The organism is Acinetobacter sp. YH12027, assembly GCF_013420085.1.
GTDB lineage: Bacteria > Pseudomonadota > Gammaproteobacteria > Pseudomonadales > Moraxellaceae > Acinetobacter > Acinetobacter amyesii.
Genome location: NZ_VOYW01000014.1, coordinates 1 through 105,208, shown reverse-complemented (window position 1 = coordinate 105,208; position 105,208 = coordinate 1). Strand labels below are relative to the sequence as shown.

General features: G+C 41.7%; 101 protein-coding genes and 1 tRNA gene. 58 read left to right on the top strand and 44 right to left on the bottom strand.

Translation table 11 applies throughout. From position 1 onward, the window contains the following. Positions 1-218 precede the first annotated feature (218 nt). The 4 genes from FTT94_RS07025 to FTT94_RS07010 form a co-directional block, all read right to left on the bottom strand. The gene (locus tag FTT94_RS07025) at positions 219-1,592 is read right to left on the bottom strand and encodes a dihydrolipoyl dehydrogenase (RefSeq protein ID WP_180170484.1); all 1,374 of its coding nucleotides are present in this window, start codon (positions 1,590-1,592) and stop codon (positions 219-221) included. 76 nt (positions 1,593-1,668) lie between these two features. Continuing rightward, a complete protein-coding gene (locus tag FTT94_RS07020; RefSeq protein WP_180124523.1) occupies positions 1,669-2,778 on the bottom strand; it encodes a hypothetical protein in 1,110 nt (369 codons plus the stop codon). Between the two features lie 203 nt (positions 2,779-2,981). Further along, positions 2,982-3,404 (bottom strand): beta-lactamase hydrolase domain-containing protein, encoded by a 423-nt coding sequence (locus FTT94_RS07015; RefSeq protein WP_180170483.1) that lies wholly within the window; start codon positions 3,402-3,404, stop codon positions 2,982-2,984. Then, positions 3,397-3,732 carry a TIGR01244 family sulfur transferase gene (locus FTT94_RS07010; RefSeq protein ID WP_078191321.1) on the bottom strand — a complete coding sequence of 112 codons (336 nt, stop codon included), beginning with the start codon at positions 3,730-3,732 and terminating at the stop codon, positions 3,397-3,399. The genes FTT94_RS07015 and FTT94_RS07010 overlap by 8 nt, the downstream gene beginning before the upstream one ends. 124 nt (positions 3,733-3,856) lie before the next feature. On the opposite strand from FTT94_RS07010, the gene FTT94_RS07005 reads away from it, so the two are divergent. The 3 genes from FTT94_RS07005 to FTT94_RS06995 are packed head-to-tail and all read left to right on the top strand — an operon-like array spanning position 3,857 to position 5,626. Then, positions 3,857-4,753 (top strand): alpha/beta hydrolase, encoded by an 897-nt coding sequence (locus FTT94_RS07005; protein WP_180022590.1) that lies wholly within the window; start codon positions 3,857-3,859, stop codon positions 4,751-4,753. Further along, complete coding sequence (gene trxC / locus FTT94_RS07000) at positions 4,754-5,185, top strand: thioredoxin TrxC (RefSeq protein WP_078191319.1); 432 nt, start codon at positions 4,754-4,756, stop codon at positions 5,183-5,185. It begins immediately after the preceding gene. Positions 5,186-5,206: 21 nt separating this feature from the next. Then, a complete protein-coding gene (locus tag FTT94_RS06995; RefSeq protein WP_078191328.1) occupies positions 5,207-5,626 on the top strand; it encodes an acyl-CoA thioesterase in 420 nt (139 codons plus the stop codon). 63 nt (positions 5,627-5,689) lie between these two features. Here FTT94_RS06995 and FTT94_RS06990 read toward each other — a convergent pair whose 3' ends face one another. The 3 genes from FTT94_RS06990 to FTT94_RS06980 form a co-directional block, all read right to left on the bottom strand. Further along, the gene (locus FTT94_RS06990) at positions 5,690-6,190 is read right to left on the bottom strand and encodes an ester cyclase (RefSeq protein WP_180026772.1); all 501 of its coding nucleotides are present in this window, start codon (positions 6,188-6,190) and stop codon (positions 5,690-5,692) included. 132 nt (positions 6,191-6,322) lie between these two features. Further along, a complete protein-coding gene (locus FTT94_RS06985) occupies positions 6,323-6,826 on the bottom strand; it encodes a DUF4442 domain-containing protein (protein WP_180170482.1) in 504 nt (167 codons plus the stop codon). 27 nt (positions 6,827-6,853) lie between these two features. After that, on the bottom strand, positions 6,854-7,342 hold the full coding sequence (locus tag FTT94_RS06980) for a YajQ family cyclic di-GMP-binding protein (protein ID WP_078191316.1): 489 nt from the start codon (positions 7,340-7,342) through the stop codon (positions 6,854-6,856). 92 nt (positions 7,343-7,434) lie between these two features. On the opposite strand from FTT94_RS06980, the gene FTT94_RS06975 reads away from it, so the two are divergent. Further along, a complete protein-coding gene (locus FTT94_RS06975) occupies positions 7,435-7,749 on the top strand; it encodes a rhodanese-like domain-containing protein (RefSeq protein ID WP_078194202.1) in 315 nt (104 codons plus the stop codon). Positions 7,750-7,793: 44 nt separating this feature from the next. On the opposite strand, the gene mnmC is transcribed toward FTT94_RS06975, so the two are convergent. The 4 genes from mnmC to FTT94_RS06955 are packed head-to-tail and all read right to left on the bottom strand — an operon-like array spanning position 7,794 to position 11,241. Then, a complete protein-coding gene (gene mnmC, locus FTT94_RS06970; RefSeq protein WP_180170481.1) occupies positions 7,794-9,740 on the bottom strand; it encodes an FAD-dependent 5-carboxymethylaminomethyl-2-thiouridine(34) oxidoreductase MnmC in 1,947 nt (648 codons plus the stop codon). Positions 9,741-9,777: 37 nt separating this feature from the next. Continuing rightward, the gene (locus tag FTT94_RS06965; protein ID WP_180089769.1) at positions 9,778-10,293 is read right to left on the bottom strand and encodes a hypothetical protein; all 516 of its coding nucleotides are present in this window, start codon (positions 10,291-10,293) and stop codon (positions 9,778-9,780) included. Between the two features lie 5 nt (positions 10,294-10,298). Beyond that, positions 10,299-10,601: a YciI family protein gene (locus FTT94_RS06960; RefSeq protein WP_078191312.1), complete on the bottom strand. Its 303-nt coding sequence runs from the start codon at positions 10,599-10,601 to the stop codon at positions 10,299-10,301. Positions 10,602-10,629: 28 nt separating this feature from the next. Further along, positions 10,630-11,241, bottom strand: a complete 612-nt coding sequence (locus FTT94_RS06955; RefSeq protein ID WP_078191311.1) for an inner membrane-spanning protein YciB — start codon at positions 11,239-11,241, stop codon at positions 10,630-10,632. A gap of 44 nt (positions 11,242-11,285) precedes the next feature. On the opposite strand from FTT94_RS06955, the gene FTT94_RS06950 reads away from it, so the two are divergent. After that, positions 11,286-12,137 carry a PHP domain-containing protein gene (locus FTT94_RS06950; protein ID WP_180024578.1) on the top strand — a complete coding sequence of 284 codons (852 nt, stop codon included), beginning with the start codon at positions 11,286-11,288 and terminating at the stop codon, positions 12,135-12,137. A gap of 454 nt (positions 12,138-12,591) precedes the next feature. Here FTT94_RS06950 and FTT94_RS06945 read toward each other — a convergent pair whose 3' ends face one another. Continuing rightward, on the bottom strand, positions 12,592-13,503 hold the full coding sequence (locus FTT94_RS06945; protein WP_078191309.1) for a bestrophin family protein: 912 nt from the start codon (positions 13,501-13,503) through the stop codon (positions 12,592-12,594). Positions 13,504-13,578: 75 nt separating this feature from the next. Next, on the bottom strand, positions 13,579-14,280 hold the full coding sequence (radC, locus tag FTT94_RS06940) for a DNA repair protein RadC (RefSeq protein WP_180170480.1): 702 nt from the start codon (positions 14,278-14,280) through the stop codon (positions 13,579-13,581). A 112-nt stretch (positions 14,281-14,392) separates the two neighbouring features. Here radC and coaBC point away from each other — a divergent pair, with 112 nt between their 5' ends. Beyond that, positions 14,393-15,664 carry a bifunctional phosphopantothenoylcysteine decarboxylase/phosphopantothenate--cysteine ligase CoaBC gene (coaBC, locus tag FTT94_RS06935; protein ID WP_180170479.1) on the top strand — a complete coding sequence of 424 codons (1,272 nt, stop codon included), beginning with the start codon at positions 14,393-14,395 and terminating at the stop codon, positions 15,662-15,664. Between the two features lie 389 nt (positions 15,665-16,053). Beyond that, complete coding sequence (locus tag FTT94_RS06930) at positions 16,054-16,575, top strand: Asp-tRNA(Asn)/Glu-tRNA(Gln) amidotransferase subunit GatC (protein WP_078191306.1); 522 nt, start codon at positions 16,054-16,056, stop codon at positions 16,573-16,575. 118 nt (positions 16,576-16,693) lie between these two features. Here the strand turns inward: FTT94_RS06930 and dusA are convergent, their stop codons facing one another. Continuing rightward, positions 16,694-17,725 (bottom strand): tRNA dihydrouridine(20/20a) synthase DusA, encoded by a 1,032-nt coding sequence (gene dusA, locus FTT94_RS06925; RefSeq protein ID WP_180056108.1) that lies wholly within the window; start codon positions 17,723-17,725, stop codon positions 16,694-16,696. Positions 17,726-18,009: 284 nt separating this feature from the next. On the opposite strand from dusA, the gene FTT94_RS06920 reads away from it, so the two are divergent. The 3 genes from FTT94_RS06920 to FTT94_RS06910 all read left to right on the top strand — a co-directional run bounded on the left by FTT94_RS06920 (position 18,010) and on the right by FTT94_RS06910 (position 20,772). Next, the gene (locus FTT94_RS06920; RefSeq protein WP_180170478.1) at positions 18,010-19,425 is read left to right on the top strand and encodes a methylenetetrahydrofolate reductase C-terminal domain-containing protein; all 1,416 of its coding nucleotides are present in this window, start codon (positions 18,010-18,012) and stop codon (positions 19,423-19,425) included. Positions 19,426-19,619: 194 nt separating this feature from the next. After that, positions 19,620-20,030, top strand: coding sequence for a hypothetical protein (locus FTT94_RS06915; protein ID WP_180170489.1), 411 nt, complete (start codon positions 19,620-19,622; stop codon positions 20,028-20,030). Between the two features lie 97 nt (positions 20,031-20,127). Continuing rightward, a complete protein-coding gene (locus tag FTT94_RS06910; RefSeq protein ID WP_180022580.1) occupies positions 20,128-20,772 on the top strand; it encodes a HEPN domain-containing protein in 645 nt (214 codons plus the stop codon). Positions 20,773-20,826: 54 nt separating this feature from the next. On the opposite strand, the gene FTT94_RS06905 is transcribed toward FTT94_RS06910, so the two are convergent. Continuing rightward, positions 20,827-22,023, bottom strand: coding sequence for an MFS transporter (locus FTT94_RS06905; RefSeq protein ID WP_180170477.1), 1,197 nt, complete (start codon positions 22,021-22,023; stop codon positions 20,827-20,829). A gap of 123 nt (positions 22,024-22,146) precedes the next feature. After that, positions 22,147-23,064, bottom strand: coding sequence for a DMT family transporter (locus FTT94_RS06900; RefSeq protein ID WP_180170476.1), 918 nt, complete (start codon positions 23,062-23,064; stop codon positions 22,147-22,149). Positions 23,065-24,004: 940 nt separating this feature from the next. Between FTT94_RS06900 and FTT94_RS06895 the strand changes: the two genes are divergently transcribed. From FTT94_RS06895 to FTT94_RS06875, 5 genes are all read left to right on the top strand, one after another. Next, positions 24,005-25,132 carry a Re/Si-specific NAD(P)(+) transhydrogenase subunit alpha gene (locus FTT94_RS06895; protein WP_111885447.1) on the top strand — a complete coding sequence of 376 codons (1,128 nt, stop codon included), beginning with the start codon at positions 24,005-24,007 and terminating at the stop codon, positions 25,130-25,132. Between the two features lie 11 nt (positions 25,133-25,143). Further along, positions 25,144-25,464, top strand: coding sequence for a proton-translocating transhydrogenase family protein (locus FTT94_RS06890; protein WP_078191287.1), 321 nt, complete (start codon positions 25,144-25,146; stop codon positions 25,462-25,464). 3 nt (positions 25,465-25,467) lie between these two features. Continuing rightward, positions 25,468-26,922: an NAD(P)(+) transhydrogenase (Re/Si-specific) subunit beta gene (locus FTT94_RS06885; RefSeq protein ID WP_180010925.1), complete on the top strand. Its 1,455-nt coding sequence runs from the start codon at positions 25,468-25,470 to the stop codon at positions 26,920-26,922. Between the two features lie 346 nt (positions 26,923-27,268). Beyond that, positions 27,269-28,600, top strand: a complete 1,332-nt coding sequence (locus FTT94_RS06880) for an ammonium transporter (RefSeq protein ID WP_180170475.1) — start codon at positions 27,269-27,271, stop codon at positions 28,598-28,600. Between the two features lie 13 nt (positions 28,601-28,613). Further along, a complete protein-coding gene (locus FTT94_RS06875; protein ID WP_180123881.1) occupies positions 28,614-29,231 on the top strand; it encodes a hypothetical protein in 618 nt (205 codons plus the stop codon). 95 nt (positions 29,232-29,326) lie between these two features. Here FTT94_RS06875 and rsfS read toward each other — a convergent pair whose 3' ends face one another. The 5 genes from rsfS to FTT94_RS06850 all read right to left on the bottom strand — a co-directional run bounded on the left by rsfS (position 29,327) and on the right by FTT94_RS06850 (position 35,251). Beyond that, positions 29,327-29,728 (bottom strand): ribosome silencing factor, encoded by a 402-nt coding sequence (gene rsfS / locus FTT94_RS06870; protein ID WP_078191283.1) that lies wholly within the window; start codon positions 29,726-29,728, stop codon positions 29,327-29,329. 73 nt (positions 29,729-29,801) lie between these two features. Beyond that, complete coding sequence (locus FTT94_RS06865) at positions 29,802-30,599, bottom strand: hydroxypyruvate isomerase family protein (RefSeq protein ID WP_078191282.1); 798 nt, start codon at positions 30,597-30,599, stop codon at positions 29,802-29,804. A 42-nt stretch (positions 30,600-30,641) separates the two neighbouring features. Next, positions 30,642-31,511, bottom strand: coding sequence for an NAD(P)-dependent oxidoreductase (locus FTT94_RS06860; RefSeq protein ID WP_180170474.1), 870 nt, complete (start codon positions 31,509-31,511; stop codon positions 30,642-30,644). Positions 31,512-31,543: 32 nt separating this feature from the next. Further along, on the bottom strand, positions 31,544-32,332 hold the full coding sequence (locus FTT94_RS06855; protein ID WP_180004603.1) for a crotonase/enoyl-CoA hydratase family protein: 789 nt from the start codon (positions 32,330-32,332) through the stop codon (positions 31,544-31,546). Between the two features lie 111 nt (positions 32,333-32,443). After that, a complete protein-coding gene (locus tag FTT94_RS06850; RefSeq protein ID WP_180170473.1) occupies positions 32,444-35,251 on the bottom strand; it encodes an ATP-binding protein in 2,808 nt (935 codons plus the stop codon). Between the two features lie 153 nt (positions 35,252-35,404). Between FTT94_RS06850 and cysM the strand changes: the two genes are divergently transcribed. The 24 genes from cysM (at position 35,405) to FTT94_RS06730 (ending at position 58,515) form a co-directional block, all read left to right on the top strand. Further along, positions 35,405-36,325, top strand: a complete 921-nt coding sequence (gene cysM / locus FTT94_RS06845; RefSeq protein ID WP_180170472.1) for a cysteine synthase CysM — start codon at positions 35,405-35,407, stop codon at positions 36,323-36,325. Positions 36,326-36,357: 32 nt separating this feature from the next. After that, a complete protein-coding gene (locus FTT94_RS06840) occupies positions 36,358-37,176 on the top strand; it encodes a 3'-5' exonuclease (protein WP_180105887.1) in 819 nt (272 codons plus the stop codon). Positions 37,177-37,182: 6 nt separating this feature from the next. After that, entirely contained in the window at positions 37,183-38,571 is a 1,389-nt protein-coding gene (gene rlmD / locus FTT94_RS06835; RefSeq protein ID WP_180170471.1) for a 23S rRNA (uracil(1939)-C(5))-methyltransferase RlmD, read from the top strand. A 33-nt stretch (positions 38,572-38,604) separates the two neighbouring features. Then, positions 38,605-40,911: a bifunctional (p)ppGpp synthetase/guanosine-3',5'-bis(diphosphate) 3'-pyrophosphohydrolase gene (locus tag FTT94_RS06830; protein WP_078191275.1), complete on the top strand. Its 2,307-nt coding sequence runs from the start codon at positions 38,605-38,607 to the stop codon at positions 40,909-40,911. 193 nt (positions 40,912-41,104) lie between these two features. Then, positions 41,105-41,728 carry a beta-ketoacyl synthase chain length factor gene (locus tag FTT94_RS06825; RefSeq protein WP_180134505.1) on the top strand — a complete coding sequence of 208 codons (624 nt, stop codon included), beginning with the start codon at positions 41,105-41,107 and terminating at the stop codon, positions 41,726-41,728. Then, a complete protein-coding gene (locus FTT94_RS06820) occupies positions 41,722-42,534 on the top strand; it encodes a 1-acyl-sn-glycerol-3-phosphate acyltransferase (protein WP_180134504.1) in 813 nt (270 codons plus the stop codon). The genes FTT94_RS06825 and FTT94_RS06820 overlap by 7 nt, the downstream gene beginning before the upstream one ends. Further along, positions 42,518-42,778: a phosphopantetheine-binding protein gene (locus FTT94_RS06815; protein ID WP_180134503.1), complete on the top strand. Its 261-nt coding sequence runs from the start codon at positions 42,518-42,520 to the stop codon at positions 42,776-42,778. Before FTT94_RS06820 ends, FTT94_RS06815 begins: the two co-directional genes overlap by 17 nt. A gap of 9 nt (positions 42,779-42,787) precedes the next feature. Next, a complete protein-coding gene (locus FTT94_RS06810; RefSeq protein ID WP_111885456.1) occupies positions 42,788-43,036 on the top strand; it encodes an acyl carrier protein in 249 nt (82 codons plus the stop codon). After that, positions 43,033-43,587, top strand: a complete 555-nt coding sequence (locus tag FTT94_RS06805) for a septation protein IspZ (protein WP_111885457.1) — start codon at positions 43,033-43,035, stop codon at positions 43,585-43,587. Before FTT94_RS06810 ends, FTT94_RS06805 begins: the two co-directional genes overlap by 4 nt. A gap of 54 nt (positions 43,588-43,641) precedes the next feature. Further along, positions 43,642-45,309, top strand: coding sequence for an AMP-binding protein (locus FTT94_RS06800; protein ID WP_111885458.1), 1,668 nt, complete (start codon positions 43,642-43,644; stop codon positions 45,307-45,309). 15 nt (positions 45,310-45,324) lie between these two features. After that, positions 45,325-46,059, top strand: a complete 735-nt coding sequence (locus tag FTT94_RS06795) for a glycosyltransferase family 2 protein (protein WP_111885459.1) — start codon at positions 45,325-45,327, stop codon at positions 46,057-46,059. A gap of 68 nt (positions 46,060-46,127) precedes the next feature. Beyond that, complete coding sequence (locus FTT94_RS06790; protein ID WP_111885464.1) at positions 46,128-47,006, top strand: acyltransferase; 879 nt, start codon at positions 46,128-46,130, stop codon at positions 47,004-47,006. Positions 47,007-47,011: 5 nt separating this feature from the next. Continuing rightward, positions 47,012-48,535, top strand: a complete 1,524-nt coding sequence (gene hutH / locus FTT94_RS06785; RefSeq protein WP_111885460.1) for a histidine ammonia-lyase — start codon at positions 47,012-47,014, stop codon at positions 48,533-48,535. A gap of 15 nt (positions 48,536-48,550) precedes the next feature. Then, the gene (locus FTT94_RS06780; protein ID WP_111885461.1) at positions 48,551-48,970 is read left to right on the top strand and encodes a thioesterase family protein; all 420 of its coding nucleotides are present in this window, start codon (positions 48,551-48,553) and stop codon (positions 48,968-48,970) included. A 70-nt stretch (positions 48,971-49,040) separates the two neighbouring features. Next, the gene (locus FTT94_RS06775) at positions 49,041-49,619 is read left to right on the top strand and encodes an outer membrane lipoprotein carrier protein LolA (protein WP_228157209.1); all 579 of its coding nucleotides are present in this window, start codon (positions 49,041-49,043) and stop codon (positions 49,617-49,619) included. Beyond that, entirely contained in the window at positions 49,594-51,918 is a 2,325-nt protein-coding gene (locus FTT94_RS06770) for an MMPL family transporter (RefSeq protein ID WP_180170470.1), read from the top strand. Before FTT94_RS06775 ends, FTT94_RS06770 begins: the two co-directional genes overlap by 26 nt. A gap of 19 nt (positions 51,919-51,937) precedes the next feature. Continuing rightward, entirely contained in the window at positions 51,938-53,236 is a 1,299-nt protein-coding gene (locus FTT94_RS06765; RefSeq protein WP_111885825.1) for an NAD(P)/FAD-dependent oxidoreductase, read from the top strand. Further along, complete coding sequence (locus FTT94_RS06760) at positions 53,226-53,795, top strand: DUF3261 domain-containing protein (protein WP_111885824.1); 570 nt, start codon at positions 53,226-53,228, stop codon at positions 53,793-53,795. The genes FTT94_RS06765 and FTT94_RS06760 overlap by 11 nt, the downstream gene beginning before the upstream one ends. Positions 53,796-53,802: 7 nt before the next feature. Next, positions 53,803-54,984, top strand: coding sequence for a beta-ketoacyl-[acyl-carrier-protein] synthase family protein (locus FTT94_RS06755; RefSeq protein WP_111885828.1), 1,182 nt, complete (start codon positions 53,803-53,805; stop codon positions 54,982-54,984). Further along, positions 54,981-55,412: a 3-hydroxylacyl-ACP dehydratase gene (locus FTT94_RS06750; protein WP_111885823.1), complete on the top strand. Its 432-nt coding sequence runs from the start codon at positions 54,981-54,983 to the stop codon at positions 55,410-55,412. The genes FTT94_RS06755 and FTT94_RS06750 overlap by 4 nt, the downstream gene beginning before the upstream one ends. Before the next feature lie 2 nt (positions 55,413-55,414). After that, positions 55,415-56,140 (top strand): 3-ketoacyl-ACP reductase FabG2, encoded by a 726-nt coding sequence (locus FTT94_RS06745; RefSeq protein ID WP_180039864.1) that lies wholly within the window; start codon positions 55,415-55,417, stop codon positions 56,138-56,140. Beyond that, positions 56,140-57,360: a beta-ketoacyl-ACP synthase gene (locus FTT94_RS06740; protein ID WP_111885822.1), complete on the top strand. Its 1,221-nt coding sequence runs from the start codon at positions 56,140-56,142 to the stop codon at positions 57,358-57,360. The genes FTT94_RS06745 and FTT94_RS06740 overlap by 1 nt, the downstream gene beginning before the upstream one ends. 21 nt (positions 57,361-57,381) lie before the next feature. After that, a complete protein-coding gene (locus tag FTT94_RS06735) occupies positions 57,382-57,816 on the top strand; it encodes an excinuclease (RefSeq protein ID WP_180134495.1) in 435 nt (144 codons plus the stop codon). A 123-nt stretch (positions 57,817-57,939) separates the two neighbouring features. Next, positions 57,940-58,515 carry a 4'-phosphopantetheinyl transferase superfamily protein gene (locus tag FTT94_RS06730; RefSeq protein ID WP_180170469.1) on the top strand — a complete coding sequence of 192 codons (576 nt, stop codon included), beginning with the start codon at positions 57,940-57,942 and terminating at the stop codon, positions 58,513-58,515. A 128-nt stretch (positions 58,516-58,643) separates the two neighbouring features. Here the strand turns inward: FTT94_RS06730 and secF are convergent, their stop codons facing one another. The 8 genes from secF to queA form a co-directional block, all read right to left on the bottom strand. Beyond that, entirely contained in the window at positions 58,644-59,606 is a 963-nt protein-coding gene (gene secF / locus FTT94_RS06725) for a protein translocase subunit SecF (protein ID WP_180102843.1), read from the bottom strand. A gap of 10 nt (positions 59,607-59,616) precedes the next feature. Beyond that, on the bottom strand, positions 59,617-61,515 hold the full coding sequence (gene secD / locus FTT94_RS06720) for a protein translocase subunit SecD (protein WP_180094866.1): 1,899 nt from the start codon (positions 61,513-61,515) through the stop codon (positions 59,617-59,619). Between the two features lie 54 nt (positions 61,516-61,569). After that, positions 61,570-61,899 (bottom strand): preprotein translocase subunit YajC, encoded by a 330-nt coding sequence (yajC, locus tag FTT94_RS06715; RefSeq protein ID WP_111885818.1) that lies wholly within the window; start codon positions 61,897-61,899, stop codon positions 61,570-61,572. A gap of 106 nt (positions 61,900-62,005) precedes the next feature. Beyond that, entirely contained in the window at positions 62,006-63,136 is a 1,131-nt protein-coding gene (tgt, locus tag FTT94_RS06710; RefSeq protein WP_078194179.1) for a tRNA guanosine(34) transglycosylase Tgt, read from the bottom strand. Between the two features lie 80 nt (positions 63,137-63,216). Further along, on the bottom strand, positions 63,217-64,113 hold the full coding sequence (locus FTT94_RS06705) for a DUF4303 domain-containing protein (protein ID WP_111885817.1): 897 nt from the start codon (positions 64,111-64,113) through the stop codon (positions 63,217-63,219). An 81-nt stretch (positions 64,114-64,194) separates the two neighbouring features. Then, the gene (locus tag FTT94_RS06700; RefSeq protein WP_078191268.1) at positions 64,195-64,761 is read right to left on the bottom strand and encodes a LemA family protein; all 567 of its coding nucleotides are present in this window, start codon (positions 64,759-64,761) and stop codon (positions 64,195-64,197) included. Between the two features lie 54 nt (positions 64,762-64,815). Beyond that, positions 64,816-65,844 carry a hypothetical protein gene (locus FTT94_RS06695; protein WP_111885816.1) on the bottom strand — a complete coding sequence of 343 codons (1,029 nt, stop codon included), beginning with the start codon at positions 65,842-65,844 and terminating at the stop codon, positions 64,816-64,818. A 21-nt stretch (positions 65,845-65,865) separates the two neighbouring features. Continuing rightward, positions 65,866-66,906, bottom strand: a complete 1,041-nt coding sequence (queA, locus tag FTT94_RS06690) for a tRNA preQ1(34) S-adenosylmethionine ribosyltransferase-isomerase QueA (RefSeq protein WP_180170468.1) — start codon at positions 66,904-66,906, stop codon at positions 65,866-65,868. A gap of 178 nt (positions 66,907-67,084) precedes the next feature. Here queA and FTT94_RS06685 point away from each other — a divergent pair. Further along, a tRNA-Leu gene (locus tag FTT94_RS06685) sits at positions 67,085-67,171 on the top strand. Positions 67,172-67,429: 258 nt separating this feature from the next. Here FTT94_RS06685 and FTT94_RS06680 read toward each other — a convergent pair. Together FTT94_RS06680 and FTT94_RS06675 are read right to left on the bottom strand one after the other, a co-directional pair. Continuing rightward, positions 67,430-67,729 (bottom strand): HNH endonuclease, encoded by a 300-nt coding sequence (locus FTT94_RS06680; RefSeq protein ID WP_168378735.1) that lies wholly within the window; start codon positions 67,727-67,729, stop codon positions 67,430-67,432. 190 nt (positions 67,730-67,919) lie between these two features. After that, positions 67,920-70,154 (bottom strand): NADP-dependent isocitrate dehydrogenase, encoded by a 2,235-nt coding sequence (locus FTT94_RS06675; protein WP_180170467.1) that lies wholly within the window; start codon positions 70,152-70,154, stop codon positions 67,920-67,922. Between the two features lie 1,122 nt (positions 70,155-71,276). On the opposite strand from FTT94_RS06675, the gene FTT94_RS06670 reads away from it, so the two are divergent. From FTT94_RS06670 to FTT94_RS06650, 5 genes are all read left to right on the top strand, one after another. Continuing rightward, positions 71,277-72,563: a sensor histidine kinase KdpD gene (locus tag FTT94_RS06670; protein ID WP_180170466.1), complete on the top strand. Its 1,287-nt coding sequence runs from the start codon at positions 71,277-71,279 to the stop codon at positions 72,561-72,563. Between the two features lie 92 nt (positions 72,564-72,655). After that, positions 72,656-75,415 carry a bifunctional [glutamate--ammonia ligase]-adenylyl-L-tyrosine phosphorylase/[glutamate--ammonia-ligase] adenylyltransferase gene (glnE, locus tag FTT94_RS06665; protein ID WP_180170465.1) on the top strand — a complete coding sequence of 920 codons (2,760 nt, stop codon included), beginning with the start codon at positions 72,656-72,658 and terminating at the stop codon, positions 75,413-75,415. Between the two features lie 18 nt (positions 75,416-75,433). Further along, positions 75,434-76,360: a branched-chain amino acid transaminase gene (locus tag FTT94_RS06660; RefSeq protein ID WP_180163281.1), complete on the top strand. Its 927-nt coding sequence runs from the start codon at positions 75,434-75,436 to the stop codon at positions 76,358-76,360. Positions 76,361-76,443: 83 nt separating this feature from the next. Then, entirely contained in the window at positions 76,444-77,334 is an 891-nt protein-coding gene (locus FTT94_RS06655) for an ELM1/GtrOC1 family putative glycosyltransferase (protein ID WP_180170464.1), read from the top strand. Between the two features lie 12 nt (positions 77,335-77,346). Beyond that, on the top strand, positions 77,347-78,153 hold the full coding sequence (locus FTT94_RS06650) for a polysaccharide deacetylase family protein (RefSeq protein ID WP_180170463.1): 807 nt from the start codon (positions 77,347-77,349) through the stop codon (positions 78,151-78,153). A gap of 88 nt (positions 78,154-78,241) precedes the next feature. Here the strand turns inward: FTT94_RS06650 and FTT94_RS06645 are convergent, their stop codons facing one another. From FTT94_RS06645 to FTT94_RS06635, 3 genes are read right to left on the bottom strand one after another with little or no spacing between them, the layout of a single operon-like run. Next, positions 78,242-79,048: a glycosyltransferase family 32 protein gene (locus FTT94_RS06645; protein ID WP_180170462.1), complete on the bottom strand. Its 807-nt coding sequence runs from the start codon at positions 79,046-79,048 to the stop codon at positions 78,242-78,244. A 45-nt stretch (positions 79,049-79,093) separates the two neighbouring features. Then, positions 79,094-80,026, bottom strand: a complete 933-nt coding sequence (locus tag FTT94_RS06640; protein WP_180170461.1) for a glycosyltransferase family 2 protein — start codon at positions 80,024-80,026, stop codon at positions 79,094-79,096. 2 nt (positions 80,027-80,028) lie between these two features. Next, positions 80,029-80,724 (bottom strand): hypothetical protein, encoded by a 696-nt coding sequence (locus FTT94_RS06635; protein WP_180170488.1) that lies wholly within the window; start codon positions 80,722-80,724, stop codon positions 80,029-80,031. 92 nt (positions 80,725-80,816) lie between these two features. Between FTT94_RS06635 and FTT94_RS06630 the strand changes: the two genes are divergently transcribed. The 3 genes from FTT94_RS06630 to FTT94_RS06620 are packed head-to-tail and all read left to right on the top strand — an operon-like array spanning position 80,817 to position 83,533. Continuing rightward, positions 80,817-81,635, top strand: coding sequence for a glycosyltransferase family 25 protein (locus tag FTT94_RS06630; RefSeq protein WP_218955991.1), 819 nt, complete (start codon positions 80,817-80,819; stop codon positions 81,633-81,635). 10 nt (positions 81,636-81,645) lie between these two features. Further along, on the top strand, positions 81,646-82,500 hold the full coding sequence (locus FTT94_RS06625) for a WlaTC/HtrL family glycosyltransferase (protein WP_180170460.1): 855 nt from the start codon (positions 81,646-81,648) through the stop codon (positions 82,498-82,500). Further along, on the top strand, positions 82,493-83,533 hold the full coding sequence (locus FTT94_RS06620) for a capsular polysaccharide synthesis protein (RefSeq protein ID WP_180170459.1): 1,041 nt from the start codon (positions 82,493-82,495) through the stop codon (positions 83,531-83,533). Before FTT94_RS06625 ends, FTT94_RS06620 begins: the two co-directional genes overlap by 8 nt. Before the next feature lie 53 nt (positions 83,534-83,586). On the opposite strand, the gene FTT94_RS06615 is transcribed toward FTT94_RS06620, so the two are convergent. From FTT94_RS06615 to FTT94_RS06600, 4 genes are all read right to left on the bottom strand, one after another. Beyond that, the gene (locus FTT94_RS06615) at positions 83,587-83,805 is read right to left on the bottom strand and encodes a hypothetical protein (RefSeq protein ID WP_180170458.1); all 219 of its coding nucleotides are present in this window, start codon (positions 83,803-83,805) and stop codon (positions 83,587-83,589) included. Between the two features lie 125 nt (positions 83,806-83,930). Beyond that, positions 83,931-84,797 carry a lysophospholipid acyltransferase family protein gene (locus tag FTT94_RS06610; protein WP_180170457.1) on the bottom strand — a complete coding sequence of 289 codons (867 nt, stop codon included), beginning with the start codon at positions 84,795-84,797 and terminating at the stop codon, positions 83,931-83,933. A gap of 315 nt (positions 84,798-85,112) precedes the next feature. Further along, positions 85,113-86,897, bottom strand: a complete 1,785-nt coding sequence (aspS, locus tag FTT94_RS06605) for an aspartate--tRNA ligase (protein ID WP_180055859.1) — start codon at positions 86,895-86,897, stop codon at positions 85,113-85,115. A gap of 160 nt (positions 86,898-87,057) precedes the next feature. Then, a complete protein-coding gene (locus FTT94_RS06600; protein WP_180170456.1) occupies positions 87,058-87,837 on the bottom strand; it encodes a DUF4184 family protein in 780 nt (259 codons plus the stop codon). Between the two features lie 147 nt (positions 87,838-87,984). Here FTT94_RS06600 and znuD point away from each other — a divergent pair, with 147 nt between their 5' ends. Further along, entirely contained in the window at positions 87,985-90,069 is a 2,085-nt protein-coding gene (gene znuD / locus FTT94_RS06595) for a zinc piracy TonB-dependent receptor ZnuD (RefSeq protein ID WP_180170455.1), read from the top strand. A gap of 109 nt (positions 90,070-90,178) precedes the next feature. Further along, positions 90,179-91,645 (top strand): phospholipase D family protein, encoded by a 1,467-nt coding sequence (locus FTT94_RS06590; protein WP_180170454.1) that lies wholly within the window; start codon positions 90,179-90,181, stop codon positions 91,643-91,645. A gap of 88 nt (positions 91,646-91,733) precedes the next feature. Here the strand turns inward: FTT94_RS06590 and FTT94_RS06585 are convergent, their stop codons facing one another. After that, positions 91,734-92,192: a hypothetical protein gene (locus FTT94_RS06585; protein WP_180147226.1), complete on the bottom strand. Its 459-nt coding sequence runs from the start codon at positions 92,190-92,192 to the stop codon at positions 91,734-91,736. 183 nt (positions 92,193-92,375) lie between these two features. Between FTT94_RS06585 and FTT94_RS06580 the strand changes: the two genes are divergently transcribed. Then, positions 92,376-92,858, top strand: coding sequence for an RcnB family protein (locus FTT94_RS06580; RefSeq protein ID WP_373686018.1), 483 nt, complete (start codon positions 92,376-92,378; stop codon positions 92,856-92,858). Positions 92,859-92,926: 68 nt separating this feature from the next. Here FTT94_RS06580 and FTT94_RS06575 read toward each other — a convergent pair whose 3' ends face one another. Further along, the gene (locus FTT94_RS06575) at positions 92,927-93,424 is read right to left on the bottom strand and encodes a phosphate-starvation-inducible protein PsiE (RefSeq protein WP_180164864.1); all 498 of its coding nucleotides are present in this window, start codon (positions 93,422-93,424) and stop codon (positions 92,927-92,929) included. Positions 93,425-93,594: 170 nt separating this feature from the next. Here FTT94_RS06575 and FTT94_RS06570 point away from each other — a divergent pair, with 170 nt between their 5' ends. After that, a complete protein-coding gene (locus FTT94_RS06570; RefSeq protein ID WP_180170485.1) occupies positions 93,595-94,227 on the top strand; it encodes an FMN-binding negative transcriptional regulator in 633 nt (210 codons plus the stop codon). Positions 94,228-94,241: 14 nt separating this feature from the next. Then, positions 94,242-94,787, top strand: coding sequence for a GNAT family N-acetyltransferase (locus FTT94_RS06565; RefSeq protein WP_180170453.1), 546 nt, complete (start codon positions 94,242-94,244; stop codon positions 94,785-94,787). A gap of 111 nt (positions 94,788-94,898) precedes the next feature. On the opposite strand, the gene FTT94_RS06560 is transcribed toward FTT94_RS06565, so the two are convergent. The 3 genes from FTT94_RS06560 to FTT94_RS06550 all read right to left on the bottom strand — a co-directional run bounded on the left by FTT94_RS06560 (position 94,899) and on the right by FTT94_RS06550 (position 99,624). After that, positions 94,899-96,680 carry an acyl-CoA dehydrogenase C-terminal domain-containing protein gene (locus FTT94_RS06560; RefSeq protein ID WP_180005491.1) on the bottom strand — a complete coding sequence of 594 codons (1,782 nt, stop codon included), beginning with the start codon at positions 96,678-96,680 and terminating at the stop codon, positions 94,899-94,901. A gap of 193 nt (positions 96,681-96,873) precedes the next feature. After that, the gene (locus FTT94_RS06555) at positions 96,874-98,676 is read right to left on the bottom strand and encodes an acyl-CoA dehydrogenase C-terminal domain-containing protein (RefSeq protein ID WP_078194152.1); all 1,803 of its coding nucleotides are present in this window, start codon (positions 98,674-98,676) and stop codon (positions 96,874-96,876) included. Between the two features lie 318 nt (positions 98,677-98,994). Next, complete coding sequence (locus tag FTT94_RS06550; RefSeq protein ID WP_180170452.1) at positions 98,995-99,624, bottom strand: hypothetical protein; 630 nt, start codon at positions 99,622-99,624, stop codon at positions 98,995-98,997. Positions 99,625-99,758: 134 nt separating this feature from the next. Between FTT94_RS06550 and baeS the strand changes: the two genes are divergently transcribed. Further along, positions 99,759-101,435, top strand: a complete 1,677-nt coding sequence (gene baeS / locus FTT94_RS06545) for a sensor histidine kinase efflux regulator BaeS (protein ID WP_180170451.1) — start codon at positions 99,759-99,761, stop codon at positions 101,433-101,435. 12 nt (positions 101,436-101,447) lie between these two features. Then, on the top strand, positions 101,448-102,134 hold the full coding sequence (locus tag FTT94_RS06540; RefSeq protein WP_180170450.1) for a response regulator: 687 nt from the start codon (positions 101,448-101,450) through the stop codon (positions 102,132-102,134). Positions 102,135-102,225: 91 nt separating this feature from the next. Here the strand turns inward: FTT94_RS06540 and FTT94_RS16650 are convergent, their stop codons facing one another. Continuing rightward, positions 102,226-102,411 carry a hypothetical protein gene (locus tag FTT94_RS16650; protein ID WP_257231265.1) on the bottom strand — a complete coding sequence of 62 codons (186 nt, stop codon included), beginning with the start codon at positions 102,409-102,411 and terminating at the stop codon, positions 102,226-102,228. A 31-nt stretch (positions 102,412-102,442) separates the two neighbouring features. On the opposite strand from FTT94_RS16650, the gene FTT94_RS06535 reads away from it, so the two are divergent. The 3 genes from FTT94_RS06535 to FTT94_RS06525 form a co-directional block, all read left to right on the top strand. After that, on the top strand, positions 102,443-103,627 hold the full coding sequence (locus FTT94_RS06535) for a hypothetical protein (RefSeq protein WP_257231264.1): 1,185 nt from the start codon (positions 102,443-102,445) through the stop codon (positions 103,625-103,627). A gap of 26 nt (positions 103,628-103,653) precedes the next feature. Then, positions 103,654-104,745 carry a hypothetical protein gene (locus FTT94_RS06530; protein ID WP_257222989.1) on the top strand — a complete coding sequence of 364 codons (1,092 nt, stop codon included), beginning with the start codon at positions 103,654-103,656 and terminating at the stop codon, positions 104,743-104,745. A 290-nt stretch (positions 104,746-105,035) separates the two neighbouring features. Further along, a partial coding sequence (locus FTT94_RS06525) for a transposase (RefSeq protein WP_180170449.1) occupies positions 105,036-105,208 on the top strand: 173 nt, incomplete at its 3' end.

Here is a 105,208-nt window from a genome sequence, read left to right as displayed (position 1 = left end):
CTTCCCGAACTCAGAAGTGAAACCTCTTAGCGCTGATGGTAGTGTGGGGTTACCCATGTGAGAGTAAGTCATCGCCAGCTCATTATTCGAAACACCCCCTGATATCTCAGGGGGTGTTTTTTTATGCACGAAGAAAAAGGGAAAGGAAAAAGATAAAGGGGGATACGGAAATTAAGCGTTGGATATCCAACGCTATAAGTTTACATAGAACGATAAAATTATCTTAACTGACGTCGTGCATGCTTTAATGCTGTTCTTAACCCTTCTTCTAAAGTTGGATGATAGAAAGGTTTATCCAAAATTTCATGTATGCTTAGTTCTTCTGAAATCATCCAAGCTAGTAAATGTGCTAAATGTTCAGCTTCTGCACAGAATAGCTCAGCTCCTAATAGTGTATGGTTAATTTTATCCACATATACTTCGGCAGCCCCTTTATTTTTAGCAGCAACAATCGCACGACCTTGTCTTTCGTAAGAAACGAAACCAATGACGAATTCTGTGTTTTTATCTTGTAGTTGCTTATAGCTTTGACCGATAGTTGCCATTTGTGGTGTAGAAAATAAGATGCCTAAAGGGGTTAGCGTCTTGATGGATTTAATTTGTGGAAAGTTTAAACAGTTTTGTACTGTAAATTTACCTTCATGAGCTGCTTCGTGTTGGATAGGGGTATTGGTATGTGCATCACCGACAATAAAAATTGGATAATCAGCTAGTTGCTTTGTATCCGGATTGATCGGTAAATTTTTAATATCTTTAAATTCTGCACTTATACGTTCTAAACCTAAGGTATTTAATAATGTACGTCTGCCAGTTGCAGCTAAAACATAGTCAATTTGTAGCGACTTTTGTACGTTTTCTTCAGTATAGGTTAAATGAACTAGATCGCCTTCAAGAGAGTAATGTTCAGGTAAAATTTCAAACTTTAGCTTTAATTCTTTACTTAACTCTTCCTGTGCGAGCTTTTGTAATATGGGGCTAGTCAATGAGCCAATTTTTCGACTACGTGCAAAAACAGTGGTGTTTACATTAAGCCGTGTTAAAGCCTGAGCCAATTCTAAAGCGATCACGCCACTTCCAATAACTGCGACAGATTTTGGTAGTTGTTCTAACTCAAATATTTGATCGGACGTAATTAATTTATCGCCTAATATTTGTTTTTGTTCTGTATCTATAGCAGGCGTTGTACCTACTGCAAGGATAAATGATTTGGCTTTAAATGTTTGGTTATTTACTTGAATTGTATTTGAATTAATAAATTCAGCTTTTCCTGAAATTTTATGTTCGCTTGGCCAACTTTCAACATCTTTTAAAGTGGCTAGTGTAAAACGATCACGTAAATTTTGAACATGTTGCATGACGCTAGAGGTATCAATTTCACTTTTGACATCTAGACCTAAATTATCTGCATGTCCAATTTCGTGCATACGGTTGGCAGTAGAGATGAGTATTTTACTTGGCATACAACCGACGCGTGCACAGGTGGTGTCCCAAGGACCATCATTAATGATAAGAATATTCTGTGTTTTTTTAATTGCTTCTTTATAGGCTGAAATGCCTGCTGTGCCTGCACCGATAATGATGATGTCGTACATAAAATATTTACTTTATTCTAAATAAATTATATTAATTAAACAAAATCCCTCTAGGTAGAGGGATTTTGTTAGAAAGTTACTTTTTAGTTGTACCATTGATGGTGCGAGTGATTGTTTTACCATCAGCATCTAAAGTTAAAGTATGTGTATAAGTAATAGTTGAACCACTTATTGATTGTAGGAAGTTTAAAACTTTATCTCCTTCAATTCTAATACTGCCTGTAATGCTCTTGATGTTTGTTGCTGGGCTTTCATTTTCGATTCGTTGTCCAGAAATTGCAGAGATATTTGGCAAATTTAGTATTTGAGTACCATTTGATTTAATAAGGAAAGTTGCAATTTCATTACCTGGAGCAGAATGAACAGTGAATGTCACAGGTTCGATATTTGGTGTGTTTGGATTATCATTTGTGAGCACGCTATAACTAGAGTCAGCTTGTACAACATATAGCTTTCCTTCAGATGACGTTGGATCATTATAAAGTACAAATCCACCATTACTGCTATCATTGTTCGGAATAGTGACAAAACGTACCTGCTGGCTTTGAGCTAAGCCCCATGATTGTTGATACGGGTAACCAAAACTACCAGTAACTGCAATGCTATTTAAGTTTTTATCAGCATTTTGATTTTCGTAAATAATAACGCTTGGTTGGCCAATATAACTTTCAAGTCCTTCTTTTGGCTGCATATTTTTTAAATCATTTGCATTTACATTAAAGTTCCAATTTTTATAATTTTCACCGAGTAAATTTTTTAAATTATCTCCACTAATTACATAACAACCTTGTTTAATTTGTTCCGATTGTTCTAAGTCATCTGTTGATGTTTCGTCTTTTTTATGACAATCATCATAATAAGTAAATTGTGATTGATTTTGAGTGAATTTTTCATGCGTCGAAATAGCTAGTTCTAAGACACCATTTCCAAAGGTATCTAGAGCATGGTCAATATAGCCCTTAGGTGTATCAGGATTATTAGTATCGAGTAACCCAAATAAAATGCTACCTTCTCGTTTTAGGTTATCTTCAAAAAATTTTGTGTCGGCAGATGAAGTATTTGTATTTTCAGTTGTGTTACCACTGCTATTACTTTCATTATTAAAATAACCTTCACTACCTCCACCGCCACATGCAGTTAATAATGTAGCTAAAGCAAGTGAAAGTGATCCTTGTAGAAATTTCATGAAGTACCCCAAAATAGTTATTTATGTATAGAAAAAGTTATATTGCGTAAAGATACCACACATAAAAAATGGCGCAAATAGCGCCATCTTTATATTCGTCATTTTATAGTGCAGTCCCGACACTTACACCAACGGTTGGACGTACATTCATAGAATTACACCCTGTTAGCAACAACGTTGTAAATAAAACGGTAAACACGAATTTATTCATTGAGCAAACCTTGAGCCTTAGCTTGATTGAAAAGAGCTGTCGAACGAGAGCCGCTGCGACAAATCATCAAAATGGGTTTAGGAAGCTCATTATAGTATTTGGCAAATTCCTTCACGTCTGTTTGAGAAATTTTACCGCTTTGCACAGGTTGATACACAACACTCACATGAGACTTTTCCGCAATGCCTCGTAACTGTAAAACAGTCACTTCATTGCCTGTCTCATTATCTGGTCGGTTCACAATCACAGATTTAAATTTAAGTTGTTTGAGTAAACTTGAAAACTTATCTGTGGTCATTTGTCCGGAGACACTTAAATTTGCATTTAAGGGCTGACTATTATTATCAGCAAATGTAGGTGCTGAAAAGACACAAGTTGCGATCAATAAAGCTTTTTGAATGAAAGCCTTAGTCATCCAAAAGATCCATCTGTTTTGCCAGTTGATAAAGGTTATTCGAACGGTTACCTGTACGGCAGAACATTAAAACTGGTTTTGGCAATTCATTAAAATGATTGGCAAAGTTACGGACATCTAGCTCAGAAATTTGACCCGCAACGACAGGTTGATGTACATAGTCTAAACCAGCGCTACGAGCTGCTTCTTCAATTTGAGCACTGGTTGGTTGCTCAGGACCACCTTCCATGTCAGGGCGGTTATTGATAATCGATTTAAAGCCTTTTTCAACCACTTGCGCTACATGTTCTGGGCCGATTTGACCTGCAAAACCAACATTTTCGCTCATTGAGTCACTCCATAATTTAATTCATAGATTTATGCTTTATGATAGCATTAAGCACAAACTTGAGCAGAATGTTCTTAAATTTTTATAAGCGATTACAACCATAAAATAACGCAATGGAGCGCGTATGCACGCCTATACAGTCGAACCACTGTATGTCAAAAGCGGACAAGATGTTATAGCTGCTGACTTTTATCGTCCAAAATCTATTGAAAAACCTGCAGTCATTCTCATGGCGCATGGTTTGGCGGCATTACGCCAATTTAAATTAGTGCAATATGCCAAGCGCTTTGTACAAGCGGGCTATGCTGTCGTGTTGTTTGATTATCGCTATTGGGGGGGCAGCACAGGGCGTCCGAGAGAGTTGGTGAATCTTAAAGCTCAACTTGAAGATTGGCGGACCATGATCGATCATTTACAGCAGCGTAAATCGATTGATTCGAGACGCATTGTATTATGGGGAACATCGCTAAGTGGTGGCTATGTACTCAGTTTAGCGGCAGAGCTTAAAAATATTAAAGCGGTGATGGTACAAGTTCCATTTGTCGACGGTGCTGAAAGTGCAAAATTGTATCCCTTACAGCAATTACCCAAAGCGTTAAAATTATCGAGTCAGGACTATATGGGTTCTAAAGTTGGGATGAGCCCAACGACTTTACCTGTAGTTCATCCACATCGATTGTGTTTTTTACAGTCTGAAGACAGTTATGCGGGCTACTTATCGATTGTAAATCCTGATTTTTATTGGAGTGGCGAAATTCCGGCTCGGGCCTTTTTTAAGCTAATCCGTTATCGCCCAATATTAGATGTACGTAAAATTAGTATACCAGTACTTTTTATTGCAGCCAAAGAAGATAGTTTGATTCCCATCGAATCAAGCCGAGAAACTGCGACCAATATTGCACCATATGTGCAGTATTATGAGTGGGAAATGCAACATTTTGATATTTATCACGGGCAATGGTTTGAAAAAGCCATGGCAACCCAATTAGAATTTTTACATCAACATGTTGGAGTCAGCTAAATGATCGTTGTGTGTCCTGAATGTGGTGCAAAAAACCGTGTACCTGAAGAAAAACTCGAAGTTGGACCTGCATGTGGTCAATGTCATCAAGCATTGATTCCATTGGCGCCCATCGAGTTGAATGAAAAGAACTTTGCAAATTTTATTAGCAATAGTGATTTACCTGTGCTGATTGATTTATGGGCTGAATGGTGTGGACCATGTAAGATGATGGCGCCACACTTTGCACAAGTTGCAAAATCTAATCCGAAGGTGGTTTTTGCCAAAATTGATACCGAAGCAAACCCTCGATTGAGCGGTGCATTTAATGTTCGTAGTATTCCTACACTGGTTTTGATGAATAAAACCAACGAAATTGCTAGAATAAGCGGTGCAATGCGTGCTGGTGAGTTACAACAATGGCTCAATCAGCAGTTAAATCTACCTCAATAAATGTCAGCGCCAGGAGCTAAAGTGTCAGAAACTCATGTAAAACCTGAAGGAACGCTTTCCCTACAAACCATCGCGATGCCTGCAGACACCAACTGGAGTGGTGATGTTTTCGGTGGTTGGATCGTGTCACAAATGGACTTGGCCGGTGCAATTCACGCAGAGCGTTTCAGTCAAGGACGCTGTGCAACGATTTCAATTAACCAAATGACCTTCCTCGTTCCTGTGAAAGTCGGGGATGTCATCAGTGTATATACCAAAATTTTAAAAGTGGGTAATACCTCTATCCAAATGCAGATTGAAGTTTGGGATAGTCACGACAGTTCACGTGATCCAATTCGCGTAACCGAAGGTGTATTTACATTTGTCGCTGTCGATGTGAAAGGTGCTAAGCGTCAAATTCCTGCGGATGCAAAAGCTAAATTTGCTGCAGATCAAGCTTAATTAAAGTAAGACAAAAAAAGCCGCTCAATCGAGTGGCTTTTTTTATGAATAGTGGCTGAGAAATTAAAACATCGTGTTTGAGTTGGCACTGGTTTCAGGAATGCTTTGTTGCACATCCCAATGTTCAACAATTTTGCCATTTTCAACACGGAAGATATCAATAATGGCTTCTCCGCGGTCTTGCTTATTTTGCGTAGAATGCACATGTAAATAGACCAAATCACCTTCGGCAGCGGCACGTTTGATCTGGTTTTTTGCTTCAGGATTTTGTTTAAAATACTGGGTAAAATAATCGACAAAAGGCGCTTTGCCATCAGGTACATGCGGATTATGTTGAATATATTGATTGCCAATATATCGGTCAGCATATGTCTTAACCTGATGTTTAAGAAAGACACCTTCATAAAAATCAATCACGATTTTCTTATTTTCCGCTGCTTGGCTGGTTTGAATATTGCTATCAGCCGCTTGATTTGGAGTCGTTGGCGTTGCAGGAATAGTACTTTGACATGCAGTTAAAAAAACCGCCATGCCGATGAATGAAAGGAGAATGATTTTTTTCATAAAGTGCTCAATATATTTGTGTCGTGCAAGCATATTGAGCGGAATTACGGCGTATAAATAATAAAAAACAGTCTTGATTTTGCTGAAATTTGGTAAAACTTATACTTACCTAAAAGTAAGTTTTATTTACATTTATTTATTTTTCAGAGCGGATTTTGCCACCCACGCCCAAAGCATTTCACATTGAATCGGTGCTTCACCAGATTCATCGGTGACTAAGACCTGTACTAAGGTTTCACCTTTTTCTGTACTTTGCATTTGTCGTTGCTGTTCGGGTGTAAGCGTTGCGATGGCTTTCATCCCACCTTGGGTTAGACGTTTAAAATCAACTTTGAAGCTTTTAATCAGGACAATGGCACTGTCTGGGACGTTCATTGCTGTGACAAAGCCTGTGGCTGTTTCTGCGATCAGTGCCATGGCACAGGCATGTACTTGCCCAATATGGTTTTGCATCGCCTTATAATTGGCGATGCTCACCTCAACACGCTCAGGGCTGACATGTTGATATTGGATCTTAGCTGTTCCAACCATGGGCACGACACGACCAAAAGCTCGACTGAGCAAACGACTTTGAATACCTTTGGGTAATTTAGAGCTTGCTTTAACCAGTTTATTTAGACGATTTGGACGTGCCATATTGACCTCAATGGCAGTTGTGCTGCCTTAATCTTTAAAGTTGTTAAATTGAAGCGGCACACCAAACTGTTGCTCTTTTAAGAACGCCATCACTTGTTGCAAAGTGTCACGTTTCTTGTCAGTCACACGAATTTTGTCGCCTTGAATAGAAGATTGCACTTTAATGCCGCTTTCTTTAATGGCTTTATTGATTTTTTTTGCAGTATCAGAGTCAAGACCGTCTTTCAGTTTGATTACTTGAATGACATTTTTACCAGAAGCCGTCATTTTTTGTGGATCGAGTGCTTGAATGTCGACTTTACGTTTGAAGAAATGATTTTCGAGCATGGTATACACTTGCTCACATTGGAAATCGCTTTCTGTTGAGATTTTGATTTCCTTATTTTTCTCATTTAACTCAATTGAAACGTCATGACCACGGAAGTCAAAACGCGTCGCAATTTCTTTTTGCGTGTTTTGAACTGCATGATTTACTTCAAAAACTTCTAATTCGGAAACAATATCAAAAGAAGGCATAGATTAGACCTTTACAAAGGGAAAGAATATCTGAGATGCTAGGGATGTTTTCTTCATTTGCCAAGTGTTGTTTACATCAAAAGGAGTGCGCAATGATCCGTAAACAAGAAATTACAACATTTGAGTTCCCAGAAGACTCGATTATCTGGGATGTTCGCGATGCAAGTGCTTATGCTGAAGCACATGTGAAAGGTGCGGTTAACCGACCGATCAACGCATTGTCATCAGATGCACTGACTCAGGTGTCAACGGATCAACCCATTTACATTTTATGTGGTGGCGGAAGTAAAGCTCCACGTGCAGCAGAGTTACTAGAGGGTTTTGACAGCTCACGTGAATATGTAATCTTAATGGGCGGCACGCGTGCTGCTCGTGATGCCGGTCTTCCTTTGGAACAAGGGAAATAAGATCGAATCAAAAAAAGCGCCGAAAGGCGCTTTTTTATTGCAAGTTATTTTTCTTGAGGTGGTGCTGAGGGCACCTGACCTTGAAAATAAGGCTTCTTGGTTTTTTGTTTCGCTTTGGCGCGTCGTATAAAACGTGCTGCATGAATTTTATCGAGTAGCTGTGTTGGAATAGGGCAGGCTTCTTTTAAGACTAGCGCGGCAATGATTTCACTACAGAGCGGTGCATACAGGAAACCTTTAGAACCGAGTCCACTACAGCTATAAATGTGCTGATCTTCATGGACTGCACCAATTACCGGGAAAAAGTCTTTCGTCTGTGCGCGAATCGCAGCACGTCCATGCCATTGCTCAATCGGTGCTAAGGTTTTGGCAAAGTCAGGGAACACACTGTGGATAAGTTCATAGTTATGCACATGATCTTCAGTGAGAGCGTCGGTGTCATCACGGCCGGGATAAAATGACGCGCCCATAATCATCTGTTCGGCATCCAGTTGCATACAATAGCCTCCATAACTATAGGCGGTATGCATATCCATTTGTTGAGCGGGGTTGTTCAACCAACTGACTTGTCCACGAATGGCACGCAGCTCTGGATAATCTGTTTGTAGCTGCATACTTTCACGTGCTGCACAGAGAATGACATGTTCGACAGATGGAAGCTGCTGATCCTGTGTAAATAGCGCAACGCCATTTTGTTGCTGCTCAATGCGTTGAATATCTGCTTGTAACAATTCAATGTGCGGATGTGCCAAGATTTGGTCACGAAGCTGATGTGGACTGACCGCGCCTGCTTGTTTGAGGAGCAGGGTTGGAAATGCTGAAGCTAATTGATTTGGCGTGCCTTCTTCAGCAGCTAACACCTCTGAAGGATAAGCTTGAGCTAAATCAAGGTATTCTGCTTTATTTTTTAAAATAGATTGGTGAATCTGTAAGGGACGAAATGCCTTGAAGTTTTGATAATGCTTGAGCGCATATAACCAACTGAGGGTCATCAGATGCTCAGCACTTTGTTCAATTGGACAGAGTTTAGGGTTGAGTAGAGCAAGAGGATTACCCGACCCACCGCTGAGTGGTGCTGATTTCTCGTAAATACGCACTTGATGCCCGCGTTGAGCAAATGCCCAAGCACAGCTTAAACCTGCGATGCCAGCGCCAATAATTGCGATTTGACGAGGGTTATGACCTACAGTGATTTCAGAATTTTTTTTTTCGTCTAAAGTGGGAAGGTTAGCAACTTCGGATTGATCATCTGATCTTTCAGGTGCGAGCCAAAAAGCTTTGAGCATTTCACGCTTATGAGCAAAGCCACGTGGTCGTGTAATGGTAATACCATGCTCACGTAAGCCGCGTTTCAGTACACCTGCCACACTAAATGAGGCGAAGGTCGTCCCAATGTCCGATAGACGCACGATATTTTTGAGTACGTTTTCTTCCCACATGTCAGGATTACAGGCGGGTGCAAAACCGTCCAAGAACCATGCATTGACTGTAGCAGTTTTTGCCATGACAGGAAAAACGTCGTGTGCATCGCCTAACCAAAGATCAATCGAAAAACGCTCTTCTGGAAAATTGAGTCGATGACATCCCGCAATGGGTTCAGGATATTGCGCAATCAGTTGCTGTGCCAAAGGCTGTAATTCAGGCCATGCATTTAATGCACGAATGAGGTCTGCTTTAGATAAAGGGAATTTTTCTACAGAAATAGCATGTAGATGGCTGTGATTATCTGGACGAACCTGTTGCCATAATTGCCACAGGGCCAAAATATTTAAGCCTGTACCAAAACCTGTTTCGCCGACACTGAAATATTCAAAATCAGTCAGTGCCGCAAGGCGAGTGTCGAGGTCATTCCCTTTTAAAAACACATGACGTGTTTCGAGCAGGCCGTTGTCCTTCGAAAAATACACATCACCAAACTGTTTAGACACTGGTATATCAATGCCATCGATCATTTGCCAATCGAGATCGGCAGTCTGAATTGCACCTGACAAAACTCAAGCAACCTTTAAATTGAAGTAGAACAACGAATTACCATTGACGACGACGTTTGGTATAGACGTAACTGGCCAACAAGAAACCTAAAATCACGCCAACACCAAGCGTGGTGCCACCATATAAAAACATCTGCGCGCTACGTTCACTTTGCAGCACTTGTACTTGTACGCCCAAGCTATCATTTTTAAGTTGTAATTCTTGGTTTTGCGCCAAAGCTTCAAGGTTAGCTTTTTCTAATTGTTGTAAGCGTACAGATTGGTCTTTGACCATCGCTTTAACTTTGGCATCTTGCAGCGCTTTATTTTTTGCCAATTGCTCAATGGTCAATGGGGTTGCATCTTGAGGTTGACCATTGGGATTGACGGTTGCCGCCACTTTAATGATGCCCGGTTTATTGGCAGGAATAGTATGCGGCACAGGATTGGGAGGAGGTGTTGCAGTCGTTGCTTGAGCAGCAGGGGCTACAGCAGGTGCAGGAGCCGGTTCTTCAGCCCATGCAGTTGAACAAATTAAAGATAAGCCCAGTAAACTAGAAACAACGACGCGCATGAACCTTATCCTTTAGGAAATGCTTTGTTAAATGGTTTGACATCAATTTGGCCATAAACCCCTTCTTTGAGGAAAGGTTCATCTGCCAACCATTGGTCTAGGGCTTCACGACTATCAAAATCGACAATGATCGTACTGCCATAAAAACCAGCTTGCGGGTTTGCCGGATCTTTAGGCATCGCACCTGCAACAATCAGACGACCTTCATCATCAAGTTTTTGTAGACGTTCAAGATGTTGAGGACGAACCGCAAGGCGCTTTTCCACTGTACCTTCATTATCTGTACAGCTTACGACGAATAATGGCATGACTTTTCCTGATTTTTGACCGAATGGATTATTCTGAGGTCTTAAAGTATTTACGTAATACAATAAACTGAATAATGATAAAGGAAAACATCACGATCATGTCACCAAAAGCAGTGAATTCACCCCAATATTTTCCGTCTGCAAACAAATAAGCGAAAAAGGTGTGTAAACATGACATCACCACGAACATTGCAGCCCATGCATAGTTCAATCGTTTCCAACCGACAGCGGTTAAATTTAAGACTGGACCAAATAAACGTTCGATGAGCGGTTTCTTATCTTTACTAAACAGTGGAGAAAGTAAAAACGCCCCTGCGAAAACTAAGTTCAGTAAAACGGCTTTTAAGCGAATATAAAAATCATCGCTTAGCATCAGGGTAATACCACCAAAAATCACGGTCATGAACAACACAATCCATTGTTGTTTATCTAGACGGAATTTTTGCATGACAAACAATGCACCATAAACCACAAGCATGGAAATGATGAGACCTGATGTTGCCACAAGAATGTTATTGTTATCGACACCCCCAGCAGAACCAATTAATTGTAATAATGGGTGCTGCGTATCTTTTGGATCTACAGTTTTATATAAATAAAAGAAAATAATGAGTGGCACAAAGTCTAAAAGTGCTTTCATGTTAGAGTATCTAAATCTGATCAAATAAATGACATAGTATAGAGATGCAAGGCGTAGATTTACATACACACAGTAATATTTCTGATGGTACTTTGTCACCAGAGGCTTTGGTGCAGGCCGCAAGTGCTATTGGAATTCATACGCTGGCTTTGACTGATCACGATACGATGGACGGATTGTTGGCAGCAGAGCAAGTCGCTCATGAATTAAAGCTGCAATTAATCTCTGGCGTGGAGATTTCCAGCCAGTGGTCGAGACCTGCGACCAAAAAAAGTTATGGTGTGCATATCGTCGCTTTAAATATGCAAAATCCTGCGCCCATACAAGCCTTATTGATGGATCAAAAGCGTATTCGAGCGGAACGTGCTCGGCAGATTTGTGACTTACTGATACCGTTAATTGGTCAAGATATTTATAGCGATGTGGTTGCCAAAGTCGACCATATTCCAGATCGGGTTACACGTACCCATATTGCCAAAACTTTGGTGGAAAAGGGTGTGGTTGCGCGTCCACAACAAGCTTTTGATAAATATATTAAAGAAGGCAAAAAAGCCTTTGTAAAATTTGAAGGTCCGAGTCTTGCTGAAACCATTGAGGTGATTCATGCCAGTGGTGGCTTTGCGGTGTTGGCGCATCCAACGCGTTATGATTTATCTGCGACCAATATTCGTTATTTGATTGAAATCTTTGCTGAAGCGGGCGGTGATGCAGTGGAATTACCACCGGCAATTGAGCCATTATCGACTCGTCAAATGGTGGATCGTATGATTGCTGCCTTTAACTTGAAAGTTTCTGTTGGCAGTGATTTTCATGGTGACAATATGCCATGGATCAAACTCGGCAACATCCCTCGAGTGAAAGAAGGGCAAGTTGGAATCTGGGAGAGTTTTGCTTAAAGTCGTTCTCTAAGATTTTCCTTACTTAGAGATGTTAGGCACATAAAAGTAATTTTGAATTTTTAAAAATCATTTTGAGTCGATTCGACGGAGTCTTGCATCTAGAGATTGAATATAGGGATTAGCCTTCGGCTGGAGGTACGCTTACGACACATTGTTTCTCGTTCGATAAAGTGAGAAGCGTGCTTCGTAAGGAAACCATCTTGCAGAGCAGTGCTCCTCACCGCAAAACTCGATCATTACCGTTAAATTATTCACAGTACTGCAAAAACATTTTTGATTAGAAGTCGTCCTGACTCAAACACTTGCGGATGACCTTGCCGCGTATCGTTCTTTTATTTAAATCAAATTACGCTTCTGATCTTGCTGCGTAACATCAATTGCTTACATATCTTCGATGTACAAAAAAGTGTACGCAAGGCTATGTAAGCGAGGGTTTAGACCCATTGATCAATTACAGTAAATTATGATCTTTGGCTTGAATCGGTGGTGGGGTGGGTTTTCCTAAAGTCCCAAGTAGCTCAATTTCAATAGTACGCACCATCGAGTCCAATGGAAGGTCATTACTTTGTGTACCAAAGGGTTCTTCTATCTCTGAACTCAGCGCATCTAAGCCTAAAAAGGTATAGGCCAAAATCCCGACCAAAAGGGGGGTCGCAAGGCCTAAAGTAGAACCCAAGCTAAACGGCAAGACAAAACAGAAAAAATAAACGGTTCGATTTAGCAAGACCGAATAAGCAAACGGTAATGGCGTGGTGGCAATACGGTCACAGCCGGTTTGTACGGTGCTGAGTTCCATCACATGCTGATTCATCTGGGTATAAATAATATCTGAAATTTCACCATCTTTGAGCGCTTGCATTAGCTCCCATTGAATCAAACTCAACGTGTACTGCGGTGCATTGGCCTGTTGGTATAACTGGGTGATGGCATTCGCACTCATGCCGCTGGTTTCAACCAGTTCAGTGGGATTGGCGGTTTGATGGCGGAGTCGGTCACGTAAAACGTTGGCAAAGACGATTACATGTTGAATCACACGTTCACGACGGCCTTGACTGAGTAAACGGCAGTCACGGTCAAAATGTCGCGCGTTGGCAATCAAAATGCCCCATAAACGCCGAGCTTCCCACCAACGGTCATAGCAGGCTGAGTTTTTAAAGCCCAAGAAAATCGACAGCACAACACCGATCAGGGTAAAGCCGACCAAAGGAAATTCGGTAAAATGGAAGATATCGACATAGGATAAGCCGCCCACAATGGCAGACAGCAACATAACGATCCCGAGCGGAGGTAAAACCTTAGGTAAAATCGTTCCTCGCCAAGAAAATAGCAGTTTAAAAATACTCGGTTGGTCACGGACGATCATGTTCGAATGATAATTTCTAGTTTTAAAAAATTATGATGATCTTCGGGTTTGCTCAAGCACTTGTCAATAACTGTTTCATGCAGATGAGTGTGCTTGGAGCAAGCCATGTTCAGCAAAGGAAAAACTCCCTTCTGTTGAGATAATGCAATGATCGATCAGTCGAATTTCCACCAGCTGACAAGCCTGCTGAATGAGCCGAGTCAATTCAAGATCGGCAGCAGAAGGTTCTGCACGACCGAAAGGATGATTATGTGCAATGATGATACTGCTGGCGTGTTCAGAAATGGCGTATCGCAGCAGTTGATTGATGGAAATTTCACAGGTATTGAGGCTGCCATAAAAAAGTTTTTTAAAGTTTATTTTTCTTAAATGCGCATCTAGGCAGAGCACGCCAAAGACTTCTTGACGTTCCGATAAAAATTCAAAGCGAAGAAAGTTTTGCAATTGTTCAGAATGTTGCAAGTGTAAGGCTTCATTTTGAAAATGTTGACTCACATAGCGTTTACCGAGTTCTTTTACCGCCATGAGCTGCGCATATTTACTGTTTCCAATGCCATGAAACTGGCGTAAATCCTCAAGTGAAGCATCCATCAGCGCTTGCAACTGACCAAAATGTTGGATCAGGAGTCGTGCGAGTTCGACAGCAGAGTGCTGCTGGGAACCAGAGCGTAGGAAAATAGCCAGTAGTTCAGCATCGGATAAACTTTGTGCGCCTTGATGAATCAGGCGCTCACGTGGGCGCTCTTGTTCAGGCCAATTTTTAATTGAATTATTCATTATTCTTAGACTTTTTTATTATCAGTCAATCGGCTTTTTCACAGCAGATTGTTGGGTCAGTGCATATTTAATGCTATTGTGAGCGCCACTGCAACAGATAGGTAGCCTGTTCGTGAGCTTTGATTTAAGTGTAATGCCCACAAAAAATATTCTTTTAGGTGTCACTGGTGGTATCGCAGCCTATAAAAGTGCCATTCTTGTCCGTCGATTAAAAGATGCCGGATTTGATGTGCGCGTGGTGATGACTCAAGGTGCGCAAGCCTTTGTGACCCCGCTAACGTTTCAGGCGCTTTCAGGCAATCCTGTGCATACCGAATTACTCAATCCCGAAGCAGAAGCGGGCATGGGACATATTGAATTGGCACGTTGGGCTGATTTGGTATTGGTTGCTCCTGCAAGTTGCGACACGCTGGCAAAATTTGCGGCGGGTTTAGCAGATGATCTTCTTTCGACACTTTATCTTGCGACAAAAGCGCCGGTCTGGGTTGCCCCAGCAATGAATCAGCAAATGTGGGCAGCCAAAGCGACACAGCGTAATTTAAATACACTGGTTGAAGATGGCGTACATGTGATCATGCCCGATGCCGGTTCTCAAGCATGTGGAGATGTGGGCTTAGGACGCATGCCTGAGCCTGAAGATCTAGCAGATCAAGTGACGGCCTATTTTCATCAAGCACAGCGAGCTATTGCTGAAAAATTTGGCATGCTTGCAGGCAAACATGTGGCGATTACAGCCGGTCCAACACGTGAGTCGATAGATCCTGTACGTTATATTTCCAACCACAGCACAGGTAAAATGGGGTTTGCTCTGGCAGCGGCTTGTTATGCAGCTGGGGCTAAAGTAACGCTGATCGCAGGACCCGTAAGTTTAGATACACCAAATGGTGTACGACGGATTAATGTGCAGTCTGCAATTAAAATGTTAGACACCAGTTTGCAAATGTTAGATGAAGGCTGTGATATTTTTATTGCAACAGCAGCCGTTGCGGATTATCGCGTGGCAGAAGTTGCAGAGCATAAAATCAAAAAAGCTGGTGATGAACTCAATGTGGCATTAATTAAAAATCCAGATATCGTTGCAACGATTGCGCAGCAGTCAAAACGTCCATTTATGGTTGGATTTGCTGCCGAGACACGCAATGTCGAGGAGTATGCCGCAGGCAAACTTGTGGCGAAAAAACTCGATATGATCGCGTGCAATGATGTCTCACGTAAAGATATTGGTTTTGCTTCTGATGAAAACGCCATGACCGTGTTCTTCGCAGATCAATATCAAATGGAAAAGCGTGATTTAGAGAAAGCGTCAAAACAAGAAATTGCACAGCAATTGGTGGAAGCCATACATGATGCGCTAAATCATGAGCCTGAAACGGACGATGAATAATTTCAGTTGATTCCTCAAAATCCCCGCAATATTCGGGGATTTTTTATGGCGCTTTTATGATGTTTTGTTTAAGGCTCTATATTGGATAAATTACGATGGGTTCAGTTTCATGTTGAAAATTTGAAGGCTAGGAAACTACTACCAAAATGGTCATTTTCAACAAAAATATGTCAGCAATAGACCAAGGCTGTCAGTGTTTTAAAACAGCAAAAATGCAATTTAAGTGATTGATATCAAAATTAAATATAAAATTGAGAAATCTTGATAATTTGGCTTGTACTGTGTGTTTTATTGGCTATTATGAAGCAAACAATGAGGAATGTTTGGATCGGAATCTGTGATCGGTCTGACTTTTTCATCAAGAATAAATGCATCATGGGGGATGCAATATGTTTCGATGGCTCACCATTTTTTTACTGTTGAGTTTGGCTGGTTGTAGTTATTTTGTCTCGACAGATGAATTATCTCGGCAGATTGAGCAGCAGATGCAGCACGAGTTTGATCAGAATCCAGATTATCGGCAGTACCATTTACGGATTCAAAATATAAAAGTATTAGAACGTAAGGGATTAAGTTTTAAGGCTCAGGCGACGTTGCAATACGATGGTCAGCCTTATACTGTTTTGGTCGATATTTACAAAGACCTGCAAGGCTATGCATGGAAAATAGATGAAGAACAATTTGCCTTCATTGACGAAGCTGAAATTGCAAAATATCAGGCGCAGTTAGATCAAGAGTTGAATCATTTGGTTGAGGAATTGGAACAGCCAACCGAAGAGGTTGAGCCTGTTACATCGGCGCCTGAGAGCTATGTGGGTTTACGTGAGGAAGAAGATCCATCCGATTATCAATGGACTGGCTATGATGATGAGCCTTTTCCCAAAGGGAATATTACGGTCAATAGTCATTGAGTGATGATGTGACTGTTTAGATGATTTAGCTGAGTTGTCGATCTTACCAAGCAAGCACTTTAAGAAACATGAAAAATAAAAAAAGCCCGCAAAATAGCAGGCTTTCACTTTTTGAAGATTAATCTTCTAAAACGACTTTAGGATGATCACGTAAATAGTCTTCAGTACGTTGCATTGCATCTTTAATATTTTGGATGGCATTTTCCACATCTGCAAAGGTTTTGGCATTGCCACCACTTAAAGCCTGACGCCATTTTCGAGCACCTGGTAGATTTTGGAATAAACCTAAAATATGACGGGTAATGATAGAAAGCGGCGCACCTTCTTCCATGCGTTTAGCAATATACGGTAGCATCTGATCGATAATATCGAAACGGTTGGGTAATTCGAGATCCCAAAGCTGACCGATCTCAGCCAATAAATACGGGTTGTGATAAGCCTCACGGCCAATCATCACGCCATCAACATGTTGTAAATGTTGCTGCGTTTCAGCAAAGGTTTTCACCCCGCCATTAATTTCGATCAATAAATTTGGACGTTCTTGTTTCAGACGATAAACATCTTCATAACGTAAAGGTGGCACATCACGGTTTTCTTTTGGCGACAACCCTTGCAGCAGGGCAATACGCGCATGCACGATAAAATTGTCACAGCCAGTCTTTGCCACGGTATCGACAAAATGTAGCATTTCTTCATAAGACTGCATGTCATCAATCCCGATGCGGTGTTTCACGGTCACTGGAATATCAACAGCATTTCGCATTTCAGCAATACATTCTGCAACCAAATCAGGCTCTGCCATCAAGCATGCGCCAATTTTATTGTTCTGAACGCGGTCACTCGGACAGCCGACATTGAGGTTTACTTCATCATAGCCCCAGTCCTGTGCCATCTTGGTACAGGTCGCTAAATCTTTAGGATTTGAACCACCTAGCTGTAACACAATCGGGTGTTCTTCGTTGTTATAGTCCAAATGACGATTCGCACCGCCAAATAAAATCGCACCTGTGGTGACCATCTCGGTGTAGAGAATCACAGTAGGGTTAAACAAGCGTGCAAAGAAACGATAGTCACGAGTCGTCCAATCCATCATTGGCGCAACACTAATTCGTGGTTGAAGTTTATTTTCAATGGGTTGGAGATCAGTCATTAAAAAAACACGCCTTAAAAGAACAAGATGGAAGAACGAAATGGAAAATGGTGAAGAAATACCAAAAGCTGTCTGAAATACGATGAAAAAAACCGCATTTCAAGACGCGCGCAATATTAGCATAAATTGTGGTTTGGGGCATGGTCTTGCTAGTGTGGCTTATTCAAAGTCAAGCCAGAATGAGTTGGAAGTGTGGCTTAAGTAATTTAAATTTTTATGTGATTAATCTATAATTTTATAAACTTTATTGTATGGTTTCTCAGCAAATTTAACTGCCTGCCTTTATGTCTTTATTTTCCCAATATCTAATGCAACGCCAATTTTGTATCTCGTTTGAATATCTAACGACGCAAAAAACGCATCTGGTCCCAACGACATTTGCAGGCTTTCCTGTGTGCATGACATTGGCTGACCGAGTACAAAGTGACACGGATATTGCTCCTTTAGAAGCAATGCAAGACTACCCTCAAAGCATTGAAAAAATTCTGCATTATTCGGGGAAAGGCCGAGATATCTCAGATTTTCAGACTTTTCTAAATGCTGCTCAGCAGCACGGGGTAGAGAATTTACTTTTGCTCAGTGGTGATAAACTCAAGCAGCATCAGGATGGGGCAAATGATCCGACTCTACGGAGCCGTTATTTAGAGTCGGTCAATCAAGTCATGGCAGCCAAAGACTATGGCGGGTTTTATTTAGGGGTAGCATTTAATCCTTTTAAATATGCAGAAGCAGAAAAGGATGCGCAGTATTTTAAACTGAATAAAAAAATTCAAGCTGGCGCTGACTATGTGATTACACAGTTGGGCTTTGACATGGATGTGTTGAGCAGTTACCAACGCTATATGCAGCAATATTATCCACGTGTGCCTGTATTGGCTTGTGTCATGCCGCTGACATTTGCCCGTGCCCGCTTTATGGCCAAGCAAAAAGTCGCAGGCATCGTGCTTTCAGCAGATGTATTAAATTTTTTGCAACAAGAACAGCAAACTGACGCCATACAAGCTGAACAAAATGTCTATGCACGCTGCGCTTTACAAATTTTAATGTGTCAGCATTTGGGCTATGCAGGGGTTCATTTATCAGCTTGCCATAAAGTGGAAGAGCAAGAGAAGTTGCAAAAAGCAATTTTGCAATTTGCCACATTAACGTTTGAACAGTGTTTAGCAAAATGGAAAATGCTTTGGCGCTCTAGTGTAGATGTGAACTTCCACCCGACGGGCGCAAATAACCATAAAGCTCCAGTTGAACAAGTTTTGAAATATAAAAGTATGCATGTCATGCATGAGTTATTTTTTAGTTCAAAACTGGCCAAAGGGGTGGGATCTTATATTTTTGCGGCCAAATTATGGCAAAAACCGAAAGCTGATGCAGCCTTGCTGAAAACAGAATTTATCAGTAAACATGGCATCGTGGGCTGTGAAAGTTGCGGACAATGTCGTTTAGGTGAAACCTTGTATATTTGCCCAGAAACCTGCCCCAAAGGATTAGCCAATGGACCCTGTGGTGGCTCCAACCTTGACCGCTGTGAGTTTGAAGACCGTGAGTGTATACACTCGGTCAAAGCGCGGTTGGCGAAAGCCGTGGGTCAAGAAAAAATGCTGAAGCAAGAGCTCATCCCTACCGTTGCAATTGAAACTCGCCATAGTAGCTCTTGGAAAAACTGGTTTGTTCCACCGAATTCGTCACCAACAGAACATTAATTCACTTAAAGCATTATTCAGTCTGAAACCTTCATAAATGTGAATCTTTCAAGCGCTAATCATTCTAAAAATCAGACGAATAGTCGTATAAAAAAATGAAAAAGATGAAAGAAACAATTAAGATCAACAGCAGATGAAAATCAAAAATCAAAAATTAAAAATAGAAATTTGAAGAATTTGGGGAATACCACATGATGAAAAAGACCTGCTTAGGAATAGCTTTAGTTTTCACATTGTCAGGCACAACAGGCTGTTCAGTTGTCATGGCAAGTAAGCAGCCAAACAAGAAAAATACCGAAATGATTCAACACGGCCTGTCTCGTAACTTGGTGATTGCTGAATTTGGCGCACCGATCACCTCTGAATATAAAAATGGCAAACGCCATGAAATTTATACTTTTACCCAAGGTTATTCGACTGCCAGTAAAGTGGGGCGTGCGTTTTGGCATGGTGCGGCAGATGTGGCGACTGTGGGTTTATGGGAGCTTTTCGGAACACCTGCCGAATCCGTTTTTAACGGGAAGAAAATGTCTTATGAATTAATTTTTGATGAAAATGATCAGTTAGAACGTTATACCTATCTCACACAAGATGAGACCAAATAGTTGAATACAGAGATATTTTTATTGCATGCAGGTAAACAATTGCGCTAAGTTCAAATGGTAGAAAAATAAATGAATTATCCATTGGAATTTAGCAGGCATGATGCTACTTGAAGAAATATTTAAAAGTAAAAAGTCGGAACATACCGACCAATTTAATTTACGCATTCATCGAGGGTTAAGTTGGCTGAAAAAGTCGATTGATCTTCAAGATGACCTCGATTTGCAATTTATCAGTTTGTGGGTGTCCTTCAACGCAATATACGCGCAAGACTTACAGATTGCGCAGGACAAGCAAAGCTTAAGGCAGTTTTTATATGTGATTTGCCAAAAGGATGCAGAGCATAAAATCTATAATATTTTATGGGAGCGTTTTAGTCAGCCGATACGGTTGTTTTTGGATAATCCCTATGTTTATCAGGGCTTTTGGGATTATCAAAATCAAAAAATTAGCCATGACGCATGCAAAGAGGGCTTGGCGCATGAAAAACAAAAAGTACTGCACGCGCTTAAAGAAAAAGATTCCGTTGATATTTTAATGGTGCTGTTCAATCGCATGTATACGCTACGCAATCAAATGGTTCATGGCGGCGCGACCTATAAAAGTTCGGTCAATCGGAAACAACTTCAAGATGGCTGCACAATACTGTTGGCTCTCTTACCGGTGTTTATGGTGATTCTTTTGGAAAATGCAGAAACCTTGGATTTAGGCAAACCCTTTTATCCTGTGGTGCAGGTCAGTTAATTTCAAAAAAATAAAGCCACAGTAATGTGGCTTTAGAATAATGATCCAGACATTTCATTGTGGATATTTTAGTTGCCGCGCAGTATAGAGTTGATCGATCAATACAAAAAATCCAGCAGCAATGACTAAGGCTATCCCTGTCATACAGGTGGTGGTCCAGCCGCCATGATGCCAGGCGAATACGCCCAAAGCTGAGCCACATGCACCACCGACAAAATAAAAAGTCATGTAAATTGAATTGATTCGAGAGCGTGCAATCGGGTTGAGTTGGAAAATAATATTTTGATTACAGCTATGCACCATTGCCAAACCTAGATTGATTAAACCATAGCCCAAAATATAAAAAGCAAGAGATGATCCACCCAAATACAGCAGTCCCCAACTGAGGGCTAAGATGCTACAACCGAGCCAAGTTAATTTTCGGTTAAAACCCAAATCCGCCCAACGCCCAATCCATTGTGTTGATAGGGCACCAAACACACCAACTAAAGTCACGACACCGACCCAAACATCGGCCAATTGAAAAGGTGGCTCAGTCAGTAACATGGCAATGGTGGAAAACAGCATACTCATCGCGGCAAAGACACAGCCCCCAATTAGAGAACGGAAAATTAACCGTGGCTCATGTTTGAGTAATGCGCCCATTGACTGGAAGACTTGGCTGTAGGGCATCCGTGTGATGCTGACCACAGGCAAACGCTTTTTGAGTAAGACGGCTAACACCAACATCAAAAGAGCACTGAGGATGTAAATCGATTTCCAATGAAACAGATAGGACAATAAGCCAGAGAGACTGGTCGATAACAGAATGCCGACCAATAACCCACTCATTAAAAAGCCAACAACTGCCCCAATTTTTTCAGGTCGTATCGCAACAGTGACCAAAGGGATAAGAACCTGAGCAGCCACTGAAAATAGCCCCGTGATAATGGTTCCTGCCCAAAGCATGTATAGATTGGTCGAAAAAGCACAGAGGGCTAAACCGACAGTCGCACCAAGCATGAGTAATGGAATAAATTTGGCTTTATTCACAATATCGCCAATCGGCACAATAAACAGTAGACCCAAAGCATAAGAAATTTGCGCGAAAGTGACGGTAAGCGCCACTTCAGATTGTGGAATTTGAAAGCTCTGTTGGATAGAAGCCACTAAAGGTTGGCAATAATAATTGGCACCCGCACATAAACCACATGCAGCAGCCATAAGCCACAACAGGCTTTTATCATGGCTAATGTCGATCGAGGCTTTCATAAATTGTCCAGATATTGGGCGGAAGCGTATACAAAGAATTTGCTGCCACGCTGTTGTGGTCACTATAAGGAAAATCAAACAGGTCTTAAAGTGTTTCTCTGTGAATAGTATACAAGTAGGGGTTTAGGGTTTCTTACTGAGACTGATCATCAAGACACCCAGCATATTCAGACCGCAACCGACCCATTGCCATAGGTTTAAATGTTCATTCAACAACGCGACAGCCAGTAAAATCGTTAAAATGGGCCCGATAGAGGCAATCATGGCCGATTGTGCAGCCCCAAGTCGGACGATACTTTGCATCATTAAAATGGTTGGAAGCACGGTAACCAATAGTCCGAGCGCTAAACCATACAGCCAGACTTGACTCGGGAGTTGTTGGAGCAAGGCAATGGGCTGTGGTGTTGCAAATAGAAAATGAATAATCGTCCCAACGCAGGCAATGCTCAGGGCTAGACCGGTAAAGTGTAAAGAACCAAACTTTTGCATGAGGCCTGGCGTGAGTAATAAATAAATCGCAAATAACACGGCGCTGGCAAAAACCAAACTACATCCGAGCCAAAAGTACTGATCATGTGGTGTGGCATTTTGTTCTTGTAGCATCACTAACACTGTCCCGCCATAACTTAAAATCAGGGCAAGGATGGTTTTAAAACTTAGTGGCTTTTTGAATAAAACAGCGGAAGCCAGTACGGTTAATGTGGGATACAGGAAAAGTATAATTCGTTCAAGCGAAGCACTGATATACATCAAGCCACGGAAGTCGAGCCAGCTCGAAAAGTAATAGCCGATTAATCCTGAAATGAGCAAGAGCACCCAATCTTTTCGTTGAATCGTTTGATAAGAACGTCGACTCAGCCATGCAATGACCAAGAAAAACGGCAATGCACTCATCATGCGTAAAGCCATGAGGACAGTGGCATCGACAAGAGGAGAAAGTGCATAGGCTTGCTTAATAAAGATCGCTTTGGTACTAAACAAGAAGGCAGCAATCAGCGCAAAAATTGCACCGATGAAGTGCGGACTAAGGTTTCTTGACATAAGTTAAGGTGTGCCTCATGACGACTGAACGAATTCGACAGCATTGATCCGATAAGTTTGAACTATCATTTTGATTATAAAAAATGCATCGTGTGAGTAAAAATGTAAAAAAAGAATAGTACTTATTCCTTTATGCATAAGGGATTGCTAGATCAAACATGAAAAACAGTGGAAGAAATGACCAATTTGGTTTTGAGATTTTTTAATCTCAACATGACTCGGCAGGTCAAATATATCAGGCTGAAACATTTAATGTGAAAATTGCACACAAATGGTGCAATAGTGTTTTTTGGGGATAGAAAGTCAGTAGCGATATCATGATGCTAAATATTCAAAAAATTATTTTTTTAGCTAAAAAAGTCAATTCTAAGTTAAGGCGAAGCATCAGGTGGGGAGAGCAAGATCTCAATAAACCCGAAACGTGCGCAAAAATCCATCGAATATTCAAGCTGACCGATTTGACGAGACTCTGGCAGAAAAAAGTCAGTTTTCAATGCAGGTCAGCACGTCAAAACTGTCAAATGAGTCAACGAGCTGATGCAGTCTGAATGAAATAGCGGCTTTACCTGACTTAAGTCGATTTTTCACGACACGTTAAGGTCATTAGTTATCGAATGAAAATGTCACAATGATCAACGCACTGAAACAATCAGCACTAAAACCAGCGAAATTATTTATTTTTTTGGTCTTAAGTAATATTAAAAAGTTATAAATAGGATAAAAATGAGTAATAAATCGACAAATAAAACTGAATAAATGAAATATCGCACTATTCTTTTCATGAATCATGAGTTCAAAATATGGGTATTTATTAAATAAATATTGGGTAGTATTTTAAAAAAGTTCAATTAGAATCCAAAAATTGTACAAAAACACATCCTGAGGGGAGACATCGCGGATTGCGATGTTTACTTAAGAAAAATTAGCTTGAGGAACGCTCATGCAGATCGGAATTCCAGCCGAAACTGTTGTCGGTGAAAATCGCGTCGCTGCGACGCCTGAAACAGTAAAGAAGTTGATCAGCGCTGGTCATAGCGTCGTTATTGAACGTGGAGCAGGGGTAAACGCTGCTTACATCGATAGTGCCTATGAACAAGTTGGTGCCAAAATTACGGATGATGCCTATACCGGTAGTCAAATGATTTTGAAAGTTCGTGCGCCTAAAGGTGACGAAATTCAAAAACTCACAGCGGGTACCACCGTTGTGGGGATGTTTGACCCTTACCGCAACACCGAACTTGACCAATTTGCGTCACAAAACGTGTCTGCATTTGCATTGGAACTTTTGCCACGGACCTTATCTCGTGCGCAAAACATGGACGTACTTTCATCTCAAGCCAACCTTTCAGGTTATAAATCTGTGCTTTTGGCTGCGGCAGAATATCAACGTATGTTCCCAATGTTGATGACAGCAGCAGGTACAGTGAAACCTGCACGTGTTGTGATCATGGGCGTAGGTGTTGCAGGCTTACAAGCTATTGCAACAGCAAAACGTTTAGGTGCCGTAGTTGAAGCAACTGACTTACGTCCTACAGCACGTGACCAAGTTGAGTCTTTGGGTGGTAAATGGTTAGACGTACCAATGTCACCAGAAGAGCAACAAAAAGCAGCTGATGCTGCGAAAAATGGTTATGGCTGGATGCCGGGTGAAGACTACATTCGCGACCAAGCGATTATTGTTGATAAAGCCGTATCGAATGCTGACATCGTGATTACGACTGCATTATTGCCGGGTCGTGACGCACCACGTTTAATCAAAGCAGAAACTGTTGCCAAAATGAAACCAGGCTCAATCATTTTAGATATGGCGGTTGAAACTGGCGGGAACGTTGAAGGTTCTGTCTGCGGCGAAAATGTTGTGACTGCAAATGGCGTTAAAATTCTCGGTATTCCAAATATTCCTTCAACAGTTTCGACTGAAGCGTCGGCACTATACGCACGTAACGTTTTGAATTTCATTGAAACCCTGTTTGATAGCGAAAAGAACTTCGCAATTAACCCTGAAGAAGAAATTCAAAAAGCACTACTTGTCACTCATGGCGGCCAAGTGCTGCTGAAACGTGGTTAAGGAGAATCATCATGGTTGAAACGATTACTATTTTTGTCTTGGCAATCTTTGTTGGTTACTACGTGGTTTGGGGGGTAACACCTGCACTACACACACCATTAATGGCTGTAACCAATGCTTTGTCATCGATCATTATCGTTGGTGCGATGATTCAAACCGTTGGTATCCCAGGTATTGTGGATGCAAGCGTACAGTTCCAAAGCATTAACGTGGTGAGTATTTTAGGTGCGATTGCCGTTTTCCTTGCAAGTATCAATATTTTTGGTGGCTTTGCGGTGACTGCACGTATGCTTGAAATGTTCAAACCTAAGCAAAAGAAAAAAGAGGGTTAATCCATGGAATTCATTAAAGAATATGCGGATTGGTTCTACCTGATTGGTGCCGTTCTTTTTATCTTAACGTTGCGTGGTTTGTCTGGTCCGAAAACTGCGATTCAAGGTAACCGTTACGGCATGATCGCAATGGCGATTGCTGTAATTACTACATTCTTTGTTGCAGATCATCCCGTGATTTGGATGATTGTGGGTGCAATGGTGTTGGGTGCAGTCGTAGGTATTGCACGTGCAAAAACAGTTCCGATGACGCAAATGCCTGAAACTGTGGCACTGATGCACTCATTGGTCGGTTTGGCTGCGGTACTGATTGCGATCGCTGCAATTCTACATAACAACCAATTGACTGCGGCATTCGCAGGAAATGAAGCGGTATTAACAGCTGCGGGTGTAGAACATGCTCATATGAGCAAAGTTCATTTATTTGAATTGTTTGTAGGCTGTTTCGTTGGTGCGATTACCTTCACAGCATCGGTATTTGCTTACGGTAAATTGGCTGCGAAGAAATGGGCAAAAACCATTTCAGGTGGATGGGTAAAACCTGTTCAAGCCTTAATTTTCCTTGCGATGTTGGCGTGTGGTATCTACTTCTTCACTACAGGCAACATGAATGCTTTCTGGGCAATGACTGTTCTTGCACTTGCATTTGGTTGGGTATGGATTGCGCCAGTAGGCGGTGGTGATATGCCAGTGGTGGTATCGCTACTGAACTCGTTCTCAGGTTGGGCTGCAGCAGGGATTGGTTTCACGCTTGAAAACAACATGCTGATTGTTGCAGGTTCACTGGTTGGTTCATCGGGTGCGATTCTGTCTTACATCATGTGTAAAGCCATGAACCGTTCAATCATCAACGTCTTGTTTGGTGGTGCAATGGGTGGTACAGCAGTAGCGGCGGCGGATAATGGTGAAAAAGCACAGCGTAATCACCGTTCAGGTTCTGCAGACGATGCTGGCTTCTTGATGTCAAATGCGGATAGCGTTGTGATCGTACCGGGTTATGGTATGGCGCAAGGTCGTGCACAAAATGCCGTGAAAGAATTGTGTGAAATCTTAAAAGAGCAAGGTGTAAAAGTTCGTTTTGCGATTCACCCTGTGGCAGGTCGTATGCCGGGCCACATGAACGTACTTTTAGCTGAAGCTGACGTTGCATATGAAGACATTCTTGAAATGGACGAGATCAACTCTGACTTCCCTGCAACAGATGTAGTACTCGTGATTGGTGCGAATGACGTTGTGAACCCAGCGGCAAAAGACGATCCAAGTTCTCCAATTTACGGTATGCCAATCCTTGAAGCGCATAAAGCACGTACTATTATGGTGATCAAACGCTCTATGGCTACAGGCTACGCAGGTCTAGACAATGACTTGTTCTATAACGATAAAACGATGATGATCTTCGGTGATGCGAAGAAAGTTGTGGAAGATATGACAAAAGCCATTAATGGCGGTGGTCATTAATCCATATTGCCAAAGTCCCGCTGTGATAAAGCGGGATTGAGGAAGATTTAAACCACCTTCGGGTGGTTTTTTGTTTTCTTCGCTTTTATTTTCTTGGCTTTTGATTAATGAATGCTTCACACTAAAAGTGCACAAATATTTAGCGCATCAGGTGCTTGAATCAAATTGATGCGTGTTTTGAAACCAAGGTACAGATCGATGAGCTGTTTTGTTCCATTAAATTCGATCTCAGTGATTCAAAATATTGTCGCGAACTGGTTTTGTGACGCAATGCATTGAAAAATAATTAATTGTCTGAAATTTGGTATTCTTTTTGCACAGCATGGTTATTCTTGGGGGAATAATCATGAAAAAAACATACTTGATGGCACTGTTTCTGAGTGTCCTGACATCGACTGCATGGGCAGTTGACCCGCAAATCGCCAGTAATATTCAAGAAATTCGTATCTCGCTCGACAGTATTTGGGTGGTACTGGGCGGTATCTTGGTGTTCTTTATGCAAGCCGGATTTGCCATGATCGAAAGTGGTTCAGTTCGCAGTAAAAATACCGTGAATGTACTCATGAAAAACTACATGGATGCCTGCTTGGGTGGTCTGGTGTTTTGGTTGGTGGGTTTTGGTCTGATGTTTGGGGTCAATACCACGGGCTGGTTTGGCTTCAGTCATTTTGCACCCGATCAACTGGATGATTGGCACTGGAACCTTCTATTTTTCCAAATGATGTTTGCTGCAACGGCAACCACCATTGCCAGTGGTGCAATGGCAGAGCGGATTCATTTTGTCGCTTATGTGGTGAGTGCGGCCGTTGTCTCAGGTCTGATTTATCCTGTCTTTGGTAGTTGGGCATGGGGCAGTTTATTTGGCGGAGACGGTTGGTTAAAAGCACTCGGATTTATCGACTTTGCAGGTTCGACCGTGGTGCATTCAATGGGCGGCTGGGTTGCCTTGGCTGGCATCATTGTATTGGGACCACGTTTGGGTCGATTTGGACGCAATGGGCAAAGCCATTATTTACCAGGGCATAACTTACCTTTGGTAGCATTAGGCGGTTTTATTTTATGGTTAGCATGGTTTGGTTTTAATGCAGGCTCGACCATTAATGCCAATGTCAGCGTAGGACGTATTGCTTTAAATACGCATCTTGCAGCGTGTGCTGCCGCGGTTGCATATATGTTGCTCTGCCTCATCCGATCTAAAGCCATTTTGATCCGCAGCACGATAAATGCCTCACTGGGTGGTTTAGTTGCCATTACGGCAGGCTGTGCAACGATGTCTCCACTGTATGCGGTCATCACCGGTTTATGTGCAGGTGTGATGGTGACCTTCCTACCAATGCTCATGGAAAAAATGAAACTGGATGATGTGGTTGATGCGGTGACCGTGCATGGATTCTGTGGCGCATGGGGAACATTGGCTGCAGGGATCTTCCTTGAAAATAATATGTTTAATGGCGATGTCATCGCGATACAAGGGCTTGGAGTGATTGCAGCCTTTTTATGGGGCTTTGGCGTTGCGTTCATTGTATTTAAGGTCTTAGATAAATTGTTGGGTGGCTTACGGGTGAGTAAGCAACATGAACAACGTGGTTTGGACTATACCGAGCATGCTGAATTGTCTTATCCCGAGTTTCAAAAAGATGTGACTTTTGAAACGGATGATATGACCAAACGTCATTAATAGGAGTAAAGCAATGAGCACCGAACTGTTGAATTTAGCACAACGCCGCGAAGCTTTAGAAAAAGGCTTACAACAATTTATTCATGGGACTTTACTCGACAGTGCGCTACGGCACTGGGAACAGCAGTACAGCATGAAACCGTCATTTGTCTTAAATCGCTTCTTAAATGATATCTGTACCACAGAGGAGCTTCGCTTTTATCGTAAAGATATGCTGAAGCAAGTTTTGTATGAGTTATCTACCTTAGAAAAGCAGGAACTGTTACGTGCTGAAAAACCACAGGAGCAGGTGCAAGAAGACGAGCTCATTGCAGAGACCATTAGCGAAGCTTTTTTAGGCTTTATCGAGTCAGTCATGCTGACGGTGAAATCTACAGATCAGGCTGATTTCACCCAAGATGTGATTGAGCAATTAGAAGAAATCGGGCTGGCAATTGCGGCAAATGCACAAATAAATACGGCGAGTTTTGTCGAGTTTTTGCCCTTGACCAGTTATGCCAAAGTTTTAACGAGCATTTATGAAGTGTATTGTGACTTTTATGGCCCGATGCGTGCAGACCAAGTTTATGCACAAACCAAGCTGAAAATTAAAGCCAATTATCCTGAGGTGGATTTACATCAACTGCTTTAGTGTAGGGGGTAAAACACCATGAAGCTGATAGTCCTTGGTGTATAAAATCAAGGGATAAAAAAAGCGACCTAATTAGGTCGCTTTTTTCTGGAAGCTTAAGCTACAGTTTCTGGAGCTGTACGCCATAAGCTTTCTAAATCATAGAATTTACGTGCTGTAGGTAACATCACATGTACCACTACAAAACCGAGATCAATCAGGATCCATTCTGCATCACGTTCGCCTTCAACACCGATAGGGCGGAATCCAGCTTTACGTGCTTCTTCTGCCACGTTGTCTGCAAGAGACTTAATGTGACGAGTTGAAGTACCGCTCGCAATAACAATCGCATCTGCTACGTTGCTGATAGTGCTGATATCAAGTTCAATAATATCTTTGGCTTTTACATCTTCAAGTGCTTCACGTACAACAGCTAAGCAAGCTTGTACGTCTTTGATTTGCGTTGATTTTGCGAGATCGAGAGAATTAGAAGCGCTGGGCGATGGTTCTAAATTCATAGAGGGTATGATTTCCTGACAATTTTACATGGTCTAATATAGCGGTTTTGTTGCTGAATTTCAAATCAACACGTCATTGACCATTGGCTAAATGAGGGAAGTATTTGTCTTTCCACGCAAAAGAATGTGATGAGTTGCTTCGTGGTCGGTATTCAGCCGCGATGTAACCTGTATATTGGCTTTGATCTAACCATTTAAAAATCTCTGCAAATGGAATCTGCGCTGAGTCAGGTTCATGTCGCCCCGGACAGTCAGCAAACTGTATGTGACCGATATCCTGAATATTTTCTGCCAAAGTACTGAGAATATCTTCACCCATCATCGCCATGTGGTAGCAGTCATATTGCATCTTCAAAGTAGAGTGTTGTACAGCTTCAAGCATTTCCTGAGCTTGGGCAATATTTTGCACCAAAAAGCGCGGCATATCAGTGCCATTAATCATTTCAAATACCGGTTGAATATGATGTTCGGACAACATGTGGCATGCCAGTTTAAGGTTGCTCGACAAGGTATTTAAACATGGGAGTAAGTCTGCATCTTGGGGCTGTTTGCCGGCTAAAATATTGACACTCGGTACATTTAACGCAGTGGCATAGCGAATACATTGCTCTAAGGCCTGATGAAATTGATTTTCACGCCCCGGAACTCCCGCAAGACCATCGCCGCCTTGCATCAAATCACCCGCAGGGACATTAATTAAACACAGGCTTAAATCATTGATAGTGAGCTGGGTTTGGATTTGCTCAATACTCAGCTCATACGGAAACTGAATTTCTACATGCTTAAAACCATGTTCACGAGCCAAAGCAAAACGCTCTAACAACGGCACTTCGGTAAAAATCATGGATAAATTAACCGCGAGCTGAGTCATGTATATCGTCCTTGAAGCAATTTACTTCTAAAGTGAAAGTCGTTAGTTTTGTTCGACATGTTGAATGATGGTGGCTAAATCTTTTTCTGCAAAACCATTGTCCTGATGGGCTTTGAGTTGCGATAAAGCAAGGCTGGCAACAGGGATGCTTAACTCAAACTCGGCGGCCAGTTGGACTGCATTATTCAGGTCTTTAGATAAAGTTTGAACTTTCCATTGCACGGGTTCGAACTGATGCGAGGCCATACGTGGAGTTAAAATCTGAAAAGGTTTTGAGTCTGCAAAACCACCGGCAAGCGCTGGTGCTAATAACGTGGTGTCTACACCTGATTTCTCGGCCAATGCAACGGCTTCGGCGATTAACGTACTATTGGCAGCAACGATCAGCTGATTACAAATTTTGGTGGCTTGACCTGTACCTGAGTCGCCCATGCGGGTAACACGTTGAGATAAAACATTGTAAATCAGACTCAAATCTTGAATCGTTTGAGCATCACCACCGGCAAAGATGACCAAAGTGCCTTGTTCAGCACCTGTTGTGCCCCCCGAAACAGGAGAGTCAATCCAAGTGACTTGTTTCAACTTTGCAGCTTGAGCCAATTGATGGGATTGATTCACAGAAAGACTCGAGAAGTCGACAATAATTTGTCCTGCCGCTAAATGGGTTTCGATGCTTGCATACACCGCGGCAACAGCAGCATCATCTGCGAGACAAGATAAAACCACAGGATAATGGGCAATCTTCTCCAATTGAAGCGCTGTCGCGCCAATCGCAATCAACTCATCACACGCAGCGGCAGTTCTGTTCCATACCGCAACTTCAAATCCTGCCTGAATGAGACGCGTGGCCATACGGCTACCCATCAGCCCCATACCTAGAAATGCAATTTTTGTATTACGATCAAACGCCATGTGCTGTACTCAATCTATCCTGTGTGACTATTTTACTTATATTGGCGTGGTAAAAACTGAACCTCTGGGTTCTTGTCTTTTTTACGTGCCAATTGGCTGTTTTTGCCGAGCAGTAATTTAAATTGCCAGATTTTTTCTAAGCGTAAAGAGCGTTTTGGACTATGTTCCATAGCATCTAGCACTTGTTTTGCCGCTGCCAAAGCATCTGGTGAACGTTGCGATAATTCTTCGGCTAACTGCTGTGCCTGAAGCAAAGGCTGTACATTTAAATGCGTCACTAAGCCAATATCCTTGGCATATTCTGCGTCAAAAATACGTGCTGTAAGGGTTAATTCTTTGGCTAAATCCAGTCCAATCACACCTTTGAGTGAGCGGGTTAAGCCCATATCAGGGACTAAGCCCCAACGACTTTCCATAATCGACATTTGCGTTTTCGGGTGGGCAATACGGATATCGGCAGCCAAGGCAAGTTGCATGCCTGCACCAAAGCAAAAGCCTTCAAGTGCGGCAATCACCGGCACAGGAAGTTGCTGCCAAATCAGAAAGGCTTTTTGAAATAAACTTTGACCGGGTTTTAACAGTTCCCATGCAGCATAGGCACGATTTTTCGGATCATTGAGGTCAGCCAAATCAATGCCAGCACTAAATACATTGGCTTCACCGGTTAAAATGACACAGCGTAAGCTACGATCTTTTTTTAATTTTTCAGCGGTGCTGACCAATTCTTTGAGCAATGCAAAGCTCATTGCATTACGTTTTTCTGGACGGTTTAAGTAAACCGTTGCAATGCCATTATTTTTTTCTACACGTAATAAAGCCATGGTAATTACTCTTGTTGTTTCTGCGCCCGAGCATAGCATGCACCCTGACAGGATACATGACAGTGCAGTCACAACAGAAGCTGGACGGCACTGACTTTAGTCGGACTGTGCTTAATTATTTTGTTTGGCTAAGATTTGTTGAGCTGCGTGTTCAACTTGAGCCATGACATTTTTTAACTCATCAAAACGGTTCAGGGTTTCTTGGACAAAAGCGTCATCTGCTTTACGGCGTTCCTTACGTAAGGTCGATACAAACTGCTCAAAATGACCTGAAACCTCTTGGAGGGTCGGAGCGCCCACATAGCGGGTTGCGCCATAAAGCCGATGTAGCACATGCTCTAATTGTGGAAAATCTTCATCTTCGATGAGTTGAGCCATTTCATGGATTTCTTGCTCAAAGCTATCGACGAGCATTTTCAGTAAATCGACCGCAAGGTCTTCTTTATTCGCGGCCAACTGCAAGCTTTGTTGCCAATCTAAAATACTCGGCTCTAGGGCTTCAATCACTGAACTGCGCTCTAAAACCGGTACTTTCTTAAAGTTATCGGTAGTCCATTGGGTCAAGATTTGAATAATTTGATCCATTTGAATTGGCTTGGTGACATAGTCATCCATACCGCTTTGTAGGAGTTTTTGTTTTTCATCAGAGAGCGCATGTGCCGTCAAAGCGATAATTGGAAGGCGCTTATGATTTTCGAAGGTTGACTCAAGTGAACGAATAGCGCGCGTGGTATCGACACCTGACATCACAGGCATTTGAATATCCATAAAGATGAGGTCAAAAGCTGCCAAACCTTGCTCTTGGCGAGCCTGAATGATTTCGATGGCTTCTTGTCCACTCAAAGCCTTAGTGGTTTTAACATTTAACTCAGAGAGCAGGGCTTCAAGCACAATCAGGTTTGGTAAATGGTCGTCGACAGCTAAAATGTGCAGACCTTGACCATTAAATTCTTCATGTTGCTCCTGATCAAACCAAGGCTCATTACTCAATAAATGAACCAATGCTGTACGGCTGAGTGGTTGATGCAATGGGCGAGCACGGTACTCGTTCAACATGCTTGGATCGAGCATCATTTGGTAGCCATAAACTGCTAAGTTACCGCTATAACGATGACGAATTTCTTTCAGTAAGGCTTCGGAGTCACCACTATGGTCAACAATTAACCAAGTATTTTCATTGGTTTTTAGCTGATTGAGACGGCTAAATAAATCTAGGATTGACTGCGTTTCAATATGTTCAACATCATAATTTTCTAAATAATGACGTAGGACATTGGCAGTTGCTGGATGTGCCAAGTAGGAAACGACTTGTAGATTGCTAAATTGTGGATGCACAATTTCAATTTCTTCATCGACCACAAAGCGCGCAGTAAACCAAAAGGTTGAGCCTTTTTCTGTTGGGGCACGTTCTTGGTTATCTTCAAAGCCAATTTGTCCATGCATCAGGCTGACCAATTGTTTGGAGATGGCAAGACCTAAACCTGTACCGCCAAATTGACGGGTCACAGATGCATCACCTTGCGAGAAAGATTCAAACAGTTTCTTACGGTCGGTACCGCTTAGGCCGATACCACTGTCTTGCACACTAAAGTGCAGCAGGCATTGACCGATGTCATCGTGCTCCATACGGACACGGACAATAATTTCACCATCTGGAGTGAACTTAATCGCATTTGAAATTAAGTTGGTCAAAATTTGCTTGAAGCGTAGGGCATCGCCGACCACAAATTTCGGCACATTGTCCGCATAGTAGAAGGTCATATCGATGTGCTTTTGCGCTGCCAATGGCGACAACATATCCATCACATCAAAGACGGCTTCTTCTAAGTCAAATTGCGCAGTTTCGAGTTCTAGTTTGCCGGCATCAATTTTGGAGAAATCGAGCACGTCATTAATTAAAGCCAATAAATGCGCAGAAGATTTACGAATCGTTTGTAGATATAAATTTTGCTCATTACTGAGGTTGCCTTGGCGCAGTAAAAGATGAATAAAACCATCAATACTGTTAAGTGGCGTGCGCAGTTCATGGGAAATATTGGCTAAGAACACCGACTTCGACTGATTGGCATGGATTGCTTGGTCACGTGCTTGACGGTAGGTGATGTTTTGCACCTCTAAAGTATCGAGCGTGCGTCTTAAGTCATCTTCCGTTTGTTCTGTATGTTCACGTAGTTCTAAAAAGCTGAAATGTAAGCGTTTAACAACATTGGCAATATCACGCTGTAATAAACGGAGTTCGCCAGTACTGTTAATGATCATGTGCTGATCTAGGGTGTCGGCATTTAAACGTTGTAACTGCATGCGAATTTCGTACATTGGTGCGATCCAACGACGTGAATAAAAATTCAAACACAGCAAAAGTAATAAGAGCGTCAATAAGCCTGTTGCAATCAACACGATTAACACGCGATAGCGGGCAATTTGCAGCGGTTGATTATCCAGTTCAATGCTTAACCATGCCGGCGTCTGGGTTGAATCTAAAATTTTCAGGGCATAAATATGGTTACCCTGATGTGCAATCGGTCCAATAAAAGACGCTTTACTGTCAAAAGCAGGCCAAATATCTTGATCTTGAAAGCCAATGCTCAGGCGGTTGTTGCCTTTGAAATCTATAATCGCGGCACGAATCAAATGTTTTTCGTTCAACATGCTTTGCATGGCGTTACGAGCTTGATCAAACTGCCACGGATAATGGTTGAGCAACTCTATGGCAGATTCTGATGTCGGTTGATAACGCGTCAGGATCGCGACAGCCATTTGTTTTTGTTGTGCTTTGGCTGCATTGGAGGTTTCCGTTATTACCAACATCGCACCGACACAGGCCAAAATGGTGATCGGCACGAAAATAAGTGCAATCAACTGACCATAGGCATGATTTAAGTGTAGGCGTTTAAAAAGCTTTTTGTTGATATTTGACATGGTTTAAGCAGTTTATTCCTTATGCCCCGAATATTAGCATGGATTATTTAAAACTGATTGCGCTTTAATCACTTTCGCGAAAAAGCGAGGCAAATGGGTGCAGGCAAAGGCATTTTTTCATACAATAGGCGCACCTCGATATAGGTGTGAATAATGAGTAATACAACCCCTGATTTTCAAGCAGACGATTTTTTATTAGACCATTACGTCGGCAACACGCCGTTAGTGCGTTTACAGCGTCTGGCAAGTCATACTCAAGCAACAGTATTAGCCAAGTTAGAAGGCAATAACCCAGCGGGTTCGGTCAAAGACCGCCCTGCATATAACATGATTATGCAAGCGGAAAAGCGTGGTCAGATTAAACCGGGTGATACGTTGATTGAAGCGACGAGCGGAAACACAGGGATTGCTTTAGCTATGGTTGCAGCAATGCGTGGCTATAAAATGACCTTGATCATGCCTGCAAGTTCTAGCCAAGAGCGTAAAGATGCCATGCGTGCCTACGGTGCTGAACTGATCGAATCTGAAAACATGGAAGAAGCACGTGATCTTGCCCTTCAAATGGAAAAAGACGGCAAAGGTTTAGTCCTAAACCAGTTTGGTAACCCGGACAATGTGGAAGCACATTACCTCACTACGGGTCCAGAAATTTGGAAACAAACAGGCGGTAAAATTACACATTTCGTCAGCTCAATGGGAACCACTGGGACCATTATGGGGATTTCGAAATATTTAAAAGAACAAAATCCGGATATTCAAATTGTCGGTTTACAACCGTCTGAAGGCTCAAACATTGCTGGTATTCGCCGTTGGCCACAAGAATATCTTCCTACGATTTTTGATCCTTTATGTGTCGATCGCATTATGGATATTCCGCAAATTGAAGCGGAAAAAACGGCTCGTCGTTTAGCACGTACAGAAGGTATCAGTGCAGGTACCTCATCGGGTGGTGCGGTATGGGCTTCAGTTAAATTGGCTGAAGAAAATCCGGATGCCGTGATTGTTTGCATCGTATGTGACCGTGGTGACCGATACTTGTCTACTGGTCTATTCTCTGTTGTTGATCCTGAATAATTACAGTGGCCGATCGGCACTGGTGAGTACTTATGCGTTTACCTGTTTTAATTTTTGATATCGAAACACTGACAGATTTGAAGTCAGGTGCGCATTTGTATGGACTGGATCTGCCTGAGGTGGATCTAGATGCTGCGCTGACTAAACTGCGTCGCCAAGAGGTGGGCACGGATTTTCAGCGTTTGGCCTTGCATGAAATTGTCTGTATCTCTGGACTATGGATTGATGAAAAGGGCATGAAGTTGTTTTCATTTAGCCGTGAAGACAATAGCGAAGCTGAAATTTTAAAAAAATTCGTTTCTATTTTTGAAAAGCGACATCCGACTTTGGTCAGTTGGAACGGTTCGCAGTTTGATTTGCCTGTAATTTTGTTCCGTGCCATGTATCACGGACTATCTGCACCAAGTTTGTTCGATCAGGGCGAGATTGATACGCAAAAGCGCTATAATAACTACCAGAATCGTTATCATCATCGTCATGTAGATTTGATGGATGTCATGGCCATGTTCCATGGTCGTCATTTTCAAAAGCTCGACGATGCAGCACATTTACTTGGTTTCCCCGGTAAACGTGGTGATGGTGGCTACCATGTGCCTGAATATGTGCGTGAACAACAGTGGATGGAACTGACCAGCTACTGTGAAGGTGATGTGCTCAATACATGGTTGATTTATTTACGCTGGCTGTTGCTGAAAGGGCAGTTATTGTTGAATGATCATCAGCACTTGATTCAAAGTACGATTCAATATTTACAAACTCAGCCGCAACACGCTGACTTTTTATTGGTATGGCAGCAAACCTCGCAACGTACCGAATTCACCCAATCTGATTTCCCATCTTCCACACATTAGGTACGCATGAAACACAAAGCCAAACCCCAAAAAGCCCAACAACCCATTTATACATTTCAGGTTGAATCGCTTTCACATGAGGGGCGAGGCATAGCGCACTTTGGGACGCATCCAGATCATCCTGCGGAAAAACACGGTAAGAAAGTATTTATTCGTTATGCATTGCCAGGTGAAACGGTGCATGCGCGTATTACTAATGTCGTTAAGCGTCTTGAAGAAGCAGACAGTCTGGAATTGCTGAGTGAAGAGTCGTCTCTACGGGTAAAACCAGCCTGTCCACATTATGGGGTCTGTGGTGGGTGTAGCATGCAGCATATTCATCCCGACGAGCAAATTCGTTTAAAACAAGATGTTTTACAATCACATTTGCAACATTTTGCTGGGATACAACCTGATCAATGGTTAGCTCCTTTACGTTCATTGCGTGAAGATTACCGTCGTAAAGCGCGTATCGGTGTGCGTTACTTACCTGCAAAAGATAAGCTCGTGGTCGGCTTTCGTGAAAGCCAGTCAAATAAACTGACTTCGATTGACCGTTGTATGGTGTTGGATCGTGAATTTGGCTCAATCACCACACTCAAACAACTGTTACAAGGTTTGCAAGGTAAAGCAGATATTGGGCATATGGAACTGGCCATGGGAGATCAAGAAATTGCTCTCCTGATTCGTCATACGGCGGAACTTTGCGCGGAAGATGTCAACCAATTAGTAAAATTTGCGTTACATAAAGAGTGGCAACTGTACTTACAACCTGAGGGACCGGACAGCTTACATCGTGTGGATCATCCCGATGCACCGATGCGTCTGCACTATGGTCTAAGTGACTTTGCTGTGAAATTTGGCTTTAATCCTCAGGACTTCACGCAAGTGAATTCCACGATTAATCCGCAAATGGTGAAACTGGCATGTGAATTGCTTCAGTTACAACAGGGTGAGCGAGTTCTAGATCTGTTTTGTGGCTTAGGAAACTTTTCTTTACCACTTGCTCAATGTGTGGGTTCAACGGGTCAAGTCGTTGCAGTTGAAGGGAGTGAAGAAATGGTTCAGCGTGGTGCAGAAAATGCACAAAACAATGGCCTTTCGCAACTGAAATTTTATTCACAAGATTTAACAAAAGATTTTTCGCATCATTCTTGGGCAAAACAAGGATTTGATGCATTATTGATAGACCCACCACGTTCTGGTGCAGAAGAAATAATGCGTTATGTGCCCAAATTTGGTGCAAAAAGAATCGTTTATGTGTCATGTAATCCTGCAACACTAGCACGCGATGCTGGAATGCTGGTACAACAAGGCTACCGTTTGAAAAAAGCGGGTGTCATGGACATGTTTACCCATACAGGGCATGTCGAATCGATTGCTTTGTTCGAAAAAGAAAATCAGATAAACGATTAAAAGTTATGAAGCGTAGAAAACTAGGAGTAGGGTATGGTCACAGTACGTGAACAATTACCTGGACGTCTCAATGAGCTGTCTCAGGAAACGACTGTAGAACATGCCGAGCAAGCACAGCATGATCTAGCTGAATGGCTAGAACGTGTGAGTGGCATGTTTGACGGGGCTCCTCTAAAGCAACTCGAAGAAGTTGCACATCTGACCTTACAGAATGAACTTGAAACAACGGTCAACCATCGCTCGAATACCTTCTATACCGGTATTGAAATGGCGGATATTCTTGCTCATCTGTATGCGGATGAAGATACGTTATCAGCAGCCATGCTGTATCGAAGTGTTCGTGAAGGCGTAACCAGTTTAGAAGAAGTCCAAAGCAAATTTGGCGATCAAGTGCATGCTTTAGTGAAAGGCACGCTTGCCATGGGTAAGTTGTCTGACCTGATTGAGCAAAATAAACGTCTAGAAGATCATTTTAATAATAACCAACGTGAACATTTGACCGGCATTTATAAAATGCTGATCTCTGTGACTGAAGATGTTCGTGTTGTATTAATCAAACTTTCTGAACGTACCTATGCATTACGTGAGTTAGCGCATTCAACCAAAGAGCGTCAAGAGCGTGTCGCACGAGAAATTTTAACCATTTACTCGCCGCTCGCGCACCGTTTAGGGATTGCACAGCTTAAGTGGGAGCTTGAAGATCTCGCTTTCCGTTATCTAGCACCTGAACGTTATAAAGAAATTGCATCCTTACTAAATGAAAAACGTTTAGAGCGTGAACAATATATTCAGTTCGTAACAGAAAAGTTGCGTAAAGAACTGTTAGATCATGGCATTGAGGCCGAGATTAATGGTCGGGTGAAACACATTTATTCGATTTATCGAAAAATGAAGAGTAAGAACCTGAGCTTTGATCAGCTTTATGACATTCGAGCGGTTCGTGTTTTGGTGGATAATGTACCTGAGTGTTATCATACACTGGGGATCGTTCATCAGATTTGGCGTCATATTCCGCATCAGTTCGATGATTATATTACCAACCCGAAAGCCAATGGTTATCGCTCACTGCACACGGCCGTGATTGCAGAGAACAAATCTTTAGAAGTGCAAATTCGTACGCACAATATGCACGAAGAAGCTGAACTCGGGGTGTGTTCGCACTTTAACTATAAAGAAGGCTCTAAAACCACAGATTATTCATTTAATCATCGCTTACATTCTTTGCGTGCAGTGCTTGAACATTATCAAGAACGAAATGATGCCAGCGCACATAAAGAAGATGAAGATTCTGAAAACTTCGAACAAATCCAAGAGTTTGAAGATTTTGAGAAAATCTATGTGTTTAGTCGTGACGGTGATATCAAAGAATTACCACGCGGTTCGACTGTGCTCGACTTTGCCTATCATGTGCATACTGAAGTGGGCAACAAGTGCTATGCAGCACGGGTGAACCAACGTTATGTGCCTCTAACCTATACCCTAAAAACTGGGGAGCAGGTCGAGATTTTAACCAAGAAAGATCGTGAACCGAACCGAGATTGGTTGGTGAACTCGCTGGGTTATATCAAGACGGCTCGTGCACGTGACAAGTTGCGTCATTGGTTCCGTCAGCAAGACCGTAGTAAAAACTTGGAAGTGGGACGTGAGATTCTGAATAAAGAATTGTCACGTTTGGCGATTCACCCGAAAAGTATCGATTTGAATGATTACTGCAATCATTTTAATGTGAAATTGGGTGAAGATATCTTGATTGGCTTGGTGAGTGGTGACATTAGCCTGCATGCCTTAATCAATCAGGTTAACCGTCATATGCACCTCGATCAGGATGAGCCTGAACTGGTGTTAAAACCGACATTGAACCCTCGTGCAAGTCATACGCTTTCGGCGCATGGTATTTTGATTGATGGTCTGGACAATGTAGAACTACACATTGCTCAGTGTTGTCAGCCTGTGCATGGTGAATCGATTGCCGGTTATATCACCCTGAATCGTGGCGTGAGTATCCATAAGGTCGCATGTCCGGATTATATCCGTATGATTGGACAAGAGCCTGAACGTGCGGTTGAAGCGGATTGGGAAATGCAGCCAACCCGTGGTCAAAGTGTGCAAATCGTGGTGGAAGCTTATGACCGTCGTGGTTTGCTTAAAGATTTGACTCAAGTGATTTTCTCAGACCAAATCAACATTCGTCAGGTGAATACGATTTCCGAAAGTGATGGTATTGCCAATATGAAGTTATTGATTGAAGTGAAGGGATTGGCGCAGTTGTCGAAACTGTTGGCACGTCTAGAGCAACAACCGGGCATTATCAGCGCACGTCGCTTGGTACAAGGTAGCTAAAAATAAAATTGTATAAAAAACCCGCTGCGTGCGGGTTTTTTATATTTTGGCTTTTATATTATTTCATGGGGAAATATAACTAAATCTATGATATTTCAAACGGTCAACATATATTCTGTAAAAAAAAAATCGTCAATGCTATAATCCGCGCCATTCTGAAATATATGTTTTAAAGGCTAAGGAAATACAGCGCATGGTGCTTATGAATATATCTCGGCTGGTGATGAGCCGGGCCGATGAGGTATTTCCTGCCTTAGAGCAAATTCCTGCAATGCAGCGTCGCCGTTTGTCATTGGTGGCGAAGCTGGCTTTAAACTCGGCTATGCAGGTTTTGGCGAACCAGCGCGTTGACTATATTGTATGGGTTTCGCAGTATGGTGATGAAACCAAGACCCTGAAAATTTTAGAAGATGTGCTGCATGAGCAAACACCATCGCCGACGCAGTTTTCAACTTCTGTACATAACGCTGTATCCGGTCTGTATTCGATCTTATGCAAAGATGCTACTCCTTCAACCAGTTTAGCTGGTTCTTGGAATGATGCATTGATTGAAGCCTATGCTTGGCTCAAGACGATGCCCGAAGCCAGCCGCGCGTTGGTGGTGTATTATGATGAAGCATTACCTGAGCTGTATGCTGAACATCAGCCCTTTACTGCTTTTGCCATGAGCGCAGTGGTTTCACTGCAACCTGAAAATTTAAAGCTGGATCTTTCCCACCATTCGTATAAACAGACGTATTTTCAGCAGGCATTGCAATTTTATCATTTCTGGCAAGATGACAGTCTATTTGAAAGCGCTGCGTGGACAAAATGCTGAACTTAAAAAATATCAAGAAAAAAGCCAATTATGTCTGGCGTGTCGGTGCGACAGGCTTTAGTTTTGCCAGCTTTGGAGCAGGTGGAGCAGCGATAGGTGGCCTTGTTGCGCCTTTGGTGAAACTCAGTACCCAAGATGAAGCCTTACGCATACAGCGCACGCAAAAAGTCATTAAGCACAGCTTTAAAGGCTTTACTGAAATGATGGTTAAGCTGGGCATTATGACCTATGAAGTTGAAGGGCTGGAAAAACTGCAGCACAGTCAGCAGGAGTTGGTGATTGCCAATCATCCGACACTGATTGACGTTGTGGTTTTAATTGGTTTAATGGAACAGGCAAATTGCGTGGTTAAACAGGCGCTGTGGTCTAACCCATTTACCAAAGGTCCTGTGCAGAGTGCAGGCTATATTCTAAATGCAGGTTCAGAACAATTTATTCAGGATTGCGTGAACAAACTGCAGCAGGATAAAGCGGCATCGTTACTGATTTTCCCAGAAGGGACACGGACTGAAAAAGATACACTGTTGAATGACTTTCAGCGCGGCGCTGCCAATATTGCCTTGCGCGCAGGTGTACCAATTCGGCCAGTACTGATTACATGTACACCTTCGACCCTGACCAAAAATGAAAAGTGGTATCACATCCCAGAACAGCCTTTTCATATTCACGTGAAAGTTTTGGATGCGATCCAAGTGGAAGACGTATTGGATGATGTTAGTGTCAATCCAAAAAATGTACGTCAATTAAATCAACAATTACAGCGGTTTTTTAACCAAGAGTTATCTTTAAATGAACAATCTTGCTGATGAATTGAAGCAAATGATTATTGATGTGCTTGCCCTAGAAGACATCACCATTGCAGACATTGAAACAGAATCGCCTTTATTTGGCGACGGTTTGGGTTTGGATTCAATTGATGCATTGGAGCTGGGCTTGGCATTGAAAAAGCGTTACGGCATTCATTTAAATGCAGAGTCTGCAGAAACCAAAGAACACTTTAAATCAATTCAAAGCTTAGTGGCTTTAGTTGAAGCTCAGAAAACAACATAAGAGGTTGCTATGCTTGCACAAGAAACCGTTTTAGAAAAATTGCGCGAATGGATGGACGAATTGTTTGAAATCGCGCCTGAAGATGTACAGCTTGAGTCCAATCTGGCAACAGATTTGGATGTAGACAGTATTGATGCGATTGATTTGGTCGTAAAGATTAAAGAATTAACCGGTAAGCAAGTAAATCCGGAAGATTTTAAAAATGTCCGCACCGTACAGGACGTTGTAGCCGTCATTCAGAATATGTCAGCTGAATGAATGCAGTTTTTAAAGGGATAGCAGTAATCGGATTGATTCTCTATCCTTTTTTTGTCGGCTATGGTTTGGCAAAAGGCCACTATTCATGGGTGAGTGTGCTGCTGATTGCACTGGGCATGATGCGCATGTTCAGCAAGGGCAATGCTTTGCTGTGGCCTTTGACCGGCTTTGCTATACTCTGCGGTGGGCTAAGCTTGATACTTAAAGATCATGCGTGGCTAAAACTGTACCCAGTCTGCATGAATGTGGGTGCTTTGATTATTTTCAGTATGACCTTAATCAAACCGCCATCCATGATTGAGCGCTTTGCGCGGTTAGCTGAGCCAGAATTACCGCCAGAAGGCGTGCATTGGACACGTCAAGTCACCAAAGTGTGGTGCGGATTTTTTGCTATCAATGCGCTGATTGCATTATGGACGGTGTATTTTGTGTCAATGAAGATTTGGGTGCTGTATAACGGTTTTATTTCCTATGTGTTGATGGGTATTTTATTGCTCGGAGAGTACTTGCTGCGCAAACGCCAGCAGCGATTGCATCAGGCGCAAAAATAGCGTCATTTTCATTTTTTTAATTTAGAAAATAATCACGGTTTAGAAATAACATTTATGTCTTGTCATTTTCAGCACCATCTGCATTCATCCCGAACTTTATGTATTCAGTCTGATCTACGTGAAATTTCATTTCAGGATTTTTGGCAGGATGTTGCGCTGCAGGCAATTCAGATCCGCATGTCATCTGAACCTGTTTGGGCGCTGTGGGAACAAGACAGCTATGAGTTTTTGGTGCTGCTATTTGCTGCTTTGCAGGCAAAAAAACAGGTATTGCTGCCGCCCAACCGTGTCAGTGACTTAGAAAAAGAATTGGCTGCCGAGCAGATCTATTTTTTAAAACGCAGTGAAATCTCAGATAAAAAACATCAAGAAACTTTTGAATTTGATGACGCCTTTTTAAATCAGGCGCAGGTGTATTTTTATACCTCAGGCTCTACGGGCCAACCGAAAAAAATTCCTCGTACCTTACAGCAGCTGTTTAATGAAGTTTGCGGCCTAGATGCCAGCTTTGCTTTGCCCGAACAGGCCGTCGCAATTGCAACAGTCAGCCATCAGCATATCTATGGCTTATTGTTTAAACTGCTGTGGCCTTTAGCGAGTGGGCGCAGCTTTTATCAAAAGCAATTGGCCTTTCCAGAAGATGTAGCAGATATTCAAAAGAAAATCGCGCATTTACTGCTGCCAAACTATGTGATTTCCAGCCCAGCCTTGCTTAAACGCTGGACCAAGGATGTACTGCTGCAAGACTGTATTATGGTGTATTCCTCTGGCGGCAAGCTGGATGCGGGTGTCCGCCCATATTTGAACAGTCCCATTACAGAAGTGTTTGGCAGTTCTGAAACAGGCGGAATTGCGCATCGTCAGCAGGATGATGCCTTATGGACTCCTTTTGCCAATGTTGATATTCAGGCTCAGGAACAGCAAGAATTGGCAGTCAAAACCAATCATGCATTTAGTACAGACTGGATTTTGACGGGTGATAAAGTCGAACTGACAGAAACGGCGAACCCTAAGGGTCCATTTCGATTGCTGGGCCGTTTAGACCGAATTGTGAAACTGGAAGAAAAGCGTTTAAGCCTCGATGCCATTGAACTGAAAATTTCAGATTTAGAGGCTGTACAGCAATGTCATGTATTAGTTTATGAAAAAGAGCACCGTCAAATTTTAGCCGCGGTGGCTGTGCTGACGGATGAAGCGCGTCAGCATCTGCAGGAAATGGGCAAAGCGGCATTCGTAGCGCATTTAAAAAAACAGTTAAGTGAAAAGCTGGAGAGTATTGCCATTCCGCGGCAATGGCGTTTCTTGTCTCTGATGCCGCAAAATGCGCAATCAAAACTCAATAAGCAGTATTTAAAGTCTTTGTTTCAGCTGATGCAGCTGCCTGTAGTTTTGACACAGCAGATACACGATGAGCAGCTTAATTTAGCGCTGGAATTCAGTCCTGAGTTAGAATGTTTTAAAGGACATTTTCCGAATTTTCCAATTTATCCAGGCGTTGGTCAAATTGGCTTCATTCAGCATTTTGCAAAGCAGCATTGGGCAGATTTGCAATGGTGCAATGGTTTTGAGCAGTTAAAATTTCAGGACTTGATTCGTCCTTATCAATGTGTGGATTTATCCTTAGTGCGAAAGGCGCACAAAGTCAGTTTTGAACTGAAACAACACGATAAAACATTGGCTTCTGGGCGGCTGCTGTTTGCTGTTTCAGCGGCAGAAGAATAAGCCGAGGGTATAAGAATGCAGCATTGCTTTGTAATTCCAGTTTATAACCATCCGCATTATTTGGCGGCCTTAACTGAACATCTAAACGTTTTTCAGTTGCCTATTATTATGGTGAATGATGGCAGTGATGCTGAATGTACAGCGGTGCTGCGGTCATTGGCTGCAGATAACCCTTTACTGGATTTGGTTGAGCATGAAGTTAATCAAGGCAAGGGCGGGGCGGTTATGACGGGGCTGCAGCATGCATATAAGCAGGGCTATAGTCACGCCTTGCAATTAGACTCGGATGGTCAGCACGATTGGAATGATATTCAGCGCTTTTTAGATGCCTCGACGCAGCATCCAGAAGCGATGGTGATTGGTCAGCCTGTATTTGATGCGACTGTCCCGAAAAAACGCTTATATGGACGTTATGCAACACATATTTGGGTCTGGATTAACAGCCTATCTTTTGAAATAAAAGACAGTATGTGCGGTTTTCGAGTTTATCCGCTGGCGCAGACAGTAAACGTACTGAATAGCGCTAAATTTCAGCCGCGCATGGGCTTTGACTCAGAAATTTTGGTGCGCTTGAAATGGGAAAATGTACATTTTGTGAATGTGCCTACGCGGGTCATCTATCCTGAAGATGGTATTTCGCATTTTAATGTTTGGCGAGATAATTTAGGAATGGCTCGCGCGCATAGCCGCTTATTGGGCGGCATGCTGCTGCGCTTACCCAAATTGCTGTATTACAAAGTGAAAGGCTAAGCGTGTCAGAGCAAAAAAAGACAGAAAAAAGCACTCCCAAATGGAGCAGCATCAAAGAGCGTGGCGGCATGTTGCCACTGATGCTGATGCTCGGCTTTTACCGATTGGGTGGACGCTGGCTGTGCAGATTGGTGCTGTATTTTGTGATTATGTGGTATTGGCTGTTTTCAAACACAGCACGCCAAGCTTCTTTACTGTATTTAAAAAAGCTGCATCATTTTGCAGGCAGTCAATCGCCTTTTGCGTCTGAGCCGCATATGGGGCAGACCTATACGCATTTAATGCAGTTTGGCGAATGCATTTTAGATAAAATTGAAGGCTGGCTGGGCAATGTGGCTGAGCAGGAACTGCAATTACATGGGCATGAACATTTCCGTGCGCATTACCAAAAAGGCGCAGTGATTGTTGTTTCACATTTTGGCAATATTGAGCTGCTGCGTGCGGTGAAGTCTGAACATGCACAAAAAATTAATGTGCTGGTCTATCAAAAGCACGCGACAAAATTTAATGAATTTTTAAAGAAGCTGAATGAGCATGCAGATGTGAATTTGGTTTCGGTAGATGAGCTGGGTATAGAAACCGCATTGATTTTGCAAGATAAGCTGGATCAAGGCGAATGGGTGATTGTGGCTGCCGACCGTGTGCCTGTGCAGTCTGGCCGTGTCCAGCCTGTTGAGTTTTTAGGGGAACAGGCGCTGTGGCCGCAAGGCGCGTGGATTTTGGCAAGTTTGCTGACAGCGCCCGTTTTGGCGGTGTTTTGCTATCGGGTGCAAGCGCATTTTGAAGTGCATATTCATAAAGTGGCAGATCAGCTGAACTGGCCGCGTAAAGAGCGCATGCAAGCCATGCAGCAGACCACTCGGCAATATGTGCAGCTGCTGGAACAGCATTGCATGCGTGCGCCGTATCAATGGTTTAATTTTTATAATTTTTGGAATAAAGGATAAGTCTTGTGTTAACGATTGGGGAATTCGCTCTCAGCATTGAAGATATTGTGGCTGTTGCGCGTAAAGAACATCAAGTAGCACTGCCTGCTTCAGATGAGTGGAATGCATTGATTCAGCGCGGCGCAGATTTTCTCGATCAGTTATTGCAGGATGAAGGCGTTATTTATGGCGTAACCACAGGCTATGGCGATTCTTGCCTTGTGGAAATTCCACCGCATCAAGTAAATGAACTGCCTTTGCATTTGTCACGCTTTCATGGCTGCGGTATGGGCCAAAATTTGGATTTAATCACCGCGCGTGCAGTGGTCGCAGTGCGTTTATGTTCGCTGGCACGCGGCTATTCAGGTGTATCGCACGCCTTGCTGCAGCGTTTGGCGTGGATGCTGAATGAAGATGTGATTCCCGTCATTCCATCGGAAGGTTCTGTCGGCGCTAGCGGTGATTTAACCCCATTGTCTTATATTGCGGGTGCGCTGGTAGGCGAGCGTGATGTGTATTATCAAGACAAGATTGTACCCATTGCAGAGGTCTATGCCGAAAAAGGCATGCAGCCTTTAGTGATGCGCCCTAAAGAAGGTTTGGCCTTGATGAATGGTACAGCGGTGATGACTGCCATTGCGTGCCTGAACTATAAAAAAGCAGAACAGATTGCCTTGGCTAGCACCATGGTAACGGCATTGAATGTCTTGGCGCTGGAAGGAAATCCAAGCCATTTTGATGAAGTACTGTTTGCGCAAAAACCACATCCAGGTCAGCAGCAAATTGCAACCCAACTGCGTGTATGGTTGAACAGCCAAGTGCAAACTGAACATCAAAGTTCACGTCTGCAGGACCGTTACTCACTGCGCTGTGCACCGCATATTATTGGCGTATTTGAAGACTCCAAAGTGTGGCTGCGCCAGTTTATTGAAAATGAATTAAATTCCAGCAATGACAATCCATTGATTGATCCGGTGAATTTGCGTGTACTGCATGGCGGACATTTCTATGGCGGTCATATTTCGCAGGCCATGGACAGTTTAAAAATCATGATTGCCAATATTGCAGACTTGATGGACCGCCAGCTCGCGCAATTGGTCGATTACAAAATGAATAACGGCCTGCCGCGCAACTTGACGGGTTCAAGCCCAGAACGCATGCCGTTGAATCATGGATTTAAAGCCGTGCAAATTGGGGTGTCGGCATGGACAGCAGAAGCGCTGAAACAGACTTTGTCAGCATCCATTTTTTCTCGTTCAACTGAATGTCATAATCAAGATAAAGTCAGTATGGGAACCATTGCAGCGCGTGATGCGAGTCGTGTGATTACGCTGACTGAACAGGTAATGGCGGCATTGAGCTGTGCTGCGGTGCAGGCGGTTCAATTGAAAGGTTTAGATACAGAACTCAGTCTAGTATTAACAGCATTTCAACAGTGGGTGCTTCAAAGCTTCAACTATGTGGAGGAAGATCGCCCTTTACAAAACGAGCTGCAGGCGCTGGTCAACCGTTTTGAAAATTTAGAACTTTTGAACAGCATTGCTGTATAAGCCAAGGATAAAGCGATGCATGCAGATGTGATTATTGATGTTCCTTTTCATGATGTGGACACCATGAATGTGGTTTGGCATGGGCATTATTTAAAATATTTTGAAATTGCCCGCTGTAAGCTGCTGGATCAGTTTCATTATAACTATACGCAAATGCGTGATTCAGGCTATGCATGGCCTGTAATTGAAAGCCATGTGCGCTACGTGCAGGGCATCGAATTTGAACAAAAAATCCGTGTACGCGCAATTTTAAAAGAATGGGAAAACCGTCTGAAAATTGAGTATCAGATTTTTGATGCAATTTCGGGCAGACGCCTCACTAAAGGTTATACCACGCAAGTGGCAGTGAAGATTGCAACACGTGAAATGTGTTACCAGTCGCCTCAAATTTTATTGGACTGTTTAAATGTATGGTCTGAATTTAAAGCGGAGTAGTAGGATGAATATTCGATCTCCTATTTTAAAAGCAGTATTGCCGCTGTGTTTGATTACAGCTTCTGCTCTGATGACATCTGCAGGTCATGCGCAGAATACTGAATTGAAGCAGGTCTTTTCACAGTTGGCGGCTACACCAGTGGTACGCGCCAATTTTGAACAGCAGAAAAAATTGGCTTCGCTGAATAAAACCTATGTTTCGAAAGGCGAAGTGCTGTTCAGTAAAAATCAGGGTGTGTTGTGGCAAATACAAAGCCCTGTGAAAGCAGATTTAATCGTGACGCCGCGTAAGCTGGTGCAAAAAACGCAGCGCACTTCAAGCCAAATTGCAGTTGATAAAACGCCTTATGGTTCTGTTGCGACCATGTTTTTACAGCTGATGTCTGGAAATGAAACTGCACTGGCAAAAAACTTTAATGTGGTTTCAGCCAATTACAGTCCTGCACAGTGGAATGTGGTGCTGACGCCAAAGAGCAGTTTATTTAAAAAACTGTTTGTCCGTGTTGATGCTCAAGGTCAGCGTTATGTGAACCGCATTGTGATTCAGGAACAGGCCAATAACAGTACGGTCATCCGTTTTAGTCAGCAAAGCGCTCAACCTCAAACTTTAACGGCTGCGGAAAATGCGCTTTTCCAATTGGCAAAATAAATTTACCGCCATTTGGCTGGTCATACTCTGTGTCATTGCGGTTGTTTTAGCTGCGGCATGGCTGAACAATGGCATTAAAATTCAGACCAATATTTTTGCCTTGCTGCCAGAAACACATCAAGATGCGAATCTGGAGCGTGCGCAGAACTATGTCAGCAATCAGCTGAATGACAAAGTCTTTGTGGTACTGGATGCTCAAAATGACCAGCAGCTGGATCAAGCCACAAAAGTACTGAAAACGCAGGCCAATCAAAGCCAGCTATTTCAGTCTGTACGCCCTCAGCTGGACTATGACAAATTTGCCAAACTGCTGTATCAGCACAAGGCAGGGCTGTTAACCCAGAGCGATCGTGAACTGCTGCAGCACAAAGATTACGCGGCATTAGCAGAGCAAGGCTTATTGCAATTGATGAGTCCGGGTATGCCAGTCACGGCGGAAATGCTGCAAAGTGATCCGCTCTTGCTGTTTCCACGTTATGCGATGGGGCTTAGCGCGTTACAGAACAATTCGGATATTAGCCTAGAACAAGGCTTTGCCACCAAGCGCGATGAACAGGGCATTTCCAGATTGGTGGTGCTGCAGCTTAAGAACAGTCCTTACAGCATTGCCTATCAAGAACAGACCGATGCTTTTATTCAGCAGATGAATCAGCAGCTGCGCCAATTGCAGGTTAAACCGCATTGGACAGGAACACTGCTGTTTGCGCAATTTGGCACAAACTCTGCGAAAGAAGAAATTTCGACGATTGGTGTCGGTTCAACCCTAGGCATTCTGCTTTTGGTGTGGTTTGGCTTCCGTTCTATCCGCCCCATGCTGACAGAAATGGTCGCTGTGGGAACGGGCAGCTTGGTTGCATTTGCCGTTACATATAGTATTTTTGGCGAAATTCATTTAATGACTTTGGTCTTTGGCGCCAGTTTGATTGGTGTCTGTGTGGATTTTTCATTTTACTTTATGGCCATGCAGTCTCAGCACCGTCAAATTGATGGTTTTGCCGTCTTAAAGCCATTATTGCCGAGCTTATTTGTGGGTCTGATGACCACGCTGCTGGCTTATGTGGTGCTGAGCTTTACGCCATTTCCGGGCTTTAAGCAGATCGCAGTGTTCTCTATGGTTGGCCTAAGCGCGGCATGGGTGACCAGTATTTTACTGCTGCCGCGCTTGCCTGCTTTAAATGCCGAACCTGCAATTCGTATGCTGAGTTTTATTGGTCATGCGCGCAACTATATTCAAGCACGTAATCGCTTACGCTATGTTTTGATGGCGCTGATTGTTGCAGTGACTGGCAGCAGCTTACTGTTCTTAAAAAGCAATGATGACATCCGTAACTTGCAAAGTATGGATCAACGCTTAAAACAGGAAGATCAGTATGTGCGCGAACGCTTTATGCAGCAGCAGGGCAGTGATTATTTTGTGGTGCAGGGCAAAACACCTGCAGAATTAGAGCGCAATGAACAGCATTTACTGGATCAGCTGTCTAAATTGCAGCAGGCTGGAAAATTAGATGCTGTACAGGCGCTGGGTCAGTGGGTGCTGCCTCTAGTGCAGCAAAAGCAGAATGTAGCTATGCTTCAGGCCATTCCTGAGCAGGCATTGCGTGATTATGCACAGGCGCTGCAGCTGAATGAGTCTGAGGTTTTGAATTGGCAAGTCAATTTGAAGCATCAGCCGCTGCTGAGTGATGCTGTGTTTCAAGATCATCCGCTGCATTTTTTACAGATGAATTCTACCCAGCGTTTAGTCATGCTGCAAAATGTGTATGATGTGGTAGCTTTGCAAAAATTAAGCAATCACAATGTGCAGCTGCTGCGGCCAGTCAATCAGCTGTCTGAGCTATTTCAGCAGCATCGTATACAAGCGCAGTGGCTGCTGCTGAGTGCTTTGGCAATTTTAGCCATTGGCTTAGGGCTGCTATATGGGAAAAAATCCATCTTGCCGCTGGTGCTGCCCGTGACCATGGCGCTGATGACGACCTTTGCCATACAAGCTTGGTTAGGCGTAGAAATTAATCTGTTCAGCATTATGGGCACCTTCCTGATTATCGGCATTGGCGTGGACTATGCGATTTTCTATCGTCATGGACACGACCATCCGCAAGTGGTTGGCATGGCGCTGTTTCTATGCATGATGTCGACTTTCTTTGGGTTTGGACTTCTGTCCTTTAGCAATACCTATGCCATTCACAGCTTTGGCTTGACGGTGCTGCTCGGGGTCATTTTTTCATTTATTTATGCAACATTGTTTACATCTTCCGATGCAGAGCATGTTGTGGTTCAGCAATATCAGCCAAAGAGCTGAGTAATAAGGTAATAGTGCAATGAGCACACTACAGCACACAGATGTCTTAATTATTGGCGCAGGGCCTTCGGGCAGTTCGGCAGCAGCCTTACTGCGTCAAAAAGGCTATCAAGTGACGGTGATCGAAAAACAATATTTTCCGCGCTTTTCAATTGGGGAATCTCTACTGCCGCAGTCTATGGTATTTCTAGAAGAAGCTGGCCTGCTGGAGACGGTGCGTGAGCATGTCGAAGAATATGCATTTCAATTTAAAAACGGCGCAGCTTTCCTAAAAGGCCCGCAGCGCAGTTTCTATGATTTTACCCAAAAATTCAGTGAAGGCCCGGGCACTACTTGGCAAGTGCGCCGTGCCAATTTTGACCATTTGCTGGCGCAGCAGGCAGGCAAAATGGGTGCAGACATCCGCTTTGGTCATGAAGTGACCGCTGTAGATGTAGAAAGCGCGCATCCCATTTTGACGGTGAAAGATGAACAAGGTCAGCCTTATCAAATTCAAGGCAAGTTCTTGTTGGATGCCAGCGGCTTTGGCCGAATTTTGCCTAAATTTTTAGATTTAGAAAGCCCGTCAGATTTCCCAGTTCGCCGCGCCGTATTTACGCATATTGAAGACGGTATTTTGGATGATCCAGAATTTGACCGTGAAAAAATCTTGATTGCGGTACATGAAAAAGATCACCGCGCATGGTATTGGCTGATTCCTTTTGCCGATGGACGTTCATCGTTTGGTGTGGTTGCAGAGCAAGACTTTTTTGAAAAATATGGTTATGACGGTAGTCCCGATTATGATTTAGAGGCATTGCAAAAACGCATTTTGGCGGATGATGTGAGTTTATCTAAGGTGTTGCGCAAAGCGAAGCATGATACGCCAGTCCGTACATTGGTTGGCTATTCTGCCAATGTTAAACAGCTGGCTTCACATAATTATGCATTGCTCGGCAACGCGGGCGAGTTTTTAGATCCTGTGTTCTCTTCAGGGGTGACTATTGCGCTGAAATCTTCTAGCTTGGCCATTCCTTTGGTTGATCAAGTATTGCAAGGTCAGTCTGTGGACTGGATGGTGCAGTATGAAAAACCATTACGCAAAGGTATTCAAGTGTTCCGCGCTTATGTGGAATCTTGGTATACAGGCGAATTTCAAGATGTGGTATTTTCAACGAAGCAAGATGAAAAAATCCGCCGCATGATTGCCTCACTTTTGGCAGGCTATGCGTGGGATGAAACAAACCCGATTCACCGTAATGCCAAGCAGCGTTTGAGTACATTGGCAGAATATTGCCGCGAAGCGCACATGCGGGAAACCATGACAGATGGCACTTAATGTAAATGCTAAAATCACTGCTTTAGTTTTGGCTGGCGCTGTCTTGTGCAGCGGCTGTCAAAGCTTGGCGCCTAAAATTCTGCCAAAGGCGCAAGGTTTGTCTGCGCCACAATGGACCGCGCAAAGCTATCAGCGCCAAGATCAGATTGAAGTGCAATGGAAAGAACATGGCTTCAGTTTTTTGCTGTATCAGCAGCAAAGCGGTCAGCAGCTGGACATGCTGGCGCTGAGCCTGACTGGGCAGCAGCTGTTTAAACTTAGTTTTGATGGGCAGCAGGTTCGTGTGGAACAGCGTATAGATGCCATGAAATACTTGCCCTTTGACTATGTGGTGAGGGATATTCTGTACGCAACCTATCCACAGTTTATGGCTTTACATGCAGGGCAAACGGCTGTGAGGCAAAAAGACGGTGTGGTCTATATCAATCAGCAGCCCGTGTTAAACATTCAGCCGCTAGAGGGAGCGGTTGAACTGAATAACCTGCAAGTACCGTATCAAATGGTAATTAGCGCAGTGAGCAATACTTTGGAAGATGATCGAGGCGAGAGTGACCAATAACAATATCATGCGCCATTCTGCTGTGGGGATACAGTTCAGCGCGGCTTTGTCTTCTTTGGGGGAAAATGCCAGTGAATTGAAAAATGCACTGTGCACAGCAGGCAATACATTAACGCAGCGTCAAGATTTAATCGCGGAGCGCACGGTTTGGGTGGGGGCTTCTGCTGCATCCTTAGGGCAAAACATACCAGAACATTTGCAGTTTGCAGATTCGCGTAATTTAAGATTTGCTTTAACGGCTTTGCGGCAAATAGAGGCTGATATTCGCGCCTATACAGCACAATTTGCAAAGCAGCGCCTTGCAGTCATTGTTGGCACTTCGACTTCAGGCATTGCCGATAATGAAGCAATATTAAAGGCGCATTTTCAGCAACTTTCTGCAGAGCCGATTAGCCATCATAAACAGGAAATGGGCTGTGTGGCGAAATCACTGCAGCAGTACTTGGGCTGGGAAGGTCCTGCATATACCATTTCAACTGCCTGTTCTTCGGCAGCCAAAGCCATGGCTGCAGGGCAGCGCCTGCTGAATGCAGATCTAGCAGATGCCGTTTTAGTTGGCGGTGTAGATACTTTGTGCAAATTGACTTTGAATGGTTTTGACAGTTTGGAAAGCTTATCCAGCTCTATTTGCCAGCCTTGCGGCGCACACCGTGACGGCATCAATATTGGTGAAGCGGCGGCATTATTTTTATTGTCCAAAGACTCGGCTCCAGTGATGCTACTGTCAAGTGGTGAATCTATGGATGCATGGCATATTTCTGCGCCGCATCCAGAAGGGCGAGGTGCGGCAGAAGCGATGCAAAAAGCATTGGATGCTGCTGATTTAAATGCTACAGATATTAGCTATTTGAATTTGCATGGCACGTCTACTCCGCAAAATGACCTCATGGAAATTAAAGCGGTGCAGACCGTTTTTGCAGATTATCCAGTTGCGCTGAGCAGCACCAAACACAAAACGGGTCACTGCCTAGGTGCGGCAGGTGCGATTGAAGCTTTTATTTGCCAGCAGGTGCTGTTAGATCAATCTTGGCTGCCTTTACATCACGCAGGTGAATTAGACCCTGCTTTGGCTCAGCAGAATTATGTTTTGAATAGCCATGCAGCGCAGCCGATGCATTATGTAATGAGCAACTCCTTTGCCTTTGGCGGCAGCAATATCAGTTTAATTTTAGGAACCGTTTTGCCATGATGGATGCCGTACAGTTTATTCCGCATGAACAACCGATGGTTTTTGTAGATCATTTGATTGAAGCCAATGACAGTTATGCCATTGCAGAATTGCAGATTCGACCTGAGTTGATGTTTTGTGAAGCAGAAGGTTTGCCGACATGGAGCAGCATTGAATTAATGGCGCAAACCATCAGTGCCTATGCGGGACATAAAGGGCAAACGAAAGGCTTGCCGCCTAAAGTCGGCTTTTTATTGGGTACACGTAAAATGCAGTTGCCCTGTCCATATTTCGCTGTGGGCAATACCGTGCGTATTCGAGTTGAGCAGAGCTATCTGCACGAAGGTCTAGGCCAGTTTAATTGTGAAATTGAATATCAAGAACATCGCTTTAGCGCCATGCTGAGTGTATTTGAACCAGAAAATATGAATGACGCGATTGGGAAATGAACGTGAGTAGAAGAATTTTAGTAACAGGATCCAGCCGCGGTATAGGTAAGGCAATTGCTTTGGAATTGGCAAAAGCTGGTTTTGATATCACTGTGCATGCGCGGTCTCGTCAGCAGGAAGCGGAGCAGGTAGCGCAAGAAATTCAGGCCATGGGACAAAGCAGTCATGTGTTGATGTTTGATGTGAATGACCGTGAAAATATAGCCTCAATTTTAGAACAGAATATGGCTGAGCATGGCGCATTTTATGGTGTGGTGCTGAATGCTGGCTTAACCCGTGATGGCGCTTTTCCAGCTTTGACCGATGATGATTGGGATGAGGTGGTATCGACCTCACTGAATGGTTTTTACAATGTGCTTAAGCCATTGATGATGCCGATGATCCGTTTGAAAAAAGGCGGCCGTATTGTCACTTTATCTTCCGTTTCTGGCGTGATGGGCAACCGCGGGCAAGTCAATTACAGCGCTGCCAAAGCAGGCTTAATTGGTGCAACCAAAGCATTGGCACTGGAATTAGCAAAACGAAAAATTACTGTGAATTGTGTAGCACCAGGTTTAATTGAAACTGAAATGGTGATAGAAGAAGTCAAAGAACATGCATTGAAAATGATTCCAATGCAGCGCATGGGGCAAGTGGATGAAGTGGCAAAAACGGTTAAGTTTTTATGCAGTGATGATGCCAGCTATATTACCCGCCAAGTGATTTCGGTAAATGGAGGACTGATTTGATGAAACGTGTAGTTGTTACAGGCATGTCAGGTATCACTTCATTGGGTGAAACTGCAGATCAAATTTTTGAACAATTTGCAGCAGGCAAAAGCGGCATCCGCTACATGCCAGATTGGGAAATCTATGGTGATCTACGCAGTAAGCTGGGGGGTCCTGTAGAGAGCTTTACCGTTCCCAAGCATTTTAACCGTAAGGTGACTCGCGGCATGGGGCGTGTAGCCTTAATGTCTGTGGTCTGCGCAGAAAAAGCGCTGGAAGATGCTGGCCTGCTCAACCATGAAATTCTGCATAGCGGCGAAGCGGGTGTGGCCTTTGGTTCATCTGCTGGCAGTGTTGATGCGGTCGGTGAGTTTGGCGCCATGCTGCTGGATAATAATATGAACAAGCTGAATGCGACGACCTATATTCGCATGATGTCGCATACCAGCGCAGTCAATATGACGGTGTATTTTGGTTTGAAAGGACAGACCTTGCCAACATCCAGTGCCTGTACTTCAGGCTCTATGGCGATTGGTCAGGCTTATGAAGCCATTAAATACGGCAAGCAGACCGTGATGATTGCAGGCGGAGCAGAAGAGCTGAGCGCTGCTGGTTCTGCGGTGTTTGATGTGCTGCTGGCCACCAGTACGCAAAATGACAGCCCAGAAAAAACTCCACGTCCTTTTGATGCAAAGCGTGATGGTTTGGTGGTGGGCGAGGGTACAGGCTGTCTGATTTTAGAAGAATATGAACATGCCAAAGCACGCGGCGCGAACATTTATGCAGAAATTATTGGTTATGGAACCAATACCGATGGTCAGCATGTAACACGCCCAGATTCTGAGATGATGGGACGCTGCATGGAGCTGGCACTGAAAGATGCGCAGGTAGATGCCTCAGAAATTGATTATGTGAATGCGCACGGTACATCTACCGATCAAGGTGATGTCGCTGAAACTCAAGCGACAGCGCGCATATTAGGCAAGAAGCCGATCAGCTCCTTAAAGAGTTATTTTGGGCATACGCTAGGTGCTTGCGGCGCGATTGAAGCGTGGCTGAGTATTGAAATGATGCACCGTAAACAGCTGGTGCCGACTTTAAATTTAGAACAGCTTGACAGCGACTGCGGCGATTTGGATTATATCGTCAATGAAATGCGTTCAGCAGAAACGCACATGCTGATGAGCAACAATTTTGCATTTGGAGGGATTAATACCTCCTTGATATTTAAACAGGTTTAATTTAAAAAAGAGGGAAAAATAATGATATTGAAAAATATCTGTGCTGCAGCTGTATTGATGGCAGGGGCAATGACCGTTGTGCATGCAGCAGATGCCATGCATGATTTTAATTTCAAAGAAGCTGTTGATCGTGCAGTTGCTGAAGGTACGCTAGATGGTTCTGTGAAATTTTATCTGGCAGGGACAAAATCTGGTGGTAAAGTCATTGAAAAAGGTTTAGTCACCAATAAAAAAACCAACGGGTTTGCCAAATCTGCAGAAAGCTCATGTGACCATGTACTGCGTTCTGCATTGATTCAATTCCAAAATACCGCTAAAGCCAAAGGCGCGAATGCAGTAACTAACTTGGTGAGTTTCTACAAGTCAAATGAAACTCGCAGCACCACCACATATCAATGCGCGAAAGGAACTGCGATTGCAGGCGTAGCGCTGAAAGGTGATATCGTTAAATTTTAAGTGATTACTGTATTTTAAACATAAACATCAAGCTGAGCAGGGCATGAATAAGCCAAGAACCATTCAAGTGCTATAAATGCCATTGCTCAACTTGCGCCTTTAACGCGCGATGCATTTTCTGATATGCGCGCTTATCAGGCCTATAAAAAACAGCAAATTTATCAGCAGCGCAATTTACATCTTTCAGAAGCCATGCAGCGGCCCGTGCAAGACACAGATTTTTTAAAGACTGAATTTGGTAAACCTTATTTAGCCCAAACAGCAGCGCTTGCCTTTAATCACTCGCATAGCCAGCACCATTATGCTTTGGCAATCAGCAGTCATAATCATGATATAGGCGTAGACGTGGAAGACTTAGCGCGCAAGATGCGTTTTGATGCTTTAGCGCGCCATGCTTTTCATCCCAATGAGTTGGCAAACTGGGGGCAGGCGGACAATTCAGATGAATACTGGTTTAAAGTGTGGACCACCAAAGAGGCCGTATTAAAGGCTTCTGGCCTGAGTATTCGTATAAGTTTGAACGAATTGGATACGCAGATACATCCCATGCACAATGGCGGGATATGCAGCCATCCAGAAATTGGGACTTTTGCGTATCAAAACTTTTTATTACCCAGCACGATGTTAACAGTTTCGTGGCGTTCAGCGCTGTCCTGCAACGGTTTTGCATTCCCAGACATTCAAATTTTTCAGCATTGAAAAATAGAATTTAGAGTGTGGAAATAGGCTGATTTTCAGCTTAATACTATTCATATAAATTTATATAAATACGCCATAAAAAAACCCATCCGAAGATGGGTTTTGATCTGAACTATAAGTTGAAAAGCTTAAGGAATCTCTTCTTCTTCAAATTCAGGCTTCACTTGTACAATGAAGTCTTGACGGTTCAGGCCACGCCATAACGCGAAGGCTGTACCAATGTAGATTGATGAATATGTACCCACAAATACACCAACAAACATTGCAACAGAGAACCATTTCAGACCATCACCGCCCAGTACCATCATCGCCACAACAACCAGTAACAGTGTCATAGAGGTGTGAATGGTACGGCGAAGTGTTTCAGTCAAAGCACTGTTCACAACTTCAAGAGGTTCAGCACCGCGAATCTTACGGAAGTTTTCACGAATACGGTCAGATACAACGATGTTATCGTTGAGCGAGAAACCAATAATCGCGAGTAGCGCAGCCAAAACTGTTAAGTCAAACGGCCACTGCATCATGGCAAAGATACCAATGGTCACCACGATATCGTGGAATAAAGACAATACAGCACCCATTGCAAGTTTGAACTCAAAGCGAATAGTGACATAAACCAGCATGAGCAGTAGGGCAAGACCTACAGCGCCCGCAGAACGCACATAGAGTTCATTACCGACTTGACCACCAACCACATCAACTTTATGTACTTCTGCTTTATTGCCTGGCAATTGAGCAGCAGTTGTAATGGCTTTGGTTAAGTCTTCAGCTTCAATGTCTTTTTGAACTGGCATACGAACCATCAGGTCGCGGTCAGATCCTAAGGTTTGTACTACAGGATCTTTAAAACCAGCTTTTGTCAGCGCTGAGCTCACATCGGTAGATTTTACTGGTTGACTATAGTTCAACTCTGCTGCTACACCGCCAGTAAAGTCCAAACCGAGGTTTAGACCTTTGGTGCAAATAAAAAAGATACTTGCGAGCGTTAAGACAATCGATATCAAGGCTGCCGGTTTGGCAATCTTCATAAACGGAATAATGCGCTCGTTGTCCGGACGGCCGTATTGTTTCGGTTGAGTATTTTCAGTCATCTTCGATCTCCTAAATGCTCAACTTCTTCAGGTTACGTTTTTTACCATAAATGATTTGTACGATTGCACGTGTCACGGTAATCGCTGTGAACATCGAGCACACAATACCAATCATTAGGGTAACCGCGAAGCCTTTAATCGGGCCTGTACCAATTGCAAACAGAATGAAAGCAACCAAGAATGTGGTTAAGTTGGAGTCAAAGATGGTGTTATACGCACGATCATAACCCGCAACAATCGCCTGTTTCGGCGAGGCACCCCATTTAATTTCTTCTCGTATCCGCTCACAGATCAGTACGTTGGCGTCGACCGCCATACCAATGGTAATCACGATACCTGCAATACCCGGAAGGGTGAGGGACGCGCCAATCCAAGACATGATGGTTAAAATCATGGCAAGGTTAACCACGAGAGCAAAGTTGGCAATCAAACCGAACACACGGAAGAAGACCACCATCCAAATCGCAACCAATAAGAAACCGATTTGAGTTGATAATACGCCTTTGTCGATGTTTTCTTGACCGAGACTCGGACCAATCACACGTTCTTCCACGAAGTACATTGGCGCTGCCAATGCACCTGCACGTAGCATCAATGCAAGTTCAGACGCTTCTTGAGGTGAATCCAGACCAGTAATACGGAACTGAGAACCCAATACGGCTTGAATCGTTGCCGCATTGATGACCACAGATTCGGTATAAGGTGTACGAACTTCAGTTTGTGTGCCTGTTGTAGGATCTGCAATATAACTAATTTTTTGTTTGTTCTCGATGAACAGAACAGCCATTCGTTTGCCTACAGCATTACGAGTGGCTTCAGACATCAACTTACCGCCCGCAGTATCCAAAGTAATATTTACTTCAGCACCACCTGTATCTTGGCTAAAGCCTGATGACGCATTTTGTACACGTTCACCTGTTAAGATACGGTTACGGTTAAGCAATAATTGACGACCGCTGTCCAAAGATTCATAAGCAAATGCTTCTGTACCTGGCGGTAATGAGCCTTTTGCTTGACCTGTGTAAGGATCGATATATTGATCATTTAAGTCAGAAACTAAGCGGAACTCAAGGTTTGCAGTACGACCAAGTACACGTTTTGCTTCAGCAGTATCTTGTACACCCGGTAATTCAACCACAATACGGTTGCTACCTTGAGTTTGTACTAATGCTTCCGCTACACCTAACTCGTTAATACGGTTACGTAAAGTTGTTAAGTTTTGGTTGACAGCATAAGACTGAATTTCTTGTTTACGTGTATCTGTGTAGCTTAGACGAAGAGTCGAACCTTCAGTTGTTGCAACCGCTTGTTGAGTATATTCATTGCCGTTACGACGAAGGAAATCCATAGCTGCAGAACGGTCATCATTATTTGCAAATTGCATCGTAATGGTGTTGTTGTTCAAAGATAAGCTATTGAATTTTAATTTATTGTCACGAAGTTGGCGACGTAAGTCAGCCGCAGACGTTTCCATACGTTGTGAAATGGCTTTATCCATATCCACTTCAAGTAGGAAATGTACACCACCACGTAAATCCAGACCCAGCTTCATTGGTTTAGCACCAATTTTTTGTAGCCATTCTGGTGTAGTGGGCGCAAGGTTCAGTGCGACGACATAATTTTCACCGAGCCCACGACGCAGTGCTTCTTTCGCTTTTAATTGTTGTTCGCTCGAATCAACACGTAATAAAGCGGCATTATTGGTGAAGCTATTGTCATGGCTGGCAATATTTTCAGATTTTAAAATCTGCTCTGCTTTTTGTACGATGCTTTGGTCAATCTGGGTACCGGCTTTGGCACCTGAAATTTGAACAGCAGGTTCATCAGGATACAAACTTGGCAGGGCATATAATGTACTGATGACTAGTACCACTAGAATCAGTAGATATTTCCATGCTGGGTAACGCATTCGTTTTCTTCTTAAAATGAAAAAAGCCGTGCGGGTGCACGACTTATTTTTTGATTAAAGGTTATTTAGAGTGCCTTCAGGCAGAACTGAAATCACACTTGCGCGTTGTACTTTTACTTCTACGCCACGGTTCAGTTCAATAACTGCAAAATCACCTTCGATTTTTGTGATTTTACCCATTAAACCGCCCGCAAAAACAACTTCACTGCCAACGCCAAGGCTTTCAATTAGTGCACGATGTTCTTTTGCACGTTTTGATTGAGGGCGCCAGATCAAGAAGTAGAAGATTGCGACAAATACCGCAATCATCAACAGGTTTGCCATCATGCTTGGTTGCTGTGCAGCTTCACCTGCCGCGTGAGCAGTAGAAATAAAAAGGCTCATTTCATTTTCCTAAACTAAAAAAACTGGTTATCAATACTTTGATAAATAAATTGGACTTGTTCAGCAATTTACCTTGTCTTTTTCTTCAGCGCAAATGCTGAAAGAATTAATCTTGAGGACAAGGTGGCACTTCCATGCCGCGACGACGATAAAAGTCTTCAACAAACTCATCAAAAGTGCCATGATCGAGAGCATCACGCATCGCTTCAGTCAGACGCAGGTAATAACGTAAGTTATGAATAGTACCGAGCATCGAACCGAGCATTTCGCCGCATTTCTCAAGATGGAAGAGATAAGATTTGGTGAAGTTTGTACAGGTATAGCAGTCGCAATGTGGGTCAAGCGGGCTTTGATCATGACGATATTTGGCATTACGAATACGCACTAAACCGTCAGTCACAAAATAATGACCATTACGTGCATTTCGAGTTGGCATCACACAGTCAAACATATCGACACCGCGACGAACCGCTTCTACGATATCTTCTGGTTTACCGACTCCCATCAAGTAACGTGGTTTATCCGCAGGCATTTTCTCTGGAAGATAATCCAATACTTTGATCATTTCTTCTTTAGGTTCGCCAACAGACAAGCCGCCAATGGCATAACCATCAAAATCAATTTCTTTCAGACCATTTAAAGATTCATCACGTAAATCTTCGTACATGCCGCCTTGGATAATACCAAACAGGGCATTACGGTTTTTCAGCACGTCATGATGTTGAGTCTTACAACGTTTCGCCCAACGTAATGAAAGCTGCAATGATTTTTGCGCTTCTTCATGTGTCGCAGGATAAGGCGTACATTCATCAAAAATCATCACGATGTCTGAATTCAGCGTGTGCTGAATATCCATCGAAATTTCAGGAGATAAAAAGACTTTAGAGCCATCAATCGGAGAGCGGAAAGTCACGCCCTCTTCTTTAATTTTGCGCATAGCGCCAAGGCTGAAGACTTGGAAACCACCTGAATCTGTCAAAATCGGGTTATTCCATTTCATGAATTGGTGTAAGCCACCATGTTCACGAATAACATCTAGGCCTGGACGTAGATATAAATGGAAGGTATTGCCCAAAATAACTTGGGATTTAATTTCTTTAATGTCACGTGGGAGCATGCCTTTTACAGTACCGTAAGTACCGACAGGCATGAACATAGGTGTTTCAACAACGCCATGTTCAAGGGTTAAACGGCCGCGACGAGCACGGCCCGATTGCGCCAATTTTTCAAACTTCATACAAGGTCCAGATCAAGGCGAAAAAACAGTTCGCTGATGGTAAGAGTGCTAAAAGTGCTCTATTTTCCTTGATTCTGCGGTTAAACGCTAGCTTTGTCGGGTGTTAAGTCTGTAAATTTATAGATTGCGTCTTGTGACAAGGCTTCATCTGAACTCTTGGCATTAAAATAGAACTGGTTAATTCGCTGCAAAATTTCTTCTTTATCCATCGCAAACGTACCTTTCGGGTCCGATGTCATGGCCACGATGCTGTCAATGAGCTTTTGAATATAGGGATTCGTGCTCGCATAGCTTTTTTCTAAGCTTAAAAGATAGACTTCATTGGCTACATGTAAATAGTTATAAGGTTGTATTTCAACGATTTGAGCCAAATCAATCAGCAGGTCTTTATCATACTGAGACAGCTTCATACGCTTGGGTAAACTGTCGAGCTTGAGGGGTTGTTTGGATTTGAGAAAATCGTCAAGTTGTGTACTTGGAGGATTTAAAACCTGAGCTGAATAAATTTCTATTTCGGGCTGTGTCGGGACCGTGATAAAAAACAGAATATTGTCCAGTTCTATGCCGTAGGACTGAACCAAGTCGAATTTTGTTTGTTGTATGGCATTGAGCAAGATTGAAAGATGGTTAGCCGATTCAGACTTTATCGTAATTTTTATAGAAGATGGATCAAGGTTTAAATGGCCCACTTCATTTACAGATGTCAGTTTAAACTGCGCCAAGTCTTGACTTAAAGCCAGTAGGCTACGATAGCGCCATTTCGACACATTCCATCGATCATGCGCTGCAAGATATTGAGCAGAATCTTCATCTTCGGCAAAAATACTACGCTGCGTAGAGACTGCGATATAGTCTATGGATAAATAGGGATTGAACGCCAATGTACATGCGTAAATATGGTCGTCTTGGTGCTGCTCATAGAGTTTGAAAAACTCCTGAATCAGCACATTTTTCAGTGCATTAATTTGATTTTGCATATTTTATTTTTCTTTCTAGTTTTGGAGGTGCTTGATCACCTCATCATTATTTTTTTTACTTTTGTACATTAAAGCCCGAACTTAAAAGTTCGGACGATAATCAAAATTTTGGCTGGCAGCTTGATCGCGGAAAGGGCGAACCGCTTTTTTACTCAGCAATAGCGTATTAATAATATTGTTAGGAAACACTTGAATGTGGTTGTTGAACAACTCAACGTTGCGGTTAAAAATAGTAATCGCCGCACCGACATTTTCGTTTTGTTCTTCAATTTCATTCATCATTTTCAGATAAATATCATTGGCTTTGAGCTCTGGATAGTTTTCAACCACAACATTCAGGCTGCGCATTAGATCTTGATTTAAGGCTTCAATACGCTGTAATTGGCTGACATCGGTACTGTTTACGTTCAAATTCATAATGTTTTGACGGAGTTCAGTGACTTTTGCCAAAGTCCCTTGTTCAAAATTGGAATATTGCTCAACCAAAGGCTGTAATCCATCTAAAATTTTGATTTTTTGACGTTCATAGCTAGCTACATCTGACCATGCACGAATGGTTGCATTGTGATGTCGGACAATATTGTTGCGAATCATGATTGCACCAATCACCAATGCAATGATGATTAAAACAAAGATCAAAAGCCCCATAAAATTTTATCCTCAAGATAAAAGGTCGTAAGTTAAAACATTATTGTATGAAATCTATTTTAAAAACTGCGTTAAATCGTTTTTCAAATTTTCTAAAGCATTTAATTTAAAGGTTCTGAGATGTCCACGCAATGTCGAAACATCCTGAATTCGTTTTGCTTTACTACTGACTTTAAATAAATCTGTAGAGCCAAGATAGCACATTATTCGGTGGCTCGGATGAAATAGCAGATCACCTTCACGGTTTTGAAAAAAATCCGCTAGTCGGAGGACAAATCCCGGGCTGAGTAATTTAGCCATTTCCATTTGGTTATCGCCATAAAACTTTAATTTTTGATTGGTTTGAATGTCGCTGCTATGCCAAGGAAAACTATAGGGATAGCCAAAGTTTTTACCTGTTGCAGATACGGCTAGTCCATGGATGCCAATATCAAAAACAAATACGCCCCACAGGTCTTTATGAATTTCTTTCACCGTGACTTCATCACCGTCTTTGTCACGTACTTTCAGTTCATTCACATAGTGATAATGAAAGACCATGACTTGATGCTGTTGCTGATTTTCGTCTTCCCAAACGGTGCTCGCGAAGGTCTGAATATCATTCGAAAGGCTGCCTTGTTTAAACACGGGGAACATACGTTTAAGATTGCCAATAAATTGTAGATTATTCAGTGGCATCGAAATGTATTGAGGCTGTCGGTTAAAAGCCAATTGGTATTTTTTTGCGATGCATTCGGTTTCCAAAAACGCAATAACATCTTCGAGCGGGTCATCTTTTTCATAGCTAATATAAGCCCAGAACACCATGGCCAACCCCGCAGCAAAGCAAAGCTGTGCCCAGCCATGATCGGGCTGAATCACGATGAACAGCATGAAGCCGATACCCAACGCAGCTAAAGCTAGGGGGAGTAAATTTTCAAATTTGAGTGTAATGGGAGCATTCCATGGATGCAGTCCATCGAGGAGCTCTTGGTGTGTTTTGGCGTTTCGGCCTATATCCCAGAGCCGAGCGATATTCTGAAAAACCACAGCATTCTTCTTACGACGAATATGGATGGAGTGCTTTACAGAATCGATCGGCATAGGGATGATTTCGGCGTAATTTTATTTGTGGTTAATATTATCAATTAACATCGCATCACCATAACTAAAGAAGCGATATTGGCTTTCGACGGCATGGTGATAGGCATTCAAAATATTGTCTCGATTAGACAACGCTGACACTAACATGAGCAAGGTAGATTCAGGTAAATGGAAGTTGGTAATTAAACGATCGACTACTTTGAACTCATAACCTGGGTAGATAAAGATTTGTGTATCACCAGTCCAACCCTTGAGTTCGCCGCCATTGGCTTGAGCGGCACTTTCAGTCGCACGAGTCGCTGTAGTACCGACAGCAATGACTTTATTGCCACGTGCTTTTGTCTCACGGATTAAAGCCATAGATTCTTCTGATACGTCACACCATTCGCTGTGCATGATGTGATTTTCAATGTCATTGGTGCGCACGGGTAAGAATGTACCAGCACCCACATGCAAGGTAACAAAGGTTTTATTTACGCCTTTGTCTGCCAATTTTTTGAGTAGCGCTTCATCAAAATGTAAGCTTGCTGTTGGTGCTGCAACTGAAGCCAATTTGGTCGGATCGTTAAAAACAGTTTGGTAACGTTCGGTATCAATCGCTTCTGCTTCACGGTTAAAGTAAGGCGGAATCGGTAAAGCACCGTATAAATCTAAAACTTGTAAAATAGGCTGTGAAAATTCCACAACAAATAAGTTTTCATGACGGCCTTGAACGGTCACTTTAACTTCGTCTGGACCAATAAATAATTCCGCACCTTGTTTAGGCGTATTGCTGGCTTTAATGTGGCAATGCGCGGTTTTCGGGTCAAGAATACGTTCAACCAAGACTTCAACTGCACCGCCTGTTGCGCGTTTGCCTTTTAAGCGAGCTTTCATCACTTTGGTATCGTTCAGTACCAATAAGTCGCCTTCATTGAGCAAGTCTAAAATGTCAGTGAAATGATGGTCGTGATATTCGCCATTCAGGTCGAGATGGAGTAGGCGTGATGCACTACGTGTTTCAAGCGGATAACGGGCAATGAGTTCGTCAGGGAGATTGAAGTTAAAGTCAGAAAGTTGCATGTTAAAAAATCTGAAAAGGGGATAATGAAATTTGGCTTAGTATAAGCTTTTTTGAGTTTTAACGCTGAAATTGATGGATTATCCATCTAAAAATTCTTATACGGTTTATTTTTAATCAAATGAGAACATCATGCGTTGACAAGTTTTTGAAACAGTTTATTATACGTTTCAACACCTTCCCGAGGTGGTGAAATTGGTAGACGCGGTGGATTCAAAATCCACTATCAGAGATGATGTGTCGGTTCGAGTCCGACCCTCGGGACCAAAATTCTAAAAGACCCCAAGCTTATTAAGACTTGGGGTTTTTTTATGTCTAAAAGTAATGAATTATATAAAATTCCTAGAAAATTTCCAATGATTTCACTAGCCACGTTTCAGGTGGTCACTTCGTAAAATGAGTACCTGAATTTTGTTTGGGTACTCATGGTGGAATCAGATGCTAAGCTTAAATTATTAGATCAATACAATAATCAAATGTGATTGATCGGGTGTCTTATAGGGCTTGTAGTATTTAAAAGATTTATTAACTATCTAAAGCTACTTTGATGACATCTGCAATTGTCTCAGTGTTGACACCTCTTTTTCGAGCATTCTCAGAGTGGAACCAAGTTGCTAAGTCTTTATTGCCTTTAGATGCATTGCAGCCAACACAGCACAATGCAATATTGGTTAAGGTTGTAATTCTTATATCGTTGATAATGTGTTCCCAAGACTTCTTGTTGGCTCTTTCAGTGCCAAACTTTTTGCCGCAATATACACAGCACAGGTCTCGCTCCGAGACCGCATCTTCTATGTGCTTTGGTATTCCCCATGAATTTGCCATTTTAGGTTTTCCTTATTTTATGGCTGTAGTTGGATGAAAAAGCCTACCTTTGATAGCTCACATTCATAAAATTTAGAGCAAAGTATTAAATGAAAGAGTTGTCATAATACTATAGAAATGAGGGTAAAAAAAACCAGCGCCGAAGTGCTGGTTTTTTTACATCACTAACTTACGTTAGTTTTGCATCAACTTATTGAGCAGCATCAAGAGCAGCATTCAAAGTTGCGCTTGGACGCATTACAGCATTTACTTTTGCTGTATCTACAGCGTAGTAACCACCGATGTCCGCAGCTTTACCTTGAACTTCAGCAAGTTCTGCAACGATTTTTTCTTCGTTTTCAGCAAGTGCTTGAGCAAGAGGAGCGAATTTCGCTTTAAGATCTGCATCTTCGTCTTGCGCAGCAAGTTCTTCAGCCCAGTATTTAGCAAGGTAGAAGTGGCTGCCACGGTTGTCAAGTTCGCCAGTACGACGTGATGGAGACTTGTCATTGTCAAGCAATTTACCAGTCGCAGCATCAAGTGTATTTGCAAGAAGTTTAGCTTTCGCGTTGTCTTCTTTGATGCCCATTTCTTCTAGAGAAACAGCAAGTGCCAAGAACTCACCTAAAGAGTCCCAACGTAAGTGGTTTTCTTCTACAAGTTGTTGTACGTGTTTAGGCGCAGAACCACCCGCACCAGTTTCGTACATGCCGCCACCAGCCATTAGGGGCACGATAGAAAGCATTTTCGCAGAAGTACCCAATTCCATAATCGGGAACAAGTCTGTGAGGTAGTCACGTAGGATGTTACCAGTTACAGAAATTGTATCTAGGCCGCGAGCAACACGTTCAAGTGTATAACGCATTGCACGGACTTGAGACATGATTTGAATGTCTAAACCAGTAGTGTCGTGCTCTTTCAAGTAAGTTTGAACTTTCTTGATGAGTTCGTTTTCGTGTGGACGGTACGGGTCAAGCCAGAAGATCGCAGGCATTCCTGAGTTGCGTGCACGAGTTACAGCCAATTTCACCCAGTCGCGGATCGGTGCGTCTTTCACCTGACACATACGCCAGATATCGCCTTCTTCCACGTTTTGTGACATCAACACTTCACCAGTTTCTAGGTCGGTGATGTTTGCAACACCCGCTTCAGCGATTTCGAAAGTTTTGTCGTGTGAGCCGTATTCTTCAGCTTTTTGCGCCATCAAACCAACGTTAGGTACAGTACCCATAGTGCGTGGGTCAAAGTTACCATTCCATTTACAGAAATTGATCATTTCTTGGTAGATACGCGCGAAAGTAGATTCAGGCATTACAGCTTTACAGTCGTACTGTTTGCCGTCAGCACCCCACATTTTACCGCCACCACGGATCATTGCGGGCATAGATGCATCTACAATGACGTCATTAGGTGAGTGGAAGTTAGTGATGCCTTTTGCAGAATCAACCATTGCAAGTGCAGGACGGTGTTCTTGGCAAGCATGTAAGTCAGCAATGATTTCTTCACGAAGAGAAGTCGGAAGAGTTTCAATTTTTTCGTAAAGACCAGACATACCGTTGTTGATGTTAATACCTAACTCATCAAACAATTTGCCGTGTTTTTCGAATGCATCTTTGTAGTAAATCTTCACACAGTGACCGAAAACGATTGGGTGAGACACCTTCATCATGGTCGCTTTTACGTGTAGAGAGAACAAAATGCCTGCTTCTTTACAATCATCTAATTCTTTTTCATAGAAGTCGCAAAGTGCTTTTTTGCTCATGAACATTGAGTCGATGATTTCGCCGTCTTGAAGCGCAACTTTAGGCTTAAGAACAATAGTTTCACCAGACTTAGTGATCAATTCCATTTTTACATTGCGAGCGCGGTCTAAAGTCATAGACTTTTCGCCGTGGTAGAAGTCACCTTCGTCCATGTGAGAAACGTGAGTTTGTGACCACTGTTTCCATTCGCTCATAGAGTGCGGATGTTTCTTCGCGTAATTTTTTACTGCAGTAGGCGCACGACGGTCAGAGTTACCTTCACGAAGTACAGGATTTACAGCAGAACCTAGGCATTTGCTATAACGTGCCTTGATTTCTTTTTCTTCCTCAGTCGCTGGGTTTTCTGGGTAGTTCGGAATTGCAAAACCTTTAGACTGTAATTCTTTAATGCAAGCAGTTAATTGGCCAACTGAAGCACTGATGTTCGGAAGTTTGATAATGTTTGTGCTTGGATCTTGGGTTAATTGTCCAAGCTCTGCCAAGTTATTTGGCACCTTTTGTTCTTCGCTTAGGTAGTCTGAAAATTCAGCGAGTACACGTGCTGCAACTGAGATATCGCGTTTAACGATTTCAACGCCAGCAGGTTTAGTAAAGGTTTCAATGATCGGCAGCAGAGAGTAAGTCGCCAATAATGGCGCCTCGTCGGTCAGTGTGTAGATGATAGTTGACTTTCCACCAGCCATATATAGCCCCTTGCTTTAGATTGTGTCTTTGAGGTCCGAGCTTGTGGCTCGCCTCTATGAACCGATTTGCTTAAATAAAACTATGAAAGTATCGGGGTTCATTGCTTTTCAGTCAACGCAAGATCCTGTGATGTGGTCATTTCGTAGAAAAATGATACAAAAGAAGTGCAGTTTGACGCCCAATTTTAGCGCAAAACCGAGAAGGGGAATATTGAAAGCTTGTTATTCATAGCTTAAAGCTATTGAACAATTAAATTTATATCGTTTTCTTGGGGCTGATCTGTTCTTTATGGCTCGTTCGAAATTTAGTTGTAAAGCAAAGCGTAGGACAGGTCAAACCGAAAGCCTTAGCTTTTAGGTGTAGATTTGGTGCGTAAGTTCGAAAATTAGTCAGGATTGGTGACTTTATAAAAGAACGACGTGAGTTTGATGCTACGTTTGACTTTGAGCGCTCTCGGAATGTTTATACGATAACTTATATATCTGATGAATAAGGCATGGCTATTTTTTAGCTTCAGTCATTTGGGTGAATGAGTTCATGTACAGTAGAAGCATGAAACGAATCTTTAGCTCAGTTTAATAAAGTAAAAGCGAGCAGGTATGGTTTAACGCTCAAATGACACACACAACTGATAAAAACTAATAAATTAGTCTAATAGAAAAACTTAAAAATAGATTCATTTAGTGTAGCTGACTGAAACGAGCATCCTGATGAGCAATCTGGTCGTAGAATAATCATAAAACTCACTATTTTTTGTGATGTAGTTAAAGAAAATTAAACCCAGTTTTTTAGGTCTTATGTAAGTGAATATTTCTTTTAGTCATGTTTTTAGTTTGAATAAAACGCGAAAAGTACGATTTAAAATAAACAGTCAATAAAATTTAAATTAATTTAAGTTTCTAATTTTATTGTTTTAATTTTTGTTTTACCTTTAATGTTATGTTCTTTATAGATATTTTTATTTTCTAATTGGATGAAAGTTCGATTAAATAGCGCATTCGTAAATGATGTTTGTTTTTTTGTTGGGTTTTGTTATTGAGTGTTTGGGCTATTTTTGCTATTAATCTTGAACAGAACAGTTGGTTTTTATCTTTAAGATAAACCCTGAGGAGAGCAACGGGATGGCTTTACGTTTACTGGATATTGGTACACAAACCGAATTATTAACTGCCTGTCGTTTGTCTTTATTGATGGGGGTTTATACGGACGACAACCGCATTGCAGAATTTTTAAAGTTTGCGCGTGGTATTGTGCAAGTCGATAATGCTGTCCTCGCATTTAAAAATGAACCTTATATATGGTATGCGTCAGAGCACATATTTAAGGCCTTTATGGCCGAAGCTGATGATGATCGCCTCGATCAGTTTTTTGCTGAACATTCTCGTATAGACCGAGACGCTGAAAATTACCAAGCTTATTCCGACTATATGCAGGAACTGGGTTTAGGGCATCAGCGTTTAGTCGCTTTCGATTTAAAATATGACCAAGAATCTATCGGTAAAGTGATATTATTTGATGATCAAGTCACTGCATTTGAATCCAAACAATTAAAGATCGTTGAAGAATTTGTACAAAGTCTAGTCAACATCATTCAACTTCGCGTTGAAAATGCCGAATTAAAAGAAGCTTATGAACAGCAGTCGGCACTGAATTTTAGTAAGACTAAATTTTTCCAAATTATTGCTCATGATTTAAGAGCGCCATTTCATGGCCTATTGGGCTTTTCTGAAGTTTTGGCGCAGGAGCGCAATACCTTAGATGATTCAAGTGTGCAAAATATTGCAGACTATTTATATGACACCACACAGTCGACGTATAACCTCTTAGAAAGCTTATTGAACTGGGCTATGGCAGAAGGTGGTCGCTTTGTTTATCACCCGATTAATTTTGATTTGCATCAGTCTGCAAAAATTGTGAGTGATGTCTTAAATAGCTTGGCCGTGAAGAAAAATATCCGACTGATCAATGCCGTGCCTGAAGGCATTAAAGTCAATGCAGATATCAATATGATCACATCAGTGATGCAAAATTTGGTGTCAAATGCATTGAAATTTACTCATACCGATGGACGAGGTGTGGTGACGATTTCTGCCGAACAAGATGGTGAACGGATTTTATTCACTATTCAAGATACTGGATTGGGGATGACCCAAGCTCAGATTGATGATTTATTTCAGCAAAAACTGACGGTTAGTATTAAAGGTACGGCAGGAGAACGTGGTACGGGGTTGGGTTTAGTCCTTTGTAAACGTTTTGTGGACTTAAATCAGGGTGAAATTGTGGTGAACTCGAAAGAAGGTGAAGGCACACAATTTAAAGTCTGGTTGCCACAGGCGACGAGCCTGCATCAAACCCTAAATACCGAGAGCAGCAGTGCACAGAAAGATGCGACCTTAAGTGAACTTTAATACGCATCTATTGGTATAAAAGCCTAAAAATACTTTTCCCTAAGCGTTATCAACTGTTATAACTAGAAAAAAATCACGCTAGGGTTTGTGAAATGAATACGGAGCAATTGCAGAAAACATTACGTGCCAGTCAATATGCTGAACAGGTGCTCGGAATCCATCAGGCCAGTTTAGAACAAGACTATGCAATTGATCAGTTTCAAACCTCGCTCAGTACAGCACAAATTCAACATTTTGTCGCAAGCAGCCTTGCCGATATCCAAGATGAAAATAGCTGGATGCGTGCAATTCGTGTGCTGCGCGCACGTCTGATGTTTCGTTGGATTTGGCAAGATGCCAATCAACTCACCGATGTCGTCACCTTAACTCGAGAGCTTTCAGACTTTGCCGATGCGTCCATCTGTGCGGCAAAAGATTTTGCGCTGAATCCGTTGATTGCGAAATATGGCGAACCGCTAGGCTATAAGGGGAAAGTTCAAGACCTAATTGTGGTTGCCATGGGAAAACTTGGTGCACAGGAACTTAATCTTTCAAGTGATATTGATCTTATTTTTGCCTTTGATGAACAGGGCGAAACCAATGGTCGAAAATGTATCGATGTACAGCAGTTCTGTATTTTGTGGGGACAAAAATTAATTTACCTGCTTGACCATATTACGGCAGATGGTTTTGTCTTCCGTGTAGATATGCGCCTTCGCCCATGGGGTGATGGTTCTGCCTTGGCAATCAGTCATGCGGCATTAGAAAAATATTTAAGCCAGCATGGACGTGAATGGGAGCGCTATGCTTGGATTAAGGCACGTATCGTCACGGGCGGTAAAGAAGGCGCAGAGTTACTAGAAATGACCCGACCTTTCGTCTTCCGTAAATATGTCGATTACACCGCTTTCGAAGCCATGCGTGAAATGAAGGCCATGATCGAACGTGAAGTGCTACGTCGTAATATCGAAGATGATATTAAACTCGGTGCAGGCGGAATTCGTGAAGTTGAGTTTATTGTTCAAGTCTTTCAGCTCATCTATGGCGGTTCAAAACTCGAGTTGCAAGACCGTCAATGTTTAGTGAGTCTGCATCATTTAGGTGAAGTTGGATTATTAGAAAAAACCGCAGTTGCTGATCTAGAAGATGCATATTTATTTTTACGTCGCATTGAACATGCGATACAAGCGCTCAATGATCAGCAAACCCAATCGTTGCCACATGAGCCTGAACCACGCCAACGTATTTTAGATACTTTAGGTTTTGCATCTTGGGTTGACTTTTTGAATGTACTCAATCAGAAGCGTGCCAAAGTCATTTACCAATTTGAACATCTTATTAAAGAAAAAGAACCCGATCCGTTATTGGAAAGCTTTAGTCATTTAGAAGCACAGTTAAATGATGTTTTAGATGATGATGCCAAAAATTTAATTCACGAATTTTGGTATGGACATTCGCTGAAAAAATTACCTGCCAAAGCTGTACAGCGCTTAAAAACCTTTTGGCCACATCTTATTGAGGCGATATTACAGTCAGATAAACCTCAGGTGGCCTTACTACGTCTCATGCCTTTGGTGGAGTCGGTGCTGCGCCGTACGGTCTATTTGGTGATGCTGATTGAGAGCAAAGGGGCATTACAACGATTAGTGAAAATGGCAACAGTGAGTCCGTGGATCTGCGAAGAATTGACGCATTATCCCGTGCTGTTGGACGAGTTTTTGTCGATGGATTTTGAGCTGCCAAAGCGTAAAGATTTAGAAGACTCTCTACGTCAGCAATTGCTTCGAATTGAAATTGATCAAGTCGAAGACCAAATGCGTGTTCTTCGATTATTTAAAAAATCCAATGTCTTAGCAGTAGCTGCTAGTGATGTTTTGGCAGAAAGTCCGTTGATGAAAGTGTCGGATGCATTGACCGATATTGCTGAAGTGTCGGTGAATGCAACCTTGCATTTGGCATATCAAATTGTTGCCAAAAAACATGGCTATCCAATTGATGCAGAAGGGCAGCGTTGTTCGATTGATCACACGGCTTTCGCGGTAATTGGCTATGGCAAGGTGGGTGGCATCGAGCTGGGTTATGGTTCGGACTTGGATTTGGTGTTTATTCACTATATGGACGAACAAGCCGATACTGATGGACAGAAACCAATTAGTGGCTTTGAATTTGCCATGCGGGTGGCACAAAAATTTATGTCCTTAATGACCACGCAAACCCTAGATGGTCGAGTGTATGAAGTGGACACACGTTTACGACCTTCGGGAGAGGCGGGGTTATTGGTGACCAGCTTAAAAGCTTTTGAGCAATATCAACATAAAAATGCTTGGGTTTGGGAGCATCAAGCTTTGGTACGTGCCAGAACCATTGCAGGCGAGCACAGTTTACGGATTGAAATTGAAAACTTGCGCTGCAATATTTTGACGCAGCCACGAGATGAGAACAATGTTCGTGCAGAAGTGCTCAAAATGCGCCAAAAAATGAAAGACCATCTAGGTTCTTCTAAAGAGCAGCAAAAAGATGGAATTTTTCATTTAAAACAAGATGCAGGTGGTATCGTTGACATCGAATTTATGGCACAGTATGCAGTATTAGCATGGAGTGGGTCGAATCCCGATCTCGCCCATTACTCTGACAACGTACGAATCCTTGAGGATGCCGCAAGAACGGATTGCTTATCCAGCGCCGACGCGACAGCATTGATTCAAGCTTATCTCCGTGAACGAGCCGAGAGCCACCGTTTAGCACTTGCGAATCAATCCATGCAAGTTTCAGCTGACGATTGGCACGATACCCGAGTGGTCGTTTGCAAGCTATGGCAAAGATTAATTGATCCAACTGCAACGTTTGCATTGGATAAAAATGACTGTGTATAAAAATTTGGAGTGTGTGCCATGAACTTGGCTGATCGTGATGGTTTTATTTGGCAAGATGGACAATTAGTTGACTGGCGTGAGGCGAAAACTCACGTATTAACACATACATTGCATTACAGCATGGGTGTGTTTGAAGGCGTCCGTGCTTATGAAACTCCGAATGGAACGGCTATTTTCCGTTTAAAAGAACACACTAAGCGTTTATTAAATTCTGCAAAAATTTATCAAATGAAAGTCCCATTTGATCATGCAGCATTAGAACAAGCTCAAATTGATGTGGTTCGTGAAAATAAATTGGCTTCTTGCTATTTACGCCCAATTATTTTTATTGGTTCAGAAAAATTAGGTATTGCAGCAACTGACAATACAATTCATGCCGTTGTTGCTGCATGGAGCTGGGGTGCTTACCTTGGTGATGAAGCGATGGCGAAGGGTATCCGTGTTAAAACGTCTTCATTTACGCACCATCATCCAAACGTGACCATGTGTAAAGCAAAAGCATCTGGTAACTATACTTTGTCAATTCTTGCACACCAAGAAGTGGCACATGCTGGCTATGACGAAGCAATGTTACTCGACCCACAAGGTTATGTATGTCAAGGTTCAGGCGAAAACGTATTCCTTGTACGTGATGGTGTGATTCATACCCCTGATATTGCGGGTGGTGCACTTGATGGTATTACACGTCAAACAATCATTACAATTGCTAAAGACCTTGGCTTTGAAGTGGTTGAACGTCGTATTACACGTGATGAATTCTACATTGCAGATGAAGCATTCTTCACAGGTACAGCAGCTGAAGTAACACCAATCCGTGAATATGATGATCGTCAAATTGGTGAAGGTCGTCGTGGCCCAATTACTGAGCAAATTCAAACTGCATTCTTTAATGCTGTTCAGGGTAAAGACCCTAAATATGCACACTGGTTAACTTACGTAAAATAAGTTGATCGGTTAAGATGGAAAGGCGAAATGAAAGTTTCGCCTTTTTTTATGGCCCTAGATTATTGAAAGATTGGAAAGTGACTATGCATATTGTTTATGTCAGTGATGGTAAAGCCGGACATCGCTCACAAGCCTTAGGGTTATTTAAAGCTATGCAGCGTCAATATACATCGACTGTTACTTTTCAAGAAATTTCAATTGATGATTTACCGATCGGCACATTGCTGTCGGGTCTATTTCGTCATCAAGTCGCAGGTGTGGATCAGGCGCCGAATTATATTTTTGGTGTCGGGAGTCATACTCATTTTCGTGTATGGTTATTCGGACAAGTTTATCGACAAGCTAAAACCGTTATTTTAATGAAACCAAGTCTACCTTTTGCTTTGTTTGATTATGCGGTGATTCCAGAACATGATGGGGTTACTGCATCCAAAAAAGTGTTGGTCACTCAAGGTGCATTAAATCCAATTGTGAATGAACAGCGCCATCAGCAAGGGCGAATTTTGATTGCCTTAGGTGGCTCGTCGAAACGCCATCAATGGAATGATGCAAAAGTACTTAACTCAATCCAACACATAACCGCAGATAACCCAGAAGCAGAAATTATATTAACCACCTCTCGTCGTACACCGAAGGCATTTTTGAACGTATTGGAACAACAAAATTTTTCTGCGCAACTTCAGATTTATCCAGTGGAACAAACGCCGCAAGGTTGGATTTTTAAGGAAATGCAAAAAGCCGAAGCCGTCTGGGTGACAGGGGATAGTGTGTCGATGATTTATGAGGCACTGACTGCGGGGTGTAAAGTCGGGGTGATTCAAATTGATCGTTTGAAAGAGGACCGTATTACAGGTTCGGTGGATTTGATTTTGCAAAAGGGCTTGGTTTCTTTATCAACTTCAAGTTCGGAATTGACTGAACCTAGTGCTTTTAAAGAAGCGGATCGTGTGGCAACATATCTTTTGACAAAATAACTGGTCGTAACCGTGATTTATATATTCATTTTTCTGTTGGTTTTGATGATTGCATTTAGTCTTAAATATGCATGGTGGAAACCAGCGGTAGATTGGAAAAGACCGCGCGTCTTAATGTATCACATGGTACGCGAACACATTGATGGTGCAAAATTTAATAAGTTGAGGGTGAAACCTGAAGAGTTTGAAAAGCAAGTGGCTTGGATGAAAGCCGAGGGTTTTCATTTTGTGACGATGCATGAGTTGCAACAAAACTGGGGACAGCATCCGGAAAAAACTGTTGCCATCACATTTGATGACGGTTATCTGGATAATTTGGAAAATGCTTATCCAATCTTAGAAAAATATCAAGCTAAAGCGACGATCTATGTAGTGGTGGATCGTCATGACCGAGACTGGTCAACCTATAAAAAAGCTCATCACAATAGCGGTGAGTTAGCGCGAGAACCTAAACTGAATGATGAGCAAGTTCGCTTTTTGGCACAAAGTGGTATTGTCGAAATTGGTTCACATACATTAACGCATGCCAATTTAGATAAATTAAATGATGCTGAGTGTTTGAAAGAGCTTGATGAATCTAAACAAGCTTTAGAAAATTTAATATTAAAACCCGTAGAGAGTTTTGCCTATCCTTTCGGCATTTATTCTGAGCGCGATGTGCGTTTAGCAGAGCAGGCAGGTTATAGCAATGCTGTGACCACCAAAGAGGGCATTGATGGCCTAAGTCCCGACTTTATGCAATTAAAACGGATTAAAATCAGTGGTAAAGACAGTATGTTTGCAGTCAAATTACGGATGAAATTAGGTAAAAGAAGTTAAAAAATTATTTTCGTACAAAGAGGTTGGTGCTACAGAATGAAGTAATATATTGCATCTAAATTTCTCTAAAAATCAACTGATAACGAAGTTATTTAGAGTCTTTTCTATGCTTTAACGCTTTTCTAGGATGCAACACATATAGCCATAATTTATAAAGTATGTTGTTGAGCATATTCAATTTCACCACAGGATTGATTTGTAGACGATAATGGTTTTTGTTGACGACGGTCGTGTCCGCATTGATATAAATCAATCCAAACTCACTGGCAAAACGTTCATAACGATATTTGTGTTGTTGTGTTTGGATGACTTTTTCAATCGCTAGTGAATAGGGAATAGGACCTGTGGTATTGAGTACGCCTTTGCGTCCAACGTGATATTTCATAGGGGTGTAGTCGCGAATCCGAAAACTAACTTCATCTATCACCGCTTTTAAAAATGGAGAATGTGCTTGAGCAATGATATTCCATTGCTGATATTCCCCAAATTTTAATGATTTCAGGTGCTTGTTGATGCCATAACCTTGATATTGTTGCCCAGCTTCATTTTCCCAACCACAGATTATAAACTCATCCTCAGCCTTTAAAATGTCATTAAAAGGCACAGCACATGAGCTTTTCAGATCTAAATAAACGCCACCTTCTTGATAGATCAGCAAATAACGGAAAAAGTCTGAACGTGCCGCGGCATAATTTTCATTAATACTTAAATAGGTCTTTAAAGTATTGTCATCATAATGTTGTTGAATATATTCTAAAATTTGAGATTCATCATACAGTCGATAATTCCAATCAGGGTTTCGTTGACGCAGCTCTGAAACTGATATTTTGATATTTTCAGGAATGTTGGCTTCACCTTGTAAATAAATTTGGTGAATAATTTTAGGAATAGACATACCGAACGCTCAAAAGCTGAATTGGAAGAACATTAAAATAGATATTTAGTTTGGACGACGCACATGATCGAGTTGACTGAAGTAACTTCTGAGTTCTTCAGCTCGACTTGCCCACCATTTTTCGGGATTTCTCTTTGCAAGTACATAATAAAAAAACTCTTTTAAGCTTTTCTGATCACGAACTTTTAAACTTTTCCAATAGGTAGACAATGCTTTATTTTTTAATAAATTTTGTTGAGTTTGATCCAAATTATGCTCATTTACAAAATCATAAATGGTAAAAAACATATCATGGTGCTGCTGATTTAGATTTTGCGATAAACGATTATTCCCACGTTTGGTTTTGGTTTCTTCTTCATCTAGAATCACGAAAACAGTTGCAGTTTCTGTAAACAATAGTTTTTGTGCAACTACACCTAACTCTAAAGCCAAAGATTCATCTTGGATAAAAAGTTTTAAATTACAGCCTTTAGCAGTCTGCCAAACCTGTTTTGAACACATCACACACATTTCCATAATGTTGTGTTGAATCATATAAGTCAATGGGCGTTCAATGCTTTGAGTATCCATTTGTGGATACTGCTGAATGTTTACTAGATTATGGATTTTGACTTTATTGCCATAAAATAGATCACATTTTTCAGCTTGCATTTGCTCTACGATTTGTTTTAAACGATTCGGTGCAAGAACATCATCTGCATCCATAAAAAATAAATAATCGCCTTGTGCTGCATCAGCACCTTGATTCAGACGATTTGCAGGACCTTTATTATCAGTATTATAAATGATCTTTACTTTAGGAAATTGTTGCTGTAATTGTTTGGAATAACTTTCCCAATTTGGATCGGTTGAGGCATCATCTGCCACAATAATTTCTAAAAGTTCAGGCAAGTCAGGTTGCAAGGACTCAATGGTTCTTTGTAAAAGAGGGCCTTTGTTAAAATGGGTCAATACAACTGAAATAGATGCTTTAGACATGTTTAGTTAACTTGCTTGTACTTAAGAGTTTTATTTAACCATAAAAAAAATGTTTTTAAATGTCCTGTAAAACTATTGGTTGCTAAAAATCGCACTTGTACATAGCGAATATTGTACTTTCGACAAAAAAACATACGATGATGACCTTGATGCAATTTATCTTTTACGCCTAAGCCTCGACATAACATAATCGCCATGGGATGATTTTTATCATAACCATGATCTTTAAATGATTCATCAATCTCATGAAAACGGCTTTGACGTTGATCTTTAGGAACGCCCCATTTATTTCGATCGCTATAGTTATAGGCAGTTTCTTCAGTTTTTAAATTTCGTTCTAAATGATTGTCAATAATATCGTTTAAAGCAATTTCATAACTTTGAGTTGAATAATCTAAATATTTTTTACGAATCGGTTTAATTAGTGCCAGTATGCCCAGTTGAGGTGCGCGTTGTTCAAACATGATCCTTGTTGGAAAATGGGTTAAACCTTGTTGCTTAGCTTGGATCAGTGCTTCACGACCCCGAAACAATACATCTTGTATACTTTTGGATTCTTTCCCAATCAATAAGAAAACATCTTCAGGCGCGATTTGCGCTAAAGTGTTTTGAGTAACTTGAATATTTGCATTAGGCAGTTGAAGGAGTTCTTCAATCTTAATATGGTAGTACTCAGAAGAAAAACCAAACACATTCATAGCCAAATAAACATCATAAAACAAATATGATAATCCTGTCAGTACAAAAAATCTATTCATCTATAACAAGGAATTTACTATTTGGGATGTGAATGAAATATAATTGGCATTTTCAAATTGTTCTTTTAGGTTTTGCTGTGAAGAAATATTTAATCAGTATCGAAAAAGAGGGAAGCGCTCGACTCGCTCATTTTTTCTCACAAACGACTTTTGGAAAATACCAAGATCAATTTACAAAAATTGGGGTGATTGGGGCGCAATTACCTACAGCAGAATACTTTAAACTTGCAGTTGCAGGACGTAAAAAAGCCTTAAGTCCAGCCGAGTTAGGTTGTACGTTGTCTCATGTGAATGTTTTCAAAGATTTTTTAGCTTCTAACGAACAATTTGCCTGTATCTTTGAAGATGATGCAATCTGTTTAAATGACATTGATTTAAATGAACTCGAAAATCAGATCAGCGCATTAAATTTGCCTAATTGCTTTTTGTTGAGTATGGGCGGAATTCAACTTAAAAGTAGTCGTAAAGTTCGGGGCGAGTTTTTAGAGCAAAAATTAGAAAATCAACCTGTATTAAAACTGCATCCAATCTATTTTGGACGTTTATTTTATACATATTCTTATGTGATAGATCGTAAAATGGCTGAACTTTTATTACGCTATCATGAAGTGCCAAAAGGTTGTGATCATTGGTCACAATTAAGAGATTATGATGAAAACTCTCAACTTTATGCGACCTTTTTATTTGACCATCCAGAATTAGATGCGATAGCGTCAGGGCAAAGCTATATAGAGCAAGAACGTAATTTATTAAATAAAGTGGAAAAGAGCAAAAAATCTTTTATTGAAAAATGGAAAATATCTATTTTAAAACGTATTTTTAAAATGATCTTAACACAATATCCTAAGTAGGTTAGAAAAAATGTCTATTACAATTATTACGGCTTTTTTTGATATAGGGCGAGGAAACTGGAGTGTGGAAAATGGACATCCTAGTTATTTACAACGAACTACGGAAAAATACTTTAAATACTTCTCAAACTTGGCTCAACTTGAAAATGATATGGTGATATTTACCAGTACAGATCATGTTGAAAAAATTAAAACAATTAGGGGAAATAAACCAACAACTGTGATCGATATTTGTCTGGATGAAAAATTTCATTCATGTAAAAAAATGATCGCTGAAATTCAGCAAAGCGAAGATTTTAAAAAAAATATTAGTACTGAGCAATTAAAGAATCCTGAATATTGGTCAGTTGAATATGTTCTAATTAATAATTTGAAATCATATTTTGTTAAAAAAGCAATTAAGGCTGGTTTAGTTAACTCCCCATTGGCTGCATGGGTAGATTTTGGTTATTGTCGTAATTTAAAAACTTTAAATAAGATTAAAGTATGGGATTTCTCATTTTCATTAGAAAAAGTTCATTTTTTTTCGATCAGAAAAATATTTACTATTAATGAAAAAAGTGTAAATTATGCTATTTTTAATAATCAACCTTTCATTATTGGAGGTGTAATTGTTGCTGCACCTGAAAAATGGTTGTCATTTTCAAATTTAGTTTATCGGTGTCAAATTGACTTGTTAAATCAGAATATTGTAGATGATGATCAAGGTATTTATTTACAAGCTTTATTAAAAAACCCCGAATTATTTGAGATTCATTATTTGGGTGAAGATCAATGGTTTGATGTCTTTAAAAAATTTGATGATCAAAATAACTTAAGTTTTACAGGTCGTTTAAAAAGGATGATGAGATATTTTAATGTCTGAAAATAAACAACGTTCTATGAGTGTGAAAGAAATATCTACTGATATTGAAAATCTTTTTTCTAAAGATGAAGCGCAAACCATACGATTAAAGCGACTAAAAAAACAGCCCTGGCGTAGCTTTTATTCAATCTTTGTTCCCAAATCCAAGCGTAAGCTTGAACAGCAGCAAGCCAATGCTTTACAAAAAGTACAAGTAGCAAATCATTGGGATACTTTTTTAGATCAGTATTTTCAAGGCAATTTAACGCATTTTGATTTAAACCCCAAAAAACAGTTCGCTGACCAAAAAATTATTTGGCAATACTGGGGACAAGGTTTAGCTGCAGCTGAGCAAAATGAAACAGTAAAATTATGCTTTGCCTCTGTAGATCGGTTTAAAAATGATTATCAAGTGATTCGCCTTGATGAAGAGAGTGTAAAAGAATATTTAGATCTGCCAGAATTTGTCTGGGAAAAGAAAAAAAATGCTCAGTTTAAGCCTGCTTTTTTTGCTGATCTGATCCGTCTCGCTTTATTGGATGTTTATGGTGGTGTGTGGATCGACGCAACGATTTTATTGACTGCGCCAATGGATGAAAATATTTTAAATCAAGATTTTTTTATGTTTCATCGTGATCAAAATACACAGAATAAGTTAGTTTGGGAACAGTTTAATGGGGACTATTTTGGTTGGCATGATCGTCACTATGTTAATGTTTTGAATAGTTTTATCGTTGCTAAAAAGAACAATAAAATGGTGCATATTTGCTTTGAAATCATGATGAATTATTGGAAAACGCAAAATGCGATTCCACATTATTTTATATTTCAGATCATGTTTAATGAACTTACAAAGCGTGATGTCTGGGATGAACCGATGTTTATTCTTGATGATACATTGCCACATCTTTTGCAGATTAGATTAAAGGAAAAGTTTGATCAACATGAATTTATCAATATAGTTAATCAAACTAGCATTCATAAAATTAACTATATTGACGAATATTCTTTAGAAAGTTTTTTTAACTTTCTAATAAGAAAATATACTGATTGATACTATATGATAGTAGTTAGTAAATCGAGCATATAAATTTTTGTTACATTAAGTTAATTGCGATCCGCATTACCTTTCAACACCATATAAATCAAACCGACAAAGATTAATAATGCACCTGCAAGGCTGCTGACACAGAATAAAACGATTCGGTTATAGGTGGTTAAGTTGAATAATTCATTGGCTAAAATGTAGCGCATGAACAACCATTGTACGACAGAAAAAACAATCAACACGATTGCACGACGACGGACTTCAGGACGCATAGCCATAGGAGAATCACTTAAAGTGGAAATTGAGGCTATTATGCCACTGTCGATAATCGATCTCAATTGAATAAGATTAATCCAAACCCGTGATACACAAATCTTAAGGTTGAGTTTTATTCAGATCACCTTTATTTACGGTACATATTGATGTTGCCAAAGCAGACCCGAAAGCGTTTATAAGACCAGATATACTGTTCAGGTGCTTGGTTAATGATGTCTTGCATCGCGATGTTCAGTGCGTCGACTGAGCATTGTAAATCTTTAGAGGAAATCTCTTCTGCTAAGGTTTGGCAATGCACATCAAAGTGCCTTAAGTTGGGTTGTCGAATACAACTTAAGCCGATGACATTACATTGGGTTTTTGCAGCAAGCTTTGAAACCAGCGTGATCGATAAGGTATTTTGCCCAAAAAAATTGGAATAAATACCGCCTGAAGGCTTTGGTAAATGGTCAGGTAAAATGACCGTCAGACCACCTTGTTTCAAATGTTTAAAAATGGCACGGATCCCTGTTTCATCTGTCGGGACTAGGGTTGCATTAAACTTCTCACGTGCTTCTAACAGATACCGATTGATTCCTTTATTTTTATTTGGTTTATACATAATCATGGGTTCTGTATACAGATTCAGCCATGCATTGAGTAGTTCCCAGCAGCCAAAATGCGGAACCACAACAATGACACCTTTTTTATTCGCAAGTGCTTCCGTGAGGATATTTTCACCATAAATGTTTTTCAATAAGCTCAGGCTATAACTTGGCGGCATCCCCCAACATTTAATAAATTCAATATAGGTCAGGCATTGGCTTCGGATACTTTGGCTGACGAGCTGTCTCTGCGCTGTCTCTGACAAATCTGGGTAGGCCAGTTGAATATTGATGCTAGTGATACGTTTGATCGATGAATTAAATAGATTAAGAATAAACGCGATCATCAAAGCCAAGTTTTGTAACAGCCAAAGTGGCAATAGCGCGATGATTTTGAATATAAAGTACATGGATCACAAGGTCTCAAAATTGACAGCATGGAATAAAATAAATTTTGCCAAGAGACCGGACTTATTCAGTGAAAAAGTACAAAAAGATCTGAATCTAAAAACAAAATAATCGGAAGTAGAAAATTGAGCTATCCATCGCTCAAAGGATGTGGTGCAACATCATAACGTAGTTGAAGCGTTTTGATATTAGCAAAGTCAATCAAATCTTTAATTTATGTTTTGTAGGTTTTCAACGACCTTTTGTTGGTCGAAATAAAAAACCCTGCTTAGCGCAGGGTTTTTTAAACCTTAAAATCTAAATCTTAAAATGTAAGATTATTTAGATTCTTCAGCTTTAGGTTTTTCGCGTAAACGAATACCTAGGTCACGCAATTGGGTTGCTTCAACTGGCGCAGGTGCTTGAGTCAGTGGACATTCAGCAGTTTTCGTTTTCGGGAATGCAATCACGTCACGGATAGAAGATGCACCAGTCATCAACATCACTAAACGGTCAAGACCGAATGCCAAACCACCGTGAGGAGGCGCACCGAATTTCAAGGCATTAAGCAAGAAGCTGAATTTCTCTTCTGCTTCTTCTTCAGAAATACCAAGCGCTTCGAAGATCGCTTTTTGCATTTCTAGGTTGAAGATACGTAATGAACCACCACCGATTTCAGTACCGTTCAATACCATATCGTAAGCAACAGAAAGTGCAGCACCTGGGTTGTTCTTCACTTCTTCAACGCTTGATTTTGGCAGCGTGAATGGGTGGTGAACAGACGTCCATTTACCGTCATCAGTTTCTTCGAACATTGGGAAGTCAACAACCCAAAGTGGCGCCCACTCGCAAGTTGCAAGTTTCATGTCGTGACCGACTTTAATACGTAAAGCACCCATCGCATCATTTACGATTTTCGCTTTGTCCGCACCAAAGAATACGATGTCGCCATTTTCAGCGCCAACACGTTTCAATAGATCAAGCACGATTGGCTCGATAAATTTAACGATTGGAGATTGAAGACCTTCAATACCTTTTTCAAGTTCGTTGACTTTGATGTAAGCCAAACCTTTCGCGCCATAAATGCCAACGAATTTAGTGTATTCGTCGATTTGGCTACGTGGAAGCGCGCCAGCACCTGGTACGCGAAGCGCAACAATACGGCCTTTAGGATCTTTTGCAGGACCTGCGAATACTTTGAACTCAACGTCTTGCATCATGTCTGCAACATCAACAAGTTTCAAAGGAATACGTAAGTCAGGTTTATCAGATGCATAGTCACGCATTGCGTCTGCATAAGTCATGCGAGGGAATTTGTCGAACTGAACGTTTAGAAGTTCTTTGAACATCTTAACCGTTAAACGTTCCATCAAATCCATGATGTCATCGTCACTCATGAACGATGTTTCAACGTCGATTTGTGTGAATTCAGGCTGACGGTCAGCACGTAAGTCTTCATCACGGAAACATTTAGCAATTTGGTAGTAACGATCGATACCGCCAACCATTAACAACTGTTTGAACAATTGTGGAGATTGTGGAAGTGCGTAGAAGCTACCGTTAGAAACACGACTTGGTACTAAATAGTCACGCGCACCTTCAGGAGTTGCACGAGTCAAAATCGGTGTTTCAACGTCTAGGAAACCATTTTCTTCGAAGTAGTTACGAATCAGGTTTGTTAATTTAGAACGGAAACGTAAACGATCTAACATTTCTGGACGACGAATATCGAGGAAACGATATTTCAAACGTACTTCTTCAGAAATATTGGTATTTTCGTCATTCAATGGGAATGGAGGAGTTTCAGACGCAGCAAGAACTTCAATTTCTTTGCCTAAAACTTCGATTTGACCACTCACGATATTCGCGTTTTCAGTACCTTCGTAACGACGACGTACACGGCCTGTAATTTTTAATACGAATTCTGAACGTGATTTATCAGCAGTCGCGAAAGCTTCAGGAGTATCAGGGTCAATCACCACTTGAACAAGGCCATCACGGTCGCGCATGTCAAGGAAGATTACACCACCGTGGTCACGGCGACGGTGAACCCAACCGCATAATGTAACGGTTTGGTCGATTTGGGCTTCAGTAAGTGAGCCGCAGTAATGAGTTCGCATCATAGCGTTAGAAATCCAACTATATGGGTTAAGGTCAGCGAATACGTAAACAGCGTACCGCTTTTATTCGAATAGGGGATTATGCCTCTTTTTGGCTGTTTTGTCACAAGGACTTATTGCTAAAACAGCCAAATTTACAGCAAATTTTTGCTCAATGAAGGGCTTAAGCCGATGACGTAGAAAAAATGTTAGTGCTCTTGCTTAAGATCAGAAATATCAGACTACCGAAGCTAAACGTGGCTAAAAATGCACGGAAAAAATAATTAATGGCTTTGCCGATATAGGCATACAAGTCGTGTACAAAGGCATCAGAATAAATACTGTCAGCAAAATAAAAATAACTTGCGATTCCCGCAGCTAAAGACAGGGCCGCTAAAGCATATACATAGACTTTGATGGATGTGGGGACGTTTGCAGTACTTCGATAGTGAAGATGATGACGATAAATCATCCATGCCAAAACGGGGAGTGCCAAGCCAGATAATCCAATTTGCAACACACGATGTAGGGGATATGAATGACCAAAAAATGGAATCGGCAGACTTAAGAGATCTTTAAAAGCAAAGGTACGAAAGTCAACATGGGTCAAGCCATCCCAAACAATATGCGTCGAAGTTCCAATGATGAGTGCGAGGATGAGGCTTAGGATAAACCCACAGCATTGATTGAAATTCTGTAGATGCAGCGGCTTATTTAAACCAAAAAAAGCAAATAACATCGGGCGATAAAGCACATACCACAGCACACAAAACAGCAAACCTAGGATTAAGTTTGGAACAATTAACCCCGACCATTGATGTGAACCTGCATAGTCAGCATTAGTAAATAAACGGAATAAATCTGGCACCATGCTACCAATTGCGAGTGCTGCAATAGGCAGGCGATTTCCGCTTAATTTGGAAATAGGCGGTGCGAGTACAGCATGGGATATGGTAAAAGGCATTGAATTAAAATAAATATATGAATAAATACAATGTGGTATAGGTGAGTGTATATGATTTGGGCAAATTAAAATGTTTTTTATTGCAAAACGAATGAAATGTTATATTATAACATTATTCAAAAATAGCCTGATTTGAGTCTCTCCAACATGTCTTTTCATAAGAATTTAATAACTGTTTCGATTTTTGCAGTGATTGCACCCAACCTTTATGCCGATGACCCAGAACAACAGGTACAAAAGCTCGAAGCGATTAATGTTCAGGTCCATCCTTTAAACCAAAGTGCGGCAGATTTTGCTGTTGCCGATAATGTCATTCAACATAAAGCTCTTGCACAAGGTGGCGTCACAATTGGTGATGCGTTAGCCGGACAGCCGGGTGTATATTCAAATCAGTTTGGTGCAGGTTCAAGTCGTCCTGTGCTGCGTGGTCAAGATGGCCCTCGTGTCAAAGTCTTAGAACACGCCTCAGAAACTGCAGATGTTTCGACCTTATCTCCTGACCATGCGGTTACGGTAGATCCGATTTTGGCAAAACAAATTGAAGTGATCCGTGGGCCATCAACGCTGTTATACGCGGCAGGCACAGTTGGCGGTTTGGTCAACGTGACGGATCAAAAGATTCCTACCTCTATTCCTGATAAAGGCTACGAAGGTCAAGTTGGGGTTCGTTATAACTCAGGCAGTGATGAAAAATTGGCGAGTGCCGGTGTGACGGCTGCTTTAGGTGAGCAATTTGCCATCCGTGTAGAAGGCTCGAAACGTAAAGCCAATGACTATATTGCACCCAATTATTTTCATGATCATGATGGCGAATTAGAAAAAGAACGCCGTGTCGGCAACACCTTTGCAGAAGGGCAAAATGTCAGTGTAGGTGCGTCATGGATTCATGATCGAGGTTTTGCTGGACTGTCTTATAGCAACCGTCAAGACCAATATGGCTTGCCGGGGCATAGTCATGAATATGAAAGCTGTCATCCACATGATGACCATTTACATTGTGATGGTCATGACAACCATGGGCATACCGATGAGCATGATCATTCAGCCCATGACGAACATGATCACGATCATGATGCCGCAGGCCCATGGGTCGACTTAAAGTCAGAACGCTATGATTTCCGTACCGAACTTGCGAATCCGTTTGCGGGCTTCCAAAAACTCCGTGCACATGCAAGTTATACCGATTATCAACATGACGAAATTGAAGGTGATACAGCGGCAACGACCTTTAAAAGTCAGGGCTATGATGGCCGTTTAGAATTGGTCCATAACCCAATTGCTGAATGGGAAGGGGTAATCGGTACCCAGTACAATCAGCAAAAGCTCAATATCAGTGGCGAAGAGTCATTGATGAACCCAAATAAAACCCAAAAATGGAGTGTATTTGGTTTAGAACATAAACAATTTGGTGATTTTCATGTCGAGCTGGGCGCCCGTGTCGATCAGCAGAAAATTCAAATCGATTCTGCACAAAAAGATTATGATGATTATGGCATCTCTTATTCAGGTGCTGTGAATTGGGCGTTTGCACCAAATTATAAATTGTCCTTGGTGGGTTCTCATCAAGAGCGTTTACCGTTGGCGCAAGAGCTGTATGCAGATGGCAAGCATTTTGCGACCAATACCTATGAACGTGGGAATGAAAATCTAGATGTTGAAAAATCTAATAATCTAGAATTAGGTTTCCATTATGAAAAAGATCAGTTGGATTATCACGTTCATGTGTATCACAACTGGTATGACAACTACATTTATGCTGCAACCAAAGATAATTTTGAAAACTTCCGCTTAGTTGATTACACCCAAGACAAAGCCAAGTTCTATGGCGCGGAAGCTCAAGTGGGTTATGCAGTAAATGACATGTATAAACTCAGTGTCTTTGGTGATTATGTTCGCGGCAAAATTGATGGTGAAAATGCGCCACGTGTGCCTGCAGGGCGCTTAGGAACCAAGGTCGATGTTGACTTTGCCGATGGTTGGTCAGGTCTTGCAGAATATTCACATGTATTCAAACAAGACAAAATCACTGCATTTGAGCGTGAAACAGATGGCTACAACATGGTGAACTTGGGTGTGGCCTATAGTGGTCAGTTGAAAGATCAAAATGATTATCGAGTCTATTTCAAAGCCAACAATTTATTGGATGAAGATGTTTATTCTCACACGTCATTCCTTGCCAATATTCCTCAAGTCGGTCGTAATTTTACGGTCGGTCTTGAATTTGGTTTCTAATTGAAATTGCACAGACTTTTCTAAGTAAGTCTAGGTTAAGTCACAGAAATCCTCTTGAAAAATCAATGAATAAAACCTAGTCTGAGCGCATTAGACTAGGTTTTTTCTTATGCGCATCATTCAACGAATACATCACAAGCTCAATTGGTCACGCCGTCGCTATGTGGGTGTGGTCATTGGTTTATTGGTTTTAGGTTATTTGGCATCGGCAACCTATCACACGCTAAAACCACTCCCTGAAGGGCTGAACTACACGGGGAAACTTCGCCATGCTGAAGTGAACTTTTTAGTGGATGAAACCTATATTGATGCGCAAGGAAAGCAGCAACAGGAACATCGCATTTTTAAAGAAATGCTAAAAATGATCGAAGAAGCACAGTCGACCATTGTGTTGGATATGTTTCTCTTTAATCCGCAAGTTGGCGACTCTCAATTAAAACATGAACAATTAACACAGGAGCTGACCGATGCGCTGATTTTGAAGCGTCGACTATCTCCTCAAGTGGAAATTTTTGTGATTACTGACCCTGTCAATTCGGTCTATGGCGGCATTCAACCCGAGCATTATCGTCAATTACGGCAAGGGGGGATTGAGTTGATGGAAACCAATTTGGCGCCGCTTCGTGCGTCCAATCCTGCATGGTCAGGTTTTTGGTATATCTGTTGTCAAGATATTGGCAATAATCCTGAAAAAGGCTGGTTACCGAACCCATTGGGAACCGAAAAGGTGACGATCCGCAGTTATATGGATCTTTTCAACTTTAAAGCCAATCATCGTAAAACCTTGGTGGTAGATACCGTTGAAGGTTGGAAAGGTTTGGTCACCTCTATGAATCCGCATGATGGTAGCTCACGACATTCTAATGTGGCCTTAACCGTCAAAGGCATGACCGCGATTGATCTGTTAAAGACCGAGCAAGCCGTTGGAATGATGTCCAAAGCCAATATTCCATTTGTGGTGATTAAGGATGTTGAAGCGGCGAAAACTCAGCCACAGGTTCAAGTGCTAACTGAAAAAGCAATTTATGATGCCACATTCGACTTAATTGATAGCGCGAAGAAAGCTGGAACTGAAATTGATATCGCGATGTTCTACTTGTCAGAACGTAAAATTATCAAAGCACTCATTGCTGCACATGAACGTGGCGTGAAAGTGCGGGTATTACTCGATCCGAATAAAGATGCTTTTGGTCGTACCAAAAATGGTATTCCAAACCGTCCTGTTGCTTCTGAATTGCATGATGCTGGTATTGATGTGCGTTGGTGTAATACCCAAGGTGAGCAGTGCCATAGCAAGATGATTTTAAAACGAACAGCCTATCAGGCAGATATGATTTTAGGTTCTGCCAATTTCACAGCGCGTAACCTGAAAAATTATAATTTAGAAACGGATTTAAGAGTGATCGGTTTGAAAGACGCTCAAGTCTTTAAAGAGGCAAATCAGTATTTTAATACGGCTTGGTCAAACCGTGATGGTAAGCAGATGAGTGTGGATTACGATACGTATGCCGATGAATCTAAGTTGAAATATGTGTTGTATCGCTTTATGGAATGGAGCGGATTATCTACTTTTTAGAATTGTCTTAATCTCCCTAAATCCCTCTTTTGAAAAGAGGGACTTTCCTCCCTTTTTTAAAGGGAGGTTAGGAGGGATTTAATCAGTTTTAATTCCTCGGTTCCGGATTTGGCGGAACGATTTGGTCTAAATCCTTATCTGTCATTTGATCCAATTCATGCAAATCAGTTTTGATTTTCCATTTATCGGCATCATCTACCGGTTGCGGTAACCGTGCTTCTAACCAGTCACAGATAACATCTGGTGGAAAATCGGCATGGTTACATTGAATCACCCATGATAAAAATTGTTTGGCTTCACCATTCATATATGGTGGTGGAGAAACAGGTAAAAACTGTGTCGGTAAACGTTCATTCTTAGAAATATAATTTAAAACGTGACCCAACTCTTGAACAGTTTGCCATGCCAAAGGATGGTCGACATTGATTTGAAATTTAAACCACCAAGCAGTTTTACCATCGGTTCCGTACGAGTCAATCAGTTGTTCTTGAATACTTGGAACTTTAGAAAAAAATTGATGAAGTCGGTCAAAACTTAATTCAGACACAGCATTTGATCCACTACGAAATAAAATCAATCTTAGCATAATCCAATCAAAAACAGGCTAGCATGAAGGTGCGATCAGCTTGGTCGGAGAATTAACAAATTCTTGCATTTGATGGATTTTTATTCATTTTTTCTCCTAAAATGGGTTTTATACTTAATCTATATACCGTGAAGGAAAGCTCGAGTGAAAGCAACATTATTCTATGCAATGGCAGGTGTGATGCTGATAATGACTTCAGCCAGTACTTTTGCGGAAAACAAATGGGCAAATTACCAAGGTGTAGATACGTCAAAGCCACAACACCGCCCACCGTCGATGAATCGGCCTGGTTATCCCCAACATGGTCAAAGCTATCCACAGCATGCTCCCAATTACCCGCAGCATTACCCGAACTATCCTCATCGCCCTCAATATCCCAATTATCCAAACCGTCCATATCCACCACAGGTGCAAAATGGCATAAGTATTCAATATCAAGCACCGACTACGATTATCCAAAATTCAAAAAGTTATAGCTGGGTGAATGGTGATCCTGCCAGCGCGAGTATTTCCAGTTCAACCTATACTTTTATCAGTGATTGGCAGCGTTTAGGTTTACCAGCACCACCCAATGGAATGTACTGGATTTTTGAAAATGGTCGCTATGTATTGGTGCCTAATCGATAAGGTTTATAACCTCTCTCTTGCGTAGTAGTGCTACTCGTCTCCTAAAAGGAGAAGGAACGAATTAGTGTTTAAGCCAATTCATCATCTTGCGGACGTGGGGTTTTTCCTTCAGGCAGTGGCTTCTCGGAATGCTTATCTCGAATAACCGAAGGATATGTCCAAGAGGCATAGCGCACAATCAAAATGGCCACAGCAAGGATGAGGATCGAACCTGTAGTAATGACCAAGCCCATATCCGCTTTATGGTCATGTTGAATGTCCGAAATCAGTAAACGGGTCAGGGCAGTAATAGCAATATAAATCAGGAAGCGTACCGGCATGTGGTTAGTTTTAAAATAAATACCGACCATGGCACCGAGTTCGAGGAAAATAAACAATAATAAAATATCGTCAATCGTGGCGAATTGTTTAACTGTAATAATTTCAAAAATGGTATGACCCGCAGACCATAAAATCATACAGCCGATGACAAACAGTGCAAGATAATGAAAACCTTCTACAGCAAGGTTGCCAAAACGGTCAAGGAGGGCTTCAACTTTTTCTACTTTGGGATCACGGTGTGTCATATATATTCCTCCTGTGTAAATTGCGTGAATATTCAATGATGAACTAGTCATTAAATACCAAGCAAATTTCATGCACATGAAGCGCATATGACAAAAATATTTTTTAGGTTTAATAAAGTTTTTAATGTTAAGTTTGAGCTTAAATTTTGTCCTATAAGAATGAAGCGACGATGTATCAACCAACGCATTTTAAACATGATGAACTCCCTGATCTGATTGATCTTATGCGTAAGTATGCTTTGGCGACAGTAATACTGACTGCACCCAATGGTGAGTTGGAAGTGAATCATTTACCACTAGAATATGACGCTGAGTCAGGCGAATTAGGTGTATTACGCGGTCATATTGCTAAGGCCAATCCAATGTTTGAATTGCTAAATCAGTCAGCGCAAGCCTATGTGATTTTTCATGCCGACGAAGCATATATTTCGCCAAGCTGGTATGAAGGAAAGCAGGAACATCATCGCGTTGTGCCGACATGGAACTATCGCGTGGTACATGTCAAAGGCACAATTCGTAAAGTTGACGATGAAAAATATTTACGAGGTGTTTTGGCTCGGCTGACTCGACAACATGAAGCTAGCCAACCCGTGCCATGGAAAATGGGCGATGCGCCTCATGATTTTATCGCGGAACAACTGGAAAAAATTATAGCGATTGAAATCGATATTCAGTCGATGATTGGGAAATTTAAAGTGAGTCAAAACCGAAGTGTTGTAGATGCGATGAATGTGGCAAAAGCTTTGGAAAGGTCGAATGCTGAAATGGAGGAGTCGATCAAAAAATATTATCCCATGAAATAACAGGCTAAATAATCATGCCCAATATGATTGAAACTGAACGTTTATGCCTGAGAAAGTATCAGTTAGGAGATGAAATTTCATTATTTGATACATATTTTTCGAATATAGAAGCAACTCGTTATCTGCAGCGGTTACCACATTTAACGATTAAACAGACTAAGAGTGTTTTAGAAAAGTGGGCAGATTATTATTGGTCGATACACAATCCTGATTTTGCATGGGTGATTAGTGATAAGAATACGCAGTTAGCGATGGGCTTACTGTATTTCTTCCATCAAGAAAACCATGGAGAAATACATTTTGGGTTAGGGGTGAATTTTCATGGTTGTGGTTATATGACTGAGGCTTTAAATGGGGGAATTAAGTATTTAAAGCAGAATCAAGTCACGAATGTTGTTTCATCTTTTTGTGCTGAGGAATATCTAGCATCACAAAATGTCTTAATGAAGGTAGGATTTAAACAAGATAAAGAGAAAACGCATTGGGCTACATTTCCAATGCTAGACGATCAGCTCCATCCTTGTTTTACATATCGAATGGAATTAGGAGATTGTGAATAAGTAAGTATGCTTATGATTTTTTCAAAAAGTTGCACTCAGTGTTTATGTAATAAGAGCAGTAAAATAAAAAAATGCCCGATAAATCGGGCATTTTTGATTTTGTACGACTAATTAAGCTTGGTTGGTAAAGTAATCTTCAGAGAAGTTCATGATCACTTCAGAACCTGCTTTCACTTTAGCAATGCGTAAAGCCAATTCAGGTAAAATACGCTGCGTGAAGTAAAGGGTTAGTGCAAGTTTGTTTTGGTAGAACTCGCCATCTTTGTCTTTTGCTGCATCTGCAATGCGGGCAAACATATAGGCAAAGCTGAGTAAGCCTACAGCATGTAGGTAATCAACGGCTGCTGAGTTCGGGAACTCAATGTTTTCACGAGCAGCTTCAAGTACATATTGAGTCACAGCTTCAACTTCAGCTGCTGCATCTAATGTTGCATCTTTGATGTAGTTCAAGCTAGCATCTAAGTTATTGGCAAAATCACGGATTTCTTGGATATATTCAGCAATGAATTCACCATTGCACTTAATGGTTTTACGACCAATTAAGTCTTGAGACTGAACACCGTTGGTTCCTTCGTAAATCTGTGCGATACGCAGGTCACGGATACATTGTTCCATACCCCATTCACGAATAAAGCCATGACCACCAAATACCATTTGCGCATCCAGTGTTGCTTGAAAAGCTGTATCTGTTAAGTACGCTTTCGCAATTGGTGTTAACAGCGCAACACGGTTATTTGCTGCTTTGACTGCTTCTGGGTCAGTAGAGAACTTGGTAATGTCCAGTTGTTGACCAACATAAACCGCAAATGCACGAGACGCTTCATTGTTGGCACGTGCGTTCAGCAACATACGACGTACATCACCATGAACTAAGATGCTGTCTGCAGGTTTTGTAGGGGATTGCACGCCAGAAGCGCTGCGACCTTGTAAACGGTCAGTCGCATATTGCGCAGCATTTTGGTAGGCAAATTCAGAAGCACCTAGGCCTTGAATACCCATAGACAGACGTTCGTAGTTCATCATGACGAACATCGCTGCAAGGCCTTCATTTTCTTTACCAACCAGGTAGCCTTTCGCGCCATCAAAGTTCATCACACATGTTGCAGACGCTTTGATCCCCATTTTATGTTCAATAGAACCAGGGCCTACAGCATTACGCTCTCCCAATGAACCATCTGCATTCACCAAGAATTTAGGTACGATGAATAGTGAAATTCCGCGTGAGCCCGCAGGCGCATCCGGCGTTTTCGCTAAAACTAAGTGGATGATATTTTCAGAAAGGTCGTGGTCACCGCCAGTGATGAAGATTTTCGTACCTGTAATGTTATAAGTACCGTCTTCATTACGTTCGGCTTTAGTTTTGATAATACCTAAATCTGTGCCTGCATGCGGTTCAGTTAAGCACATGGTGCCTGACCATTCGCCTGTATACATTTTTGGTAAATAAGTTTCTTTTTGCTCTTGTGATGCATAGCTGTTTAAGGCCATGCCTGCACCTACAGAAAGAAGCGGGTAGAGCATGAATGATGGGTTGGTTGCAAACAGCATTTCGTCAGACAGAACAGTCAGCATTTTTGGCATGCCTTGACCGCCCCATTCTTCATCTGCGCCTAGACCAATCCAGCCGCCTTCTGCATATTGTTTAAATGCTTCTTTGAAACCAGCAGGAGTCGTGACATTGCCATTGCTATAGGTTGCGCCTTCTTCATCACCTGTGCGGTTTAAAGGATGAGTGACGTTTTGCGCAAATTTTGCCATTTCTTCAAGAATGGCTTCTGCAGTTGCAGCATCAACGTGAGCAAGATTTTCGTTGTTTTGCCAGAATTGTTCTGCTTTAAAAACATCATTTAAGATGAATTTCATATCTGCAAGCGGCGCATTATAAATTGGCATGTTCGTTCACCTGTTTATTGTTTGAATCTATGGACTTGGGGCAATTTATATCGACACAAAGCGTGGAGAAAATTGACCAAAGTAAAATTATGGGACTATTTATAAAGAAAAAGGACTGCCAATGCTATGACCGTCCTTTCTCTATTTCTGCACTCAAGAGTACAATTTTTTGAATATGTTTTAGATATTCACATTAGAATGCAAAGTGTTCTGCATCCAATGCCATAAGAGGATCTAGGCCACCTGCGATCACTTCTACATGAGAGCGAACGCGCGGTAAGATTTTCTTGAAGTAGAAGCGAGCAGTCGTTACTTTCGCATTGTAGAAATCAACATCTGTTGTTCCTGCAGCTAAAGTTTCTTGTGCAACTAGCGCCATGCGAGCCCATAAATAAGCAAGCGTTACATAACCAGAGAAGTAGAGGTAATCGACTGCAGCAGCACCCACTTCTTCAGGGTTTTGCATTGCTTTCATACCAATCTGCATGGTTAAGTCGCCCCATTCTTTGTTTAGCGCAGCAAGCGGCTCAACAAATTCTTTCATGGCAGCGTTGTCTTTGTTAGCTTCAACAAATTTATGGATGATCTTGGTGAAGTCTTTCAACATTGCACCTTGAGTACCCAATACTTTACGACCTAACAAGTCAATTGCTTGAATTTCAGTCGTACCTTCGTACAAGCAAGAGATACGTGTATCACGTACGATTTGTTCCATACCATGTTCAGAAATGAAGCCGTGGCCACCAAATACTTGAACACCGTGTTTTGCAGATTCAGAACCTGTTTCAGTCAAGAATGCTTTAGCAATTGGGGTTAGTAGAGACAAGATGTTGTCAGAGAATTTACGTTCTTCTTCCGTTGCACCTTGTTCCACGATATCGGCATGGAAAGACAATAAGTAAACCAGAGCACGACCAGCTTCAGCAAATGATTTTTGCGTAAGCAGCATGTTGCGTACTGCAGGGTGCACGATAATTGGATCTGCTTCTTTTTCAGGTGCTTTAGGGCCTGAAAGTGAACGCATTGCCAAACGGTCTTTTGCGTAAGCAAGTGCACCTTGGAAAGCGCCTTCAGAAGCTGAAAGACCTTGTACAGCAGTACCGATACGTGCCGTGTTCATGAATGTGAACATGCAGTTTAGACCGCGGTTTTCAGGGCCAATCAAGAAGCCTTTTGCGTTATCAAAGTTGATGACACAAGTCGCGTTACCATGGATACCCATTTTGTGTTCAATCGAACCACAACGTACAGCATTGCGCTCACCAATTGAGCCATCAGCATTTACATTGAATTTAGGTACGATGAATAATGAAATACCTTTCGTGCCTTTTGGTGCACCTGGAAGACGAGCAAGGACGATATGGATGATGTTTTCAGCCATGTCGTGTTCACCAGCAGAGATAAAGATTTTCTCGCCAGAGATTGCGTAGCTACCGTCTGCTTGTGGTTCAGCTTTAGAACGGATAATACCTAAGTCAGAACCTGCATGAGATTCTGTTAAGCACATCGTACCTGTCCATTCACCTGAAACAAGTTTAGGCAGGTAAGTGTCTTTTTGTTCTTGAGAACCGTGATGTTCTAAAGTACGTACAGCACCATGAGATAGACCTGGATACATACCCCAAGCCCAGTTCGATGTACCCACCATTTCTGAAATGATGTTACCTAGTGAAACAGGTAGACCTTGACCGCCATACTGTTCTTCAGCAGACAAAGATGGGAAACCGAGTTCGATATATTTTTGATACGCTTCTTTAAAACCAGTTGGTGTTGTTACAACGCCATCATTCCAAGTACAACCTTCACGGTCGCCGACTTGGTTAAGAGGAGAAAGTTCATTTTCACAGAAGTCAGCAGCAGCTTCTAGATATTGGTCAACCAACTCACGGCTTACGGTATCAGAAAATGCAGGCAATTGTGCATAGTGATCTTCTGCTTTTAAAAGTTCATGCAGAACAAATTGCATATCACGTAAGGGCGCTTTGTATTGTGGCATATCGTTTTCCTCAATACTGGTTTCTACCAGCGTTAGTAATCCTAAATAAACATTTGAACGTGTCTTCAATGACACGTATTGGAATGGTTCTAATCGTGCAACATCTTCTTATTGGGTACAAGCATTTCAGGGCGATTTGTTGGTGACTGTAAAGTCAAAGAAATATCCCTTGAAAATGCTAAGTGCATTGAGTGTAAACACTTTTGGCTGAAAATGAATGACACAAATAGTCAAAAAGCGTAAAAAGATATGTCCAATAAAAAAGGCACTCATGGGAGTGCCTTTTTATACTCAATGATATTGCGAGCTAACTTTGACTTATTTTACTGGTGCTGGCGTCGGGGCAACAGGGGCTTTAGGTTGGAAGCGAACTTCACATTTACCATTGATTTGCTGTTCGCCAACTTTAATCGCAACCGTGCTACCATCAGTCTTGCCTTGGCATGCTTTCATAATCGCTTGTTGCTTCGCTTGGCGTTCTGCTAAACGCTGATCAAATTGTTTAGTCAGCTCTGCACGTTTTGCATCAGTCAGTGGCTCACCGCGTTGCATCTGACCACGCATGTCGCCATGCATTGGACGATGTTCACCGCGCATTGGTTTGTGTTCACCACGTGCTTTTTTCATGTCTTGACGGTCTGCGTTGAACACCATGGTACATGTACCATCAATGCTTTTATCGCCAGCTTTTACTTGAACTGTTAAACCTGTAGTCTTGCCATCACAGGCTTTTTGCATCTCTGCAAACACTTGACGTTGCTCTGCACGCATTTGTTTGAAATGTTCACGTTGCTCAGGTGACATACGACGATCTTGATCACCATGATGTTGTTTCATCATACGGCCATGATCGTTATCTTTTGGTGCGGTTGTCGATTGACAAGCCGTCAATGCACCCATGCTCAATACGCTTGCACCGATTAAAGCCATTTTGGTCATTTGTTTCATAGTCTATACCCCACCAGATTAGATATTTTTTCAATGGTTAAAGATTAAATAATAAAGATGTAGAAACAATGGAGAGTTTTTTAGTAGCGTGTTCGCTACAATAATGAATATAGAAGAAAAATGAGAGTTCTCTTTTGAAAATACGTCGTATCCCGATTGCCTTACGCTTGTTTCTGACTGTGCTGTTGACGACGCTCGTCATCACAACGGTAAGTCTTGGCGTGTTGCATTGGAATATGCAGCGTAATTTCACCAAATATGTGGCCGATGTCGAGATGCAAAAGCTTGACCATGTCATTGAAAATTTAGCCGATGTGTATACGGTTTATCATGATTGGGGCAATGCGATTCAGGCGCAAATTTTGCAAATTGAAGGGCAGGCTGCGCCAGATGACTATGATCGTCTCTCTCGGTGGTGGCTGCGTCGTCAATATGACATTGCATTGCAGCAGCGCTATTTCCAAGATCATAGTTTGAATGCAGCATCGATGTTGGCAACGCCACAGCAAACGGCAGAACAAAAAACTGAAGAGCTAAAATGGCTTGAACAAAACTTACCGTCTGAGTTTCAACCTTTTGAAGGTTTAAAATTTCCTTTAAGCGCGAATCAAAATGTGTTCCGCCCCAAAGAGTCGAATGCGGATGAAAAAGATAAAGATGCCGGTCAATCCTCTCAAAACAATACCAACAATGGTGGTAAAAAACAGTTTATTCAAATGCCTGACCGCTTGGGCTTGAGTTCACGTTTATCTTTATATGATGCACAGCGCCAATTTGTCGTGGGTGAACCGACAGATGAACAGATTTCTTATCGTCCGATTATGGTAAATAATCAAATCGTGGGGTATCTAGGACTCAAACCTGTACTCGAGCAAGATGATGCGATCAGTATTAACTTTTTTAGTAAGCAAAAACGTTATTTATTATTGGTTTATGTGCTTAGTTTTATTGCGAGTTTAATTGCAGCATTGTTATTGGCAACATACTTTAAAAAACCGATTCAGCGTTTGTTAATGGGAACACGTGAATTAACCAAGGGTAATTATCAACATCAAGTTGCAGTGAACCGTAATGATGAGCTTGGTGATTTATCGAATGAATTGAACCAGTTGGCTGTGATTCTCGATCAGCATGAAACGTCACGTCGTCAATGGGTGGCCGATACTTCACATGAATTAAAAACCCCATTGGCGGTGTTGCAGGCTCAAATTGAGGCGATGCAGGACGGTATTCGTAAGCCAACGCCAGAGCATTTTGCCTCAATGCTCAATCAAGTGAGTAGTTTGAAAAAATTGACCAAAGATTTGGCGGATTTGGCGCAAGCTGATGCACAACAACTGAATTGTTATTTGACCACGCTCAATCCGTGGGATGTAGTGATGCAAGAAGTTGAAAGCTTTAAGCCGAAGTTTGAGCAAGCAGATTTGAAAATTACAGCAACGGGCGATGGCACTTCATTACAATTAGATATAGACCGTTTTAAACAGATTATGGTCAACTTATTGGGTAACAGTATTCGTTATACGGAAGCTGGCGGTGAAGTGCATGTTCATACTGAGCAAGATGAAACCCAGTGGACCGTGTATGTTGATGACAGCCCATTTGGTTTAACTGATGAACAGTTGGCACGTTTAGGTGAGCGTTTCTATCGTGTGGATGATTCGCGCACGCGTGCAACCGGTGGTACAGGATTAGGATTGGCGTTATCCGTAAAAATAGCTAGAGCATTGGGCGGAGAATTGAGTTTTGATCATTCTCCATTGGGCGGTTTGCGTTGCAAATTGACATTTCCCAAACAGATGAAATATTAAAAGGAAGCATGCATGAAACATATCATGTTGGTTGAAGATGAAGTGGAACTTGCACAGCTAGTGCGTGATTATCTAGAGGCTGCAGGCTTTGAAGTCAGCATGTTTCATGATGGTCAAGAAGCCTATGAGAGCTTCACGCAGCGTAAGCCGAGTCTAATGATTTTGGACCTAATGGTGCCACGTATGGATGGCTTAACCATTTGCCGTAAAGTCCGTGAGCAGTCTGATCTGCCAATTATTATGGTGACTGCACGCACTGAAGAAATTGACCGTGTATTGGGGCTCAATATGGGTGCTGACGATTATGTCTGCAAACCGTTTAGTCCGAAAGAATTGGTGGCACGTGTGCAAGCGGTATTACGTCGTTTAGAACGTAAAGCAGAGCCAGATGTGAATGATTTATTCCGTATGGACAAAGCACAGCAACGTATTTGGTATCAACAAAAAGCGTTGAGCTTAACGCCAACAGAGTTTCGTTTACTTGAGTTGTTTTTAGAGCATGTAGGGCAGGTGTATTCACGTGCGCAATTGCTTGATCATATTAACCCAGACAGTTTTGAAGTGGCTGACCGTGTGATTGATAGTCATATTAAAAATTTACGTCGTAAGATTTCAGATGCAGCGGAAACTGGCAACCGTCATGAGTGGATTCAAGCTGTGTATGGCGTCGGCTACCGTTTTGAATATCCAGAGGATTAATGTTACTTTTTGTTCTTGATTCTTTTTTTAAAAGCCTTTAATTTTTAAAGGCTTTTTTATTTGTATTTTTAAGAGGGAAAAACATAATGATTTAAAAAAAAACCTTATTAGCAATAAGCTGTTCTGTAATTTTAACTGCATGTGGCGGTGGTGGCGGCGGGTCTTCTAGTAGCGGTGGGACTTCAGATAATGGCGGTTCAAATGGGGAAACAGCTAACCCATCAAATCCAGCAACAGATTTAGAGAAAGCTAAAGTATTAATCAAAACTACGAACAATATTATTGCCTATTTTGACAGTTTTAAAGGTTTGCAGTCTCAGTATGAGCCTGCATTTGATGCTGTAAGTAATGCAGGAAATGATATTAGTAATGCTTCTGATCTCATCATTACTTTAGCTTCATTGGCGCAGAAAGATGCTCAAGGTTCCACAAAAGACTATACCGCTGCAGACTTAGAGGCACTTTTAGAGGCTGATACGACCTATGGGGGGGTATATTATCCAGATTATATTTTGAGCAAAAATGGTCTTAAAATCAGCGTAACACCGACTTCAGTTTCTGTTAATGGAAGTGTATCGGCTAAATATTGGATGGACTATATTTGGGATAGCAGTACTTTTACTGGAAAAGATGTTTTTAGCGATGCGGTTTTGATTACTGTAAGCAATTTAAAGTTGGATGCGCCATTCACAGCATCTGCAAAACAGCATGATTTTAAAATAGTTTCAGGCGGTAAAATCACAGCTAAAAATGCGGATGGATTAGAATCAAGCTTAGGGTTTAATAGCAACAGTACCGCTCAAGTTGTTTATGATACAGCTATCAAGCTGGAAGACTCAGAAAGTGAAAATGCTCCGGTTACGGCACAATTTAAATTTTTAAATGTTTTGTTAACAACTCAAAACGCGAAGCTGAATTTAACTGAACTTTCAAGCAAAGCTGCTCGAGTTAAATTCAAAAATGGTACTGAAACATTTAATCAAATTATTCCATATGAAATTATTTTGAAAGGTGAGGCTTTAAGCGGAGCAGAAAACTTAGGCTTAGATGCAAATATTAAGCTAAAAAATGATCTGACTAAAACCTTTGATATTACCCAAGGCGAATCTGCGGCTGCATTTATTAATGCAGATTTGACAGTTAATCTCTCTGGTAACGTAAAAGGTGGGGGGGCTGCTGTGAAGCCATTCAGTTTACTGCTTAACGCTAAAAGGAATGATTACCAAAAAGGGATAGCAAATCTTAAAGTTACAGTTGATCAAAATACATTAAATATAGATGTAAAAACTGACAATCTGATCGCGCAATCTCCAATTATCTGGTCAAGAGTATCTCATGCGAATGGTGCATTTGTAGAAATTCCAGATTTAGATCAATTCAGTTCTGCTGATATTAAAGTCGGTACTGTTAGCTACGGTACGATCAATAGAGTATCGAATAGCATTTATTCTGCGAAATTTACCGATAACACTGTGCTAATGATTGCACCATAATAATGAATTAAGGAGAGGGGGTAACGATGTTCCCCCTTTTTTCTATGTTGAAAAAAAAATTAGTATTATTGGGATTATCGCTCCCGTTTTATAGCTATGCACAAGAGGCTATCTATTATCAAGTGCAAGCAGATGTTTATAGTGAACCGTTAGCGATTCATGCATTTACAGATGATTGGGGTGATTCTAAGTTTAAATCAGGAAAAAATGCATTTGCTCATGGTTTAATGCAATTGGGCGTAAAGCAGGGTAATTGGGATTTTAGCTGGATCTGGCGATATGACTATGCGCTCAATTTCAGTGAGGATACAGCAAAGCTTTATTATCAAATACAGAATGAACTGCCTATCGATGCAAACTCAACGTATGACTTGAGGCTTGAAGCACAGCATATTGATACTGTTGGGTCTCGGGCTGCCTATACATGGCCCATTAGTTCGAATTGGAATTTAGAAACGGGTATAACCGCGTTAATTGGGCGTCATTATATTGATGGTCATATTAATGCGCTAGGGGTAACGACAGATCAGCAAGAGCTTATGGACCGCGTCAAATGGCTGAATGGGAGCATAGATTACAGTTATGATCATCCTGCTTTGAAAGAAGATGAAATGGGCTGGAATGAGCAGGCGCATAGCGGGTATGGCTATGCCCTAGATGCGACTTTAAGAGGTGCTATTGCAAAAAATTGGAATTTAAAAATTAATATTCAGGATGCATTGGCATATTTATATTGGCAAGATGCTCCATACACACGATATAACATCAGCTATGATCAAGATAAGCGTCCACGGTTTGATATTCAGGGAGAGTTTGATAAAGATAAGACCTATGCGCAAAAGCTGCCATTTAAAATTTATACGGATTTAAATTATGACTCAGAGCAGGCTTGGAGTTTAGGACTCAGTTCAATCTCAAATGAGTATATAAGTCTTTGGCAGCTCAATGCATATTGGAATACAGGGCTAATGTGGGGAATCCATTTTGAACCCCAAACCAATTCGTTTGGCCTTTCCGTCAAACATGAAAACTTTGGTTTTAAATACATAGCAGATTCATTCAATACCAACCAAGCAAAACGTATGGGCGCGCAAATATATGCGCAATATCTATGGTAAGTGCTGTTGGACCAGCGACTGTAAACAGATTAGCTTCTTTAGAATGTGTAAAGTTTTAAGCAGTTGTTTTATTTAGCCGTATTGATATGTATTAAAAAAAGCTTTGCATTGTCATAATGGAATTTAAATTGTTCGGTTATGGATAAGTTTGAATTTATCTATAACCGATTTTTATTTATATCGTAAATTTTTTATTTTTTAAAGTTTTTATTAGGGTCTGTTGACATTTGTTGATTAAAAAAATAGCGAGATAGTAAAATTAAATCGCCAAACCCAATTTTACGCTCGCTATGCCTCGAACAATGCTAAATGATCAACACTGGTCCAAGTTACTTTCTATTTTCCGTCACTTTAATATTTATCTCAAATTAAATTTACGGAATTTTATTGAAGCGATTTTATTTCGAATTAGAACAGGCTGTCCTTGGCGTGATTTACCTCAAGAGTTTGGTAAATCAAATTC

What these genes read in the sequence shown, in the direction of transcription:
- FTT94_RS07025 (WP_180170484.1), bottom strand. Translation starts at nt 1,592, where the DNA reads ATGTACGACATCATCATTATCGGTGCAGGCACAGCAGGCATTTCAGCC.
- FTT94_RS07020 (WP_180124523.1), bottom strand. Translation starts at nt 2,778, where the DNA reads ATGAAATTTCTACAAGGATCACTTTCACTTGCTTTAGCTACATTATTA.
- FTT94_RS07015 (WP_180170483.1), bottom strand. Translation starts at nt 3,404, where the DNA reads ATGACTAAGGCTTTCATTCAAAAAGCTTTATTGATCGCAACTTGTGTC.
- FTT94_RS07010 (WP_078191321.1), bottom strand. Translation starts at nt 3,732, where the DNA reads ATGAGCGAAAATGTTGGTTTTGCAGGTCAAATCGGCCCAGAACATGTA.
- FTT94_RS07005 (WP_180022590.1), top strand. Translation starts at nt 3,857, where the DNA reads ATGCACGCCTATACAGTCGAACCACTGTATGTCAAAAGCGGACAAGAT.
- trxC (WP_078191319.1), top strand. Translation starts at nt 4,754, where the DNA reads ATGATCGTTGTGTGTCCTGAATGTGGTGCAAAAAACCGTGTACCTGAA.
- FTT94_RS06990 (WP_180026772.1), bottom strand. Translation starts at nt 6,190, where the DNA reads ATGAAAAAAATCATTCTCCTTTCATTCATCGGCATGGCGGTTTTTTTA.
- FTT94_RS06985 (WP_180170482.1), bottom strand. Translation starts at nt 6,826, where the DNA reads ATGGCACGTCCAAATCGTCTAAATAAACTGGTTAAAGCAAGCTCTAAA.
- FTT94_RS06980 (WP_078191316.1), bottom strand. Translation starts at nt 7,342, where the DNA reads ATGCCTTCTTTTGATATTGTTTCCGAATTAGAAGTTTTTGAAGTAAAT.
- FTT94_RS06975 (WP_078194202.1), top strand. Translation starts at nt 7,435, where the DNA reads ATGATCCGTAAACAAGAAATTACAACATTTGAGTTCCCAGAAGACTCG.
- FTT94_RS06965 (WP_180089769.1), bottom strand. Translation starts at nt 10,293, where the DNA reads ATGCGCGTCGTTGTTTCTAGTTTACTGGGCTTATCTTTAATTTGTTCA.
- FTT94_RS06960 (WP_078191312.1), bottom strand. Translation starts at nt 10,601, where the DNA reads ATGCCATTATTCGTCGTAAGCTGTACAGATAATGAAGGTACAGTGGAA.
- FTT94_RS06955 (WP_078191311.1), bottom strand. Translation starts at nt 11,241, where the DNA reads ATGAAAGCACTTTTAGACTTTGTGCCACTCATTATTTTCTTTTATTTA.
- FTT94_RS06950 (WP_180024578.1), top strand. Translation starts at nt 11,286, where the DNA reads ATGCAAGGCGTAGATTTACATACACACAGTAATATTTCTGATGGTACT.
- FTT94_RS06945 (WP_078191309.1), bottom strand. Translation starts at nt 13,503, where the DNA reads ATGATCGTCCGTGACCAACCGAGTATTTTTAAACTGCTATTTTCTTGG.
- radC (WP_180170480.1), bottom strand. Translation starts at nt 14,280, where the DNA reads ATGAATAATTCAATTAAAAATTGGCCTGAACAAGAGCGCCCACGTGAG.
- FTT94_RS06930 (WP_078191306.1), top strand. Translation starts at nt 16,054, where the DNA reads ATGTTTCGATGGCTCACCATTTTTTTACTGTTGAGTTTGGCTGGTTGT.
- dusA (WP_180056108.1), bottom strand. Translation starts at nt 17,725, where the DNA reads ATGACTGATCTCCAACCCATTGAAAATAAACTTCAACCACGAATTAGT.
- FTT94_RS06920 (WP_180170478.1), top strand. Translation starts at nt 18,010, where the DNA reads ATGTCTTTATTTTCCCAATATCTAATGCAACGCCAATTTTGTATCTCG.
- FTT94_RS06915 (WP_180170489.1), top strand. Translation starts at nt 19,620, where the DNA reads ATGAAAAAGACCTGCTTAGGAATAGCTTTAGTTTTCACATTGTCAGGC.
- FTT94_RS06910 (WP_180022580.1), top strand. Translation starts at nt 20,128, where the DNA reads ATGATGCTACTTGAAGAAATATTTAAAAGTAAAAAGTCGGAACATACC.
- FTT94_RS06905 (WP_180170477.1), bottom strand. Translation starts at nt 22,023, where the DNA reads ATGAAAGCCTCGATCGACATTAGCCATGATAAAAGCCTGTTGTGGCTT.
- FTT94_RS06900 (WP_180170476.1), bottom strand. Translation starts at nt 23,064, where the DNA reads ATGTCAAGAAACCTTAGTCCGCACTTCATCGGTGCAATTTTTGCGCTG.
- FTT94_RS06895 (WP_111885447.1), top strand. Translation starts at nt 24,005, where the DNA reads ATGCAGATCGGAATTCCAGCCGAAACTGTTGTCGGTGAAAATCGCGTC.
- FTT94_RS06890 (WP_078191287.1), top strand. Translation starts at nt 25,144, where the DNA reads ATGGTTGAAACGATTACTATTTTTGTCTTGGCAATCTTTGTTGGTTAC.
- FTT94_RS06885 (WP_180010925.1), top strand. Translation starts at nt 25,468, where the DNA reads ATGGAATTCATTAAAGAATATGCGGATTGGTTCTACCTGATTGGTGCC.
- FTT94_RS06880 (WP_180170475.1), top strand. Translation starts at nt 27,269, where the DNA reads ATGAAAAAAACATACTTGATGGCACTGTTTCTGAGTGTCCTGACATCG.
- FTT94_RS06875 (WP_180123881.1), top strand. Translation starts at nt 28,614, where the DNA reads ATGAGCACCGAACTGTTGAATTTAGCACAACGCCGCGAAGCTTTAGAA.
- rsfS (WP_078191283.1), bottom strand. Translation starts at nt 29,728, where the DNA reads ATGAATTTAGAACCATCGCCCAGCGCTTCTAATTCTCTCGATCTCGCA.
- FTT94_RS06865 (WP_078191282.1), bottom strand. Translation starts at nt 30,599, where the DNA reads ATGACTCAGCTCGCGGTTAATTTATCCATGATTTTTACCGAAGTGCCG.
- FTT94_RS06860 (WP_180170474.1), bottom strand. Translation starts at nt 31,511, where the DNA reads ATGGCGTTTGATCGTAATACAAAAATTGCATTTCTAGGTATGGGGCTG.
- FTT94_RS06855 (WP_180004603.1), bottom strand. Translation starts at nt 32,332, where the DNA reads ATGGCTTTATTACGTGTAGAAAAAAATAATGGCATTGCAACGGTTTAC.
- FTT94_RS06850 (WP_180170473.1), bottom strand. Translation starts at nt 35,251, where the DNA reads ATGTCAAATATCAACAAAAAGCTTTTTAAACGCCTACACTTAAATCAT.
- cysM (WP_180170472.1), top strand. Translation starts at nt 35,405, where the DNA reads ATGAGTAATACAACCCCTGATTTTCAAGCAGACGATTTTTTATTAGAC.
- FTT94_RS06840 (WP_180105887.1), top strand. Translation starts at nt 36,358, where the DNA reads ATGCGTTTACCTGTTTTAATTTTTGATATCGAAACACTGACAGATTTG.
- rlmD (WP_180170471.1), top strand. Translation starts at nt 37,183, where the DNA reads ATGAAACACAAAGCCAAACCCCAAAAAGCCCAACAACCCATTTATACA.
- FTT94_RS06830 (WP_078191275.1), top strand. Translation starts at nt 38,605, where the DNA reads ATGGTCACAGTACGTGAACAATTACCTGGACGTCTCAATGAGCTGTCT.
- FTT94_RS06825 (WP_180134505.1), top strand. Translation starts at nt 41,105, where the DNA reads ATGGTGCTTATGAATATATCTCGGCTGGTGATGAGCCGGGCCGATGAG.
- FTT94_RS06820 (WP_180134504.1), top strand. Translation starts at nt 41,722, where the DNA reads ATGCTGAACTTAAAAAATATCAAGAAAAAAGCCAATTATGTCTGGCGT.
- FTT94_RS06815 (WP_180134503.1), top strand. Translation starts at nt 42,518, where the DNA reads ATGAACAATCTTGCTGATGAATTGAAGCAAATGATTATTGATGTGCTT.
- FTT94_RS06810 (WP_111885456.1), top strand. Translation starts at nt 42,788, where the DNA reads ATGCTTGCACAAGAAACCGTTTTAGAAAAATTGCGCGAATGGATGGAC.
- FTT94_RS06805 (WP_111885457.1), top strand. Translation starts at nt 43,033, where the DNA reads ATGAATGCAGTTTTTAAAGGGATAGCAGTAATCGGATTGATTCTCTAT.
- FTT94_RS06800 (WP_111885458.1), top strand. Translation starts at nt 43,642, where the DNA reads ATGTCTTGTCATTTTCAGCACCATCTGCATTCATCCCGAACTTTATGT.
- FTT94_RS06795 (WP_111885459.1), top strand. Translation starts at nt 45,325, where the DNA reads ATGCAGCATTGCTTTGTAATTCCAGTTTATAACCATCCGCATTATTTG.
- FTT94_RS06790 (WP_111885464.1), top strand. Translation starts at nt 46,128, where the DNA reads ATGTTGCCACTGATGCTGATGCTCGGCTTTTACCGATTGGGTGGACGC.
- FTT94_RS06780 (WP_111885461.1), top strand. Translation starts at nt 48,551, where the DNA reads ATGCATGCAGATGTGATTATTGATGTTCCTTTTCATGATGTGGACACC.
- FTT94_RS06775 (WP_228157209.1), top strand. Translation starts at nt 49,041, where the DNA reads ATGACATCTGCAGGTCATGCGCAGAATACTGAATTGAAGCAGGTCTTT.
- FTT94_RS06770 (WP_180170470.1), top strand. Translation starts at nt 49,594, where the DNA reads ATGCGCTTTTCCAATTGGCAAAATAAATTTACCGCCATTTGGCTGGTC.
- FTT94_RS06765 (WP_111885825.1), top strand. Translation starts at nt 51,938, where the DNA reads ATGAGCACACTACAGCACACAGATGTCTTAATTATTGGCGCAGGGCCT.
- FTT94_RS06760 (WP_111885824.1), top strand. Translation starts at nt 53,226, where the DNA reads ATGGCACTTAATGTAAATGCTAAAATCACTGCTTTAGTTTTGGCTGGC.
- FTT94_RS06755 (WP_111885828.1), top strand. Translation starts at nt 53,803, where the DNA reads ATGCGCCATTCTGCTGTGGGGATACAGTTCAGCGCGGCTTTGTCTTCT.
- FTT94_RS06750 (WP_111885823.1), top strand. Translation starts at nt 54,981, where the DNA reads ATGATGGATGCCGTACAGTTTATTCCGCATGAACAACCGATGGTTTTT.
- FTT94_RS06740 (WP_111885822.1), top strand. Translation starts at nt 56,140, where the DNA reads ATGAAACGTGTAGTTGTTACAGGCATGTCAGGTATCACTTCATTGGGT.
- FTT94_RS06735 (WP_180134495.1), top strand. Translation starts at nt 57,382, where the DNA reads ATGATATTGAAAAATATCTGTGCTGCAGCTGTATTGATGGCAGGGGCA.
- FTT94_RS06730 (WP_180170469.1), top strand. Translation starts at nt 57,940, where the DNA reads ATGCGCGCTTATCAGGCCTATAAAAAACAGCAAATTTATCAGCAGCGC.
- secF (WP_180102843.1), bottom strand. Translation starts at nt 59,606, where the DNA reads ATGACTGAAAATACTCAACCGAAACAATACGGCCGTCCGGACAACGAG.
- secD (WP_180094866.1), bottom strand. Translation starts at nt 61,515, where the DNA reads ATGCGTTACCCAGCATGGAAATATCTACTGATTCTAGTGGTACTAGTC.
- yajC (WP_111885818.1), bottom strand. Translation starts at nt 61,899, where the DNA reads ATGAGCCTTTTTATTTCTACTGCTCACGCGGCAGGTGAAGCTGCACAG.
- tgt (WP_078194179.1), bottom strand. Translation starts at nt 63,136, where the DNA reads ATGAAGTTTGAAAAATTGGCGCAATCGGGCCGTGCTCGTCGCGGCCGT.
- FTT94_RS06705 (WP_111885817.1), bottom strand. Translation starts at nt 64,113, where the DNA reads ATGCAAAATCAAATTAATGCACTGAAAAATGTGCTGATTCAGGAGTTT.
- FTT94_RS06700 (WP_078191268.1), bottom strand. Translation starts at nt 64,761, where the DNA reads ATGGGGCTTTTGATCTTTGTTTTAATCATCATTGCATTGGTGATTGGT.
- FTT94_RS06695 (WP_111885816.1), bottom strand. Translation starts at nt 65,844, where the DNA reads ATGCCGATCGATTCTGTAAAGCACTCCATCCATATTCGTCGTAAGAAG.
- queA (WP_180170468.1), bottom strand. Translation starts at nt 66,906, where the DNA reads ATGCAACTTTCTGACTTTAACTTCAATCTCCCTGACGAACTCATTGCC.
- FTT94_RS06680 (WP_168378735.1), bottom strand. Translation starts at nt 67,729, where the DNA reads ATGGCAAATTCATGGGGAATACCAAAGCACATAGAAGATGCGGTCTCG.
- FTT94_RS06675 (WP_180170467.1), bottom strand. Translation starts at nt 70,154, where the DNA reads ATGGCTGGTGGAAAGTCAACTATCATCTACACACTGACCGACGAGGCG.
- FTT94_RS06670 (WP_180170466.1), top strand. Translation starts at nt 71,277, where the DNA reads ATGGCTTTACGTTTACTGGATATTGGTACACAAACCGAATTATTAACT.
- glnE (WP_180170465.1), top strand. Translation starts at nt 72,656, where the DNA reads ATGAATACGGAGCAATTGCAGAAAACATTACGTGCCAGTCAATATGCT.
- FTT94_RS06660 (WP_180163281.1), top strand. Translation starts at nt 75,434, where the DNA reads ATGAACTTGGCTGATCGTGATGGTTTTATTTGGCAAGATGGACAATTA.
- FTT94_RS06655 (WP_180170464.1), top strand. Translation starts at nt 76,444, where the DNA reads ATGCATATTGTTTATGTCAGTGATGGTAAAGCCGGACATCGCTCACAA.
- FTT94_RS06645 (WP_180170462.1), bottom strand. Translation starts at nt 79,048, where the DNA reads ATGTCTATTCCTAAAATTATTCACCAAATTTATTTACAAGGTGAAGCC.
- FTT94_RS06640 (WP_180170461.1), bottom strand. Translation starts at nt 80,026, where the DNA reads ATGTCTAAAGCATCTATTTCAGTTGTATTGACCCATTTTAACAAAGGC.
- FTT94_RS06635 (WP_180170488.1), bottom strand. Translation starts at nt 80,724, where the DNA reads ATGAATGTGTTTGGTTTTTCTTCTGAGTACTACCATATTAAGATTGAA.
- FTT94_RS06630 (WP_218955991.1), top strand. Translation starts at nt 80,817, where the DNA reads ATGAAATATAATTGGCATTTTCAAATTGTTCTTTTAGGTTTTGCTGTG.
- FTT94_RS06625 (WP_180170460.1), top strand. Translation starts at nt 81,646, where the DNA reads ATGTCTATTACAATTATTACGGCTTTTTTTGATATAGGGCGAGGAAAC.
- FTT94_RS06620 (WP_180170459.1), top strand. Translation starts at nt 82,493, where the DNA reads ATGTCTGAAAATAAACAACGTTCTATGAGTGTGAAAGAAATATCTACT.
- FTT94_RS06615 (WP_180170458.1), bottom strand. Translation starts at nt 83,805, where the DNA reads ATGGCTATGCGTCCTGAAGTCCGTCGTCGTGCAATCGTGTTGATTGTT.
- FTT94_RS06610 (WP_180170457.1), bottom strand. Translation starts at nt 84,797, where the DNA reads ATGTACTTTATATTCAAAATCATCGCGCTATTGCCACTTTGGCTGTTA.
- aspS (WP_180055859.1), bottom strand. Translation starts at nt 86,897, where the DNA reads ATGATGCGAACTCATTACTGCGGCTCACTTACTGAAGCCCAAATCGAC.
- FTT94_RS06600 (WP_180170456.1), bottom strand. Translation starts at nt 87,837, where the DNA reads ATGCCTTTTACCATATCCCATGCTGTACTCGCACCGCCTATTTCCAAA.
- znuD (WP_180170455.1), top strand. Translation starts at nt 87,985, where the DNA reads ATGTCTTTTCATAAGAATTTAATAACTGTTTCGATTTTTGCAGTGATT.
- FTT94_RS06590 (WP_180170454.1), top strand. Translation starts at nt 90,179, where the DNA reads ATGCGCATCATTCAACGAATACATCACAAGCTCAATTGGTCACGCCGT.
- FTT94_RS06575 (WP_180164864.1), bottom strand. Translation starts at nt 93,424, where the DNA reads ATGACACACCGTGATCCCAAAGTAGAAAAAGTTGAAGCCCTCCTTGAC.
- FTT94_RS06570 (WP_180170485.1), top strand. Translation starts at nt 93,595, where the DNA reads ATGTATCAACCAACGCATTTTAAACATGATGAACTCCCTGATCTGATT.
- FTT94_RS06565 (WP_180170453.1), top strand. Translation starts at nt 94,242, where the DNA reads ATGCCCAATATGATTGAAACTGAACGTTTATGCCTGAGAAAGTATCAG.
- FTT94_RS06560 (WP_180005491.1), bottom strand. Translation starts at nt 96,680, where the DNA reads ATGCCAATTTATAATGCGCCGCTTGCAGATATGAAATTCATCTTAAAT.
- FTT94_RS06555 (WP_078194152.1), bottom strand. Translation starts at nt 98,676, where the DNA reads ATGCCACAATACAAAGCGCCCTTACGTGATATGCAATTTGTTCTGCAT.
- FTT94_RS06550 (WP_180170452.1), bottom strand. Translation starts at nt 99,624, where the DNA reads ATGAAACAAATGACCAAAATGGCTTTAATCGGTGCAAGCGTATTGAGC.
- FTT94_RS06540 (WP_180170450.1), top strand. Translation starts at nt 101,448, where the DNA reads ATGAAACATATCATGTTGGTTGAAGATGAAGTGGAACTTGCACAGCTA.
- FTT94_RS06530 (WP_257222989.1), top strand. Translation starts at nt 103,654, where the DNA reads ATGTTCCCCCTTTTTTCTATGTTGAAAAAAAAATTAGTATTATTGGGA.